The 115,343-nt window shown below is 55.4% G+C and carries 97 protein-coding genes, 1 tRNA gene and 1 pseudogene; 48 read left to right on the forward strand and 51 right to left on the reverse strand.

The genetic code is table 11. The annotated features are described in order from the left end of the window. Positions 1-876 precede the first annotated feature (876 nt). The 4 genes from SIB58_RS05160 (at position 877) to SIB58_RS05175 (ending at position 4,554) form a co-directional block, all read left to right on the forward strand. On the forward strand, positions 877-1,032 hold the full coding sequence (locus tag SIB58_RS05160; protein ID WP_156486703.1) for a hypothetical protein: 156 nt from the start codon (positions 877-879) through the stop codon (positions 1,030-1,032). A gap of 2 nt (positions 1,033-1,034) precedes the next feature. After that, positions 1,035-1,835: a hypothetical protein gene (locus tag SIB58_RS05165; RefSeq protein WP_066909693.1), complete on the forward strand. Its 801-nt coding sequence runs from the start codon at positions 1,035-1,037 to the stop codon at positions 1,833-1,835. 37 nt (positions 1,836-1,872) lie between these two features. Next, positions 1,873-2,754: an LOG family protein gene (locus SIB58_RS05170; protein WP_066909696.1), complete on the forward strand. Its 882-nt coding sequence runs from the start codon at positions 1,873-1,875 to the stop codon at positions 2,752-2,754. A 201-nt stretch (positions 2,755-2,955) separates the two neighbouring features. Then, positions 2,956-4,554, forward strand: coding sequence for a multicopper oxidase family protein (locus tag SIB58_RS05175; protein WP_067326643.1), 1,599 nt, complete (start codon positions 2,956-2,958; stop codon positions 4,552-4,554). A gap of 172 nt (positions 4,555-4,726) precedes the next feature. Here SIB58_RS05175 and SIB58_RS05180 read toward each other — a convergent pair whose 3' ends face one another. Further along, positions 4,727-6,172 carry a glycoside hydrolase family 13 protein gene (locus SIB58_RS05180; RefSeq protein ID WP_067326688.1) on the reverse strand — a complete coding sequence of 482 codons (1,446 nt, stop codon included), beginning with the start codon at positions 6,170-6,172 and terminating at the stop codon, positions 4,727-4,729. A gap of 644 nt (positions 6,173-6,816) precedes the next feature. Between SIB58_RS05180 and SIB58_RS05185 the strand changes: the two genes are divergently transcribed. The 3 genes from SIB58_RS05185 (at position 6,817) to SIB58_RS05195 (ending at position 9,605) form a co-directional block, all read left to right on the forward strand. After that, entirely contained in the window at positions 6,817-7,824 is a 1,008-nt protein-coding gene (locus SIB58_RS05185) for a hypothetical protein (protein ID WP_066909707.1), read from the forward strand. Between the two features lie 292 nt (positions 7,825-8,116). Then, positions 8,117-8,248 carry a multicopper oxidase domain-containing protein gene (locus tag SIB58_RS05190; RefSeq protein WP_156486704.1) on the forward strand — a complete coding sequence of 44 codons (132 nt, stop codon included), beginning with the start codon at positions 8,117-8,119 and terminating at the stop codon, positions 8,246-8,248. Positions 8,249-8,354: 106 nt separating this feature from the next. Beyond that, a complete protein-coding gene (locus tag SIB58_RS05195; RefSeq protein ID WP_067326647.1) occupies positions 8,355-9,605 on the forward strand; it encodes a chloride channel protein in 1,251 nt (416 codons plus the stop codon). Between the two features lie 455 nt (positions 9,606-10,060). Here the strand turns inward: SIB58_RS05195 and SIB58_RS05200 are convergent, their stop codons facing one another. Next, positions 10,061-10,327: a hypothetical protein gene (locus tag SIB58_RS05200; RefSeq protein ID WP_067326650.1), complete on the reverse strand. Its 267-nt coding sequence runs from the start codon at positions 10,325-10,327 to the stop codon at positions 10,061-10,063. 603 nt (positions 10,328-10,930) lie between these two features. Between SIB58_RS05200 and SIB58_RS05205 the strand changes: the two genes are divergently transcribed. Beyond that, positions 10,931-11,959: a hypothetical protein gene (locus SIB58_RS05205; RefSeq protein ID WP_156486706.1), complete on the forward strand. Its 1,029-nt coding sequence runs from the start codon at positions 10,931-10,933 to the stop codon at positions 11,957-11,959. Between the two features lie 50 nt (positions 11,960-12,009). Here the strand turns inward: SIB58_RS05205 and fghA are convergent, their stop codons facing one another. The 8 genes from fghA to SIB58_RS05245 all read right to left on the reverse strand — a co-directional run bounded on the left by fghA (position 12,010) and on the right by SIB58_RS05245 (position 38,907). After that, positions 12,010-12,876 carry an S-formylglutathione hydrolase gene (fghA, locus tag SIB58_RS05210; RefSeq protein ID WP_066909721.1) on the reverse strand — a complete coding sequence of 289 codons (867 nt, stop codon included), beginning with the start codon at positions 12,874-12,876 and terminating at the stop codon, positions 12,010-12,012. Between the two features lie 17 nt (positions 12,877-12,893). Next, positions 12,894-14,006, reverse strand: coding sequence for an S-(hydroxymethyl)glutathione dehydrogenase/class III alcohol dehydrogenase (locus tag SIB58_RS05215; protein WP_067326653.1), 1,113 nt, complete (start codon positions 14,004-14,006; stop codon positions 12,894-12,896). 702 nt (positions 14,007-14,708) lie between these two features. Beyond that, positions 14,709-18,209: a DUF1996 domain-containing protein gene (locus tag SIB58_RS05220; protein WP_197461158.1), complete on the reverse strand. Its 3,501-nt coding sequence runs from the start codon at positions 18,207-18,209 to the stop codon at positions 14,709-14,711. A 1,468-nt stretch (positions 18,210-19,677) separates the two neighbouring features. Next, complete coding sequence (locus SIB58_RS05225; RefSeq protein ID WP_066909808.1) at positions 19,678-20,670, reverse strand: DUF1214 domain-containing protein; 993 nt, start codon at positions 20,668-20,670, stop codon at positions 19,678-19,680. A 784-nt stretch (positions 20,671-21,454) separates the two neighbouring features. Then, a complete protein-coding gene (locus SIB58_RS05230) occupies positions 21,455-22,174 on the reverse strand; it encodes a phosphatase PAP2 family protein (protein ID WP_067326664.1) in 720 nt (239 codons plus the stop codon). Between the two features lie 592 nt (positions 22,175-22,766). Then, positions 22,767-24,716, reverse strand: coding sequence for an FAD-binding protein (locus tag SIB58_RS05235; RefSeq protein WP_414494709.1), 1,950 nt, complete (start codon positions 24,714-24,716; stop codon positions 22,767-22,769). Between the two features lie 311 nt (positions 24,717-25,027). Continuing rightward, entirely contained in the window at positions 25,028-31,138 is a 6,111-nt protein-coding gene (locus SIB58_RS05240; protein WP_414494710.1) for a hypothetical protein, read from the reverse strand. A gap of 623 nt (positions 31,139-31,761) precedes the next feature. Beyond that, positions 31,762-38,907 (reverse strand): FG-GAP-like repeat-containing protein, encoded by a 7,146-nt coding sequence (locus SIB58_RS05245; RefSeq protein ID WP_414494711.1) that lies wholly within the window; start codon positions 38,905-38,907, stop codon positions 31,762-31,764. 603 nt (positions 38,908-39,510) lie between these two features. Here SIB58_RS05245 and chrA point away from each other — a divergent pair. The 3 genes from chrA to SIB58_RS05260 all read left to right on the forward strand — a co-directional run bounded on the left by chrA (position 39,511) and on the right by SIB58_RS05260 (position 44,570). Next, on the forward strand, positions 39,511-40,695 hold the full coding sequence (chrA, locus tag SIB58_RS05250; protein WP_067325759.1) for a chromate efflux transporter: 1,185 nt from the start codon (positions 39,511-39,513) through the stop codon (positions 40,693-40,695). Positions 40,696-41,368: 673 nt separating this feature from the next. Further along, the gene (locus SIB58_RS05255; protein ID WP_082823310.1) at positions 41,369-42,928 is read left to right on the forward strand and encodes a DUF1214 domain-containing protein; all 1,560 of its coding nucleotides are present in this window, start codon (positions 41,369-41,371) and stop codon (positions 42,926-42,928) included. A gap of 142 nt (positions 42,929-43,070) precedes the next feature. Beyond that, a complete protein-coding gene (locus SIB58_RS05260) occupies positions 43,071-44,570 on the forward strand; it encodes a DUF1254 domain-containing protein (RefSeq protein ID WP_414494712.1) in 1,500 nt (499 codons plus the stop codon). 663 nt (positions 44,571-45,233) lie between these two features. Here SIB58_RS05260 and SIB58_RS05265 read toward each other — a convergent pair. From SIB58_RS05265 to SIB58_RS05295, 7 genes and pseudogenes are all read right to left on the reverse strand, one after another. Next, positions 45,234-47,513 (reverse strand): arylsulfatase, encoded by a 2,280-nt coding sequence (locus SIB58_RS05265; protein ID WP_197461100.1) that lies wholly within the window; start codon positions 47,511-47,513, stop codon positions 45,234-45,236. A 489-nt stretch (positions 47,514-48,002) separates the two neighbouring features. After that, positions 48,003-48,353 (reverse strand): annotated as a pseudogene (locus SIB58_RS05270) (alcohol dehydrogenase catalytic domain-containing protein); the annotation flags it as partial. Between the two features lie 272 nt (positions 48,354-48,625). Next, entirely contained in the window at positions 48,626-49,339 is a 714-nt protein-coding gene (locus SIB58_RS05275) for an anti-sigma factor (protein WP_067325748.1), read from the reverse strand. A gap of 3 nt (positions 49,340-49,342) precedes the next feature. Next, complete coding sequence (locus tag SIB58_RS05280) at positions 49,343-49,855, reverse strand: sigma-70 family RNA polymerase sigma factor (RefSeq protein ID WP_067325745.1); 513 nt, start codon at positions 49,853-49,855, stop codon at positions 49,343-49,345. Next, entirely contained in the window at positions 49,852-50,700 is an 849-nt protein-coding gene (locus SIB58_RS05285; protein ID WP_066906579.1) for a cytochrome c biogenesis CcdA family protein, read from the reverse strand. The genes SIB58_RS05280 and SIB58_RS05285 overlap by 4 nt, the downstream gene beginning before the upstream one ends. Before the next feature lie 6 nt (positions 50,701-50,706). Continuing rightward, positions 50,707-51,183: a thioredoxin domain-containing protein gene (locus SIB58_RS05290; RefSeq protein ID WP_197461098.1), complete on the reverse strand. Its 477-nt coding sequence runs from the start codon at positions 51,181-51,183 to the stop codon at positions 50,707-50,709. A 240-nt stretch (positions 51,184-51,423) separates the two neighbouring features. Further along, on the reverse strand, positions 51,424-52,122 hold the full coding sequence (locus tag SIB58_RS05295; protein ID WP_231884128.1) for a phosphoesterase: 699 nt from the start codon (positions 52,120-52,122) through the stop codon (positions 51,424-51,426). On the opposite strand from SIB58_RS05295, the gene SIB58_RS05300 reads away from it, so the two are divergent. Further along, positions 52,111-53,301, forward strand: coding sequence for a DUF4336 domain-containing protein (locus SIB58_RS05300; protein WP_066906573.1), 1,191 nt, complete (start codon positions 52,111-52,113; stop codon positions 53,299-53,301). The genes SIB58_RS05295 and SIB58_RS05300 overlap by 12 nt on opposite strands. A 49-nt stretch (positions 53,302-53,350) precedes the next feature. Here SIB58_RS05300 and SIB58_RS05305 read toward each other — a convergent pair whose 3' ends face one another. Both SIB58_RS05305 and lepB read right to left on the reverse strand, forming a co-directional pair. Then, positions 53,351-53,698, reverse strand: coding sequence for a DUF760 domain-containing protein (locus tag SIB58_RS05305; RefSeq protein WP_066906666.1), 348 nt, complete (start codon positions 53,696-53,698; stop codon positions 53,351-53,353). Between the two features lie 14 nt (positions 53,699-53,712). Then, positions 53,713-54,330, reverse strand: coding sequence for a signal peptidase I (gene lepB / locus SIB58_RS05310; protein ID WP_066906664.1), 618 nt, complete (start codon positions 54,328-54,330; stop codon positions 53,713-53,715). A 100-nt stretch (positions 54,331-54,430) separates the two neighbouring features. Here lepB and menD point away from each other — a divergent pair, with 100 nt between their 5' ends. From menD to SIB58_RS05340, 6 genes are all read left to right on the forward strand, one after another. After that, positions 54,431-56,161: a 2-succinyl-5-enolpyruvyl-6-hydroxy-3-cyclohexene-1-carboxylic-acid synthase gene (gene menD, locus SIB58_RS05315; RefSeq protein ID WP_067325740.1), complete on the forward strand. Its 1,731-nt coding sequence runs from the start codon at positions 54,431-54,433 to the stop codon at positions 56,159-56,161. Between the two features lie 14 nt (positions 56,162-56,175). Next, positions 56,176-57,051: a 1,4-dihydroxy-2-naphthoyl-CoA synthase gene (menB, locus tag SIB58_RS05320; protein ID WP_066906569.1), complete on the forward strand. Its 876-nt coding sequence runs from the start codon at positions 56,176-56,178 to the stop codon at positions 57,049-57,051. A 34-nt stretch (positions 57,052-57,085) separates the two neighbouring features. Continuing rightward, positions 57,086-57,754 carry a L,D-transpeptidase gene (locus tag SIB58_RS05325; protein ID WP_082823306.1) on the forward strand — a complete coding sequence of 223 codons (669 nt, stop codon included), beginning with the start codon at positions 57,086-57,088 and terminating at the stop codon, positions 57,752-57,754. A 72-nt stretch (positions 57,755-57,826) separates the two neighbouring features. Then, on the forward strand, positions 57,827-59,371 hold the full coding sequence (gene glgA, locus SIB58_RS05330) for a glycogen synthase GlgA (protein ID WP_066906567.1): 1,545 nt from the start codon (positions 57,827-57,829) through the stop codon (positions 59,369-59,371). 96 nt (positions 59,372-59,467) lie between these two features. Continuing rightward, a complete protein-coding gene (locus tag SIB58_RS05335; RefSeq protein WP_067325737.1) occupies positions 59,468-60,247 on the forward strand; it encodes a hypothetical protein in 780 nt (259 codons plus the stop codon). After that, on the forward strand, positions 60,244-61,632 hold the full coding sequence (locus tag SIB58_RS05340) for a UDP-N-acetylmuramoyl-tripeptide--D-alanyl-D-alanine ligase (RefSeq protein WP_067325734.1): 1,389 nt from the start codon (positions 60,244-60,246) through the stop codon (positions 61,630-61,632). The genes SIB58_RS05335 and SIB58_RS05340 overlap by 4 nt, the downstream gene beginning before the upstream one ends. Before the next feature lie 10 nt (positions 61,633-61,642). Here the strand turns inward: SIB58_RS05340 and SIB58_RS05345 are convergent, their stop codons facing one another. The 9 genes from SIB58_RS05345 to SIB58_RS05385 all read right to left on the reverse strand — a co-directional run bounded on the left by SIB58_RS05345 (position 61,643) and on the right by SIB58_RS05385 (position 69,980). Then, complete coding sequence (locus SIB58_RS05345; RefSeq protein ID WP_066906660.1) at positions 61,643-61,837, reverse strand: hypothetical protein; 195 nt, start codon at positions 61,835-61,837, stop codon at positions 61,643-61,645. A gap of 130 nt (positions 61,838-61,967) precedes the next feature. Beyond that, a complete protein-coding gene (locus SIB58_RS05350) occupies positions 61,968-63,545 on the reverse strand; it encodes a metallophosphoesterase family protein (RefSeq protein WP_156486577.1) in 1,578 nt (525 codons plus the stop codon). Beyond that, complete coding sequence (locus SIB58_RS05355; RefSeq protein WP_067325728.1) at positions 63,542-64,849, reverse strand: diacylglycerol kinase family protein; 1,308 nt, start codon at positions 64,847-64,849, stop codon at positions 63,542-63,544. The genes SIB58_RS05350 and SIB58_RS05355 overlap by 4 nt, the downstream gene beginning before the upstream one ends. A gap of 288 nt (positions 64,850-65,137) precedes the next feature. Next, positions 65,138-66,490 carry a bifunctional UDP-N-acetylglucosamine diphosphorylase/glucosamine-1-phosphate N-acetyltransferase GlmU gene (glmU, locus tag SIB58_RS05360; protein WP_067325783.1) on the reverse strand — a complete coding sequence of 451 codons (1,353 nt, stop codon included), beginning with the start codon at positions 66,488-66,490 and terminating at the stop codon, positions 65,138-65,140. 74 nt (positions 66,491-66,564) lie between these two features. Next, positions 66,565-66,750 carry a hypothetical protein gene (locus SIB58_RS05365; protein ID WP_066906656.1) on the reverse strand — a complete coding sequence of 62 codons (186 nt, stop codon included), beginning with the start codon at positions 66,748-66,750 and terminating at the stop codon, positions 66,565-66,567. Between the two features lie 73 nt (positions 66,751-66,823). Continuing rightward, positions 66,824-67,003, reverse strand: coding sequence for a hypothetical protein (locus SIB58_RS05370; RefSeq protein ID WP_066906557.1), 180 nt, complete (start codon positions 67,001-67,003; stop codon positions 66,824-66,826). Beyond that, on the reverse strand, positions 67,000-67,950 hold the full coding sequence (locus SIB58_RS05375; RefSeq protein WP_066906555.1) for a tRNA (5-methylaminomethyl-2-thiouridine)(34)-methyltransferase MnmD: 951 nt from the start codon (positions 67,948-67,950) through the stop codon (positions 67,000-67,002). Before SIB58_RS05375 ends, SIB58_RS05370 begins: the two co-directional genes overlap by 4 nt. Continuing rightward, complete coding sequence (gene aroA / locus SIB58_RS05380; RefSeq protein ID WP_067325725.1) at positions 67,947-69,266, reverse strand: 3-phosphoshikimate 1-carboxyvinyltransferase; 1,320 nt, start codon at positions 69,264-69,266, stop codon at positions 67,947-67,949. Before aroA ends, SIB58_RS05375 begins: the two co-directional genes overlap by 4 nt. A gap of 405 nt (positions 69,267-69,671) precedes the next feature. Further along, a complete protein-coding gene (locus SIB58_RS05385) occupies positions 69,672-69,980 on the reverse strand; it encodes a hypothetical protein (RefSeq protein WP_197461097.1) in 309 nt (102 codons plus the stop codon). 423 nt (positions 69,981-70,403) lie between these two features. Between SIB58_RS05385 and SIB58_RS05390 the strand changes: the two genes are divergently transcribed. Further along, entirely contained in the window at positions 70,404-72,155 is a 1,752-nt protein-coding gene (locus tag SIB58_RS05390) for an iron uptake porin (RefSeq protein WP_067325723.1), read from the forward strand. A gap of 123 nt (positions 72,156-72,278) precedes the next feature. On the opposite strand, the gene SIB58_RS05395 is transcribed toward SIB58_RS05390, so the two are convergent. Continuing rightward, on the reverse strand, positions 72,279-72,515 hold the full coding sequence (locus SIB58_RS05395; protein ID WP_066906654.1) for a hypothetical protein: 237 nt from the start codon (positions 72,513-72,515) through the stop codon (positions 72,279-72,281). Positions 72,516-72,573: 58 nt separating this feature from the next. Then, complete coding sequence (locus SIB58_RS05400) at positions 72,574-73,233, reverse strand: Fe2+-dependent dioxygenase (RefSeq protein ID WP_066906548.1); 660 nt, start codon at positions 73,231-73,233, stop codon at positions 72,574-72,576. Between the two features lie 100 nt (positions 73,234-73,333). Between SIB58_RS05400 and SIB58_RS05405 the strand changes: the two genes are divergently transcribed. Then, the gene (locus tag SIB58_RS05405) at positions 73,334-74,335 is read left to right on the forward strand and encodes an extracellular solute-binding protein (RefSeq protein WP_066906546.1); all 1,002 of its coding nucleotides are present in this window, start codon (positions 73,334-73,336) and stop codon (positions 74,333-74,335) included. Here the strand turns inward: SIB58_RS05405 and SIB58_RS05410 are convergent. Continuing rightward, the gene (locus tag SIB58_RS05410) at positions 74,310-75,869 is read right to left on the reverse strand and encodes a UbiD family decarboxylase (protein WP_066906545.1); all 1,560 of its coding nucleotides are present in this window, start codon (positions 75,867-75,869) and stop codon (positions 74,310-74,312) included. The genes SIB58_RS05405 and SIB58_RS05410 overlap by 26 nt on opposite strands. A 63-nt stretch (positions 75,870-75,932) precedes the next feature. Between SIB58_RS05410 and SIB58_RS05415 the strand changes: the two genes are divergently transcribed. Genes SIB58_RS05415 through sds form a run of 5 tightly spaced genes read left to right on the forward strand, consistent with a single transcriptional unit; the run spans position 75,933 to position 80,441 of the window. Next, positions 75,933-76,673, forward strand: a complete 741-nt coding sequence (locus tag SIB58_RS05415) for a 2-phosphosulfolactate phosphatase family protein (RefSeq protein WP_067325780.1) — start codon at positions 75,933-75,935, stop codon at positions 76,671-76,673. Positions 76,674-76,725: 52 nt separating this feature from the next. Beyond that, positions 76,726-77,547 (forward strand): carbon-nitrogen hydrolase family protein, encoded by an 822-nt coding sequence (locus SIB58_RS05420; protein WP_067325721.1) that lies wholly within the window; start codon positions 76,726-76,728, stop codon positions 77,545-77,547. Between the two features lie 5 nt (positions 77,548-77,552). Beyond that, the gene (locus SIB58_RS05425) at positions 77,553-78,644 is read left to right on the forward strand and encodes an N-acetylmuramoyl-L-alanine amidase (RefSeq protein WP_066906649.1); all 1,092 of its coding nucleotides are present in this window, start codon (positions 77,553-77,555) and stop codon (positions 78,642-78,644) included. Next, positions 78,641-79,447, forward strand: coding sequence for a glutamate racemase (gene murI, locus SIB58_RS05430; protein WP_066906542.1), 807 nt, complete (start codon positions 78,641-78,643; stop codon positions 79,445-79,447). The genes SIB58_RS05425 and murI overlap by 4 nt, the downstream gene beginning before the upstream one ends. Positions 79,448-79,469: 22 nt before the next feature. After that, complete coding sequence (sds, locus tag SIB58_RS05435) at positions 79,470-80,441, forward strand: solanesyl diphosphate synthase (RefSeq protein ID WP_066906540.1); 972 nt, start codon at positions 79,470-79,472, stop codon at positions 80,439-80,441. Here sds and SIB58_RS05440 read toward each other — a convergent pair. Both SIB58_RS05440 and SIB58_RS05445 read right to left on the reverse strand, forming a co-directional pair. After that, positions 80,425-81,195 carry an HAD family hydrolase gene (locus tag SIB58_RS05440; protein ID WP_231884127.1) on the reverse strand — a complete coding sequence of 257 codons (771 nt, stop codon included), beginning with the start codon at positions 81,193-81,195 and terminating at the stop codon, positions 80,425-80,427. The two genes, sds and SIB58_RS05440, sit on opposite strands and share 17 nt — an antisense overlap. A 483-nt stretch (positions 81,196-81,678) precedes the next feature. Continuing rightward, entirely contained in the window at positions 81,679-81,996 is a 318-nt protein-coding gene (locus SIB58_RS05445) for a hypothetical protein (RefSeq protein WP_156486575.1), read from the reverse strand. 331 nt (positions 81,997-82,327) lie between these two features. On the opposite strand from SIB58_RS05445, the gene acs reads away from it, so the two are divergent. Then, positions 82,328-84,301, forward strand: a complete 1,974-nt coding sequence (gene acs, locus SIB58_RS05450) for an acetate--CoA ligase (protein ID WP_067325779.1) — start codon at positions 82,328-82,330, stop codon at positions 84,299-84,301. A gap of 133 nt (positions 84,302-84,434) precedes the next feature. Next, a complete protein-coding gene (locus tag SIB58_RS05455; RefSeq protein WP_066906536.1) occupies positions 84,435-84,869 on the forward strand; it encodes a VOC family protein in 435 nt (144 codons plus the stop codon). Here SIB58_RS05455 and SIB58_RS05460 read toward each other — a convergent pair. Both SIB58_RS05460 and SIB58_RS05465 read right to left on the reverse strand, forming a co-directional pair. Then, the gene (locus SIB58_RS05460; RefSeq protein WP_067325718.1) at positions 84,818-85,564 is read right to left on the reverse strand and encodes a DUF1350 family protein; all 747 of its coding nucleotides are present in this window, start codon (positions 85,562-85,564) and stop codon (positions 84,818-84,820) included. The two genes, SIB58_RS05455 and SIB58_RS05460, sit on opposite strands and share 52 nt — an antisense overlap. Further along, positions 85,561-86,022, reverse strand: coding sequence for a peroxiredoxin (locus SIB58_RS05465; RefSeq protein ID WP_067325716.1), 462 nt, complete (start codon positions 86,020-86,022; stop codon positions 85,561-85,563). Before SIB58_RS05465 ends, SIB58_RS05460 begins: the two co-directional genes overlap by 4 nt. 84 nt (positions 86,023-86,106) lie before the next feature. On the opposite strand from SIB58_RS05465, the gene SIB58_RS05470 reads away from it, so the two are divergent. From SIB58_RS05470 to SIB58_RS05485, 4 genes are all read left to right on the forward strand, one after another. Beyond that, a complete protein-coding gene (locus SIB58_RS05470; RefSeq protein WP_066906530.1) occupies positions 86,107-86,982 on the forward strand; it encodes a 3'-5' exonuclease in 876 nt (291 codons plus the stop codon). Between the two features lie 70 nt (positions 86,983-87,052). After that, complete coding sequence (locus tag SIB58_RS05475; protein ID WP_066906528.1) at positions 87,053-87,313, forward strand: hypothetical protein; 261 nt, start codon at positions 87,053-87,055, stop codon at positions 87,311-87,313. 100 nt (positions 87,314-87,413) lie between these two features. After that, on the forward strand, positions 87,414-88,394 hold the full coding sequence (locus SIB58_RS05480; RefSeq protein WP_066906526.1) for a PstS family phosphate ABC transporter substrate-binding protein: 981 nt from the start codon (positions 87,414-87,416) through the stop codon (positions 88,392-88,394). Between the two features lie 221 nt (positions 88,395-88,615). Then, complete coding sequence (locus SIB58_RS05485; protein WP_066906642.1) at positions 88,616-89,194, forward strand: Crp/Fnr family transcriptional regulator; 579 nt, start codon at positions 88,616-88,618, stop codon at positions 89,192-89,194. Positions 89,195-89,325: 131 nt separating this feature from the next. Here SIB58_RS05485 and SIB58_RS05490 read toward each other — a convergent pair. From SIB58_RS05490 to SIB58_RS05515, 6 genes are all read right to left on the reverse strand, one after another. Continuing rightward, positions 89,326-89,399: transfer RNA gene (locus SIB58_RS05490), tRNA-Pro, on the reverse strand. A gap of 17 nt (positions 89,400-89,416) precedes the next feature. After that, positions 89,417-89,764, reverse strand: a complete 348-nt coding sequence (locus tag SIB58_RS05495) for a hypothetical protein (protein WP_066906524.1) — start codon at positions 89,762-89,764, stop codon at positions 89,417-89,419. 66 nt (positions 89,765-89,830) lie between these two features. Next, complete coding sequence (locus SIB58_RS05500; RefSeq protein WP_066906522.1) at positions 89,831-90,064, reverse strand: hypothetical protein; 234 nt, start codon at positions 90,062-90,064, stop codon at positions 89,831-89,833. After that, entirely contained in the window at positions 90,061-90,783 is a 723-nt protein-coding gene (msrA, locus tag SIB58_RS05505) for a peptide-methionine (S)-S-oxide reductase MsrA (RefSeq protein ID WP_066906520.1), read from the reverse strand. Before msrA ends, SIB58_RS05500 begins: the two co-directional genes overlap by 4 nt. Before the next feature lie 24 nt (positions 90,784-90,807). Then, entirely contained in the window at positions 90,808-91,059 is a 252-nt protein-coding gene (locus SIB58_RS05510) for a hypothetical protein (RefSeq protein ID WP_066906518.1), read from the reverse strand. 72 nt (positions 91,060-91,131) lie between these two features. Continuing rightward, on the reverse strand, positions 91,132-92,883 hold the full coding sequence (locus SIB58_RS05515) for an ABC transporter ATP-binding protein (RefSeq protein WP_066906515.1): 1,752 nt from the start codon (positions 92,881-92,883) through the stop codon (positions 91,132-91,134). Positions 92,884-93,091: 208 nt separating this feature from the next. Here SIB58_RS05515 and trpD point away from each other — a divergent pair, with 208 nt between their 5' ends. From trpD to SIB58_RS05555, 8 genes are all read left to right on the forward strand, one after another. Then, the gene (gene trpD / locus SIB58_RS05520) at positions 93,092-94,138 is read left to right on the forward strand and encodes an anthranilate phosphoribosyltransferase (RefSeq protein ID WP_066906640.1); all 1,047 of its coding nucleotides are present in this window, start codon (positions 93,092-93,094) and stop codon (positions 94,136-94,138) included. Positions 94,139-94,172: 34 nt separating this feature from the next. After that, positions 94,173-95,315, forward strand: coding sequence for a glutamine-hydrolyzing carbamoyl-phosphate synthase small subunit (gene carA / locus SIB58_RS05525; RefSeq protein WP_067325713.1), 1,143 nt, complete (start codon positions 94,173-94,175; stop codon positions 95,313-95,315). An 88-nt stretch (positions 95,316-95,403) separates the two neighbouring features. Continuing rightward, positions 95,404-95,751: an STAS domain-containing protein gene (locus tag SIB58_RS05530; protein WP_074160780.1), complete on the forward strand. Its 348-nt coding sequence runs from the start codon at positions 95,404-95,406 to the stop codon at positions 95,749-95,751. Next, positions 95,748-96,158, forward strand: a complete 411-nt coding sequence (locus SIB58_RS05535; protein ID WP_066906509.1) for a ribonuclease III domain-containing protein — start codon at positions 95,748-95,750, stop codon at positions 96,156-96,158. Before SIB58_RS05530 ends, SIB58_RS05535 begins: the two co-directional genes overlap by 4 nt. Before the next feature lie 11 nt (positions 96,159-96,169). Next, positions 96,170-97,921, forward strand: coding sequence for a 23S rRNA (guanosine(2251)-2'-O)-methyltransferase RlmB (gene rlmB, locus SIB58_RS05540; RefSeq protein ID WP_066906507.1), 1,752 nt, complete (start codon positions 96,170-96,172; stop codon positions 97,919-97,921). A gap of 100 nt (positions 97,922-98,021) precedes the next feature. Next, entirely contained in the window at positions 98,022-98,267 is a 246-nt protein-coding gene (locus SIB58_RS05545; protein ID WP_066906505.1) for a DUF1816 domain-containing protein, read from the forward strand. 59 nt (positions 98,268-98,326) lie between these two features. Next, positions 98,327-99,790, forward strand: coding sequence for an Asp-tRNA(Asn)/Glu-tRNA(Gln) amidotransferase subunit GatA (gatA, locus tag SIB58_RS05550; protein WP_066906502.1), 1,464 nt, complete (start codon positions 98,327-98,329; stop codon positions 99,788-99,790). An 89-nt stretch (positions 99,791-99,879) separates the two neighbouring features. Beyond that, a complete protein-coding gene (locus SIB58_RS05555; RefSeq protein ID WP_066906499.1) occupies positions 99,880-103,401 on the forward strand; it encodes a DNA polymerase III subunit alpha in 3,522 nt (1,173 codons plus the stop codon). Positions 103,402-103,420: 19 nt separating this feature from the next. On the opposite strand, the gene SIB58_RS05560 is transcribed toward SIB58_RS05555, so the two are convergent. The 4 genes from SIB58_RS05560 to SIB58_RS05575 form a co-directional block, all read right to left on the reverse strand. Continuing rightward, entirely contained in the window at positions 103,421-103,798 is a 378-nt protein-coding gene (locus SIB58_RS05560) for a PAM68 family protein (RefSeq protein ID WP_066906497.1), read from the reverse strand. A gap of 26 nt (positions 103,799-103,824) precedes the next feature. Continuing rightward, the gene (gene rpsO / locus SIB58_RS05565; protein WP_066906638.1) at positions 103,825-104,094 is read right to left on the reverse strand and encodes a 30S ribosomal protein S15; all 270 of its coding nucleotides are present in this window, start codon (positions 104,092-104,094) and stop codon (positions 103,825-103,827) included. A gap of 55 nt (positions 104,095-104,149) precedes the next feature. After that, a complete protein-coding gene (gene ruvA / locus SIB58_RS05570; RefSeq protein WP_066906495.1) occupies positions 104,150-104,797 on the reverse strand; it encodes a Holliday junction branch migration protein RuvA in 648 nt (215 codons plus the stop codon). A gap of 671 nt (positions 104,798-105,468) precedes the next feature. Continuing rightward, the gene (locus SIB58_RS05575) at positions 105,469-105,852 is read right to left on the reverse strand and encodes a hypothetical protein (protein ID WP_156486574.1); all 384 of its coding nucleotides are present in this window, start codon (positions 105,850-105,852) and stop codon (positions 105,469-105,471) included. A 608-nt stretch (positions 105,853-106,460) separates the two neighbouring features. On the opposite strand from SIB58_RS05575, the gene SIB58_RS05580 reads away from it, so the two are divergent. From SIB58_RS05580 to SIB58_RS05590, 3 genes are all read left to right on the forward strand, one after another. Beyond that, a complete protein-coding gene (locus SIB58_RS05580; RefSeq protein WP_231857024.1) occupies positions 106,461-106,604 on the forward strand; it encodes a hypothetical protein in 144 nt (47 codons plus the stop codon). Positions 106,605-106,740: 136 nt separating this feature from the next. After that, positions 106,741-107,103: a DUF2834 domain-containing protein gene (locus SIB58_RS05585; protein ID WP_066906489.1), complete on the forward strand. Its 363-nt coding sequence runs from the start codon at positions 106,741-106,743 to the stop codon at positions 107,101-107,103. Positions 107,104-107,222: 119 nt separating this feature from the next. Further along, positions 107,223-107,732, forward strand: coding sequence for a hypothetical protein (locus SIB58_RS05590; protein WP_156486573.1), 510 nt, complete (start codon positions 107,223-107,225; stop codon positions 107,730-107,732). On the opposite strand, the gene SIB58_RS05595 is transcribed toward SIB58_RS05590, so the two are convergent. The 6 genes from SIB58_RS05595 to SIB58_RS05620 form a co-directional block, all read right to left on the reverse strand. Beyond that, positions 107,705-108,625 carry a DMT family transporter gene (locus SIB58_RS05595; protein WP_067325711.1) on the reverse strand — a complete coding sequence of 307 codons (921 nt, stop codon included), beginning with the start codon at positions 108,623-108,625 and terminating at the stop codon, positions 107,705-107,707. The two genes, SIB58_RS05590 and SIB58_RS05595, sit on opposite strands and share 28 nt — an antisense overlap. Positions 108,626-108,705: 80 nt before the next feature. Beyond that, entirely contained in the window at positions 108,706-109,398 is a 693-nt protein-coding gene (locus SIB58_RS05600; RefSeq protein ID WP_066906485.1) for an ATP-binding cassette domain-containing protein, read from the reverse strand. 2 nt (positions 109,399-109,400) lie between these two features. Continuing rightward, positions 109,401-109,769: an FtsX-like permease family protein gene (locus SIB58_RS05605; RefSeq protein WP_082823304.1), complete on the reverse strand. Its 369-nt coding sequence runs from the start codon at positions 109,767-109,769 to the stop codon at positions 109,401-109,403. Positions 109,770-109,790: 21 nt separating this feature from the next. Then, complete coding sequence (locus SIB58_RS05610; protein ID WP_082823303.1) at positions 109,791-110,468, reverse strand: hypothetical protein; 678 nt, start codon at positions 110,466-110,468, stop codon at positions 109,791-109,793. A gap of 104 nt (positions 110,469-110,572) precedes the next feature. Continuing rightward, a complete protein-coding gene (locus SIB58_RS05615; protein ID WP_156486572.1) occupies positions 110,573-110,743 on the reverse strand; it encodes a hypothetical protein in 171 nt (56 codons plus the stop codon). A 28-nt stretch (positions 110,744-110,771) separates the two neighbouring features. Beyond that, complete coding sequence (locus SIB58_RS05620) at positions 110,772-111,563, reverse strand: efflux RND transporter periplasmic adaptor subunit (protein ID WP_066906483.1); 792 nt, start codon at positions 111,561-111,563, stop codon at positions 110,772-110,774. Between the two features lie 397 nt (positions 111,564-111,960). On the opposite strand from SIB58_RS05620, the gene SIB58_RS05625 reads away from it, so the two are divergent. The 6 genes from SIB58_RS05625 to SIB58_RS05650 all read left to right on the forward strand — a co-directional run bounded on the left by SIB58_RS05625 (position 111,961) and on the right by SIB58_RS05650 (position 115,084). Continuing rightward, the gene (locus SIB58_RS05625) at positions 111,961-112,278 is read left to right on the forward strand and encodes a hypothetical protein (RefSeq protein ID WP_197461095.1); all 318 of its coding nucleotides are present in this window, start codon (positions 111,961-111,963) and stop codon (positions 112,276-112,278) included. Between the two features lie 202 nt (positions 112,279-112,480). Continuing rightward, complete coding sequence (locus SIB58_RS05630) at positions 112,481-112,828, forward strand: hypothetical protein (protein WP_066906478.1); 348 nt, start codon at positions 112,481-112,483, stop codon at positions 112,826-112,828. Positions 112,829-113,219: 391 nt separating this feature from the next. Beyond that, entirely contained in the window at positions 113,220-113,492 is a 273-nt protein-coding gene (locus SIB58_RS05635; RefSeq protein ID WP_066906476.1) for a Nif11-like leader peptide family natural product precursor, read from the forward strand. A 176-nt stretch (positions 113,493-113,668) separates the two neighbouring features. Next, positions 113,669-113,932 carry a Nif11-like leader peptide family natural product precursor gene (locus SIB58_RS05640; protein ID WP_066906474.1) on the forward strand — a complete coding sequence of 88 codons (264 nt, stop codon included), beginning with the start codon at positions 113,669-113,671 and terminating at the stop codon, positions 113,930-113,932. A 324-nt stretch (positions 113,933-114,256) separates the two neighbouring features. Continuing rightward, positions 114,257-114,502, forward strand: a complete 246-nt coding sequence (locus SIB58_RS05645; protein WP_067325707.1) for a Nif11-like leader peptide family RiPP precursor — start codon at positions 114,257-114,259, stop codon at positions 114,500-114,502. Between the two features lie 339 nt (positions 114,503-114,841). Further along, complete coding sequence (locus SIB58_RS05650) at positions 114,842-115,084, forward strand: Nif11-like leader peptide family natural product precursor (RefSeq protein WP_066906470.1); 243 nt, start codon at positions 114,842-114,844, stop codon at positions 115,082-115,084. Positions 115,085-115,343 lie beyond the last annotated feature (259 nt).

Here is a 115,343-nt window from a genome sequence, read left to right on the forward strand (position 1 = left end):
ACTTAAAGCAACACCGTGGACGACTCCAAGAAGGAGAAGGAGTCACCAGAACTCAAGGAAGAGCTGACTGACGATGAGTTGAAGGGTGCCGGTAGTGGTAGGGACGTTATTGAGCGGTCAGTTCACGGCTGGATTGACGAAAGAATTCATTTTCTTGACCCATCGGTATAACCATATAAGACAGGAATATTCGATATGCGAAAGGCAGGCAATAATCGGGGTTTGGTTGCAGTAAGGGAATGAAGGCATAGAGAGCAAGAAGGGATATCTATTTGATGCCTCTCACTTATCTTTTTTACTCGCTTTATGCCATCTAGAAGCACCTACATCAACCCTTCGAGTCTCTCCTCAACCCAGTCATAGAAAAGGTTTCCTTTCAACGAGACTAACCATCAAAGAGGAAGGCCGCCCTTCCCGTTGGAAAGACGGCCTAAGTCGCTCGTTTGTGCATGGTTCAACCCATCACTTGTTACAAAAGCAAGGGGGCGAAGCTTCTGGCTAGAGGCACCCTGGGGCCATTGGCTCTAGGTGTCGGGTTGTGACCTCCTGGGGCACCTAGGGCGGTGCAAACCGAGCGTCGATTGGCGTGGCGTACAAGTTTTGCCGACCAAAGGACCAACCCAGGTCATTGTTGAGACTGTTGGAGCAGGGGCCAGAAAGTCAGTCTGCTTCTGGAATCTGCTGGGGTGGAGTATCGGCCGTCATGGGCTCCTCCGATGTCGTGAACCTACTTTCCACCCGCAGTCGGCCTTTTGACATCGGTTGAATCGCGCATTGCCTTTCAAGGCAAAACCTCCAATAGTGGAAATGGCGTGACTTGAGCGTTTTGCTGATCTCAGGTCGTTATCCCGTCGCCAGTTTCAAGGAAGCGCCTGGATGTCCACACTGATTCTTGAGTGGGAGAAACCGTTGGACTACAGATTGAATGTGGTACTGAGCTTCACCGTGAAAGGAACCCTTGAGCGACCAACAAGATTGCACAAGCAGAAGGCGAGTGTTTACGCCAGCAATGCGGCAACTCTCATCGGCTGATGATGGCATTCGCGAAAGAGATTGAGGTCGGGGATGGCTACTCATCCAAACGGACCGAGGAGATCTTCAATCAGAACTTCAAGGACGCCACCCCCGATGAGATCGAGGCTTCACAGAAGTGTTTCGATCACGACAGATGGACTGAGGAGAACCAGGAGCACAAGATCTGGAAACCAGATCTGTTGGCCCCTGTGCCTGAGGGACAACAAGGCCATGGTGTGTTTGTGTTCAAGCACCCGAACACCATCACCTTCATGTGTGGGCTTTGGGCGGTTGTGCTTGCGCTCACCGACGAAGCAGGCAAGAGGCATAAGTATCCGGTTTGGACATTGGGAGTGAAGACCGGCAAGCGGTTCCGATGCTCACCCTCAGGCATTCGGGGAGTGATCCTGGATCAGTTCGATGAGGAGACCTATGCCGCGTGGAAACAGCTGGTGATGAGCAATAAGGAAGGGGCTTATGAAGCTCTGGCTTCGGCATGCGACTGGCTTGGTCACAAAAAGAAAGTCGGGTTGAGCTACATCAGCGGGCGCTCATCAATGCAGCTCCTGACAGAGCTGGGGATTCGATGTGAAAGAGACCATGCCTTCCTCTATCCCCACTACAAAAAGATGTTTGAGGAGAAACTTTTAAATGAAACCAGGTCGGAATATGAACAGTGGCTGAAACAGGCCTCAAACGAACATCGAGAGATGTTCAAGCAGATGGTTGCGAACACCAAAAGACAGAATCCAAGGCTCACCGAAGCAGCTGCACGACAACAGGTCATGATTACCCTGCATGAAATGGGTGTGATGACATAAAACCTGCTGTCAGAATGTTGTTACGGGTTTCTCATCAATGTCTTCAGCATCAAGCGATTCCAGATTCCCAGATGAAAATCAGCGCTTGATTGCGCAAAATTTTGATCAGATCATCAACTCTGATAGCTACAAACTGGCGCATCACGATCTAGATCTGCTCAATAGCTCCTCGATGCGCGGCGTCAGGATGTTGATGGAAATCAGCAAGCCTGAACTACGCTTGGAAGAGGCTGGAATCACCTCCACCATCATTGTTTTAGGTGGGGCCAGGATTCAGGAGCGTTCAGCAGCAGAGTCAAGTCTCGCAGAGTCTCTGAATGCACTTGATGCCGACCCTGATTCGGTTTCGCTTCAGCGCAGAGTTCAACAAGCCAGAGGGCTTGTTGATCTTTCATGCTATTACGATGCCGCCCGTGAATTTGCATTTCTAGTATCCAGCCACGGACAGCAAAAAGATAAACCATTAAATTCTGACTCTTCCCCTGTGATTGTCACTGGTGGTGGTCCCGGGATTATGGAGGCTGGAAATCGCGGAGCTTTTGAGGCTGGGTGTCGATCGATAGGCCTAAATATTGATCTTCCTCATGAGCCTCCGAATCCTTATATTACACCTAATTTATGTTTCAAGTTTAGTTATTTGTCGCTGCGAAAAATTCACTTTGTGATGCGCTCGGTTGGAGCAATTCTGTTCCCAGGGGGATTCGGTACTTTGGATGAATTGTTTGAGATTTTGACATTGCGGCAGGTGGGGGTGAAAAGTGCAATGCCGATCATTCTCTTTGGTCGTGAGTACTGGTCAAAAGTTATTGACTTTGAGTTCATGGCCAATTCAGGGCTGATTGATGACGAAGATTGCCGCTTATTTCAGTATGCAGATACTGCTCTCGAAGCCTGGGAGTTGATTCGTAAGCAATCCTAAATGCCCTCTCGAAAGCTTCTTCGATGGTCATCCTTGTCTGAGCGGCTGTTTCGCCTGGGTCTCAGCGATGCAAGTCGGCCGTTGATGTTGATCGCTTTGGCTGGTCTCAGCCTGCTAAGTCATCAAAGCTGAGAAGAGAATGCTCTTAGAGCAACCAGTAAGCGACTGTGGTTAAACCGGTGAGGACTGGCTCAGAGATTCTTGCTTCGTCGTTCCTTTTTGCGATTGGGTGCCTTTGCTGTTGTTGTTGGCAGCGCAAGTCTTGATGTGCTCAGGTCCACCCGAGCCAAAGCTCGGTCTGCCTGGGAACGATTCATCAGTCAGCCGGCGTTTCAGCTGCCCCGCAATGCTGAGACAGTCGTCCTTGAAATCGCAACGGCACCGATCACTGTTCTGGGACGAACAGTTGTCCGCGGCTGCATTCGTCAGCTGAACGGTCAGCGTGGATACACCACGTCTCAACGCAAGGGCATCAATCTCGAATTGATCAATCAGTTGCCGGTGCCGACAACGGTGCATTGGCATGGGTTGATCTTGCCCAATGCCATGGATGGTGTGCCGTTTGTCACGCAACCTCCCATTCCCCCAGGACAACACCAAAGGATCCACTACTCGTTGGTGCAGAACGGCACCTTCTGGATGCATTCGCACTACGGGCTGCAGACCCAAAGCTATGTGGCTGAGCCTTTTGTGATCCTCGATGAGGAACAAGAACGTTGGGCTGATCGAACGATCACTGTGATGCTGCGGGACTTCAGCTTCACTCCCGCCAGTCAAATTCTCGACAACGTTGTGGCCGGTGAGCGCGGCGGCGGTACGGCCATGGCTCAGAGCCTGGCTGATTTTGATTGGCATCAGCCGCGAATGCTGCTGACTCAGCAGTGGGATCAAGGGAATCAGCGCTTCAGTTGGAAACAACAGAAAGGGGTCTTGATGATGGCCCCGGATGTTGTGTATGACGCGCTGCTGGCGAATGAACGCAGCCTTGACGCTCCAGAAATCATTGATGTGGAGCCTGGTGAAATTGTGGCGATCCGCTGGCTTGCGGGAAGCGCCTTCATGAGCTTTTTTCTCGACCTTGGCGATCTCGAGGCTGAGCTGCTGCGTACTGATGCCAACCCCGTTGAGCCGATCAGTGGATCGGTCTTTCAACTTGCTCTGGCCCAGCGTTTGACGCTGCGTATCAAGCTTCCTGAAGAACCTGGGGTCTTTCCTTTGCTGGCCTTAGGGGAGCGCAGCAACCTGCGCTGTGGTGTGGTGCTGCGCACTAACCCAAAGCTCCGCGTGCCTGATTTGGCCCCGAAAACCGATCAGTGGACCGGTCGCCTCGATTTCACCCAAGACAAGCAACTGCGGGCGCAAAGGCCTCTTGCGGTTCGTGCTGCTGACAACACAATCCCGATTGCTCTGACAGGCCCTGCTCCCAAATACACCTGGGGCCTTAACCATCGGTTTTACCCCTATCGAGATCCCTACTGGGTGGAGGAAGGGCAACGGGTGGAAATGGTGTTTTCCAATCCCACCCCGATGGGGCATCCCATGCATCTGCATGGCCATGAATTTCAAATTCTCGAACTGGATGGTGTGCCCCTGGCTGGAGCCATGCGCGACACCGTTTACGTACCGAAAGGCGGAACTTGTCGCATTGCCTTCGATGCCAATAATCCAGGAATTTGGGCGTTCCACTGCCATATCAGTTATCACCATGTGCGAGGCATGTTCAACGTGGTGGCTTATCGCTCCGCTGATTTGAGTTGGTGGAATCCAGCAGGTTTCAGTCGCGAATACCTGCCGTTTTGATGCTCTCCTGATGGCGTATGCCCAGCTCGGTGATTCCTTGGGCTTTCTATTGCAGCGATCTTCAGCCTCGCCAATGGCCTCCTTGCTGAGTCCACGCAGCGGAATGAGTCTGTTGAAATGTTGCAACTGCTTGTACTCCGGTATCTCCTCGCTGTGGTCCACTGAAAGACTGTTAACTCGGAGATGTCACCAGCATCAGAGCTGATTGCATCGAGATAGACCCCGGTGCACTGTGCTGATCATTGCTCCAGAGAACCTTGGCAGTGGCCTGGGGTTCAGGTAACGCAAGTGATTTGACTCGGCTGCGATTGATCCACACCTCCAGACCCTCTGCTTCGCCGACCAGTCCATCGCTGCCAAAGCATCTCCAGGCCAGACCTGTCTGGTGCAGGTTCGGATAGCTGCTGCGTAGTTTTGCCAGTTGCTGGATGGAGGACCTGAGGTCGGCTGACCAGTGTTGATCCCATGGGTAAGCCTCTCGACAGCCCGGTTCTGGCCCACTGGACCCTTCGGTGCTGGGCCCGCCAGCCAGGCCGGTTTCGGTGCCGTAAAAAATGCACGGTGCACCCGGCTGCAGGAACAACAACAACAGCGCCAGCCTCATGGCCTTGAGATCCCCATTGAGGCTGTGCAAGGCCCTGGGCACATCGTGACTGTCGAGCAGATTCATCTGGCCCCGGTTGACCTGCGGCCGATACCAACTCGTTGTGGTGTTCCAGATGTTGATGAGTTCTTCTGTGCTGAGGGGATTGAGTGGATAGCTCGGGTTTCGGTAGCCCTGGCGTAACGCGTCGCCCCCAGCCCAGCCAAGGGTGCTCCAGCCGATGCGGTAGTTCATCACTCCATCGAAATGCTCCCCTTGGAGCCACGAGCGTGCATCTCCCCAGATTTCTCCAACGATCCAGGCGTCAGATTTCACCTCTCGCACCACACGCCGGAATTCGGCCCAGAAGTTTTTCGGCACCTCGTCAGCAACATCGAGGCGCCATCCATCGATGCCCCTTTCCAGCCAATGGCGTGCGACGGCGAGTAGGTGTTCCTGAACCGCTGGGTTGGCGTGGTTGAACTTCGGCAGGTCCGGGATGGACCACCAACAGTCGTATCCGCAACTCTCGTCGATCCCTGGATAAGGATTGATGGGCCACTGCTTGATATGAAACCAATCCCTGTAGGGCGAGGCCTGTCCGTTCTCCACAACATGGTGAAAGGCCCAGAATCCTCGACCGCAGTGGTTGAACACCCCATCGAGCACCAGGCGCATATTCCGTTCGTGCAATGCGGCAACCAGAGCATCGAGTGCCGTGTTGCCGCCCAAAAGAGGATCGACTTGGAAGTAGTCGTCGGTGTGATAGCGATGGTTGACGGCTGAACGGAAAATGGGCGTGAGGTAGACGCACGTCACTCCCATCTCCTGGAGTTGATCGAGTGCATCGATCACGCCATAGAGATCACCACCCTGGAATCCCTGTTCGGTTGGATCACTACCCCATGGCTTCAAAGCCAGGTGGCGCTGCTTCTCAACTCGTCCACTGCAGCGGAACCGATCAGGAAAGATTTGATAGATCACAGCCTCTGCCACCCAAGTCGGCGGATCGCTAAAAGCCGTGACTGCCTGCAATCGCACTGAGTCTGCTGATCTTTCTATAGCAGGTAACACACCCAATACCCTGGCTGGATGACATTTGCACCTGATACATCCTCTGATCTGTCTGATCTCCGTTGCTATCCATGGCCCTGGCTCCACGGGATTGGGTGCTACTGCGCTTGCCCTTCCATGGACACGAGCGGGGCTAGGACCCAGATCAGTTTCTTGACTTTGATTTGGGAGGGCGAGTGCGCATGATTGTTGGCTTACGGGAGATGCTTTGATCAATCTTCGATGTCATCCTGAAGCTGAAGTGTCGTCGTTTTTGAAGGCTTGCGTCGATGCATGAGTGAAGTTTTGAACCCTTTAAGACTGACTGTTTGTTTTCTTTGCGTGCTGTCCTGTATGTCAACTTCGTCTCGCTGAAATATGAGGAATCTGGCGTTAAGCGTAAAGCGTTGAGTTTCTGTTTGGCTCTGGTTCAAGCAGGATCTGGGTAAAGACAGCTCTGAACAACACCACCCATGTTCGCCATGGTGTCAAAAATCAATTTAAGTATGGATGACGCAGGCTGTTGTTTTAGAAGCTGCTTTGCCGGAGATTCCTGTGGCTCATTTTGGGTAAGCGTGTCAGCCCTGCCCAAGACCGCTAGGATTGATGATTGATTGATTTAATCCATGTTTGATACAGGATATACCCGGGAGCAAGTTGCTGAACTTTTGTCGGCAATGCTCACCGTTGCACCAGACCGAGACGATGAACATCGTCCCGCCAGGCATTTTGCGATGGCGCTGCGCGATCATCTGTTCAAGATGCCGGATCTTGATCTTGATAAACTCCCATATTCGACGCCAGAAGGTTTCACTGAGGTTTTCTTGAATGAACGCCAACGCAGGCAATCACTGCAATTGTTGATCCTCATGCCCTACCTTTCGGGCAAGCTTCATGACGACGATGTTCAACGGGTTGATCTCTATGCTCGTACGGCAAATCTTTCCCCGGGCTCACTGCAGGATCTCAACAACCTCGTAAGCGGACGGATTAAAAAAGCTTTGATCTTGTACGGTCGCAGAGCGGCTAATGAATTCACGCCTGGAACACCTGTTCAAAAGCTTAAAGCCATTGTGAGAGAGGTTCATAGCCTCGCAGGTGATAAAAAAAGAGCTGAAGTCTATGAGCAACTCTCAAGCCTGGAAGAAGGAACACTTGGAAAAACGCTTTACAATTTTTATCGCGATCGAGATTTTAAATTTCCAGGCCAGAAAGGAAACCTCGGAGAATCAGCGGTTAGGCACGATTGCGTTCATATTTTATCTGGAACAAATACTGATTATGCTGGGGAAATCGCTGTTGCAGCGATTGAAGCAGCGATGGCTGGTTCTGAAGTGGGTTGGGAGATGGTGACAGAGGTATTGGTTGATTTTCATCTAGGCATTGCCTGGACTCTGCCAGGTGGCATCAAAGCGGAGACGATGAATTTTGATCCGGACCTTTTCAGCAGGGGGCTTGCGGTGGGCTCAAAAATCAATACGGATTTGATTCATGACTGGAATTTCTGGGATGATATCGGAACTCCAATAAGTGTTCTCAGGGAACGTTTTGGTATCACTGATGTCGATATCATTGATATGCCAACACCTGATAAAGATCCAGAGGCCAAGACAAGTTATTGGAACATCGATTAGATGACTGTGGCGGTTGTATACGAGCGCGTCTGTTCAAACATTGATTTGAGATGTTTTGCCCCTGTACACCTGTATGAATTTTGTTGGTTGTGTCTGAAGACTTATTCAGTGAATGGTTGAGGGCGATTTCGCTTTTTGCGCTTGCGCTGATTTGTCAATGCAGTGGACAATCAGTATTCATGAAATGGTGGAAGGTGATTGTTTGTCTTTTCGGATTTGAAGTGACAGGTTGTCGCCGCTCTGCACGAACTCTTTGACATCACCACCAGGGACAAGAGTCCAATCATCTCCCATGACCTTTGAGGCCAGCAACCTGGGAGCGAGGGCATTCCACTGCCAGATCAACTATCACCAGGTGAGCGGTATGTTCAGCGTGGTTGCTTCTCGCTCCTCTGATCAGAGTTGGTGGGATTCAGTCACCTAAGCCTGCCTGTCTGAAAGGCTCAGACCGCAGCATCAAGACAAACGCAACTGACCGATGACCAAAGCATCAACGACAACATGGTTCATCTGCAACGCCACTGCCTGACATGATTTTGTTGTTGCTGCTCGTGCTCGGAGCAGTGCTGGGGCTGTTCTCACTGCCTTATCAGGCTCTCTCCAGTCTTGGACTTGTTCTTCAGCATGATCTCTGGCTCAGCAGCTACAGCATCTCACCGGTTGCTGTAGCACTCGTGTTTGTCTCTTCTCTTGCCCTGGTGCTGCTGGGTTGGGGACCCTTGCAAGGTGCGCGTGGGGGTGGGCTGACGCCGGTGATTGCGCTGCAGGAGAACGTCTCCGGTCAACAGGCTTCGCTCTTACAACAACTCAGCTTGCAAACCCAACTCAAACGTCTGCCACTGATGGTGTTCACCCATCTCGGCGGATTAACGGTGGGTATCGAATCACCATCAGCCTCCCTGGGTGCCTCGATGCTGTTGGCCATCCGCAGGCGCTGGCCACAGTTCGCCCCCCTTGCCGCCCTGCCACTGCCGATGCTCTGCGCTATCGGCGGCGGCGCAGGCCTGGGTGCCGCTTTTCGATCGCCACTTCTGGGGGTGACCTACGCCATCGAAGAGCTGGGCCGCAGTTCTGGGCGCAGCTTGGTGTTGCCAGTGTTGCTGCTCAGCGGTAGCGGTGCTGGCATCAGCATCTTGTTGGGTCCGGAAAGCAGCAGTCAAGCTGCCGTGGTCGGCGCTCTGCCATTGGGCCTATGGCCCTATGCCCTGTTGGTCTGCGGGTTGTGCACTCTGCTTGGATCGCTGTTCGTGCGCTTGCTTGTGCCGCTGGCACGGATCACTCAAGCAGCCCTGCAGCGTCATCGGTCAGTGACGGCTGTTCTCATCGCCACTGGCCTGAGCGGTATTGCCATCGCCAGTGGGGGCTGGAGTTTGAACGATGGAAGCCTTTCGCTTCTGCCGATTCTGCATGGAGAGGTCGGTGGTGAATCAAGCACCTTGCCCTGGCGCTTTCTCAGCTCTTTGCTGAGCATCGCGAGCGGTGCCCCTGGGGGGTTGATGCACGACACCATGACTCTTGGGGCCCTTGTTGGTGCGCCACCAACGGGGTGGTTGACGTTAGACGGCGCGAGTCAGGCCCAGCTCGGCGCCATTGGCTCCGTCAGTCTCTTCGCTGCCGCCTGCGGCACCCCCCTGTTCTGCGCCATGTTTGTGTTCACCCTGCAGGGCGATCCTGCAATGCTGCCGGCTTTGTTGCTCTGCAGCGCCGTTGCGGCCTCCTTGGCGGTGCCATTGCGTGGTGCAAGCTGGAATGAGCGGCAGGCCTTGCACCATGCTGCGTGAGGTCGACTCTGCTGCTGGTGATCAACGTCTGATCTCAATGAATCGGGGGGATGGATCGGGGGGTCTGGATTCTGAGTTTTTCCGGCTTTCTGTACATCTGAGGTTGATCGTTTCGCTCTGCCCTTACACCGGATGATCGATTGCAGCAGCTGATTTTTTCCGCTTGATGGAGATCTGTCTCAACCAATCTCCTGAGCCTGTTCAAATGTCTGCCTGGAGAGTTCTGGCCTGATGGTCAATGGGGCGGTCGATCACGCTTACTACGAATCACGCTTGCCACGAAAAAATGGCTGTGGTCATAGCCCTCCTGTATCACCATCCTGAGACTCTGCCCGCTTCTGATACAGGCATAGAGAAGCTCCTCTGGAGCAGCTGCTCGTCGAGGAAGGGATCAGTTGAGCCGACGTCCAGCGGCAGGCAGTCATTGCTGAGATGACCACCATCTTCCCGGAGAGTTACAGCATCCCATCGACGCCATCTGTGCGGTCCTTCAGAAAGGGAATGTCTCCTTGCTGGTCGCTCTCGACATTGCCAGGTGGCTGGTGTTGATCTTTTACTCCTCCAAAAGCTGATCCTCGCCAGACAGCAACTCCAGGGGATGGCGAAACTCTTCTTCGACTGGCATCTGTTGGGTCAGGCCATGACTCAACAGCTCTCTCCAATGGGTAACAGATCGTTCCAGGTCGGTTCATCTCATCTGCCATTGCTGTTGCGATCGTCATTGATGACCCAGCAACTGGAGCATGTTGAACCAGGTCTTAAGGAAGTTCTCTGAGAACACAGACTTCATTCCCCTCGCTGTACGTCAGCGTGGGGCAAGAAACCCTGGTGTCTTTTTTGCAGGCACTGGCGCCGACTTTGCGTCAGTGATGCTCTTGGAATGAGCGGTTTCAGCAGGAGTTCTCGAGCGATCGGGATCAGATGGACCTTGGCTGGGCGCTGAGTCTGCTTGTCATTCCAGCGTTGAGCTCGCCAATAGAGCCAAGCATGCAGCCAGCTTCAGAAACATTCAGGCGATTCAATCAAATCCAATAGATCACCTTGTTCTTCATCCTTGGCTGGCATTGTTGCCAGATGAGCCCGCTTTCCCTTTTGCTGTCATTTTCAGGATGCTTTGGCTGCTGTCAGAGATTTCGTTGAATGTTGTGCCTTGCTGCGCCGAATGGCCCAATTCAGATGGGAGTTGATAACGATTTTTGCACATTTTTTGCATACTGTTTGAAGACAGGTGTTGATGCCTCGATGCCAAACTCGAAGTGTGAATTTCAGTTGACGCTTTATTGGCAAGCCTTAGTATTAATTAATCCATTTATGGTTTCATTTAAGTGAAGCGTAGGTTTGGTCTTGATGTGCCTCCGTTGCAGGGAAGCGAACGACGTTATCTGGTTGTTTTAGGCATTGCACTCGCCTTGGTGACAGGCGGGTATGCCTCCTATCAATTGTGGCTGTCATATAGCCCTGACTGGACTCGAGCTGTGCAATGGCTCGGCGGTGCTCAGGATCTTGGGACGTCCAAGTTGCAGCAGCCGGTGATCCGAGAAGCCAGTTTTCCCAGGATTGCTGCACAGCAACGTGGCATGGCCGCAGCAGTTGATGAGGCAGTGAAGGGTCTCGAGCTGGAAACCTTGCCGGTTGCCGGGGAAGACATGGAGATTCAGTTTGCTGGTGTGAATCTGTCCAGTAACAGTTCCATGACCAACTATCTGCTGTTGAATATTAAACAGCAATTGCTGAAGGCCAAGGCTGAGAGAGTTCGGATCGTTTATCCAAAAACCACTTTCAAGCTCGCTGAAACCGCTACGGCGGATGGTGTGGCTGATGAACTTGATACGGTGTTGATGACCGTTCGCGATCAGGAGCTTAATCAGCCTCCTGCAAATAGAATCAATGCAAAGCAGTTCCTGCTTCGTGTGAGGGAAGCAGGAGTGGATACCGAAGATCGCAGTATTTATTCAGAAGACTTTTACACTCGTGTGGCTGTCGGGAGTTGTATCGGTATTTTTATTGTGGGCTCGATTCTTTTTGTCGCCATCAACCGTCGTTGGCCCGGGCATGGACGACGAACAGCGATCATTGCGACTCTTCTGGCTCTCGGTGCGGGCTGGAATTTGGTGATGTGGTTTTTCGTGACTCTGCGCCCCAATCTTCAGCGCTTCAATGTGATTACACGCGTGGATCTCTCAGCCTTCACTCTTCTTGCCGATGGAGTTCACGAACGCAGTGCTCAGGGAAAGCATGAGGTCTTATTGGGTGCCAATGGTTCTGGTCAGCCAATGACGCTTGGTGAACCCAAGGTGATGGCACCGATTGAGGGTGGATACATGCCCTTGATCCCTCCCGGTCCTATGCCTTGAAGTTCATTCATATTGGCAGAAACCTGTCTCAGCCAGTCTGCTGAGTCTGTTCAAATGTCTGCCTTGAGAGCTCTGGCGTGATGGTCAATGTGGCGGTCGATCACGCTTGCCACGAAAAAATAGCTGTGGTCATAGCCCTCCTGCATCACCATCTCGAGACTCTGCCCGCTTCTGATACAGGCCTGGCGAAGCTCCTCTGGACGCAGCTGCTCCTCGAGGAAGGGATCAGCTAAGCCGACGTCCACCAGCAGGCAGTCATTCCTGAGATGACCATCCTCCAGGAGAGTCACAGCATCCCATTCACGCCATCTGAGCTGTTCTTCAGGTGTTGTGCCGAGCAGATGGCTGAACGCCTTCCGACCCCATGGGCACTGAGCCGGGTGTGCGATCGGAGCCACTGCGGACACCGAGCGGTATAGATGGGGATGACGCAGACCCAGCACCAGTGCACCGTGGCCTCCCATGGAGTGGCCTGAGATCCCCAGTCGCTGATCGTCCAGGGGGAGTTCAGTGCACAGCTGTGAGATCAGCTCCTCAACGACGAAGCTGTGCATTCTGTAGTGCAATGACCAGGGCTGCTTTTCGGCGTCCACATAGAAGCCGGCACCATGTCCGAAATCCCACTGACCTTGAGGATCGCCAGGAACGTCATCCCCACGTGGGCTGGTGTCCGGCATCACCAACGCAAGCCCGAGTGCTGCCGCACGTCGCTGTGCACCCGCTTTCTGTACGGCGTTCTCGTCACTGCAGGTAAGCCCTGAAAGCCAGATCAGGACAGGGACGCGTTCAGGCTTCGGTTCCAGTGCCTGCTTTGGAAGAAAGACGCCAACCGTTGTGGAGCTGTTCAGCTGGCGGGAATCCAGTTTGTAGCGGCGTTGTTCTCCTGCGAAGCAGCGATGACAGTTGATCAACTCCATGGTTCAGGTCGTTGCGTTTAGAAATGAATGACAGACCGGATGCTTTCACCGCGGTGCATCAGCTCGAAGGCTCGGTTGATGTCCTCCAGTTGCATGGTGTGCGTGATGAAGCTGTCCAGGGGAATGTCCCCTTTCTGAAAACTCTCGACGTAGCCAGGAAGCTGGCTTCGTCCTTTCACTCCTCCAAAAGCTGATCCACGCCAGACCCGACCCGTCACCAGCTGAAACGGTCTCGTGCTGATTTCCTGGCCTGCTCCCGCAACGCCGATGATTGTCGATTCTCCCCAGCCCTTGTGACAGGCCTCGAGGGCTGCACGCATGACGTCGACGTTGCCGATGCATTCAAAGGAATAGTCCACACCTCCATTGGTGATGTCGATGAGCACCTCCTGGATTGGTGTTGCATAGTCACGCGGGTTGATGCATTCGGTCGCTCCCAGCTGCTGAGCGATGGTGAACTTGTCTGGGTTGAGGTCAACGCCGATGATCCGTTCGGCACCAGCCTGAACGGCACCGATGATCACGGCCAGCCCGATGCCGCCAAGCCCGAACACGGCCACTGAGCTTCCCTGCTCCACTTTGGCCGTGTTGTGAACGGCGCCGATTCCTGTGGTGACACCGCAACCCAGCAGGCAGACCTTTTCAAGCGGTGCCTCCTGGCTGATCTTGGCAACAGCGATCTCCGGCAGCACTGTGTATTCAGAGAACGTAGACGTGCCCATGTAGTGATGGATCATCTCCCCTTTTCGTGAAAAGCGGCTGCTGCCGTCGGGCATCACACCCTTGCCCTGGGTGGTTCGGATCGCCTGGCAGAGGTTCGTTTTCCCTGAGCGGCAGTAACTGCATTCTCGGCATTCCGGGGTGTACAGCGGAATCACGTGATCTCCCGCTGCGACGGATGTCACACCTTCTCCAACCTCGATCACCACAGCGCCGCCCTCATGGCCGAGCACGGCAGGAAACAGTCCCTCCGGATCCGCACCCGACAGCGTGTAGGCGTCTGTGTGACACACCCCCGTGGCCACGATTTTCAGCAGCACTTCACCATGCTTTGGAGGCGCCACCTCGATTTCGGTGATGTCAAGCGGTTGGCCAGGTGCCCACGCCACAGCAGCTCGGGAGCGAATCATGGGCTTCAGCTCATTACCTCATCATCATGATCCTCAGCTCAGCCTTGTGCTGCCGTGAGGGGGAATGACGTTGATCAAGGTATTTTCGTCTGTGTTGAAATCGATCAACTGGGCCAGAGATCTTGAGTCTTTTTCCGGATGATCAAGCCTGATACTCCCAACTGTTGAGGAAATAGGCACACGTTGCATCAGCCCTGATCGGACTGATTTGGGTTGTCTTCAGTTCTGCTTTTGGTGTCGTCTTTTTGGTTCATCTCTCTTGGCTAGGTTTTTGAGGAATTCTTTCGTTTCAATCGTCTCTGAACTTTGAGCAGAAAAAATTGCACCGAGTTGTGGCTGCTACTTCCACAAATCGCGATCTCGAGATCATTATTTCAGTGATGAAGGGCGACATGATTCAACTGAGGGCCTCCAACCTGAGGTCTAAGGCTGAATCAGCTGGCCGGTGTTGACGAAAAATCTGCCAGTAATCAGCACCACATAGCCACATTTTGATTGTCATAACGGCTAGCTGATCATGGGCGATGTGCTGTGTGTTAAACAGGTATAGGGCGGTTACTTCATTGCTGAACTGACAACAGACTTCAAGAGTCATTGAGAGTTTCTGGCTCAAAAACACTGACATCAACAGGGTGAAGACGTCAGTGTTATTGAGAGATGGAATCAATCTGGAAAGAAAGCCCGAGGTGATTTTTTTGCTGTTCAGGTCAACAGAATTTGCTCAAATCCGATCTGCCCGGTTCGTATCTCAACAGCAAGATCGGTTCCAGTTGCAGAAAGCATCCATGAGCTTGGATTCAGCTGCTCCAGCTGAATGGAGCCAGTCTCCAGGCTGAGAGAACTCAGATCCAGGCGATCGTCAGCAGAAAATCCAATGATTTCATCCGGATTGTCCCAGGTTGAATCACTGATCCCCTCAAGAATGAAGTGATCAGCACCATCACCACCGATGAGTCGATCGGACCCCGGTCCGCCGATCAGAAAGTCATCCCCCTCGAGTGCTTCCAGTCGATCAGAGCTTTCACTGCCTATCAGTCGGTTCTCTCCAGGCGTTCCCAGAATGGGGAGGATGGCCCGATCACTTGAATAGGGTTGTGAGATTCCCGTGGGGATCGGTCGTACAGCATCACCATCAGTTCCTGCAAACAAGGGCAGTCGCAGCGCATCCTCTTCTCGCCGTGCAAACCCGTCCACCTGCTCACCATTGGGTGCGGTTTCCTCCCATGGCAGATGAATATGGTCGGCATGCAAGCTCCAACCCGGTGCGAATCCATCTTCTCCATTACGGAAGCTGAGATCAACGTCACTGGCTTGAAGAAGCCGCTGATCCAGTTCGCTACCGGCTTCAGGCAGATTCATGTAATCAGAGCTCACCAGGTGCAGGGTGTTGTCAATCCGGCCGTAGTGAATCTGCAATTGCAGTTGAGGGATCAGCAAGGGATGCGCATCCGAACCTGATCCATAGTTGAGGTGGCTTTTATGGTCGTTGCTGTCAAGCTGATGTCCGTTCCAATGGTCTGGAAAAATGATCACAGCCTGAAGAGGTAAATCACGCCACTCATCACCGAGGGGAATGTGGTCATAGGAGGCTGATTCGCCGATGTAATTCCAGAACACTTCACCCCGGGATTGGCGTTGATCGGGTTTCGCTGATCCAGTGATCATCTTCAATCCTGTTGGCATATTGACCAGAAGATTCGGATCATTGGGCTTAAGCACGCTGTAGTAGGCGATTGAGCTGGCTTTGGGTGTGACATAGCTCCAATCCCCCCCAAGCCCATCTGTGCCTTCGTTAATCAAGCTGGGTGTCCAGTAAGTGGAAAAATTGTTGGTTGGTTGTGCTGCCACGCTGCCAGCTGTCAGCAAAGAGCTAACGGTTGAGTTCTCATCGGTGCTGGTATTGGCAAAGAAGTCATGGGAATGCATGAATTGCGCATTCCCCGGCGCAACGATCGGATCGGCCGTGGCCCTGTGGCTAAAAGCGATATTCGAGACAAATTCTCCCTGGGAGAAGCCCGTTAGTTCAAACGCGTCTGCGTCCTCGCCAGCAGGTTGTTCATCACCACTAGGTTGTTCGTCGCCATTTCCTTCTTCAGCTGTGCCGATGATCTGATCCAGATTGAGATCCAGCTGAAAGAGGAGCTCATTGCTCTCGTTGGTGGTTTCAGCAGGCCCCTGCTCACCTGTGAATATGCCGCTGTCGTCCAGTATCCAGTTGAAATCACCCCAGGGTCCACGATCGAGCACACGAATCCGGCCCATGGCATCCACTGCTGCGCCAACAAGTTCAGCCTGATCCCGCACCAGAGGAATATCACCGACCCAATAGTTGTCGTTTCGACGAATGAGCAGAGGTTCATCACTCCCTTTCTGGACAAAGGCCTGTCCGGTGGCGTCGTCCACCCACAATCTGGCGGTACCTGAATCAGCGATCAAGCGACGATTGGTGGCGTCGTTCGAATCATCTGCGTCCTCGCCATTAGGTTGTTCATCGCCATTTCCTTCTTCAGCTGTGCCGATGATCTGATCCAGATTGAGATCCAGCTGAAAGAGGAGCTCATTGCTCTCGTTGGTGGTTTCAGCAGGCCCCTGCTCACCTGTGAACATGCCGCTGTCGTCCAGTATCCAGTTGAAATCACCCCAGGGTCCACGATCGAGCACGCGAATCCGGCCCATGGCATCCACTGCTGCGCCAACAAGTTCAGCTTGATCCCGCACCAGGGGAATATCACCGACCCAATAGTTGTCGTTTCGACGAATGAGCAGAGGTTCATCACTCCCTTTCTGGACAAAGGCCTGTCCGGTGGCGTCGTCCACCCACAATCTGGCGGTACCTGAATCAGCGATCAGGCGACGATTGGAGATTGCCTCGGTGTGGATCGTTGGTGTGATCTTTGAACCATCAACTCCATCAAACTTTGCAGCACCAAGACCAGCTTCATTCCCTTCAGTGAATAAACCCCAGTCATCATCAGTTCCTTTCCATGATTCATCGCTGAAGTTGAAATAAAACATGCTGTCAAATATCGCCTTATCACTTTCAATGTAATCACTGACTTCCTGAAAATATGTCTTGAGATTGGTTGCGTTTGTGACTTGATCTGCGTAGCCGCCGCTTTGCCACCCTGTTTCACCCAAGATCAATGGAGTGTCAAAAAGACCAAGGCTGTCGAGGGCAGACCGAAAGAGAGATTCATCTGCTTTCAAAACCTCCATTTGCTTCTGTGGGGTCCATTCAGGATTAGAGCGATTATCAAAAAATCCTGCATAGGAATGCACATTGACGTAATCAAGTTCCTGAAGAAGCTTATTGCCCTGTTGATTCCAGAAACTGCTGTCTGGTCGTAATGTTTCGCCTGCGAAGTTATAGGTGATCGGCAAATCACTGCGGTCACGAAAGACCTGAACCTGCTCGCGAACGTCGTTCACTCTAAGTTCACTGGGACTCCAGTCAGCAAGCTGTTCGTTGCCAAGGCTGAATCCCAGAATGTACTGCTCATAGGGTTGAATCACCTCCAGAGCATGGTTAATCAATTGCGCGGCATCACTTTCATTGGTGATATAGATCCCTGCCTGTACCTTCAAATCAAGATCCATCTGGTCGATCGCCTCGAGGATTCGACCGGTGTAGTTGTTAGTGCCCCAGGTGCGGATCGTGTCAAAGCCAAGAGCTGAGACCTCGTATAACGCCGATTCCAACCGCTCCTGACTGAGCCATTGCCCTTGTGAATCGACTGAAAACCCGATTCCGCGACGACCCTCCCAGAACGGCCTGGTTGCTGCTTCGGCGCTGGAAAAATTGTCTGTTGTCGCCTCTTCAGCCGCTGCATGGGTTGTTGCTCTATCAGGATTCCCTCCACCTGAATTGATCTGATCAGCATTCGTTGCAGCAGCAGAAGCGAAGACATTCATTAGATCTTCACCAATGACAGTGAACTCAGTGCTTGCCAAAGGCAGAGCCCCTTCCGAGGACGTCTCCAACACCTCAATTCGATAAGCACCACTCGTTGGTGGCGTCATCAGCAGTCGCCAGTGCCCATCATCAGCAACGACTACACCCTGGTGAGTCATCTCCTCGCCAAACGTGCCCTCCGGTTGCCAGTACCTTCCGGAGTCAAGGTGGAGAATGCTCACCTCAACCACAGCCCCAATCCCGCGGCCGGGTAGTTCGCCGTAGATCCCTGTTTCGATGCCGGTCTGCATGACAGTGTCATCATCTGGCCATATCAGAATGTTTTCAATCATGAAGGGATGTGGGTGAATGCCACGAATGATCCTTTTCAAGATGCGCCGAGCTAATCCATCAGTTGTGACTCAGTTTCCAAAACGTATAACTAAATCTGACTGGTCATTAGTAGGACAATTACGATATTCGCCATACAACCGTATGGTCGATGGATTTAGAATGTTGCCCGTGTCGCCTGCTGTCTTGTGGCTACGGCTAAATCTCCTTGATTTGTTGATATTTGACGCTAATGATTGACTTTCTATTCAGAGTCATGCAGGGTGGATCATTCAAATTCATTCAAGCCTCAGCATTCATCAGTCGACACGCATTTGATTGTGCTCATGATGGGACTTGATCGCCATGCGAATCAGCGGTTGACGTTGCTGCATAAAAAAACAGCTTCTGATCAAGCAAAGCCCATGGGTTGTTCTGATGCTGAGCGCCTGTGTAGTGGTCCCTGCGTTGTCTGTGATTTTTCTGCAACTGGGCTTGAGTTTGGGCAAGTGATGGGTTCTCTGTCATGAAGGGCCTGGGCCCCCTCCCTCTGTCTGCCCAGGCAGCTTCCGCTAGAAGCCGTCAAGAAGCAGGTCGTGTTTCCTGCTGGACAGACGGCGTGGCTCGCTTTTGTGCCTCGTTGATTGCTTACATGGTTTGCCCCTCGAAGTCATGGCTTTTTTGCGCGACTTTGTGACTGCAGTCACGCCAGTAGAGCCACTGACGTTCAATGTCTGTAAGGGCACCATGTCTGTTGGCGTCGTCAAAGCGATACGCGGGCGAGTCCAGGGCGGCTAGTGCCAGAGGGCAATTCAAGGCAGTTTTCATATTTCATCTAACGCAATTATCCATACTCCAGATCGATGAGCTGGCTTTGTCCATCCGTATAAATGCCAGATTCTGTTGGCAAGAGAGTTCCGTTGACGACGTGAAACGCGAGGTTGCCGACTTGCCTGCAGCATGACTAAAGGCAGGTATTTACTCATGAGGTAATATTCCTAGGTAGTTTATTCCTCGATACAAATAAATTGACTTCCTGGTGTGGCTCTCTTATAGATCACACACGTGGGAGACAGTCATGTATGAATTGAACAATGAATCCATTCAACGCTCAATGACAGAGCGCTGGGATGCGCTCGAAGATTATTTTGTCTGCATCACGGAATGTGATTTGAATGATGAAAACTGCATCACCAGTTGCCTTGTGACTCATTTGAAAAATTGATGATGGCTCCGAGACAGCTGTAGCCGCATAGAGCTTAAATCCTGTAAGACAAGTGGCGTATGCTTTAGTCAGCCAAAGAGCGGAGTTTGAGTCAACGTGGCGAAGGTTTCACTGGAGAATCGTCGCACTCTGGTTCTCATCGATTTAGCTTGTTTCAATTATTCAGTGGCCTTGAGCCAGATCAGATCATTCCGAGGCAGCATTCACCAAAAGGCAGCGATTTGCTACTGCTTCTCGACCTTCACTTTCATGATTGCACCGGGTGCTGGCACGTATGCACGAAGGACTCCATAAAAGTCTTTGCCAGTGGGAATTCCGTTTTTTCCACTTCCATCCGGACTGAGTGTGATGGTTGTTGTTCCGTCTTGGTTTGGCTCTGAGGAGAATGTGGTCCGGTCGTAGATCTTCAGATCGTTCGGGATCAGTAGTTTGTTATCAGTTCCGTAGAGGGTCACTGAGAAGTATCCCCCCGGGTTGTAGAGCCCTGCAGGCACAGTCACGACATACGTGGCATCACCGCGCAACGGTGCGCCGGTGTTATCGACCAAGATGGTGCCGTAACGGACCGTGTCTGAAGGCGTTCCTAGCTGGCCCAACTTCACCCCAGCTGCGAGGTCGAGGAAGCTGACGTCTCCGCTGACTCGACCGAAGGCGTCATCGGGGTTGATATAGGTGATCACCGTGTCGATGACGGCCTGAGCGTTCTTTTCCGTCTCTGGGCTGAATTGCTTGACTTCACGCTGCATGTCTCCCTTGCCGCCCTGCATCTGGAATTGGCTACGGGAGGCGACGACTGCGTCCAGGTTGTCGACAACGACCATCCTGGTCAGCACAAGACCTTGATCCGTTTCAAGCTCAACCACCTCAAAGTCGCCCTCGGGCATCGCTTGGCTGGGTCGTTTGAGCAGGATCGGCTTGGTTGGGTTGGTGATCACAGCCGGCACATTGTGCTTCATATCGAAGACTGACACCGACAGGAATTTGTCGTAAGTCGGCGTCGTCAGGATCGCCGGGCCCTCTGAGATCGAAAACCAGTTGTAGCCGTAGTCGACAGTGGCTTGTGGGGTGACCACTGTGGTGTCGCTGGGATCCACCAAACCGGTGAAATTGAAAGTGCCCTTCTCGTTCTTCTCAAGCCAGGTGTTCATCATCTTGACCTGTTCCTGATTCGGAAACTCCCTCAAGTAGGACTCGACAGTTTCCTGTGCTGCTGTCATTGGGCTCAAGGTCAGCAGAGGCAGGAGACAGAGGAAACGACGAAGGCGGTGAGACATCTCAGAAATTCTGAAGGGGGAACGCGGTGTTGATCCTGTAAGGGAGATTTTTGCAGCAATCCGACTGATGTCACTGACTTTGTTATCGACGCCTCAATTCTCTTTTGGCTTTGATCACCTTTGGCTTGAGGTGTTGTTGGTGGCCTCGTCATGCCATTGAGAGCATCTCTGCAGAAGACCAAACCTTGAGCGCAGTTTCGCTGCATGGTTCGCCTCTAGGCAGAATCGTGGGCACGCAACCTGAACTGAGTGGCTGCAAGCAACATTCAGTCTGAGGATCAGCACTCACCCTGGTGCCCGCTGTTGCCAATCTGGATCCTCTAGTGGAAGTGGGTTTAGTGGAGTGATCCCTGAATTGGCTCTGGTTTATTGATTACCTGGACGTCATTGTGGGCAATAACGCCAACCGTGAGAGCGCAAGGTCTTTTGTGTCCAGGCTGACGGCCGGCCTTCCTCAAAGCTGCTACTGACTCGTAATCTCCTTAGGCAGGATCGTGGGCGTGAGCCTGAATGGCCTGGTTGTAAGCAGCGTCCCATCTGAGGATCGGCAGTGACACGGCTGCCAATCTGCAGTTTCTACTTGCAGCTAGTTGGGTAGAGTCATTCCTGACGAGTCTCTGATATGTGCAATCGGTATAGAGATTTTGCTGCCAAAGTTGATTTCACATTGTGATGCTTTTGGCTGTAGATGAGTTCTTTGACTCAGTAAGAATTGTTGAACGCTTACTTAATTGCTTAATAAAGGCAATCCGGCAGGTGGAGATTGTAAAAGTTTGACAACCTCAGGCTTGACTTGTTTGCGGAAAGATTGCCATTGAGTAGATGCAATAATGTCAGCTGTGATCGCTTTGGCGAACCGCTCACCGGCAAGAACGTCACTTGGATAATGCAATCCGCAATAGACACGGGCATAGCCACCCTGACGGCCAACATGCATCAGGCGCTCATGCCGTTCAGGCATTAGATCAGCAAGTAGTAGTGCTGTAGATGCATACCAAGCGGAATGTCCACTCGGGAAAGAAAAGCTCGACTGCAATGGCAAGCAGGGCTTGATATCACCATGAGATATAAATGGCCTTGGTCGCTGGTGCCCCTTCTTCAGCTCTTTTTTGACAGTATCAATAATCTTCAGGAATGACATCAAACCTTTGCTCAGTTTTGGAGCGGATTTTGCCATGTTTCCACCTACGGCTGCGTCAAACGTGCCAACATAACGGTTCAGAAACTTCCAGGAGTGAATAACAGCTTCTGGATAACGGGTGCGTTGGTTCCATCGTAAAATCACCAAGTCATCACGTTCAACTTTTCCGCCTGGTTGAGGGACAGGCCCAAGAATGGATCGATATCGATCGGCCGATAGCTCCAATCCAGCAGATGGATTTGCCGCAACAGGAGCTGACCAGAGAACCAAACCCACAGGAATCGCAAGAGCTGAGGCGAAACGCATGACAATCACTGAATTGCAATCATTCTGGAAAAAGAACTTATAAAAGACCACCAGTCATAAAGAAGCGCTAAGAAGACTGGACCTCTATAGAGTCATTATGTTTTCTGGTCGAAACGACACTCTGGTGAGAAACGCAACATCCGCAGCCGCTGGTTCCTCAAGTCGCGAAGTGATCAAGCCGTCCTGGCTGCTTCTACCACTTAAGAGTGGTTGATTGCAGTGGTTTTGAAGGCGTAGCCCCTGAATTGTCTCTGTTTTATTTGCAATGGGGCTTGATTGTGGGGAAGCGAGCTTCGCTTGTGCCCATCTTTGAAGTGATCTGATCAGTTGAGCTGTTGGACGGCTGGTTGCAAGACGAGTGATCAGCTATGCCGAAGGCAGCTCAATATATTGACCTTAACCGTGTATGAACTCAACAGCACTACTTAACGTAAATTGCGAGCGCTTCTTTTGTTGTCATTGGCATTACGGATTGCATTGACTCCCCTAATGACGAATGGCTTGCCCGCACGTCTACAACAGATGAATCTGTGGCCCCTCCGGTTTCGCTCTGCTTCCAAAGCAGGGCGATTGTTCAAAGATTGTGTGCCATTCATCCATTGAGGTTGCCGATGCCGTTGTGCACCCGGAACAGGTTGTAGGGATCCACCCGCTGTTTGATCGTCTTCAACCGCGACAGGTGAGGGCCCCACTGATCCTGGCCCGCATCCTTGAGGAAGTAGTCGGTTTCGTTGCTGTATGTCCCTGCCTTGGGGAAAGTCTGGCGAAGAATGGCCATGACCTTCTGCACCTTGCGGGCTTCTCTTTGCCCCTGCTGCCGATCTGGTTCATGGCCAGCCAGCCCCGGGTAGCGGTATTGCTGACTGGAAGCGCAGATCACCAGCGCTGCGGCGCCGTAGCAATCGGGGTGCAGGGCTGTCTGTAGATCTCGGGCTCTGGCTTCCGGCGCTTCTCCGGAAAGCCCCTTGTTGATCTGGAAGCTGAAGCTGCGGTGGCGTGATGCTTGAAAGAAGGTCTCCGCGACTCGTTCCGGTTGATCGCGCAGTGCCTGGGCGGGAATCCAGAGCGAGTCATAACTGTTCCAGAAGGCTCCCACCTCCTCCTGGTTGCCCTCCCACCAGAACCGCCCTTCTGGTGCTTCCGGGTCTGTGTCGCGGGTGATCATCCCGGGCTTCAGCCGCTCCCAGGTATCGGCATTCCATAGCTGATTGAACGGCAGGAATGTGTAATCCGGCTGCACCGAATAGCGATCGGGATGGGCCCGGAATGGCTCAAGCAGAGCATCCATGCTGCTGCGCACCTGCTGATCTGGCAAATCCAAAGCGGTGAGTAGAAAGCCCAGGCTGTTGTCGGGATTGAACCGGATCTGCTCGCCCCAGTGGGGATTGTCGAGGTGGGTTGGGTAGAAGCGCAGAACCGCTTCGATCAGCTTGCGGTAAGCGGCGTCATCGGAAGCCGTCACCCCACCGGTGACCAATGCCAGTCGATCGGGTATGGGATGGCTCAACAGCGTGATCGCGCTGAGCACGCCGAAGCTGCAGGCTCCCCCACCCCGTATCGCAAAGAACAGTTCCGGTTCCTGGTAGCTGTTCACCCGTCGGATCTGGCCGTCGGCGGTGATCACCTCAGCCTCCAGCAGTCCGGCACTGCCACTGCCGAAGCGCTTGGAGAAACTGCCGAAGCCACTGCCGAGAATGAAGCCACCGCAGGCGCCAACGCTGGTGCAGCCGCCCCCCTGCACATAGCGGCCTGCTGCAGTGGCAGCTTCATACACCTCCAGCCAGCGAACCCCTGCCTGCACCGTGATCGCCTGCGTTTTCGGCGTCCCTACGGGAGCTCCCTTGGGCACAAATGCATCGTGCAACTCGATGCCACGCATCGGTCGGGTCCACAGCATCAGCGAATCTGGGGCGCAGTTGCGCCCCAGGTAGTCGTGTCCAGCCCCTTTCACCACCAGGCGGAGCTGATGCTCCCTGGCAAAACGCACCCCGGCGGCCAAATCATTCGCTGATTCCGCTGCAATCACACGTGTACTGGCTGCCGCCTGCCAGGCCCCCAGCCAGCCGGTGGATTGCAGACCCATCGGTTGTTCCTGGATCCAGAGTGGATTTCGCAGCTTCTTCAGCACCGATGCAGTGGGGTTGACCCAGGGCAGCTCGGGCGTCAGCAAACTCCCTTGGAGCCGCTTTTCCAGTGCAGCCCAGGACTGATGACCAGGGGAGATGCTGGCGCGTGACCCCTTGGCTATGAGATGTCCTAGGCCGGCACTGACGATGGTGCTTCCGAGAATCTGCAGCAGTGTCCGTCGCGACCAACGCCCTGGAATCGTCATCGCGCCATCGCATCCGTTCCTTTCGTCAGTGTTGGCAGGCAGGGCGAGGTTGTCAGCCAAGAATCGTTGAGGTTGCTTCTGGTCTGTTTCAAAGCGGCCGCTGCATGGGATGACCCCTGGGCAGAATCGTGGGTAGGAAATCGAGCTGAGTGGCTGCAGACAGCATCCAACCTGCTGAACAGCGCTGGCCTTGGTGGCCGCTGCTGCCAATTGGCTCCTAAATCTCGAATAGCTCCCAAATCTCGAAATCAATTTCAAGGGCTTGTCCCTGAGTTGTCTCTGATTTGTTGTGCAACTGGTCAGAGTTATGTGCAACTGAGAGTGATCGCATGACAGACCGACTCTCGACAGAGATAACCGTCGATGGCATCAAGGCAAACGTTCGAGAAGAAATGCAAAAAGCACTTCGAGAACGAGCGAAATGATCAAGCGACTCTGCAAATGTTTAAATTCCAAGAGCCATAATCTGCAACACTGATGCAATCAATTTTGATTCTCAATAATTAATCGTAGTTTGAACTTTATATCAGTGTCACCTGTTCCGTATTCTTGATTCCAACAAGTAGCATGATTTGATCTCCAGAGGAATCTGTGTACATCAAGCCATTTTCACTATTTGTCCAGTTTCCACCTTGAACCATTGAAAGATCAATTTTGTCTTCTCCAACGGTGTAGTCCTGAATCAACGCATATCCATCGCCTGAAACGCCTTGGAAGGTATCAAAGCCTTGATCTCCCCAAGCATCACCCTGGCTGACCGCCAGGACATCATCATCCTTGCCTCCCCTGTAGATGACACCAGCAGCCACCCCAGTGATTAGGTCATTGCCGCGGTTGCCGTTGATAAAAGTACCCTCAATAGCACCAAGGACTTCGATCGTGTCATTGTCATCGCCACCAGAAATATGACTTTTGCCTGCACTTACTTTAAAAGTGTCTTCACCAATTGAACCAAGGAAAAAATTGTCTGTGCCCCCTTTGACTTCAAAGAAGTCGCTGCCTTTGCCTCCGAGGAATTGACTGTCTTGCGAATCAAAGACGATAAAATGATCATCGCCATTATTGCCATTGGCAAAGTTGTTTTTGCCTCCTGTGACCTCGAGGTAGTCGTCGTCGTTTAAAAGCCCATAGTTAATGTCAGATTGATTAATCAGTGAATCAACGTTGTGAGTCCAATATCTGCGTCCGTTGATGAGTGAATTTTCAATGGTTTGTGCTGTGTTGCTATCCCTTTTATCGCTACTGCTGCTGCTGCTGCTGCTGCTGGAGCTATCGTTGCTGCTCTTATCACTAGCTGGAGTCGGAGTGAATAACGCTTTAACAGCCGAAGTGTCGTCAGAGTCGACACTTTCAACTGTTCCTGCTCCGTCGGTGTAGGAGGTGGTGACGCTGATGGCAGAACCGACGTCAGCTTGAACAAGGGTGTAGTTAGCAGAAGTTGCACCACTAATTGCAGTTCCTGCTCGTTTCCATTGGTTGGAAATCGTGCCGAGGCCATCAGCATCAGCGAGGGTGTTTGCTGCCGTTAATGTTTGCCCTTGTGTTGGCGTGCCGCTGATGGTGACCGAACCTGTTGGCAGATCATTGACATTGGCAACAGCCGAAGTGTCGTCAGATTTGACACTTTCAGCTGTTCCTTCTCCGTCGGTGTAGGAGGCGGTGACGCTGATGGCAGAACCGACGTCAGCTTGAACAAGGGTGTAGTTAGCAGAAGTTGCACCGGAAATCGCTTCTCCTGCTCGTTTCCATTGGTTGGAAATCGTGCCGAGTCCATCGGCATCAGCGAGGGTGTTTGCTGCCGTTAAGGTCTGCCCTTGTGTTGGCGTGCCGCTGATGGTGACGGAACCTGTTGGCAGATCATTGACATTGGCAACAGCTGAAGTGTCGTCAGATTTGACACTTTCAGCTGTTCCTGCTCCGTCGGTGTAGGAGGCGGTGACGCTGATGGCAGAACCGACGTCAGCTTGAACAAGGGTGTAGTTAGCGGAAGTTGCACCGGAAATCGCTTCTCCTGCTCGTTTCCATTGGTTGGAAATCGTGCCGAGTCCATCAGCATCAGCGAGGGTGTTTGCTGCCGTTAATGTTTGCCCTTGTGTTGGCGTGCCGCTGATGGTGACCGAACCTGTTGGCAGATCATTGACATTGGCAACAGCTGATGTGGCGTTTGACGTCTTACTTTCAGCTGTTCCTGCTCTGTCGGTGTAGGAGGCAGTGACGGTGATTGTTGAACCGACGTCAGCTTGAACAAGGGTGTATGTCGTTGATGATGGATCAGGGATATTGATTGCTGTTCCAGATCGCCTCCAGCCATAGGCAATCGTGCCGAGACCATCGGCATCAGCGAGGGTGTTTGCTGCAGTTAATGTTTGCCCCTGTGTTGGCGTGCCGCTGATGGTGACTGAACCTGTTGGCAGATCATTGACATTGGCAACAGCTGATGTGGCGTTTGACGTCTTACTTTCAGCTGTTCCTGCTCTGTCGGTGTAGGAGGCAGTGACGGTGATTGTTGAACCGACGTCAGCTTGAACAAGGGTGTATGTCGTTGATGATGGATCAGGGATATTGATTGCTGTTCCAGATCGCCTCCAGCCATAGGCAATCGTGCCGAGACCATCGGCATCAGCGAGGGTGTTTGCTGCAGTTAATGTTTGCCCCTGTGTTGGCGTGCCGCTGATGGTGACGGAACCTGTTGGCAGATCATTGACATTGGCAACAGCCGAAGTGTCGTCAGATTTGACACTTTCAGCTGTTCCTTCTCCGTCGGTGTAGGAGGCAGTGACGCTGATTGTTGAACCGACGTCAGCTTGAACAAGGGTGTATGTCGTTGATGATGGATCAGGGATATTGATTGCTGTTCCAGATCGCCTCCAGCCATAGGCAATCGTGCCGAGGCCATCAGCATCAGCGAGGGTGTTTGCTGCAGTTAAGGTCTGCCCTTGTGTTGGCGTGCCGCTGATGGTGACCGAACCTGTTGGCAGATCATTGACATTGGCAACAGCCGAAGTGTCGTCAGATTTGACACTTTCAGCTGTTCCTGCTCCGTCGGTGTAGGAGGCAGTGACGGTGATTGTTGAACCGACGTCAGCTTGAACAAGGGTGTATGTCGTTGATGATGGATCAGGGATATTGATTGCTGTTCCAGATCGCCTCCAGCCATAGGCAATCGTGCCGAGGCCATCAGCATCAGCGAGGGTGTTTGCTGCCGTTAATGTTTGCCCCTGTGTTGGCGTGCCGCTGATGGTGACTGAACCTGTTGGCAGGTCATTGACATTGGCAACAGCCGAAGTGTCGTCAGATTTGACACTTTCAGCTGTTCCTTCTCCGTCGGTGTAACTGGCGGTGACGCTGATTGTTGAACCGACGTCAGCTTGAACAAGGGTGTATGTCGTTGATGATGGATCAGGGATATTGATTGCTGTTCCAGATCGCCTCCAGCCATAGGCAATCGTGCCGAGGCCATCAGCATCAGCGAGGGTGTTTGATGCCGTTAATGTTTGCCCTTGTGTTGGCGTGCCGCTGATTGTGACCGATCCCGTCGGTGCATCATTGACATTGGCAACAGCTGATGTGGCAGTGGAGCTCACACTTTCAGCTGTTCCTCCACCATCTGTGTAACTGGCCGTGACACTGATCGCTGAACCCACATCAGCCTGCACAAGTGGATAGGACGATGATGTGGCACCAGTGATCGCCTCTTCTCCTCGTTTCCATTGATAAGAAAGTGTGCCGAGACCATCAGCATCAGCCAACGTATTGGCTGCCGTTAAGGTCTGGCCCTGTGTTGCTGTGCCACTTATTGCCACTGAACCTGTTGGCGCGTCATTGACATTCGAAACTTCGATATTTGCTGTATCACTTTCGCTAGAGAAAGATTGTGTTCCGCCTACATCAAAAATCGTCAAACCACTTAAATCGTCCGCCACGAAGGCGGTGTTGCCGTCAGCAGACAAAGTGACGGCATAAGCAATATTGTTGGAAAAACTATTTGTAATGTTTTTTGGATTAGAGTAATCAGTGATGTCAATGACTTGCAATCCTTTATTGCTGTCGGCCACAAAGACGGTGTTGCCATCGGGCGAGAGGGTGACGCCTCTGGCACTGCCTGAGGTGTTGTAAGTGCCAGTAATTGTTGGGCTGGCAGGGTTACTGACGTTGATGATGTCCAGACCGTCAATGCCATCCGCCACGAAGGCTGTGTTGCCATCGGCTGAGAGGGTTACGCCATAGGCAAAGCCTGAGGTGTCGAAGCTGCCGATGAGTGTTGGATTGGCGAGAGTACTGATGTCAATGATCTGCAGCCCACTTGTGTAATCAGCTACGAAGGCTGTGTTGCCATCGGCTGAAAGGCTGACGTCCCTGGCACTGGTAGGGGTGATGTAGGAGGCAGTCAGCGTTGGGTTGGTGGGGTTGCTGACATCAATGATGTCCAGACCGTCAGTGCCATCGGTCACGAAGGCTGTGTTGCCATCGGGCGAGAGGCTGACGCCCGAGGCATCGCCGGTGGTGTCAAAGTTCCCCTTAAACGTTGGGTTGGTGGGATCACTGATATCAATGATGTCCAGACCGTCAGAGCCATCGGCCACAAAGGCGGTGTTGCCATCGGCTGAGAGGGTGACGTCTTTGGCAAAGCCAGAAGTGTCAAAGTTCCCCTTAAACGTTGGGTTGGTGGGATCACTGATATCAATGATGTCCAGGCCGTCTGAGAAGTCCGCCACGAAGGCGGTGTTGCCATCGGCGGAGAGGGTAAAGCCAAAGGTCCTTCCTGAGGTGTCAAAGTTGCCCTTAATCGAAGGGCTTGTAGCTATCGCCGTAGCGCCGTTGGCCGCTGGATCGACAACATCAATGATCTGCAAACCGCTGGTGAAATCAGCAACGAAGGCGGTGTTGCCATCGGCGGAGAGGGTGACGCCATAGGCCAAGCCAGTGGTGTCGCGGGTGCCTGTGAGGGTCGGGCTGGCGGGGTTGCTGACATTAATGATCTGCAAACCGCTGCTTCCATCGGCGACGAAGGCGGTGTTGCCATCGGCTGAGAGGGTGACGCCAAGGGCGCCGGTGGTGTCGTAGGTGGCGGTACGGGTTGGGCTGGCGGGGTTGCTGACGTTGATGATCTGCAAACCGCTGGGGTCATCAGCCACGAAGGCGGTGTTGCCATCGGCTGATAGGGTGACGCCCCTGGCATCACCGGTGGTGTCGAGGGTGGTGATGGGTGAAGGGCTGGCGGGGTTGCTGACATCAATGATCTGCAAACCAGAACCTCCATCGGCGATGAAGGCGGTGTTGCCATCGGCTGAGAGGGTGACGCCATAGGCAAAGCCAGTGGTGTCGCGAGTGCCTGTGATGGTCGGGCTGGCGGGGTTGCTGACATCAATGATCTGCAAACCAGAACCTCCATCGGCGATGAAGGCGGTGTTGCCATCGGCTGAGAGGGTGACGCCAAAGGCAAAGCCGGTGGTGTCGCGGGTGCCTGTGATGGTCGGGCTGGCGGGGTTACTGACATCAATGATCTGCAAACCGCTGCTTCCATCAGCGACGAAGGCGGTGTTGCCATCGGCCGAGAGGGTGATGCCCAAGCCATCGCCGGTGGTGTCGCGGGTGCCTGTGATGGTCGGGCTGGCGGGGTTACTGACATCAATGATCTGCAAACCGCTGCTTCCATCAGCGACGAAGGCGGTGTTGCCATCGGCCGAGAGGGTGATGCCAAAGGCATCGCCGGTGGTGTCGCGGGTGCCTGTGAGGGTCGGGTTGGTTGAGATCGTCTCTGCACCGGTGCGATCCCAAGCCTTAAAGGTGATCAGATCGTTGATCGTTCCGGTGAAATTCGTTGTAGGAACAAAGGCCAAGCGTGTGTTGCTGTCGGCATAGAGCACTCGCGCTGAACTCTCAGACACGGAGCCGATATCACTCCATGACGTGCCGTTGTTGGTGGAGTAGTAGAGCGTTCCATCATTCAAATTGGTATTGATAATTGCAATCGCCGGTAAATCACCATCGCTATCGCTGAAGTTATTGAGACTCCCGCCTGAATCAATCAGGGCTGATACCAGGGTTCCAACTTGACCTGATGGTGTTCCAGTGTCTTCTGTGATTGTTGTCAGTTCTGGGCTTGCAGCTGTCGAAAGAGTCGGAGCAGCTGCTTCCACGGCAATGCGCTGGCCGTTGATGATCAGGATGTGATGGTCGTTCTGACTTCTCTCAGCATCAGCAATCTCAACGCCTCGGATCAGAGCCGAAAAGATCGCCCCTTCATCACCGGAGCTGTCATTGCTGCCATTGAGCCTGCGATCGATGGCATGGCCGAGTTCCTCCAGCAGCACCGCTTCCACTTCGGTAGCGCTTGCTGATTTCAGCCAATCGGCATTGAGATAGATCCGCTCATCATCATCAGGTGAGATGGCTGCATAAGCGCCCTGCAGCCCCGCCATTGTGTCTTTGTCGAGCAGCTCGACGCTGATGCCACCGAGCTCAACAGCCACAGAGCGATCAAAGACCTCCAGCAGCAGTTTTTGCCACGACTCTGGTCTTGATCGCCAACGCCGCAGACGTTCATCCACAGCATGCATCGCCTTAGTCAATACCTGGCTGGGCTCCACATTCACATCATTTCCGACGTTGGATCGATGTAGTGCTGTCAAAGGTTTACTGGTGTCTTCCCTGTTTCTAGAGGGCAATCACCATTGCTGCTGGGTGGTTGGCACATTAGTTTTCTATCAATAGAAGAAGCAACTGTGCTGATTGAGTCCCTTGTGTGAAATATTCCCAACAAGTTTGGTGATTGATTTCAGCTTCAGATCTTTTGCTGATTCCAGTTGCTTCTGGTCTGTTTCAAAGCGGCCGCTGCATGGGATGACCCCTGGGCAGAATCGTGGGTAGGAAATCGAGCTGAGTGGCTGCAGACAGCATCCAACCTGCTGAACAGCGCTGGCCTTGGTGGCCGCTGCTGCCAATTGGCTCCTAAATCTCGAATAGCTCCCAAATCTCGAAATCAATTTCAAGGGCTTGTCCCTGAGTTGTCTCTGATTTGTTGTGCAACTGGTCAGAGTTATGTGCAACTGAGAGTGATCGCATGACAGACCGACTCTCGACAGAGATAACCGTCGATGGCATCAAGGCAAACGTTCGAGAAGAAATGCAAAAAGCACTTCGAGAACGAGCGAAATGATCAAGCGACTCTGCAAATGTTTAAATTCCAAGAGCCATAATCTGCAACACTGATGCAATCAATTTTGATTCTCAATAATTAATCGTAGTTTGAACTTTATATCAGTGTCACCTGTTCCGTATTCTTGATTCCAACAAGTAGCATGATTTGATCTCCAGAGGAATCTGTGTACATCAAGCCATTTTCACTATTTGTCCAGTTTCCACCTTGAACCATTGAAAGATCAATTTTGTCTTCTCCAACGGTGTAGTCCTGAATCAACGCATATCCATCGCCTGAAACGCCTTGGAAGGTATCAAAGCCTTGATCTCCCCAAGCATCACCCTGGCTGACCGCCAGGACATCATCATCCTTGCCTCCCCTGTAGATGACACCAGCAGCCACCCCAGTGATTAGGTCATTGCCGCGGTTGCCGTTGATAAAAGTACCCTCAATAGCACCAAGGACTTCGATCGTGTCATTGTCATCGCCACCAGAAATATGACTTTTGCCTGCACTTACTTTAAAAGTGTCTTCACCAATTGAACCAAGGAAAAAATTGTCTGTGCCCCCTTTGACTTCAAAGAAGTCGCTGCCTTTGCCTCCGAGGAATTGACTGTCTTGCGAATCAAAGACGATAAAATGATCATCGCCATTATTGCCATTGGCAAAGTTGTTTTTGCCTCCTGTGACCTCGAGGTAGTCGTCGTCGTTTAAAAGCCCATAGTTAATGTCAGATTGATTAATCAGTGAATCAACGTTGTGAGTCCAATATCTGCGTCCGTTGATGAGTGAATTTTCAATGGTTTGTGCTGTGTTGCTATCCCTTTTATCGCTACTGCTGCTGCTGCTGCTGCTGCTGGAGCTATCGTTGCTGCTCTTATCACTAGCTGGAGTCGGAGTGAATAACGCTTTAACAGCCGAAGTGTCGTCAGAGTCGACACTTTCAACTGTTCCTGCTCCGTCGGTGTAGGAGGTGGTGACGCTGATGGCAGAACCGACGTCAGCTTGAACAAGGGTGTAGTTAGCAGAAGTTGCACCACTAATTGCAGTTCCTGCTCGTTTCCATTGGTTGGAAATCGTGCCGAGGCCATCAGCATCAGCGAGGGTGTTTGCTGCCGTTAATGTTTGCCCTTGTGTTGGCGTGCCGCTGATGGTGACCGAACCTGTTGGCAGATCATTGACATTGGCAACAGCCGAAGTGTCGTCAGATTTGACACTTTCAGCTGTTCCTTCTCCGTCGGTGTAGGAGGCGGTGACGCTGATGGCAGAACCGACGTCAGCTTGAACAAGGGTGTAGTTAGCAGAAGTTGCACCGGAAATCGCTTCTCCTGCTCGTTTCCATTGGTTGGAAATCGTGCCGAGTCCATCGGCATCAGCGAGGGTGTTTGCTGCCGTTAAGGTCTGCCCTTGTGTTGGCGTGCCGCTGATGGTGACGGAACCTGTTGGCAGATCATTGACATTGGCAACAGCTGAAGTGTCGTCAGATTTGACACTTTCAGCTGTTCCTGCTCCGTCGGTGTAGGAGGCGGTGACGCTGATGGCAGAACCGACGTCAGCTTGAACAAGGGTGTAGTTAGCGGAAGTTGCACCGGAAATCGCTTCTCCTGCTCGTTTCCATTGGTTGGAAATCGTGCCGAGTCCATCAGCATCAGCGAGGGTGTTTGCTGCCGTTAATGTTTGCCCTTGTGTTGGCGTGCCGCTGATGGTGACCGAACCTGTTGGCAGATCATTGACATTGGCAACAGCCGAAGTGTCGTCAGATTTGACACTTTCAGCTGTTCCTTCTCCGTCGGTGTAGGAGGCGGTGACGCTGATGGCAGAACCGACGTCAGCTTGAACAAGGGTGTAGTTAGCAGAAGTTGCACCGGAAATCGCTTCTCCTGCTCGTTTCCATTGGTTGGAAATCGTGCCGAGGCCATCGGCATCAGCGAGGGTGTTTGATGCCGTTAATGTTTGCCCTTGTGTTGGCGTGCCGCTGATGGTGACTGAACCTGTTGGCAGATCATTGACATTGGCAACAGCTGATGTGTCGTCAGAGTCGACACTTTCAGCTGTTCCTTCTCCGTCGGTGTAGGAGGCGGTGACGCTGATGGCAGAACCGACGTCAGCTTGAACAAGGGTGTATGTCGTTGATGATGGATCAGGGATATTGATTGCTGTTCCAGATCGCCTCCAGCCATAGGCAATCGTGCCGAGGCCATCAGCATCAGCGAGGGTGTTTGATGCCGTTAATGTTTGCCCTTGTGTTGGCGTGCCGCTGATGGTGACCGAACCTGTTGGCAGATCATTGACATTGGCAACAGCTGATGTGTCGTCAGAGTCGACACTTTCAGCTGTTCCTTCTCCGTCGGTGTAGGAGGCGGTGACGCTGATGGCAGAACCGACGTCAGCTTGAACAAGAGTGTAGTTAGCGGAAGTTGCACCCGAAATCGCTTCTCCTTCTCGTTTCCATTGATAAGAAATGGTGCCGAGACCATCGGCATCAGCGAGGGTGTTTGCTGCAGTTAAGGTCTGGCCTTGTGTTGGCGTGCCGCTGATGGTGACCGAACCTGTTGGCAGATCATTGACATTGGCAACAGCTGATGTGTCGTCAGATTTGACACTTTCAGCTGTTCCTTCTCCGTCGGTGTAACTGGCGGTGACGCTGATGGCAGAACCGACGTCAGCTTGAACAAGGGTGTATGTAGTTGATGATGGATCAGGGATATTGATTGCTGTTCCAGATCGCCTCCAGCCATAGGCAATCGTGCCGAGGCCATCAGCATCAGCGAGGGTGTTTGATGCCGTTAATGTTTGCCCTTGTGTTGCCGTGCCGCTGATTGTGACCGATCCCGTCGGTGCATCATTGATATTCGAAACTTCGATTTTTGCTGTATCACTATCGCTAGAGAAAGATTGTGTGTTGCTGACGTCAATGATTTGCAGTCCGCTTTCGTCATCAGCAACAAAGGCGGTGTTGCTATCGGCCGAGAGGGTGACGCCAAATGCTCTACCAGAGGTGTCGAGGGTGCTGATGAGTGTTGAGCTGGCTGGGTTGCTGACATCAATGATCTGCAGCCCGCTGTCCCTAGCAGCAACAAAGGCGGTGTTGCCATTGGCCGAGAGGCTGATGTCATAGGTCCAGCCTGTGTTGTTACTGCCTCTAAGTGTTGGGCTGGTGGGGTCGCTTACATCAATGATTTTGAGCCCGGATGTGCCATCAGCCACAAAGGCGGTGTTGCCATCGGCTGAAAGACTGACGCCTTCGGCTTGGCCTGAGGTGTCGAAGCTGCCGATGAGTGTTGGATTGGCGAGAGTACTGATGTCAATGATCTGCAGCCCACTTGTGTAATCAGCTACGAAGGCTGTGTTGCCATCGGCTGAAAGGCTGACGTCCCTGGCACTGGTAGGGGTGATGTAGGAGGCAGTCAGCGTTGGACTGGCGGGGTCACTGACGTTGAGGATCTGCAGCCCCCCTCCCCCTCCGCTGGCGACAAAGGCGGTATTGCCATCGGCGGAGAGAGTAACTCCAAAGGCCTGGCTCGGTGTTTCGTGGGTGGCTTTGAGAGATGGGCTGGCTGGGTTGCTGACGTCAATGATCTGCAGTCCGCTGGTGTCGTCGGCGATGAAGGCGGTCTTGCCATCGGCGGAAAGAGTGACGTCATTGGCAGAGCCCGAGGTGTTGAAGTTGCCCCTAAGTGTTGGGTTGGTGGGATCACTGATGTTGATGATGTCCAAGCCGTCACTGGCATCGGCGATGAAGGCGGTGCTGCCATCGGCAGAGATCACGACTCCTTGAGCGTTATCTGAGGTATCGAAGTTGCCTTTAAGCGATGGAGCAGTAGCGATTGCCGAGGAGCCATTGGCCGCTGGATCGACTACATCAATGATCTGCAACCTTGAACTATCAGCGACGTACGCGGTGTTGCCATCGGCGGAAATACTGACACCATACGCACTTCCCGATGTGTTGAAATTGCCCCTGAGGGTAGGGTTAGTGAGGTCGCTGATGTTGATAAAACTTAGGCCTTCATCGTCATCAGCAACGAATGCGGTGTTGCCATCTGCGGAAAGAGTGACGTGATAGGCATAATCAGAGGTGTTGAAAGTGCTCGTCAGTGATGGACTGGCGGGGTTGCTGATATTGATAATCTGTAATCCGCCGTTTCCATCGGCAATGATGGCGGTATTACCGTTTGCTGAAAGGCTGACAGCCCTGGCATAACCTGAGGTATTGAGTGTGGAGATAAGTGAGGGATTTGCAAGATTCGTGATATCAATGACCTGTAGCCCATCTTGTGCATCGGCAATGAAAGCTGTCTTGCCATCGGCGGAGAGGGTGACGTCATAGGCAAAGCCCGAGGTGTTGTAAGTGCCGGTCAGTGATGGGCTGGCGGGGTTGCTGACATTAATGATGTCCAGACCGTCTTCTCCATCTGCAACGAAAGCTTTCTTGCCATCGGCGGAGAGGGTGACGCCCAAGGCAAGGCCCGAGGTGTCGAAGTTGCCCGTCAGAGATGGGCTGGCGGGGTTGCTGACATCAATGATCTGCAAACCGCTGCTGTGATCAGCAACAAAGGCGGTGTTGTCATCGGCTGAGAGGGTGACGTCAACGGCAGAGCCCGAAGTGTTGTATGTGCCGACAAGGGCTGGACTAGCAGGGTTGCTGACATTGATGATCTTCAGGCTTCCAGCTTGATCGGCCACAAAGGCGGTGTTGCCATCAGCTGACAAGGTGACGCCAAAAAAACTTCCTGAGGTTGTGAGAGTGCCGGTGAGTGTTGGGGTGCTGCTGATTGATGTCGGACCAGTGCGATCCCAGGCTTTGAAGGTGATCAGATCACTGATCGTGCCTGTGAAATCTGTTGCTGGAACAAAGGCCAGCCGGGTGTTGCTGTCGGCGTACAGCACCCGTGCTGAAGTCTCCGAGACAGTACCGACATCACTCCATGACGTTCCGTTGTTGGTGGAGTAGTAGAGCGTTCCATCATTCAAATTGGTACTGATAATTGCAATCGCAGGTGAATCACCATCTCTATCGCTGAAGTTATTGAGACTCCCTTCTGAATCAATCAGGGCTGATACCAGTGTTCCAACTTGACCGGATGGTGTTCCTGGGTCTTCATTGATTGTTGTCAGTTCCGGGCTTGCAGCTGTCGAAAGAGTTGGAGCGTCATTAACGGCAGCAACGGTGATGGTGGAAGTCGCGGCCGAAGAATCGGTGTCGCCGTCGTTCACAACCCAAGAGATGGTGCGGTTTGCGGTATTGGGGTTTTCAGAGTTGTTGTTGTAGGTAACAGATTCGAGTGCCGCCTTGTAGTTCGCGAGGCTGTCGGAGCCGTTAAGTGTCAGGACACCTGTGGATTCATTCCAGGAACCTGTGATTGCGGAGGTATCGGAGAAAGCGAGGACATCTTCTGCGGATTGGAAACCGGAGGAGATAGTGACGGTGGCCGATTCGATGTTGGAGTCATCGATATCGGTGATGGTGAGGGAGGAGTCGATGACTTTGGCGCCATCCCCTTCCGTGAAGGCAAGAGTGGCTGAGGCACCAGAGATGTTCGGTGCACTATTGATCCCCAGAACTGCATTGTCGCCAAGGGATCCGGCTTCGCCTGGAGCCGCGAGGGTAAGGATGGCATTGTTGCCTGCAGCATCCTTGATGGTGCCGCCATTGAGTTCGAGTGCAGAGGAGGAGAGCTGATCGAGATCAGCGGAGGTGTCACCCTCTTGAACGGTGTATTGGAAGGTGAGGGTGGAGCTGCCGGAGCCGGAGGTATAGGTGGCGTAACGATCGGTGCTACCGGTTTCGAGTTGAAGTCTTGGTGTGCCGCCAGAGGTGTTGACGACAACGGGTTCTGAAAAGCCGACGGTGAGGGTAATGACATCGTTGATGCCATAGGTGCCATTGGCCGTTGTTGCGTTAACCGGGGCGACGGGTGTGGTGGCGGTGTTGCGGAAGAAAAAGGTGTTGCCCTCGGCCTCGCCGATGAAGAGATCAAGATCGCCATCGTCATCGATATCGGCAAAGGCTGGTAGGGCTGAATCGCCAACATCCGATATCCCGAAGGGTGTATCCCCTTCTTGTTTGGTGAAGGCGGGAACACTTGCTGTGCCGGTATTGCGGAAGAAGAGAGTGTTGCCGTCGTCATTGCCGATGAAGAGATCGAGATCGCCGTCGCCGTCGATATCGACCAAGTCTGGGCTAGCAAAGGAGCTAACTTTCGTAATGCCGAAGGGTGTATCCCCTTCTTGTTTGGTGAAGGCGGGAACACTTGCTGTGCCGGTATTGCGGAAGAAAAGAGTGTTGCCGTCGTCGTTTCCAAGGAAGAGATCGAGGTCACCGTCGGCGTCAATATCGGCTAAAGCTGGACAGACATTACTTCCAACATCAGTAATGTTGAAAGGGTTGTTTCCCCCTTCTTGGGTGTATGCAGGAGATATTGCTGTTCCGGTGTTGCGGAAGAAGCGGGTATACCCGTCGGCGAAGCCAATGAAGAGATCAAGATCTCCGTCGCCATCGACATCAGCCAACGCTGGGCTGGAGCTAACTACTGAAGTTGTTATTCCAAATGGCTCTTGCCCTCCTGCTTGAGTAAAGGCGGGAACACTTGCTGTACCTGTGTTATGGAAGAAAGTGATATCTCCGCTAGATCTGCCGATGAAGAGATCGAGATCTCCGTCTTTATCGATATCGGCAAGTGTTGGGTCGGGGTAACCACCCGACGACCCCTCTCCCTCTTCCGGATCAATATCCGGTATTCCAAATGGTTCGTCTCCACCTTCTTGGGCATAAGCGGGAGCCGTTGCAAAAGTGCCCAGGCTTCCGGTGGGCCTGGTGGTGTCGGTGGAGGCCTCAACAGCAACGTCAACTCCATCGATGTTGAGAATGCGTTGGTCGTTTTCTCCATCAACCGCGGGTTCAAGATTTTCACTGCGCAACAGGGCTGAAAAGATCGCCCCTTCATCACCGGCGCTGTCATTGCCGTCATTGAGCCTGCGATCGATGGCATGGCCAAGCTCTTCCAGCAGCACCGCTTCCACTTCGGCAACACTTGCTGAATTCAGCCAATCGGCATTGAGATAGATCCGCTCATCACCATCAGGAGCGCTGGGTGCATAAGCGCCATACAGCCCCGCCATCGTTTCTTTGTCGAGCAGCTCGACGCTGATGCCACGGAGCTCAACATCCTCAGAGCGACCAAAGACCTCCAGCAGCAGTTTTTGCCACGACTCTGGTCTTGATCGCCAACGCCGCAGACGTTGATCCACTGCGTGCATCGCTTTAATCAATGCCTGGCTGGGCTCCACATTCACATCATTTCCGACGTTAGATAGATGTAGTACTACCAAAGGTTCACTGGTGTCTTACCTGTTTCTAGAGGGCGATCACCATTGCTGCTGGGTGGTTGGCACATTAGTTTTCTATCAATAGAAGAAGCAACTGTGCTGATTGAGACCCTTGTGTGCAATGTGCCCATCAAGTTTTGTGATTGATTTCAGCTTAAGATCTTTTGCTGATTCCGGTTGCTTCTGGCCTGCCTCTAAGCAACCACTGAAAAGCCGATCACTAGGCAGAATCGTGGGTAGGAAATCGAGCTGAGTGGCTGCAGACAGCATCCAACCTGCTGAACAGCACTGGCCCTGGTGGCTGCTGCTGCCAATTGGCTCCCAAATCTTGAAATTAATTTCAAGGGCTTGGCCCTGAGTTGTCTCTGATTTGTTGTGCAACTGAGCGTGAATCTGGGCTAGTTCTGATTCTCAGCCTGAATGGCTATCAGTGTGGTCCTCGTCACCACTGTTGAGGTCTTGGGCAGATGCCATTGACTTCGTAATCTCACTGGCCGTTGTTTGTTGGCAGTCGTTACTGGTTCTGGTGTCGAGATGCCCCTGCCGCTGAAGGTGTTTGTTCAGTTCTTCGTGTTGGGGCTGACCTCCTTCGGTGGCCCGGTGGCGCACCTTGGTTACTTTTACGAGCGCTTTGTGCAGCGGGAGCGTTGGATCACCACTGAGGCCTACGCCGATCTCGTTGGGCTCTGTCAGCTTTTGCCCGGACCTTCGAGTTCCCAGGTGGGCATGGGTTTAGGTCTGATTCGGGCTGGATGGCTTGGCGGTCTGGCGGCTTGGGCCGGATTTACCTTGCCTTCCGCTGTGTTGATGGTGCTAGCGGCGTCGCTGCTCTCAGCCCATCCCAGTTGGATGAACGGGGGTTGGGTGCATGGCTTAATGGTGGCGGCTGTGGCCGTGGTGGCCCAGGCCGTTCTGGGCCTGCAGCGCAAACTGGCTCCCGATCGGCAGCGGACCAGCTTGATGGTGGCCGCTGCCGTGCTGGTGCTGTTGGTGCCTCGCGTCTGGGCTCAGCTGTTGGCCTTACTGCTCGGAGGGTTGGTGGGGTTGTATGCCTTGACGCCGCCTGCTCTGGAGCCATTGGCAACAAAACGTCTCGTGGTTCCGCTTCGGCGCTCGGTGGCGGTTGGATTGCTTGGTGTTGCTGTGCTGCTGTTGGTGGCCCTGCCCTGGCTGTCCGTTGATGCCAGGCCGCTGCTGGTGCAGCAACTCAGTGCATTCCTGCGCACGGGCGCTTTGGTGTTTGGTGGTGGCCATGTGGTGCTTCCCCTGTTGGAGCAAGCGCTGGTGCCGAGCGGGTGGATTGACCTGCAGCAGTTTCTAGCGGGGTACGGCGCCGCCCAGGCGGTGCCGGGGCCGATGTTCAGTTTCGCGGCCTTTCTTGGTTTTAATCTGCAGCCTGGGCTTCAGGGCACTACCGGTTCTGTAATGGCGCTCGTTGCCCTCTTTTTTCCCTCGTTCTTGTTGATTGGCGGGCTCTTGCCCTTCTGGAGTGACCTGGGCCGATTGGCTCCGATGCGTCGAGCCCTGCTGGGCATCAACGCTTCGGTGGTGGGCATCCTGCTTGCAGCGTTGTTTCAACCCGTCTGGCAAACAGGCATCCGCGGTGGCGCTGAGTTCAGCCTGGCCTTGGTGGCGTTTGTGCTGTTGGTGAGCTGGCGGCAACCGGCGTGGCGGGTGGTGCTGTTCTGCGCCGGAGTGGGTGGTTTGACCCTGGCCTGATCGATTCCTCTGCAGAATCACTGCATTGATGGGAAGCGTGGTGGTTGGAGCTGGTGTGAATCCTGCTGATCAGCGCTGGCCTTGGTGGCCACTGATGCCACTTAGGAGTGTTTGATTGCAATGGTTCTAGAGGGTTGATCCCTCAGTTGTCCTCAGTTTTTTGTGCAACTGGGCGTGATTGTGGGCAACTGCTCGACTCCCAAATCGGCATGACGAGGCTGGGTACTTTGAACCGGCGGGACTGGGATCCGTCGTTGTGACCCTTGTTTCAGTTTTGTGGAATCAAGAGTCAACGGCTTGAAGAATGGCCCCTGAGGGTCTTGAACCCTGGTTTCAGCTAAGCAGTCGAGAGCGGCGGAAGAAAAAGCTCATGGTTTGGCTGGTGAACAGGCATGAAGGGATGCTCATTCAGCTCAAGGCCGATGCAGCAACGCAACATGCTCAGTACATTCTCGTGAGCGACTATCCCTTTTCAGCACGGCTTGGGAAACCCATCAGGCAGAAGCGAATTCTTAGCACTTAGGCATCGAAATGTGAATCAATCTACAGAAAATCGGTTGGCAACGCTGCACGCGTCCATAAGACAAAGAATGCACTATCAGTACCAAGTTTTTCTGCAGCTCGATTAATATTCAAGCTACAAATTCCTTTCGTACCAGAGTTTTCAATCTTCATGCGTTCTCTCCCGATTGCTTTGTCCTTGGGTCTAGTTTTTGGCGGATTGGCTGAGCGGGGTCCGATCGCCAAGGCTCAATCCGCTGATGTCACAGACATCAAAGATGCACTCAGCCCCGGAGAATTCAGGGCCTATGGAAAGAGTTCTCCCAAGACACTGAGATCTCGCATTGGTGATCTCACCTTCACCAAGGGTGGTTTTGCCGGAGGGTATCCCAGTCTTGAGACCATCGATGCACTGAAGAACGAGCTCGATTTTCACAAGGCAACGCAGGCTTATATCTGGGCCGCTCCGATTGTCAGTTACGCCCGATGGCTTGAGTCCCATGAGGAGCTTTTCGCTGCCAAGGATGGCCAGATTGTGCGGCTTACCTCTCCCAAGGCGAAGCAAGGAATTCTGACTGCCAATGCCACGACTCCCTATGCAGTTGCCTTTGCCGATCTTTCGAGAACAGGTCCATTGGTTTTTGACATTCCCAAAGGAATGTCAGCAGGGGTGGTCAACGACATCTGGCAGCGTGGCATTCATGATTTCGGGATGTCGGGTCCTGATCAGGGCAATGGCGCGAAGCTGCTCATCCTTGCGCCTCAGATGGCTATTCCCGATGGTCTGGATACCCATGAGTACACCGTCATTCGCAATGGCTCGAATATTGCGTTTCTAGGGATCAGGGCCCTGATGCCCGATCCTGTTGAGGCCGATCAGTTGTTATCAAGCTTTCGCATCTTTCCTTACGCAAAACGAGCCAATCCCACCCTGCATCCGATCATTGACGTGGATGAAACCACCGAGTGGGGGCAATGGCAGCCCCATGGGATGGCCTACTGGCAAGCCTTGAAAAAAATCATGGATCGCGAAGTCTTTGAAGATCGCGATCGCTTCTTCCTGAGCATGCTCGCCTCGCTTGGTCTGGAGAAGGGCCAACCCTTTCAGCCAACGTCTGCTCAGGGTGAGGTCTTGAAGGAAGCTGCCGTGATCGGTGAGGCCATGCTCAAATCGATCACCTTTGATAAGCCTTTCTCGAACAATGATCCCTACAAGGGCACCCACTGGGATCAGCTGATGGTGGTCACGGTGGATGACCGAGATGGTGATATGGATCAGCTTTATCGCAGGGCTGCATTCACCTGGGAAGCTGTTTCAAGGGGCAAGGCCTATTACATCGAGCAGGCAGGCATAGGACAGCAATATCGGACGGCATACAAGGATGGCAATGGCAACTTTTTGGAAGGCGACAAGCACTACAAGCTGACGATGCCGCCCAACGCGCCTGCTGAGGTGTTCTGGTCGATTGTGGTTTATGACGTCAACACCCGCACGCTGATTCACAACGATGAAGGCAGGGCTGCACTGAGCTCCAGAACGGGTCTGATTGAGAACGACGATGGTTCAGTGACGTTGCATTTCAGCCCTGAATTGCCGGTCGGCGTTGAGAAAGCCAATTGGATTCAGACCAATCCCGATGAGAGCTGGTTCTCCTATCTGCGCTTCTACGGACCGACTCAGGCCTATTTCGATCAGACCTATCCCTTGCAGGACATCATGCCTGTGAACTAACGATTGCATGAGAAAGCTCCACAAAGGGGCTGCTAGCAAAAGTTTTAGTCGGGAGGTGAAATCAGTCCTTCATGCCACATCAATGTCGTCAGGCAATCCAATTCAACAATCAGGAGATTAGAGAATGACAACCAAGCACCTCATGCTCACCGCCGCGGTTCTTGCAGGGTCAATTGCCTTTTCACCCCTTCAAGCGCAGGAGAGTCCAACCTATAAGGCGAAGGTTACCGAGAAATTGCTAACTCCCGACAAGATGGAGAGCAGTTACCTCGGCGACCTGACATTTCAAGACGGATTTCCAACGAAGGAAACTGTCTCCAAAGTGAGCAACTTCGTAGACATTTCCCGTGCGGTTGAACTGTTTATCAATGGAACGCCAGCCGCTTCGATGTATGGAATGCTTAACGGGCACGTCGAGATCGGTCTCGAACCCAACCGCTCGGTGGGGATCACTGAGGAGTTGATGAATGCCCGTTCCCTGTGGCTGACGCCACAGACGACCACGCCTTACGTGCATGCGGAAATCGATGTGAAAGACGGACCCGTCGTGCTCGACATCGGCACACCGGTGCTCGGCTTTGTGAATGATGCCTTCTTCCGTTATGTCACAGACCTTGGATTGGTCGGTGCCGACAAGGGCCAAGGAGGCAAATACCTCTTGGTAGGCCCTGACTATGAAGGGGAGATCCCCGAAGGATATTTCGTCTCAAAGACAAAGACTTACCGCCATTGGGCCTTGATGCGTATCGCCGCCAAGCCGGGTGAAACCAAGGAAGCTATTGAAGCCTTCAAGAAGACCTTCAAGATTTACCCGCTTGCAGACGCCAACAATCCGAAGACGACCGAATTTATCAATCTGTCGAATAAGCAATACAACACCATTCACGCCAATGATTCGAGCTTCTATGACGAGATCAATGAAGTGATTCAGTATGAGCCCGCGACCGCCTGGGATCCTGAGCTTGTAGGGCTAGCTGGGGCGATTGGCATCAAAAAAGGACAGCAGTTCAACCCGGACGATCGGATGAATAAGATTCTCACCGAAGCTTCCACCATCGCTAATGCCTATGCCCGGGTTGCCGTCTTCAGACCTCGTGACGAAGAGGTTTACTTCTACCCCGGGAAGCGCCAGTGGTATTCACCCCTTGCTGGAGGGAGCCATGAGTTTCTCAATAATGGCGAGCGAGTGTTAGATGATCGCCTGATCTTTTACTACTACGCCACGGGCAGCACCCCAATGATGGTCAAGCCGATGGTTGGCAAGGGGTCGGTCTATGCGATGGCAACCACTGATATCAATGGCGTGCCTCTGAATGGAGCGATGACCTACAAGGTGACTTTGCCTGCGCCGATCCCGGCCAAGGACTTCTGGTCGTTCATGGTCTACGACAATCAGACTCGTTCGATCCTCGAGACCGACCAGGTCACCGGTGGTTTGGATAGCAACTCAAAAGGCGTGAAACTCAATGATGATGGGTCTGCGACCGTTTACTTCGGTCCCAGTGCACCTGAAGGACAAGAAGGGAATTGGGTGCAGACCATGCCCGGCAAGGGATACAACGCGATCCTTCGTCTCTACGGTCCGCTTGAACCTTGGTTCGAAAAAAGCTGGATGCCAGGCGACTTCGAGATAGTTAATTAGCTTGACAAATTTCATGCCGTAAATGCAAACAGACACACGCACCATTTGCGTAGAGAGTGGTGCTGTTCTGTGCCGCGGTTGGTGCTTTCCCCTGGCCTGATCCATTCCTCTGCAGAATTACTGCATTGATTGGGGGGCGTGGTGGCTAAAGCTGTTGAGAATCCTGCTGATCAGCGCTGGCCCTGGTGGCCGCTGCTGCCAATCTGGAGCCCCTAATTGCGAAGGCTCTAGGGGGTTGATCCCTAAGTTGTCCCTTGATTTTTATGCAACTGGGCGTGATTGTGGGCAAGTGCTAATTCATAGCCTGTATTGCTATCAGTATTGTCCTCGTCATTACTTTTTAAGGTCGGGGGAGATGTCATCGACCCGGCAATCTAAATGGCCGTTGTTTGTTGGCAACAGTAATGGCTCAGCTGTTGTGATTACTCTGACCCTGATGTGGGTGGTGTGTTCCACAACGCCTATGGCCATGGCTACGTTTGGCGTTTGTCATGACAGCGCCATGAATACAAGGCCAAACAAAGTACCTTTTCACAGAATGAGGACTTGTTAGCGCTCTTAAGTCTTGCCCGGATTTGGATTATTCATTGATCAATCAAGACAATTGGTTGCTTTTGATTGTGATCAGCCAATGGGTGGAGTGATCCAATCCAGAGTTTAAGTTCACTCTTCGCCTTCAAGTGTGACAACCACCTTTCCGATCTTGCCGGTGAAGCGGAAGGGGACGTCGTAATCCTTTGTGAGGGGCAATCCGGCATCCCTGCCAACATCCAGACCTTCGGTCATGGAGAAACGGGTCGGTACCGTTGCCGGAATATTTCCTTTTGCCACTTCCTCGCCGTTGAGGAGAAGGGTGACTGTTGCTCCTTTTCCAACTCCTCCTCCCTCGTAGTCGAAATCGGCCACGAGCGTGTGGTCACCTGCGGGGAGCACATTTTTGCCCTTGATCGTGTGCTTGTGCTCCGGGTAGTGAGAAAGCGAGTACTTGAAGGTTGGCTTGCCTTCGAGCAGCATTAATCCCCAACCGGCAAACCAACCGCCCTGGGTGATGATCATTCCTTCGGCACCACCTTCCGGGATGAAGAGTTTGGCAGTGATCTTGAATGAGGTGTTTTTCACGCTCACTGCTGCTCCTTCAGGGATGCGGAAGGTGCCGTCGTAGTATACGAACTCCTTCCGGCCACGGTTTGGTTCCGGACGGTTGGCAGGGTCGGCCCGCTCGATGTAGCGGTCGTCGAGTGGAAAGACTTGGTTCTTCTTGGCTTCCGATATAAAAATGGCACGAAGTTCCTCAAGCTTTTCGGGGTTCTCCTTGGCCAGATTCTTAGACTGACTGAAATCCTCTCTGAGGTTGTAGAGCTCCCACTCGTAGTCGTTGAACGGATCAGGATTGCTGGGGCCCCTGCCCTCCCAGGGCAGTCGCTTCGGAGTGCTGTTGGCTATCCATCCATCATGGTATACGCCCTGGTTTGCAATGACCTCAAAATATTGGGTCTTATGTTGCTCTGGTGCATCAGGATTATTGAGTGTATAGAGCAGGCTCTTGCCGTTCATTGGCACCTGCTTGAAGCCATTGATTGTTTCTGGCTCGGGAAGGCTCGCAGCCTCAAGGATTGTGGGTACGATGTCATTAACATGACTGAATTGGCTGCGGACAGCACCAGGATCCTTAATTCGGTCGCCCCACATCAAGGCCATTCCAGTGCGAGATCCTCCCAGGTGGGAGGCAATTTTTTTGTCCCATTGGAAAGGCGTGTTCATCGCGTGCGCCCAGCTGTGGGAGTAGTGATTTTCGAACCACATGCCTCCGAATTCATCCAGATTTTCAAGCATGTACTCGGGCCGATCGGCCACCTTGTTGCCCATGGTGGCAATCTCACTCGTCATTCCGATGCCTGTGGGATCCTCCGCGCTTGAACCATTGTCTCCCATGATGTAGATGACAAGGGTGTTCTCCAACTCGCCCATCTCTTCGATGGCATTAATTACACGACCCACCTGATAATCGGCATGCGCGAGCGCAGCCGCATAGGCCTCCATACCTCTCGCAGCAATCCGTTTCTCATCAGTATTGAGTTCGTCCCATTTCTGATAATCATTCGTGAAGGGATTGAGTACGGCATCGGCAGGAATGATTCCCATCTCCTTTTGCTTGGCGAACGTCATTTCTCGCTGACGATGCCAACCGTGGTCAAACTTCCCCTTGAACTTGTTTAACCATTCTTTCGGAGCGTGATGGGGGGCATGCGCAGTACCCGGTGTGTAATAAGCGAAGAAAGGCTTATTAGGCCAGACGGATTTCTGTGTCCTCATCCAGGCGATTGCACGGTCCGCCATCGCCTCATCAAGGTGGAAATCCTTCTTCCCTAGATAAGGCTCGATGGGCACCGTGTTCTCATAAATCGGCGAGCGGAACTGGTGGGCATCGGCTCCAAGAAAACCGTAGAAATATTCGAAGCCCAAGCCTGTTGGCCAGAGGTGGAAGGGGCCTGCGGGCGAAGTCTGCCAATCCGGAACATTATGGTTCTTGCCAAACCAGGAAGTGCCGTAGCCGTTGGCGGTGAGAATCTCACCGATGGTGCCGACACTGCGGGAAACTAAACTGTGATATCCCGGATAGGGCGTCGAAAACTCCATGATGATGCCGGTAGAAGCGACATGGTGGTTGCGTCCCGTGATTAGTGCTGCCCGCGTGGGGGAGCACACCGCCGTGGTATGGAATGCGTTGTAACGCAATCCTTTTTTCGTAACCCTGTCGAGGGTGGGAGTTGGAATCGGGCCGCCAAAGCTTGAACTTGCACCGAATCCCACGTCATCCATCATCACCAGCAGCACGTTCGGAGCACCCTTTGGTGCTTCGATCTCCTTGGGCCAATCAATAGGATCGCTTCCACCCACAGACGGAGCAATCTTTCCGAGTTCTTGGTACGGCTCGATCGGCAAGTGGCGTCGGTCAGGCCATTCGGTAGACAGAGCTGGGGCACATGTTGCACACCCCGCGATGGAAAAGAAGGCAGCAAGGGCGTACAGCAGCCTCAACCGTTCAGATATGGCTCGATCTCTCATTTTGTTGTGTCCCTATCGCGACTGAATTGATTTGTTATAGATGTGGCGAATAATGTTTATGCGGTTTATTTCAACACTTTCATATCACCGAAAATTACATCCGAAACCGAAGATTTCCTTATGGCAGGACTTCCTAAGAGCGTTTTGCCATAGCGGCATTCTCCAGATATCTGAGTGCTTCTGAGGGCATATCGGCTCAGGATCAAAGCTGGCCTTGGTGGCTAATGGTGCCACTCAAAATTGGCTGATTACAGTGGTTTTTGTGTAGTGGTCCCTGAGTTGTCTCTGATTTATCGTGCAACTGGGCAGGACTATGGGCATTGACTTACTGGATATCAGCTCAGCGCAATTCCGAGGTTTATTTGAACCCTGGCCCTGGTTGGTTCGGATCACTTGATAGAGGTTTGTCTTACCTGAGCGGCAATAGCTGCATTCACCACACTCCGGGGTGTAAAGGGTAATTACATGATCTCTGCATTTCACCGAGGTAATGCCTTCTCCCACCTCAACCACCACGGCACCACCTTCATGTCCGAGGACGGCAGGAAACAGCCCTTCGGGATCTGAACCAGACAGGGTGTATGCGTCTGTATGACAGACCCCCGTTGCCACAATTTTCAGCAGAACTTTCCCGTGCTGAGGTGAGGTCACATCAATCTCAGTGATATCGAGAGGTTGGCCCGCAACCCATGCCACAGCTGCTCGGGAGCGAATCATGGATTTCAGTTCAACACTTCATTCATCACGTGCTCGAAAGTTCCCCGCGCATCCTTGAGATCGGGTCCTTGAATAACTTGATGGCCTGAAGGGAGGCGAGTGCAAACCCCCGCACATAAATGCAGAGCTTCAGTAAGCCAATGACGGTTCTGACTTTTCCTACCATTGAAGGGCCTTCCAGCATCTGTTCAAAGGTTCAGAGTCTTAAAAGGAGGCTCGTCTGGGTTGATCTATGGCTTTATCCGGAAGGTCAGCACAAATTTTCAACATGATCAGATCGCGCCGGACAGCACAGGTTGTTCTGGCTGAGCGTCAGTCGCGTTACGGGATGAAATCGGATCGAGGCTGATCAGCAGTTTTGTTGCTGACCCGGTGGGTTGTGGAGGGATGGTCATGGTCACATTTCCCCCTTGATCCGGAAGGAAGTGAACACAGCCTTTAACTCCTTCAGGTGTTATAGCCCAGAGTCTGTAAAGCCTTCCTTCAGGTGCCTGCGGTAATCGATTCAATGTGAGGATATTGCTTGCTTGTCCAGGACGAATGAGAATCTCACCATGAACGCCTTGCATGTTTCCTGCTGCCGTGGCATGAAGCTCAACTGCGCGATCACCAGGATGTCGAGCGATTGGGGCAATTGCGCCTCTCTGGTTTGCGATCTGAAGCTTGGATCGATAAAGCTCTCCACCTGTGAAAGCAAGACTTAAAAGTAAGACTCCGATGAACCAGCTCTGGGGATTGAAAGTCCTTTTTTGACGTGAGGAATCCAGTAATCTTTCTCTGACTGCAGCCGAAGGTGGCGGTGCAGAATGTGACTCCATTCGGCTGTGAGCAGCTTTCAATTCTATTATCAGGTTTTCTTCTTCTGCTGAAATTGATTCATGCGCCAACAATTCTGTTTCCTCAGAACTGAGGTTTCCCAGAACTCTGCCAGCCAAGAGTTCATCTCGCTTAGTGAAGTCATCGTTGGGTTGAGATGGTGAAGACATTGTTCAGCAATCCTCCTGTGAAGAAAGTGCGCTACGGAGTTTGAGTAATGCCCGACGACTGATCGTTTTGACAGTGCCCAGTGGTAGTTGAAGTGAGGCTGCTATGTTGCTTTGACTGATGTCTTGGCGATAATTCATGGTGAGAATCTGCTGTTCACGTGGTGAGAGTTCGGCCAGAGCCTTTTCAAGCCGGAATCTGGCATCAATAGCTTGAAGATCAACAGGATCCTGTTGACCATGACCTGGCCTGAATCTTTCAAGGATTTGGCGACGATTGCGCCTCTTGTTAATCCTGTTGATACCCATCGATCGTGTCAGCAGCAAAAGGTATTGACGAATTTCTCCGCGATTCGAATCGAAGCCACCACGCTGCAGCCTTAAGAACACATCATGAGTGAGATCTTCAGCCTCCTGTTTCTGGGAAAGGAGACTGAAGGCGAGTCGGTACACCGATGGTGCATGTTCGTCGTAGAGGAGGGCCAGCTGATCTGGGCTGACAACAACTGTTGAGCTCACATCTGACCCTGTAGCTGCAGATCCTGAATCCCCGTCAACAGATAGAACGCACCAAAAGCTAGAAGAACCATGGCACTGATCCCCGTGATCTGATCACCTCTTTCGAGGAGGTGGCGGCGGATACCACCGAGTTCAACACCTAAGCCTGCCAAAAGGATCACCATGCTGTATCCAATGGCGTACATGATCATTGCTATGACCGCTAAGGGGGGTGAGCCAGCAGCCGCTGCGCTGCTGAGTACAGCGGCAAGCACAGGACTTGCACAGGGGGATGTGACCAGTGCGAAGGTGAATCCAATCAACCAAGGTCCTTTCGGTAATTTGTTGACCCATCCTGGTGCTTTGATAACTCCCATATTGAGGCGATGCCAGGGAACGCGTGGTCCCCAACCTTTCAATTGCAGTGCCATGGCAATCACAATCACGCCAGCAGTGATGAACAATCCACCGCGATGATCAATGATCAATGTTCCTGCCAGAGATGTGAACAACCCAAGAATGCTGTAGGCCGTAATCACTCCAAGGCTGAACTCAATGACCTTGCCAGTGTTCGGACGTTGTTGATTCTGAGCCCCGAGATAAGAGAGCTGCACTGGAAGTAGGGCGAGGACGCACGGTGACACACTGGCTATCAATCCGCCTCCTAAAGCCAGTACTGGCAACCCTAAAACAGACCAGCCATGATTTCCTGTCAATTGCGTAAGCCAGTTGGCATAGTTCTGACTGATTGATAGAACAGCTGATTCAATTGCTCCTGCTGACGCGGCGATGACGGCTGCGGTCAAGGCGAGGAGTAACAATTGAGTGCGTCGAGAGCGCCAGAGGTTTTTCGTAGAAGATAACATTTTCTCTCAGCGATTAAGCATTGCACGTGTTGTTTTGATGGCCCTGAGGTAAGGATCGATTTTGGTCTGTGCACGAAACGTGTTGACTGCAGCACCGGTTTCTGGATTGAAGATGCTCACCAGACTGGTTTGACTCCGGTTGCTTTTGAAGAATTGGGATAAGCCGAGTTTCTCCGCCCGTGTTGCAGATTGCTTGGCGGCGGTTGGGTTTGAGACATCAAAACGAACCCAGTGCACTGAGTTACCTTCCTTCTGGCGAAGAGAGTTCATCACTGGTTTGATGTTCTGGCAAGCGCTACACCAGGTCGCATAAACCTCAACCAGCACTGGTTTTCCTTGGAGAGATTTAGAGAGAGGGCTTGCTGCAATGGCTGGTTTTGTGAGAGAAAACGACAGTGGCGTCTCTAGTAGTGGTGCCAAAGACGCGACTACGGGTATCAAAGCAGCTCCAAGCAGATAGGAGGGCAGTGCAAGCTGTTTCAAAGCGAGTTTTGAATCACTGAAGCTCCATACCGGCCAAGTCCTCAATCGGATTCAAAACCGGATCGATGTCATGCTGACGACAGCTCTACGAGCCCTATCGAGCCCAAGAACTTCTAGGTGCCGGCCTTGGATCAGTCTTTTGCAATGCAGGCTGATTCGGCCTGTATTGGATCGCTGATAGAAATGACCACAGCCGATCTGAATGGACCTGAATTGACTCAGCAGTTCAATTGGAAACCATCATCGAGCTCTGAGTTGATCGTGAACACTTCGAAACTGAATGTGATCACTGGCAGGGTCGAACAGGGTGTAATCAGCCCCAGATCCAACACCTATCACGCTGCGTCTTGGCACCGGCTGTTCGTGCAACTGTTCACGAGTGTGATCTTTCACTCTTGATCGAATCTGCCCTCCGGTGAGCTGCAGTCGGAATTGACGTCCACTGCGCGCAGTGAACAGTCGATTGACATCCAGGCGAGTGAGTCTGTCGAGAAGGATCAATGGTGAGGTCGTTTCATCGAGTTCATCGCCCACATCCGCTGAACTGCCGTGGATCAGCCCGCAGTCCAGTTCAATCAAGCCGAATTGCAGCGAAGCCAGCCAGTTGAGGTGGTATGTATTCACTGTGCCCACATCCGCTGAACTGCCGTGGATCAGCCCGCAGTCCAGTTCAATCAAGCCGAATTGCAGCGAAGCCAGCCAGTTGAGGTGGTCTGTATTCACTGTTTGCAGCAACCGCTGAACCTCAGAGTCATCTGACTGTCGATGTAATTCTTCGGCTTTGGCTTCTCCGCGGTAGCCATGCAGCGATAACAGTTGCTCTTCCTGCCAGCTGTATGGGTTCCTTTCTTCCCCGATAGGGTCATCTAGGGCGGGTCTCGCCAGGAGCACTAGTCCTGAACTCCAAAGGAACAGCTGATTTGAGTGATGCCAGGCCATCTGAGTGCAACTGAAGGCATCTCGTCGGAGGACCAAAGCTGGCCCTGGTGGCCGCTGCTGCCGTTGTATCCGTATGGCCGCCGTGCCACTCACTTTGAAGAGCTGATTCCAGGACAGGTCTGGAGCCTTGAGCAGCTTCAGGGCGTGTATTACGTGGCGGTGCCGATCCGGCTCACGGTGGTGAAGGTTCCCGGCGGTTTGATGCTGGTGAATCCGCTGCCTCCCACCGGCGAGCTCCGCGCTTTGATTCGCACCCTTGAATCTGAGCACGGTCCGGTGTGCAGCATCGTGTTGCCCACAGCCTCGGGCCTGGAGCACAAATTGCCGATGGGTCCTCTGGCCCGGGCCTTTCCGGATGCTGACCTCTGGGTCTGCCCCAACCAGTGGAGCTTTCCGCTTCAGCTCCCACTCTCCTGGCTTGGGATCCCCGCAGCCAGAACACGGGTGCTGCTCGATGATGGTGTTCCCCATCCCGAGGTGTGCGAGTGGATTTCACTTGGCCCCCTTGACCTGGGTGTCGGCTGCTTTCAGGAGGTGAGCTGTCTGCATCGCCCATCCGGTGCCTTACTGGTGACAGACGCTCTGCTGGGAATTTCCTCGCAACCACCGGAGGTCTTTGAGTGCGATCCAACTCCATTGCTGTTTCATGCCCGTGATCGCGGTGATCAACCCTTTGAGGACACTCCTGACAACCGCCGCCGCGGCTGGTCGCGGCTTGTGCTGTTTGCCTCCTACCTGCGCCCCGAACCCCTCGATGTGCCCGGCCTTTTGCAGGTGATCCGGCATGCTTTCCGCCCCGGGCTGCGCAGTGCACGGGCCCATTTCGGGGTCTATCCCTTTGCCTGGCAACCAGGATGGCTTGACTCGGCTAACGCCCTGATGGGAGACGACCAACCGAGATTGCAGGTGGCCCCGGTGCTGGAGCGATTGGTGCTCCCGCGGGAACGACAGGCGTTGATCAGTTGGCTCGCGTGTGTGGAGCAGCTGAAGGACGTGCGCTGGCTGGTGCCGGCCCACTATTCAGCTCCCCTCGCGTTTTCAACCCTGCAGATTGTGCAGCTGCGCGAACAACTGATGATGAGGCCGTGGGCTCCCAGTGAAGGCAACTGGGAATTCCTAGGAAGCATTGATCAAACGCTGCTCGATCTCGGCGTTGTTCCCAACGCTTCTCAGTCGTGAAAGCGTATGAACGACTGAAGCGTTGATCCAAGTCAGCAACTCGTCGGATTCAGATATCTGAATCAGAGTCAATCGCCATCTCATCGTCGCCGAAAAGAGTCTCTTCCAGCTCCTTGCGTTGCTCCATCTGGCGCAGGAAGTAACCCGTCATCATCGCCGAAGCGAGCATGTTGGCCAGATTGTCGCGATTGGAGGTCACCTTCACTTCGAACTGTTCACCGGGAAGCATTCCGAGCAGACCTTGAACGTTGTGGCGAATGATGTCCTGAATGTCCGGACTGGCCGATTTGGCCACGCGTTGAAGCACGTCAGGTGATTGATCCTGCAGGTACTGAATCAAGCCATTGACGGGCTGACCCTCCTGGCTGTCAGTGGTCAGAAACTCAGGGTTGAACATCCCATCGCTCTCCGTCATGCACTAGACCCTATCGCAGCTGTGCTCTCCGTCACTAAGGCGTCCGGTCGGGAGAACCGAATCGGACCGAACCTGCTGAGCGGCCAATAGCGCAGGATTGCCGTTCCGATCACATCCGCCTGCGGCAAGGGCCCCCAGAGGTGAGAATCAAGGCTGGCATTGCGGTTGTCACCCATGACCCAGAGCTCATCTTCTGGCACGGTGACCGGGGCCATCTCGTAGTTGATGGCTTCGTTCAGCCAGGGCTCATTCACGGCTTCTCCATTGCGCCTGAGCTGGCCATCACGCACCTCCAGCAGGTCACCGGGCCTGCCCACCACCCGCTTGATCAAGGCCGAATCCGGGTCATAGCCGGCCTGCACCAGCGGCTCAGGAACCCTGAACACCACGATGCTGTTCAGGGGCAATGGTTGATGGCGCGCCCGGTCAAAGCGTGGACGCAGTTTCTCCACCAGAATCCTGTCCTGCAGTTGCAGGGTGGGCAGCATCGATCCAGATGGAATCCAGCGCGGCTCCACCACGATCCAGCGCAGCAGCAGTGCCAGCAGCACCCAGATCAGCAAGGAGCGCCAGCTCCCCTGACGCTTGTTGGAGTCGGCGGACGGTTCGCTCATCAGCAGCGTCAGCAATGAGGGTTGGCGTTGACCGAGGATCGCATCAGCCTCGGCATCAGGTCTGAGTCACGCCGCCGACAATCTTGCTGCAGCGATCGGTCTGTTGCTGTGCCTGCAGCGGCAAGGGCTGGAAAGGGTGGTGCTCTGCCCTGGCAGTCGTTCCGCACCACTGGCGCTGGCGGCGGGTGGCCTGGCTGATCAGGGAGTCCTGTGGCTGACCACGGCCATTGATGAGCGCTCTGCCGCCTTCTACGCCCTCGGTATGGCAGCTGCATCCGGACATGCTGCGGCTGTGATCACCACGTCAGGCACTGCTGTGGCCAATCTGTTGCCCGCTGCGGTGGAGGCCGATCGCTCAGGTCTGCCGCTGCTGTTGCTCACCGCCGATCGTCCGCAGCGCCTCAAGAACTGCGGTGCCAACCAGACGGTGAATCAGGAGGACTTTCTGGCACCCGTTTGTCGGTTGTTCTCGACTGGCCCCCTGGAGGGTCTGCACCGGCTCTCGCCAACCCAGCTGGACTCGCTGGCGAGCGAGGCCTGGCTGCAGACGCTCGTCCAACCCGGACCGGTGCACCTCAATCTCCCCTTCGAGGAGCCCCTGCATCCCAGCCGCGAAGACCAGCAACGGGCCTGGTCAGGCTGGGATTGCGTTGTGCCTCAGCAGCGGCAGCTTCGCCGGCCATCGGCCTCGGCTGCCGACCCACCAACCGATCGCCTCGAATGGTCCCGTCCCGGCGTGGTGGTGGCCGGACCCTGGCGAGGCCTTGAAGCAGACAGGCCCGCTTATCAGCAGGCACTCAGGGCTGTCGCCGAATCCACCGGCTGGCCTGTGCTGGCCGACCAGCTGGCCGCGATTCCCGCAGACCTGCCCAATCTGATTCGCCACTGGGAGCTGCTGTTGCCGCAGTTTCTGCCGGCTGCTGAGGCAGGCCTTCAGGTTCTGCGCTTGGGTCCACTTCCTGCAAGCCGGCGTCTGGAGAGCTGGTTACGCAGTTTTGGTTCGGGCCAGCTTCTGATCACTGAAGGCGACCCCCGCTGCCTTGATCCACTGGGGTTGTCGCGGCAATGCAGCAGTGGCCTGGCGGCCTGGTGGAACGCCGTCAGCGCTGATGCCCGCTTCGCTCCTTTCAACTGCAGGGAGCTGCTCACGGCCTGGAGTGAGGCCGATGCAAAGGTGCAAGGCGTTCTGGATCAGCACCTGCCGGCTGCAGGCGGTGTCACTGAGCCCGCACTGATGAAGGCCCTGCCTGAACTGTTGCCGCAGGGGCTGCCGCTGATGCTCGCCGCCAGCAGTCCTGTGCGCGACTGGCAGACCTTCGCTGCGGCCGATCTCGGGTCACGTCGCTGTTTCAGCTTCCGCGGGGCTTCCGGCATCGACGGCACCCTGTCGCTGGCAATCGGCCTGGCCCGTGTTCAGGGCCCCACTGTGCTGATCTGCGGTGATCTTGCGCTGCAGCACGACAGCAACGGCTGGCTGCTGGCCAGCGAATCCTCCCCCCCTCTGCTGGTGCTGCTGATCGACAACGCCGGTGGCGGGATTTTTGCCCAGCTACCGATTGCCTCGATTGCATCCAGCTCGTTTGATCAGCTGTTCGCCATGCCCCAGCGCCTGGACCCCCTTGCTCTGGCAGCGGCCCATGCGGTGCCCGCTCGTCAGCTGAGCCGGCTTGAGGATCTGCCGTCAGCTCTGGAGTGGGGACTGGCGCAGCAGCGCACGGCATTGCTGCGCATGTGCACTGATCGAACCGCCGATGCTGGATTGCGCCGGCAGCTGCGTGAGCTCGCGGTCGCTGCACTGCAGCAGTCCCGGGGCGGTACAACGGAAGCCTGATCGTCGTCGCTGCCATGGCTGACTCGTTGTCCCGCACGGTCTTGCCCGGTGATCCGGGGGTGATCTGGCATCCCTGGGGACACTACGAGGATGTGTTGCTTGATCGCAACGACTCAGGCATCGCAAGGGTTGCCATCAATCGACCTCGCAAGCGCAATGCCTTCCGTCCTCGCACCGTGGCGGAGCTCTGTGATGCGTTCGCCCGCATCCGTGACGACAGCAGCATCGGCGTGGTGTTGTTCACCGGGGTCGGACCTGCAGAAGACGGTGGCTATGCCTTCTGCGCCGGCGGTGATCAGAGCGTCCGCGGTGATGGCGGTTATCTCGATGAACAGGGTCTTGCGCGCCTCAATGTTCTCGATCTGCAGCGGATGATCCGCAGCCTGCCCAAGGTGGTGATCGCCCTTGTGGCGGGCTATGCGATCGGCGGCGGCCAGGTGCTGCACCTGCTCTGCGACCTCAGCCTGGCGGCCGATAACGCCGTGTTCGGCCAGACCGGACCGAGGGTCGGCAGCTTCGATGGGGGATTCGGTGCCGGCTACCTGGCCCGGGTGGTGGGCCAGCGCAAGGCGCGGGAGATCTGGTTTCTCTGTCGTCGTTATGGCGCTGAGCAGGCACTCGCCATGGGGCTGGTCAATGCTGTGGTTCCCCTGCAGGAGCTGGAGGCCGAGGGTGTTCGCTGGGCCCAGGAGGTGTTGCAGCACAGCCCCACGGCGATCCGCTGCCTCAAGGCTGCCTTCAATGCCGAGACCGACGGTCTTGCCGGGCTTCAGGAGCTGGCGGGTCAGGCCACCCATCTCTTCTACCGAACGGAGGAGGGTCAGGAGGGTCGTAACGCTTTTCTGCAGAAGCGTGATCCCGATTTCTCTTCTTCTCCCTGGTTGCCCTAGCTAAACAGGGACAAATCTCCTGCTTGTCGCAGCGATGCCGGTTCGCATCTCCTTGGTTTCAGGCCTGCCGGCTCTTGCGGCATTGCTGTTGTGGCTGCCTGGGGCGGCGCTGTCCGTTGAAAGTGAGTCTCTCAGCGTTGACTCTGCCGAGCAGACAACTCAGCCCTCCTCCAAGCGCGAACCCGACCCGATCCCCCCTCTGGCTGCGCCGGTCTCGGATGCTGAATCCATGCAACGGGTTCCCGATGATCTGCTGCAGCGGCTGGGTTTGCAGCTGGTTCTTGATCGTCAACATCGTCAGCTGCTTGTGCTGCACGACGGTGTGCTCACCCGACGCTTTCCAGCCGCAGTCGGCACTGTGGGCTGGGAAACCCCTGCAGGCCGTTTTCGCGTGATGCAGAAGGTGAAGAAACCGGTGTGGACCCACCCGGTGAATGGCAAGAAGCTAGGCCCGGAGGATGAGACCAATCCTCTGGGCAGCCGCTGGATTGGCTTCTACCGCGACTGCAAAGGCCGCGAAGGCTGGGATGGAGAGCAGTACCTCGATATCGATGGCTGCACGGTGGCCGGCTTCCACGGCACCCCCTATCGCTGGACGGTGGGTCGCGCTGTCTCCCACGGGTGTGTGCGTCTTTACGAGGAGAACGTGCAGGAGGTCTTCGAGCTGGTGCGTGTCGGCACTCCGGTCACCGTGCTGCCCTGATCGAACTGATCACCAGGCCTGATCAAACGGCATTGCGCTTACAGTCGCGCCGCTTAGCCGGATCGATCGTCCATGCGTGTGCTGTTTGCCGCCGCTGAATGTGCACCCATGGTGAAGGTGGGCGGCATGGGCGATGTGGTTGGCTCCCTGCCTCCAGCACTGACCCAGCTCGGCCACGACGTGCGCCTGATCATGCCCGGTTACAGCAAGCTCTGGAGCCAGCTGGATATTCCGGCTGAACCCATCTGGCGAGCGCAGACCATGGGCACTGAGTTCGCAGTGTTCGAGACCCGTCATCCCACCAATGGCCTTCCTCTGTACCTGGTGGGCCATCCCGTGTTCGACCCGGAGCGGATCTACGGCGGCGAAGACGAAGACTGGCGTTTCACTTTCTTCGCCAGTGCTGCGGCGGAATTTTCCTGGAATGTGTGGAAGCCGCAGGTGCTGCATTGCCATGACTGGCACACGGGGATGATCCCGGTCTGGATGCATCAGGACCCTGAAATCAGCACGGTCTTCACCATCCACAATCTCAAATACCAGGGGCCTTGGCGCTGGAAGCTGGATCGCATGACCTGGTGCCCCTGGTACATGCAGGGTGACCACACGATGGCTGCAGCACTCCTCTATGCAGAGGGTGTCAATGCTGTGTCGCCGACCTATGCGCAGGAAATCCGCACCTCCGAGTACGGCGAAAAACTGGAGGGGTTGCTGAACTACATCTCCGGCAAGCTGCGCGGCATCCTTAATGGCATCGATCTTGAGGCCTGGAATCCGGCCACAGACAAGACCCTGCCAGCGAATTACAGCGCTGATGACCTCAGTGGAAAGCTGGTTTGCAAGCGCGTACTGCAGGAGCGGATGGGGCTTGAGGTGCGCGATGACGCCTTTGTATTGGGCATGGTGACACGCCTGGTTGATCAGAAAGGTGTGGATCTGCTCCTTCAGGTTGCCGATCGACTTCTGGCTTACACCGATACCCAGATTGTTGTGCTCGGGACCGGTGAACGAGGTCTGGAGTCCGGTCTGTGGCAGCTCGCCTCCCGACATCCCGGCAGGGTTTCGGTGTTCCTCACCTACGACGACGCACTGTCCCGACTCATCTATGCCGGCAGTGATGCCTTCCTGATGCCGAGTCGTTTTGAACCCTGCGGTATCAGTCAGCTCAATGCCATGCGTTACGGCAGTGTGCCTGTTGTTCGCAAGGTGGGGGGGCTGGTTGACACTGTCCCGCCGCATGATCCCCGCAACGCTGTCGGGACAGGATTCTGTTTCGATCGCTTTGAAGCTGTCGACTTCTATACCGCGCTGGTTCGTGCCTGGGAGGCCTACCGACATCAGGACAGCTGGAAACAGCTCCAGCTGCGAGGCATGCGTGAGGACTACAGCTGGGCGCGCTCGGCCCTGGAGTACGACCAGATGTATAGGGATGTCTGCGGTCTGAAGGAACCCGGTCCCGATGCGGCTGCTGTCGAGCGTTTCTCTCAGGGCCAGGACGCTGATCCATCACGCAACGGAGCCGTTGAACCGCAGTCCGATCAAGCACCGCAAGCCGATGGCCGCGGTCGCGGCAGTCGCAACCCCCTGGCCCGTTTGCTGCGTCAGTCACGCTCCTAAAACCAGCGCATCGCCGTGAGAAAAGGCCATGATGGGTGGTGATTTGCTGTGCACTGACTGGGCAGCACCGGGTATCCATGGCCCAATGTTTGAGTGATGCAGGATCAGGACGCAAGGGATGACCGCTCGCTTCCGGCTCCTTATCAGAGCCCTTGGCAAGCCCTGCGTCAGGACCTTCCAGCTGCGGCTGCCGATCTGCGCCTGCGCTTTCAGGAACTCTGGCGCCGTAATCGTGAAGGTGATCTATCGACTCCTGGATTCTGGCCGCAGGATCTGGCCCCTCTGTTCTGGCCTGTCCTGCTGGCCGTTGGTTTGCTGGTGCTTGCCCTCGGTGGCGTCCAGCTGCGAGCAGCGTTGAACGTCACTGATGCAGATCCCGTTCCTGCTGTCGAACGCATTCGCACGACACCACTGCCTGAGGCCCGCCCGCTGATTACAGAGTCGGAAATCTTGCCGGCTGATGAAGATCCACCCCAGATTTCTCCGACAGCGTCTCCTCAACAGTTGCCGATGCCGCTTGTATCACCGGCACCTGAGCCTCTCGAATTCTTCAAGCCTGAGCCGCCTGTCCTGAAGGTGGATCCTTTGTTGAAACTGCTGGCGCAAGTGGATGCTGATAGCGCTGCTCCAGCGGGCTTGTTGCTGTCCGCGCGTCCTGTTCCCGCTGAGAATGCTGCGGTACTGGTTGTGGATTCAGATCTGTGGTCGGACCTGCCTCAGGCTCTCCGACGCGAGCGTGCGGAAAGCTGGTGGAAGACACTGCAGGATCAGGGGTATGAGGCCATCACCCTCGAAGATGTCGATCAGCATCTACTGGCCAGACCGGCTCGGGTGGGTGGCGGCATGATCATGTTCGATCCGTTGCCTTCGCCATGACGCTGCAGCTTGCTCAGCTTGTGCAGCTCTGGGGGCGTCCCGAGGGAGGGCCGGCAACCACTGCGGATTTAGAGCGCGAGCTCGGGCCTGTCTGCACTGACAGTCGTCAGCTGCAATCGGGTGCGTTCTTCATCCCCCTGCGCGGTGAGCGTTTTGATGGGCATACCTTTCTGAACCAAGCCTCGCAACTGGGAGCGCAAGCAGCCGTTGTGGCCAGTGACTGGAACGGTCCCCTGCCGGAGGGTCTGTTGCACTGGCAGGTTGAAGACACGCTTTGGGCCTATCAGCAGCTGGCAACGCTGCACAGGCGTCAGTTGAAGGCCGGCGTTGTGGCCGTGACCGGTTCAGCCGGGAAGACGACCACCCGTGAGCTGATCCGTGCAGCGCTGGCGCCTCTTGGAGACGTTCAGGCCACGGTCAGCAACAACAACAACGACATCGGTGTACCGCTCACCCTGATGGGTGCACACCAAGGCCATGCTGCTGTGGTGTTGGAAATGGGCATGCGCGGCCTGGGTGAGATTGAACGCCTCTCTCGTTGCGCTGAGCCGCAGATTGCAGTGATCACCAACATTGGTACGGCCCACATCGGTCGGCTTGGCAGCCGTGAAGCCATCGCAACGGCCAAATGTGAGATCACAGCCGCTCTGTCTCCCCAGGGAGTGATCGTGATTCCAGCAGGTGATCCCCTGCTGGAAGAGGCCCTGTCGCGCTGCTGGAGTGGACGCACGCTGCGTGTTGCCCTTGAGGGTGATGGAGACGCTGGCCTCCATGAGAGTGATTGTCCCGCTTCGGATCTGATAGGGGTTTATGAGCCGCAGCATGGCCTGCTCAACCTGGAGGGATTGCGCTTCTCCTGTCCGCTGGAGGGGCGTCACAATGCCCGCAACCTGATGCTGGCTCTCGCTGTTGCTTCGGAACTCGGTGTTTCCTTGGCCGATCTTCAGGGCCTCGAGGTGAGCGTTCCCGGTGGCCGTAACAGGCGCCTGAGCATCGGCACACTCAATCTTTTGGATGAGACTTACAACGCCTCGCCGGAAGCCGTGTTCGCAGCCTTGGATCTTCTGGCGCAGCAGCCTGGTCGTCGATTCGCCGTACTTGGCACCATGCTCGAACTCGGCGCCAGCAGCATCGAGCTGCATCAAGCCGTTGTCTCCAGAGCCGTCCAGCTCGCACTGGATGGTCTGGTGGCGGTGGCGTCGGGAGAGGAAGCCGCTGCCATGCAGCGAGCGGCGGAGCCTTTAAACCGCTTTGCTCTTGTGGAGTCGCCCGAACTGGCTGCAGAGGCACTCAACCAATGGCTGCAGCCGGGCGACACGCTATTGCTCAAGGCCAGCCGCGGAGTGGCTCTTGAGCGATTGATTCCTTTGCTCAAGCAACCTTGAGGATTGGGGCTTAGGCCGCAATCTCGCCTGACTTGGCGTCTTCGCAGCGAATCAGATCGATGGCATGGGGATGGTTGCGGATGTAGGGAACCGCCTCCATCGCCAGCACTCTGGCTTCGAATGCATCACTGGCGTAATAACAGGACTCGATCCGCTGGCTGCTGGCATCGCGATAACTCACTGTGTAGCGCTTCTGATCGTTCATGGATCCAATGATGGATGCACCCAAAGTCACGCATGATCAGCCTCAGGCCATCAGCAACACCTGAAGAGAATCGGGGGATTCGTATTAGTTTTCCTGGTTGATCTGGCCTGTAACAAGTGTTGCTTATCCTTCAATCGGCAGTTGAGAACATTGTTTTGAGTTGATCAGCCTGTGGCAGCTCAATCGGATCCATCGTGACCTCATTCCAGCCATCCTCCTTTCGATTGGAGATCAGGGGAGTCAGTCGGATCTGCAGAGGAACGCCCTCGCTGATGTCGACTCGCAGGGCGCTGTAAGCCTTGCCGCCATCGCAGTCAGCCCAGCTTCTGCCTACATAAAGGTCACTGCTGGCGACTCGTTGCTGCTTTCCGTTGCTCTGTGATTCGCTCAGGTGCGGTCCCTGTCCGCGTTGGTCACGAAGGCTGTAGCCGCTGCCGCCGCAGACAGCCCAGTTGGTGAATGAATCGCCGTGACCGGTGTCATGAGTTCTCAGAATCTCCAGGCAGTGCGCATGTCCGCTGAGCACGAGATCGACGGTACGGATGTTTCGGCTTTGTTTGCCGAGGGCTGTGTTGACATCATCCAGAACAATGCGCAAACGTTGCCGGATGCCGAGTGTGTCGGCCTGAGACCATTTGGTTCTCTCTGTCACGTAGGCAGGGTGATGCAGGGTCAGAATCCGGCCGCGTGCACTGGGATCCCGATGGGATGCGATCAGTCCGTCGCGCAACCAAGTCAGCTGTTCGCCATCCTCGGCGGCGTGATGGTGAAGCCTCCGTTGCAGATCGAGCCGTTCCTCCTGCAGGGTTTCGAGATCGTCCATCAATCGATCGCGTTTTTGTTCGTCACGGGTTTGCAGAGACAGGGCCTTGAGGCAGCGATTCTGCTTTTCGTCCAGAGATTTCAGCTGTTGTCGCAGCAGCCCCTGGTCATCGTGACTGCTCAATGGAGCAATCAGGGTGTTGGAGTCGAGCGCGAAGACGTCTACACCGGCATGGCGAAACCGGTAGTAGCGGTTCGGCAATCTGGTGTGATGGCCGGGTTGGTACTGCAGGCAGCGTTGACCATCCCATTCAGCTTTGTAGTGCCGGTCGAGATAGTCGTCCAACTGGCTGCTGGGCACATCTGACAGCACATCCATGAAGGCATGGGCAAAGCAGCCTCCCTGATCGGATCCGCGCCATCCCGTGTCTACGTCGTGAAACCACTGCAGATAGCGACGCAGTGGCAGGGTCAATCCGGCCACTGCTGAGATGATCGGTGCCAGATCGTAGTAGTCGTGGTTGCCGAGCACCGGCAGAAACGGCTTGTTGAATACCAGGTTCTGCGGGTTGATGCTTTCCCAGTCGTCACCGCCGCAAAGCCATTCCCGGTAGGGGCGGATGAAATTGTTGCGGTATTGGGCCGCGGCGCCCACCAGGTACACCACATCACCTGTGTGCAGCAGGAAAGCGGCCTTGTCTTTGTGCGGTAGCAGACGTTCAGCGATGTGTCGTGGGGGGCTGTGGCGTCGATGGCGGCCGGTTCCACTGTCGCCGACCACTAGAAAGTGAAAGGCGGAGTGCTCCTTGCTGTGCATGCCTGGCTGCTCGATCATCAGCCGTGTCTGGTCAATCCCACGAGCGCTGATCGCTGGATGCTGCCAGCGAACACGATGCGCCATGCGCATGATCTTGCGCTCGATCGGCGGGTCGCTGGCGAGGTTCAAGGGCTGAGACGGATCGGTGCGATGACCTTCAGCGCATCAGGAATCACCGACACGGTCATGCGATCGGTTTCCTCGATCTCACCGTCAATCACCATGGTCTGCGGCTTTGGAAGCGTCACGCTCAGTTGATGGGTGCGTACGCAGAAGATATCGGCATTGTTGGCGCTGTTCTTGAGAACTGCCGATTTCGCCAGGCTCGACAACACCGAGAATCCGCCCATCCGGCCCCGTGGTGAAGCGATGATCACTTCAAGCTGGCCGTCATCGGGGATCACTTGTCCAAATCCCTGAGCCATCACGGATGTGGCCGGCGCGGCATTGGCCACGGTGATGGCGCTGGCATGCACTTCCGTTGTTTCGCCGTCGATCATCAATTTGGCATCGAAGGGTTGCTGTTCGACCAGCTGCCGGGCTCCCGAAAAGATGTAAGCCATCGGTCCCAGCATGTTCTTCAGCTCGCGGCTGGCTTTGTTCACCATGCCGGCTTCGAAGCCAAGCCCTGCCAGCAGGATCATCGGTTTGTCATTGCAGAGCGCCACATCCACCAGCCGCGTGTTGCCAAGGATCAGATTGGTGCAGGCAGCCTTGACGGACGTTGGAATTCCTAGCGCGACGGAGAAGGCGTTGGCCGTACCCCGGGGAATGATGCCTAGCGGAATGTCCGTGCCCCGCAGTGCACTGGCCACGGCACCCACCGTGCCATCGCCACCTGAGGCAATGATCAGCGATTTACCCTGCCCCTCCTGATCGAAGGCGTTGATCTCCTTGATCAGTTCGTGGGCCTGCACGCCCGGATCCAGACCGGGTTTGGTCATCCACACCTCAAGCATGATCTGCGGCTCGAGATAGTTGCGGATCTCGGCGAGTTCGGCGTTGGGATCACCTTGCCCGGCGATGGGGTTGAAGATCAGAAAGCCCCGGCGACTTCCCTTGATGCCACGAAGGATTGCCGACGCGGTGGCGGGATTGAGAGCAATCGGTAGGTTGTTGAGCAGCGCGGCGCGTAGCAGGGGCTCTGAAAGCACATCTCCGGCCCGTTCAGCACCTGGGGCAGGGAAATGGACAAGGCCGCTGACATCGCCGTGGAGAATCGTCGCGGCCAGTTCGATATCGCCCCCATCAGCGATAGCTCGCGAAGACCTAACAGCGAGATTGTCGAGGCTTCCGCCGCTGGTCATGCGCTCAAGTACATCCTCGGCAACCAGAAGATCGAAACCTTTGAGCACTTCACTATTGTTCCCGACCCAGGATCTGAGTGCTGAACAGACGTTCAGATCGGCATTGAGAACAATCTTCGACGGCATCGATGCTCAGGCGTGAGGTCTGACGTCAGGAACTGGATTGGTCGTGTCGTTGATTGCACGAGATCCTTCTCTGACAGTCTGTCGGCCGCGATTGATGGCAAATGCACCATCCACGACACCCTTGTTGGTAGTGGATCGAACGTTCAGCGTCAGCTGATGATTGAGGCTGACAGATCCCAAAAGTGCTGAGGTTGCGTGCCGAGAGGTGCAGGTTTCATCTCCAACTGCGGTTGGGAGCAGCCAGGATGCTCAACAGATCTGGTAGAGGATCGGCTCGGAATTTTGGCTCTAGGGCTTGGCTGCAGACCAGTTCTCTTTGATCATCTGTTTGGCGCGTCCAATGGCGAGAGCGCTATCAGCGACGTTCTTGGTGAGTGTTGAACCTGCGGCCACCGTGACACTCTTGCCCAGGGTGATCGGTGCGACCAGCACTGAATTGGCACCTGTTTTGCTGTTGTCACCGATCACGGTGCGGTGTTTGTTGACGCCGTCGTAATTGGCCGTGATCGTGCCAGCTCCAACATTCACATTGGTTCCCAGCTCGGCATCGCCGATGTAGCTGAGGTGATTCACCTTGCTGCCGCTGGCAATGGTGCTCTTTTTAACCTCCACGAAATTGCCGATCTTGCAGTCATCGCCGATTGCTGCCGCCGGACGCAGGTGGGCAAACGGCCCCACGGTTGTGTTGCGTCCCACCTCAGCCGTGTTGATCACCGAATGGAGCACGGTGACACCATCACCAAGAACCGCATTCTCCAGAAGGCTGCCGGGTCCTAGTCGACAGTTGTCGCCGATCTGGCAGGTTCCACGCAGGTGTGTCTGAGCTTCGATCACCACATCGCGTCCGAACTGGCAGGTTTCACTCAGGCTGCAGCTGTCAGGATCGATGAAGGTGACGCCCTCGTCCATCCAGTGCTCCTTGAGGCGCTGCTGCAACAGGGCCTCGCATTGAGCCAGCTGGCGGCGGTTGTTGATGCCGTTTACTTCGTCGGAATCCTGCACTTCCAGGTGCATGGCTCGATCGAGCATGCCAACGGTGTCGGTGAGGTACAACTCTCCTTGATCGTTGTCAGTGCTCAGCGTTGGGAGCACTGCTGCGAGCTTGCGCCAGTTGAAGCAGTAGATGCCCGCATTGGTGAGGTTGTTGCAGCGTTGTTCTTCACTGCAGTCGCGATGCTCAACGATTGCGCTGACAATGCCATCAGCAGTCGCAAAAACACGGCCATAGCCAGTGGGATCATCCAGTCGTGCCGTCAGCAGCGTCACATCGGCACCACTGCTGCGGTGGGTTGCCACCAACTGATCGATGGTTTCCGCGCGCAGCAGCGGAACGTCGCCGTTCAAAACCAGCAGCTCACCTTCAAAGTCCTGCAATGGCGTAATGAGCTGTTGCACGGCATGGCCCGTGCCGTTCTGAGGATCCTGCAGCACAAACTCGAGCCCGCTGATAGGACTCAACTGCTGTTCAACACGACCGGCCTGATGGCCAACAATCAGGATCCGGCGCTCAGGCTGCAGATTGCCGGCACTGGTAAGAACCCTTTCCACCAGAGTGGCTCCTGCAAGAGGCTGCAACACCTTCGGCAATGCACTTTTCATGCGGGTGCCTTTGCCTGCGGCCAGAACAGCGACGGCGAGCATGAATAGCAATGCGGATCGGGCGGAATCTACCGGGATCCGGCCGGTTCAGCCCAGCAGAGAGCTCAGTTGTTTTTTCAACGGCCGACCAGGGTGCAACTGGGCTGACGGATCAAGGCATGGGCGCGTTGGCGGGTGCAATCCATTGGTTGGAGCACTGTGCTGAGGCGCTCGTCGTCATGCAGGGCTTCAAGAACCAGAAGACTGCCGTAAAAGACGATCTGAAATGTCCAGGCATCGAAGCCGGACAGGGTGAAAGTCATGGCATAGATGCACATCACTGCATTCAGCCTGCACCTTCGCGGGCCCGAAGTCGACGATGTCTTGAACTCACCATCATGAATCAACAGAAAAGACCAACAACATCCCCGCATAGGCCTTGTTTTTCATACGGGCGAAGGTTGATGTGGGCAGCGAAAACAGTTTGATCAGATCATTTTGATCCAGCCTGCACAACCCGTTTTTGATGTCGCTGCCGTCTGGATATTCCAGTCCTGTGATGCGCTTCAGGATCACGCCCAGGTGATATCTGAACCATGCCTGGGAGATTGATCGATCAACCAGCGGCGTTGCCACGAACTGGTGCTCTCAAGATCACAGGACTGCTGTTCGTGCTTTCGCCTTTGCTGGATGATTCTGGCCTCATCTACACCCTTGGGATCTCGATAGGGCACTGAAGCTCTCGTGTTGAGATGCTCCTCTTCCATGGCACTCAGTGAGGTCCAGCCGGGCCCCTCAGCTGCGAATGGAGTTGTGATGAGCGGTTTTACGGCCAGTGTGCCGGAGCTCCATTCGCGCCGCTGGCCGTCTGTCGGCAGCAGTGAGCGAAGTGTCAGGCCCGCTCGCCGAAGGCTGCTTCTCACCGCAGCAGCTCTGCAGTAGGTGAGCAGGCGTCCTCCCGGTGCCAGGCGGCTGGCCAGGGCCCCGAGGAATTCCTCGCTCCAGAGTTGTGGGCAACACCCTGGAGAAAAGGCATCCAGGAGGATCAGGTCAAGCTGGCTGTTGCTTGGTAGGGCCTTCAGGTTTTGACGAGCATCACCCCAGAGCATCGTTCCCTGGCCTCCACAGTCATGCCAGCGACCGCTCTGTTGCAGCCCTGCAAGTCGCTGCAGTACAGCACCGGGCCAAAGGTCACAAAACGGTGGGTGATTCAAGGCCCATTCGAGAGGCCGCTGATCCAGCTCCAGCCCCCACCACCGAAGCCTGGGTGCACTGGTTTGGGGTAGCGAACGCATCACGGCGGCGCTGTTGTATCCCAGTCCGAAGCAGACATCGAGCAGTTTCAGTTCGCTTGACTGCGAAAACCTCCCCAGCTCGGCTGGTCGAACAAATTTCGCTTCCGCTTCATCCAGGGCTCCTGCGGAGCTGTGAAAGGCCTCATCAAAGTGATCGCTGTGAAGACTCAGGCTTCCGTCAGCCGTTTCGATCGCCCTGAGTTGCCCGAGCGGATGGTTCAGGTTCAACGCTGCAGTCGTTCGAGATCAGCCCAGAAGGTGGGGTAACTCACGGCTGCGGCTTCACTTCGCACCAGTGTTGAATCGCCCTTGGCCATCAAGGCCGCCACCGCCAGGCTCATGGCCACACGATGGTCGGTCTCGCTGTCGAGTTGCGCACCTTTGAGTGGTCTGCCTCCTCTGATGGTCAGACCGTCGGGATGCTCCTCGATGTCTGCGCCCATGGCTGTGAGCTGGCGTGCCATCACCGCCAAACGATCAGTCTCTTTCACCCTCAGTTCAGCCGCTCCTGTAATCCGGCTTTCGCCCTCGCAGAAGCATGCAGCCACGCTCAGGATCGGGACTTCATCCACCAGCCGCGGCATGATCTCCTCTCCAAAGCGGAAGGGTTTGAGTGATCCGTGCGTGACACGCAGATCCCCCACCGGTTCTCCGGCCACATCTCGCTGGTTGAGTACTTCGATCCGGGCTTCCATCTGCTCCAGAACCTCCAGCACTCCGGTGCGGGTTGGATTCAGTCCCACATTTTCAACAGTGAGATCGGCTCCGGGAACCAGCGCACCAGCGATCAGCCAGAACGCCGCTGAGCTGATGTCGCCGGGAACTACCACATGCTGACCTTGCAGGCGAGCACCGGGGCGAATGGTGATGTGGCGTCCCATTTCGCCGCCTACATCCAGATCGGCACCAAAGGCCTTCAGCATTCGTTCGCTGTGATCACGGGAGTGGGCAGGTTCAATCACCGTGCTGGTTCCATCCGCAGTCAGCGCAGCAAGCAGCAAGGCAGATTTGACCTGTGCACTGGCGACAGGTGTGCCGACAACGGCCCCGCGCAGCTTGCGTCCCTGCACAGCCAGGGGGGCGAAGTTGCCCTGACCGCGGCCGCGAACCTCGGCACCCATCATCGAGAGCGGAAGTCCAACTCTTTGCATCGGTCTTCGCTTGAGGGAATCATCCCCGCTCAGCACAAAATGCCGACCATCCCGTCCGGCCAGTAATCCGAGCATCAGACGCATGGTTGTGCCGGAATTTCCGCAGTCGAGCACTTCACTGGGCTCTTGCAAACCATCCAGACCCACTCCTTCAACGGTGATGATGTCGCCGTCGGCAACAGGACTGATCTCAGCTCCCATCGCGCGCAGGCAGGCTGCCGTGCTGATCGGATCCTCTGCAGGAAGCAGCCCTTCAATCGTGGTTCTGCCTTCGGCAATCGCTCCGAAGAGCAAGGCCCTGTGAGAGATCGATTTATCTCCGGGAACCCTCACGTGACCATTGAGACTTCCGCCGGATCTCAGTTGACGGGGATCTCCTGGGGTTCCCGGCACGTTCTCTCATCGCTTGGTGGTCGGATTCTATGAGTCGAATGCTCCTGCACCTATTCGTATCTCGCTGTTGAATCAAACCATAGATTCTCAGTGATGGGCTTCATGTCTTCTCCAAGATGTGTAGGCGATTAATGCTTTGAAAGAAGACCTTTGAAAATCATTTTTGTCTATCAGGCGAAAGAACGGTCTGACCGTTGACCAGCGGAAGTGCGGTATTTCAGACCATAGATTGAATTTAAATGTCTGACAACTATTCGGATGAGGGCAATTTCAAATTTTTATTATTCAATCCCTAGTTGGCAAAAAGTTTCTCACCGAAAGAATTCACGAACTGTAGTCCTGGTTGTGATTCGTCAATGCGCTTGCACTTAATTTTAATTCAAGACAATGCAACTCTTCTGGCAATCAGAATATTAAGTTCGTCGCGATAATTCTTGGCCGCTTGCCAGTCTTTTCTTTTAACAGCGTTGTTATAGGCCTTGATGAGTTGTTGCCGATGGAGCTCGTGCGCAACGTCCATAATTTCGCATTTGCTTTGAATAATTTATGGATGGTTTTGGAGGCCCGGGCGAAGTTCTGATGCGTTCCAGGGTGATCAATGAATCCTGGTCGTTGGTTGGAGTTGACGCGGATTGTTTTGGGTCTGCGCAATGCGCCGGCGATGTCTCTTGGTATTTCAGTTCTGTCACGCTGCTTTGCAAGCGAAGGTTGCATCCGTCACAAGGGTGGTCGGTTTGTGGTTTGGCGGTCCTGTTGTGTCTTCTGGGTTCAGCCAGCGGCTTGGTAGGTCTGGGATTGTTTCATCCATCGCAGGACGGTCCCGGCTTTCGATGGTGTCGAGTTCGATTTTTCTTTGGTTAAATCCAGTGATGACAAGGGGTCTGGGCTTTAGGCCTTTTCTGCTCTGGACTGGCAGCGTGCCTTGGCGGCCTCGATTGGTCCTGGAGAAGCTCAGCTTTTCGGAGTCTCTGGAGCTGGCATGGTGTTGTTTGAACTATCTCCTTGGCGGACATTTGTGCCATTCGGAGCTCTGTTCGGTGTGTCTTCGACTGCTTTTCAGGTAGCGAAGTTGCTGTCTGTGCGTTTTAATACGGTGCGAGGCAAATGCCTCTTCCTCTTTTATTGGTGTGAGGATCAATGAAACTGTTTAAGCAACTGCTGGTTGCTCCTGCTGCCCTGGGCCTGCTGGCTCCAGTTGCTGCCGGTGCAACTGAAGTCAATGTTGCTGGTGTTTCCGACTACGCCCCCGTGTCTCAGGATGCGGTTGCTGTGGATCAGGTCACCAGCATCACCCAGTTCTCTGACGTCTACCCGACCGACTGGGCCTATCAGGCTCTCAGCAACCTGATTGAGCGCTACGGCTGTGTCGCCGGATATCCCAACGGCACCTACCGCGGCAACCGCGCCATGACCCGCTTTGAGGCGGCCGCACTTCTGAATGCCTGTCTCGACCGCGTCACCGAAGTGACCGACGAGCTCAAGCGCCTGATGAAGGAGTTCGAAAAGGAACTCGCCATCGTCAAGGGCCGTGTTGACGGTCTGGAAGCTCGTGTTGGCGAACTGGAAGCAACCCAGTTCTCCACCACCACAAAGCTGAAAGGTAAAGTTGATTTCGTCATGGGCGGCGTCAGCTACGGCGGTGAAGGTCACGATCTCACCGTTCCTACTTACCAAATCGGCACCACCGCCGACGGTGATGCCAAGTACTTTAAGAACAAGGGTAAGTACCTCGGTCAGGACGCTTTCACCTTCAATTACCGCGCCACCCTGAATCTGAACACCAGTTTCACCGGTAAGGATCTGCTGTATACCCGCCTGCGTGCCGGTAACTTCAACGACAACGCCTTCTCTGGTAAGGGTTACACCGGCAACATCACTCAGCTCACCGTTGCCAAGTCAACCAAGGATGCCCTGAAGGTCGACAAGCTCTGGTACCAGTTCCCTCTGGGTGCCGACTTCCAGGTTTATCTGGGTGCCAAGATTGAGAACTACTACATGCTTGGCGCTCCCGCCACCGTGTATCGCGAGATTCTCAAGGACTTCAAGCTGGGTGGCTACTACGGCGTTTATGGCGCCAGCACTTCCCCTGGTGCAGGTATCGTCTGGAAGCCCAACAGCCAGAACGATCCTTACGATCCCAAGTTCACTGTTGCTTTGAACTACACCGCCAAGAGCGGAGCTAATGGCAACCCTGTTGCCGATAACCCGGTCACTTGCAAAAATGGCGGTGGTATCGGCGCTGATTGCTCCAGAGGCAAGTTCCTTGCACAGGTTGGTTACGGCGGACCTCAGTGGAACATCAACGCTGGTTATGCCTACATCCAGCGCGGCATGACCGTCGGCTACGGCACACCTCTGGGTTCAACCACCAAAGTTCAAGGTGGTGACGACGAGTCCGCATCCCGCGGTTTCAGTGACGCCAATGCGTTTGCTCTGCGCGCCTGGTGGCAGCCTTCCGAGGCAAGCTGGGTTCCTTCCATCACCCTTGGTTGGGACTACACGTCCTTCAACCACGAAAATGATGATGGTGCGATCAAGGTTAAAGGCACCACTTTCGACGGCCGCAACAAGAGAAAGCAAGCTGCCCAGGGTTGGACCGTTGGTCTGAACTGGAAGGATGCATTCCTCAAGGGCAACCTGCTTGGTTTCGCCATCGGCCAGCCTCAGTTCGAGACCGAACGTGAGAACGGCACTCCCGATGACGGCAACTACGCCATGGAGCTGTACTACCAGTTCCAAGTCACCGACAACATCGCTGTGACTCCCGCCATCTTCTACGTCTCTCGTCCCTTCGGCGAACTCACCGGCAGCGGCCCTCGGACCGGTGGCGTGGATGCAGAGCAGTTCAACACCTTCGGTTACCTCGTAAAGACCACCTTCCGTTTCTGATTCAGATCGGTTGATGTTTCTCCAGGCTCCCTCTTTGAGGGAGCTTTTTTTTTGTGATTTAGTCCAATAAAAAAAGGAGGCTTTCAGGCCTCCTTCCGCATTGATCCTGACTGGCTGAATTGGTTACCAGCAGTTTTCGCCCTCACCAATCGGCACGCAAATATCCTCTTCTGCAGCTTTCTCTGCTGCTTTTTTGGCATCGGCATCCTTCTTGGCTTCGGCGTCGATGTCCTGATCAGTGCTCCACTCCTGCAATCCACCACCCATGGGGTTGGTGTCAGCAAGTGCAGCTGGAACTGCAACCTGGCTGCTCAGTGCAGCTGCACCGGCGAGAAAGATGGAAAGAGTTGACCTCTTCATTCCAGTAATCACCATTGATATAGGCTCTTTAAATACTAAGTCGTTTCAACTGCGTTGATCAGGTGCCCAGTGATCGCAGTAAATTTGTATACGCCAAAAACACCAGGTCGAGTTCTTCGCTGCGACCGTGTTTGGCAAGTAATCCCCTGGCTCCCGTATCCAGTTGGAATAAGGTCACGCGATCTGTTTCGTTCTTCAGATAGCTTTCGATCCAACCCACGCAAACAACGCGTTCTCCGCTGGTGACTGTGTTGACGCGATGCATGGTGGAGCTGGGATAGATCACGATCTCTCCCTGCTGAAGTGCAAGTTCCAGGGAGTCCGTCAGCGTGTCAACTTCCAGTGAACCGCCAGTGAACGAATGCTGGTCAGACAAGCAGAGCGTGAAGGAAAGGTCGCTTCTGCCGCTGCTCATGTAGGCGTTGTCAACATGGCTGTCATATCCACCTCCGGTTCTTGTTCGGCTGATCAAAAACCGGTGCAGTTTTCGCGGCACGCAGAAGCTTTTGATTGCTGGATGTGCCCACATTGCCTGTTGTACAAAATTTTGAATCTCGGCTCTAAGCGCGGATGTGTGAACGATCTGTTCATTGATTTTCCCGTCTCTGGCTTGTGTTCCAGCCGTTGTCCTGCCGTCAATCCATTCACCGTTCTTGATGTTGTCCAGCATTGCCTGGCACTGCTGGGGATTGAAAAGCTGGAGCTTGATGTGGTTCATTGAGCACAGTATATTTGTGTAAAATGTTTAAATAAGCTGTATCGACTGAATGCGACGTTTTGGTTTTTCGCAGACAACCTCAGGTGGGTTCTTGTGTTTTATGAAGCTGCTTGCCTTTCCCTTGCTTGCATCCCTGTCTTTTCTGACGGCTGCTGCGCAGGCTGAAGAAGTTCGTGTTTACTCCGGTCGTCATTACAATACCGACCGACAGAGTTACAAGGCTTTTTCCGATAAAACCGGTATCAAGGTTCGACTGATCGAAGCTTCCGGGATCTCCCTGGTTGAGCGCCTCAAGCGCGAAGGAAGCAATACCAAGGCTGATGTGATCATTCTTGTTGACGCAGCCAGAATTAATAATGCAGCAAAAGCAGGATTGTTTCAGCCGATCAACTCGGCCAAGCTGAATTCCGAAGTCCCAGCACGTTATCGGGATCCAGGCAATCGTTGGTTCGGAATTTCACGACGTGTTCGTGCCATCGTGATTAATCCTAATCAGGTTAAGCCTTCGCAGGTTAAAACTTATGCGCAGTTGGCTTCTCCTGAACTCAAAGGCAAAGTCTGTCTGCGTAATCGTAAAAATGTCTACAACCAGTCTTTGGTTGCTGATCAGCTCGCGATCCGTGGCGAGGCAAAAACCAAGGCTTGGCTAAAGGGATTGGTTTCCAATGTTTCACAGCCTTACTTCCCTGGTGATATCGCCTTGATTCGTGCGGTTGCCCAGGGTAAGTGTGGTGTGGGCGTGGTCAATCATTACTATTTAGCCCGCATGCGTGCAGGGATTAATGGGGCGAAGGATCAGAAGCTCGGTAATCAGGTGAAAATTGTGATGCCGAATCCTGCGCACGTGAATATCAGTGCTGCAGCGGTTTCTAAATACGCCAAAAACAAATCAGCTGCTGTCAAGCTCATTGAGTTCTTGGCTTCTCCTAACGGAAGCAGAGGTATTGCGGGTCCCACCTTCGAGTTCCCACTTACTGGTGTTGGTGGCTCAACCTATCTCAAAGGGATGACAAAGTTCACACCAGATAATGTGTCAATCGCTCAGCTGAGTGCATTGAATCCCAAGGCCATTCAGCTCATGGCCCAGGCCGGTTGGCAATGAGTTGATCCAGCAGGTAGCCGAACAATTCGGGGTTCGGCTCCCTGTTGCTGATGTCGCTTAAACCCAGTTCGTCCAGACGGTCGGTGACGTGCTGTTCGAGATCGTCTGGTCTGCTGAGCGGTTTGCCCCAGGGATGGTTTTTCTCAGGGCCAACTTTTGTTGTGGCGTCGATTGCCAGTCTGCCGCCAAGGCCAAGTTGCTCACTGGCGAAGTCCAGGCTGTCGAATGGCGTGTTCTCCAGGGTGAACAGATCCCTTTGCGGATCCACCTGAGCAGCGATGGCCCAGACCACCTGGCGAGGATCGCGCACGTTGATGTGACTGTCGACCACCACCACGAACTTGGTGTAGGTGAACTGTGGCAAGGCGCTCCAGAAGGCCATCGCGGCCCGCTTCGCTTGACCTGGGTAGGCCTTGTCGATCGAGATCACCGCGAGTTTGTAGCTCAGCGCTTCCATCGGCAGGAAGAAATCTTTGATTTCGGGGATCTGCTGGCGCAGGATCGGTGTGTAGATCCTGTTCAGTGCGATGGCAAGCATCGCTTCTTCCTTGGGAGGCCGTCCGCTGAAGGTGGTCAGAAAAACCGGATCCTTGCGTTGCGTCATGCAGTGGAACCGCACCAGCGGTGAGTCCTCAACACCGCCGTAAAACCCCATGTGGTCACCAAAGGGGCCATCCGGCATCACTTCACCTGGTGTGATCGTGCCCTCCAGCACCACTTCACTGTGACTCGGAACCTGAAGGTCAACTGTTTTGCAGGGAGCGAGCCTGACGCCTTCCCCGGCATAAATCCCTGCGAATAACCATTCGCTTAATTGCACTGGAATTGGCGTGGCTGCGGCCATCACCAGCAGTGGATGGACACCGATGGCGATGGCGATCTCCAGCTTCTGTCCGAGAGCAGACGCCTTGCGCAGATGACGAGCACCGCCGCGGACGCTGAGCCAGTGCACGGTCATGGTGTTGACCGACTGTTTCTGAAGCCGATAAACCCCCACGTTGGGGACCCCAGTTTCGGGGTCTTTCGTGATCACCAGTCCGAGCGTGATCACGCCGCCTGCGTCGCCTGGCCAGGGACGGATCAGAGGGATGTTATGGAGGTTGACCTCATCGCCTTCAAAAACCTGCTGACGGCAGGGCGGCAACAGATCCCGGTCCGGTCTTGCTTTCACCAGGTCCCAGAACACCCGGGCAAATTTCTTGGTTTCGCCTAATCCCTTGGGTGGGCGTGGCTGCTGGAGCAACGCCAGGCGCTCGCCCAGCTCCTCCAGTTGCTCTGGATGATCAAGGCCCATGCTCCAGACAACGCGCTCCACGGTGCCGAGCAGGTTGACGGCGACCGGCATGGAGGATCCGATCACGTTCTCGAACAACAACCCCGGTCCTCCGCTGGCCAGGACGCGATCAGCGATGGCCGCCAACTCGAGATCCGGATCGACCGGTGCCGTGATCCGCTTCAGTTGACCCCGCTCCTCCAGCAATTGAATGAAGGCGCGCAGATCCCTGGTGCCGGGACCGGAGCGGAACAGAGCCATCTGGAAGCCACCTCAGCGAGGGTGATCTCGGTACTGTGACGCACGCTGACGGTGAGTGTGGCCATGCAGGTTTCCTATTTTCATGCGGCCGCGGATGTTCCCGACACGGTCGGTTCCGCTGATGGTCCTGACGCAGCGGTCGTGATCGATGTTTTGCGTGCCACGACCACGATTGCCTGGGCGCTGCACAACGGTGCCGAGGCGGTTCAGGCGTTCGCTGATCTCGATGCCTTGCGCGCTGAGGCGAAGCAATGGCCTGAATCTGCTCGACTGCTGTTGGGGGAGCGTGGTGGTTGCATGCTCGAGGGCTTTGACCTTGGCAATTCCCCTGTGGCGGTGACCCCTGAGCTGGTGCATGGCAAGCGATTGCTGATGAGCACCACCAACGGCACCCGTGCACTGCAGCGGGTTCGCGATGTCGCTTGTGTTGTCACGGCGGCTCTGCCCAACCGACGCGCTGTCGCAGAAAGGCTGCTGGCAGGGAAACACCAGCGGATCCTCATTCTTGGCAGTGGTTGGGAAGGCAGCTATTCCCTGGAGGATTCGCTGGCTGCTGGTGCGATCGGAGAGCTGCTTGTGTCGGCAGGAGCTTCGGTAGCGAATGATGAACTTCAGGCGGCACTGTCCCTCTGGAATCAGTGGAAGCATGACCCTGAGTCCTGCCTACGCACCGCTTCGCATGGTCAGAGGCTGATCGGGATCGGCAACCACGATGCCGATTTCAGCTGTTGCGCTGCACTGGATCAGATTGAGGTCGTTCCGACCCAGGTCGAACCCGGTGTTTTACGAGCCGTTCCTGTCTGAAGCGCGGAGCTCTCGTCAGCCATACCATTTCATCGACTGAACCCTGACCTCTGTGCGTGATTTCCTGGCGGCGGCCGTGCAACTCACCAGCAGTTCCGACCCGCAGAGCAATTTCACTGCTGCCGAGGAACAGATCGACCTTGCTGCACGCAGGGGAGCCGAGTTGATCGGCCTTCCTGAGAACTTTGCCTTTCTCGGGGAGGATTCAAGACGTCTGGAACTGGCGTCCGACCTCGCAGAACAGGCCTCCAGTTTCCTGGTCACCATGGCGCGTCGCTATCAGGTGGTGATCATGGGCGGCGGTTTCCCTGCCCCCGTCGGTGACGGTGAACACAGCTATCAACGCGCTCAGCTGGTGGGTCGAGATGGTCAGATCCTTGCCAGTTATGACAAACTCCATCTGTTCGATGTCGACCTGGCAGACGGCAGTTCCTATCGAGAGTCAGCCTCTTTCAGCCCTGGGATGACGCCTCCGCCCGTTGTGGATGTGCCTGGACTCTGTCGGGTAGGGCTGTCCATCTGCTACGACGTGCGCTTCCCTGAGCTCTACCGAGATCTGATCGGAGCAGGAGCTGAATTGTTGATGATTCCCGCCGCTTTCACCGCCTTCACGGGGAAAGACCACTGGCAGGTGCTGCTTCAGGCGCGTGCGATCGAAAACACCTCCTACGTGCTTGCCCCTGCACAGACTGGTGTCTACGCAGGACGACGTCAGAACCATGGGCATTCCATGGTGATTGACCCATGGGGAACCGTGCTGGCCGATGCCGGGGTGAGCCCTGGTGCCGCCGTCGCTCCGATTGACCTGGATCATCTCGAGCGCATCCGCACGCAGATGCCTTGCCTCAAGCACCGCAGAACCGCACTGTTCTGAAGCTGATGCCTCGGCCACCTCGTCGTTTCAGTGCCCTGCTGGTTGCCCTCGCCCTGCAGAGCGCGGGCTTGCTGATGGCGTTGCCCGCTCGGGCCGCCAGTGCCCTTGCTGCCTGGTCTCTGGGTAGTGATGGGGTTCTTCAATTGCGCACGGCCACAGGTGCGCGCCTCGATGCCTTCTTTGAAGCCGGGGAAGCCGGTCGTGGGCCAAGGGTCTGGATCGACTTCCCCGGTGAGCTGAGCCGCGCCCGCAAGCTTCGAGGCTCCGGTCCCGTCCGCGAGGTTCGACTGGGAAAGCCCAACCCGGGTGCCACGCGTCTGGTCATCGAGTTCAATCCAGGCGTTGAACTCGACCCTGGTCAGTTGCGACTGATCGGTACCTCGCCGGATCGCTGGAAGTTGATGTTCGAGGGGCTGGCCACCAGAGGTCTCCGCACCATCGGGGAAGGCGATCTCAATCGGGCAAGTTCCGGTCGCTGGGGTGGCGTTCGCATCAAGCCCACGCGGACGCCTGTCAATGCAGCAGGGCTCCCGACTGTTCCTCGCGGCCGTTACAGAGTTGTTATCGATCCAGGTCATGGTGGGCCTGACCCCGGCGCGGTGGGGATCAGAGGGATTCGCGAATCGGAAATCGTTCTCGATATTTCTCTTCAGGTGGCTCGCTTGCTTGAGGCCAAGGGTGTTCAGGTCACCCTGACCCGTACGGCAGAAGTGGATGTTGATCTGCCGCCGAGGGTCTCACTTGCCAACCGACTGGGTGCAACAGCGTTTGTGAGCATCCATGCCAATGCAATCAGCATGTCCCGTCCGGAAGTGAACGGCATTGAAACCTTTTATTTCTCCGATCCCCGCTCCGCACGGCTGGCCGCTCACATTCAGCAGCAGGTGCTGAATGTGTCTCCCGGAAGTCCCAATCGCGGCGTCCGTCGCGGACGCTTCTTCGTGATTCGCCGCACCACCATGCCTTCGGTGTTGGTGGAAACAGGGTTTGTCACGGGCAGTCTCGATTCTCCAAGGCTGGCCACCGCATCACATCGCCGTCGGCTCTCTCTGGCCATTGCCACCGGCATCCTTGAGTATCTGCAGGGGTTGCGATGACCATCCGCCTCGGCATGTTTGACAGCGGCCTGGGGGGACTCACGGTTCTGCGTCGGGTTCTGGAACGCCACGGATCCCTTCAGGTGATTTATCTCGGCGATACGGCCAGGGTTCCCTATGGCAGTCGTTCAGCGGCTGAAATCCGGACGATTGCCTCAGAAGTGGTGAGTTGGCTGAGCCAGCATCAGATCTCAACTGTGGTCATGGCCTGCAACACCACCAATGCCCTGGCCAGGGACGTCGCCGAAGGTCAAGCAGGTGTGCCTGTGGTCGGCCTCATCGGTGCAGCTGCGGCGATGGTTCGGGAAACCCGGGTCGGGGTGCTGGCAACACCCGCAACCGTCGCATCGGGGGCCTATCGCGAAAGCATCGAGGCTTTGCATCCTGGGACGCTGGTGGTGCAGCAGGCCTGTCCTGAGTTCGTTCCCTTGATTGAAACGGGAGATCTGCGTTCCGACTCCCTGCGCGATGCCGCAACCCGCTATCTGCAACCCCTGATGGAGGCTTCAGTGGAGTCGGTGGTGCTCGGCTGTACGCACTATCCCTTGCTGGTGCCGCTGCTCAACAACCTGTTGCCGCAATCCATTCGGCTGATTGATCCGGCCATGGCTGTGGCCAGTCAGCTCGATGCCTTGCTGGGAAAGCCAGTGCCTGGAGGACTGGATCAGCCCCTAGCCATGGGGGCAACCCGTATCTGTGTGACGGCTGACGCCGAGGGATTTGCTGACCGTGCCACGCCCTGGCTGGGGCAACGGCCACGGGTTGAGCTGGTGCAACTGCAGAGACAGGTCGGAGCCTTCTAGGATCTGCGCACTGAGAGGATTCATGACCACCGTCACCGATTTGCTGGAGCCAGTTGAGGCGGATCTGGAGATTCTGCTCAGCGATCTCCGCAATCTGATCGGAGCGGGTCATCCAATTCTTCAGGCCGCTGCAGAGCATCTGTTCAGTGCAGGTGGCAAGCGCCTGCGGCCTGGCATTGTGTTGTTGATCTCAAGAGCACTTGACAGTGATGGCGGTCTCACCTCCCGTCACCGCCGGCTGGCTGAGATCACCGAGATGATCCATACCGCTTCACTGGTTCACGACGATGTCGTGGATGAAGCGGCAACCCGGCGGGGAGTTGAAACCGTTCACAGTCGATTCAATCACCGTGTGGCTGTTCTGGCAGGTGATTTCCTGTTTGCTCAGGCCAGTTGGCACCTTGCCAACCTCGACAACCTCGATGTGGTGAAACTGCTCAGCCGCGTGATCATGGATCTCGCTGACGGTGAGGTGAAGCAGGGTCTGTACCGATACGACACAGGGCAAACCTTCGAGACCTACCTGGAAAAGAGTTACTGCAAGACGGCTTCTCTGGTTGCCAACAGTGCCCGTGCAGCAGGGGTTCTCAGCGGCTGCACCGAGCCTCAGCTGGAATCTCTCTACCGCTACGGACGTCAGCTGGGTCTGGCCTTCCAGGTGGTGGACGACATTCTTGATTTCACGGCCAGTGATCAGCAGCTTGGTAAGCCTGCCGCCAGCGATCTGTCCAGTGGTTATCTCACCGCACCTGCTTTGTATGCCCTGGAAAGGAATCCAGCCATGGGTGTTCTGATCGAACGCGAATTCAGCAACGAGGGAGATCTCGATGAGGCGCTGGGCATGGTGCGTCAGTCGGATGCGATTGCCCGTACCCGTCAACTGGCTGAGACCTTTGCCCAGGAGTCACGGGAAGCTCTCACCTGGCTTCCCGATTCTCCCTATCGCACAGCCTTGTTGGAACTCCCCGATTTCGTGCTCAGTCGTCTTTACTGACCAACGCTTCAAGCCAACTCTGAGCTTCGCTGAGCTGGTTGATCGCAAACAGGCGCTCATCATCCATCAAAGCTTGCGCTCCGGAAGCCGTCTGATGAACATCTTCTGTCTTTCTGATCAGGCGCCAAACCAGGCAACCAGCAGCCAATGCTGATTCGCATCCCGCCTTGGAATCTTCAAAGGCCCAGCAGTCTTGAGGTCTGACCTTCAGTCGTTCCGCTCCCATCAGGAAAGGATGCGGAGCTGGTTTGCCGGCTATCAGCCCTGGTTCATCGCCGCAGATCATCAGCTGCAGGCGATTCACCCAGGGGTGATTGCCGATCTTGCGTTGTACTGATTCCCGGTCACTGCTGGTCACAAGAGCCATCGGAATGCCAAGGCGGCTGGCTGTTCGCACCAGCGATTCCGCACCCTCCATCGCTTTGGCTTCAGGCAGAAGCTGTTCTGCGATCGGCTGCCTGACGGCGAGCAGTTGTTCCGGTGTGATCGATGGATCGATCCAGGTGCAAACGAGCCTGGCATTCTCGAGCCGCCGGCGCCCTTGCAGTTTGATCAGCTGATCCGTTGCAAGATCTGTTCCGAACTGTTGTGCTGCCTGTTGCCAGGCGCGCGCATGAAGGGGCTCGGTGTCCAGCAAAAGGCCGTCCAGATCGAACAGGCAGGCCTTGGGTTGGGTGGTGAGCTGATGACTCAGCGGAAACGGGTCTGATGTGGGCATCCAGTCCAGACAGGCTGCTGCTTGAACCTCAACCATTCTGATCGGGGCTTGGGTTGATGCCCACTGACCAAGGACCTCCATCAAGGGGATGAGGGCGTTCGGGGGTTAGCAGCAGTGTGATCCAAGCTTCTTCCGACCTGCCTATGCATGGCATTGATCCTTTGATTTCCTCATTCAAGGGCCCCCTCCCTGATCCGAAGCGTCCCCATCGGCCTTCTGACAACGTCTGTCTGTTGCAATGATCCGTCTGTTCAACACACCCAGAGCCTGCACACCTACAAGAAAAACTGTTGATCAGCAAGACATCAAGAATCGAGAGCGTGTCGCGGAATCAAGCAGTCCATCAATCAACCGTCATTTCCTGATCAGCACGGCCTGGGCAAGGTGTTCCTGTCAAAGTCGTTTCAGTGCGTCTTTTGCTTCCACTGGGCTGAGATCGGTTTGTTGCTTGCCTTGCTGAATGCCCGCCAGGTCCACGGCCATCAGCAACAGTTCAGGCCTGCAGAATTTTCAGCATCATCACTCAGGTGGGCATCGCTTCCAGGTGCCGGTTGGTGAATGTCCTATGTCTTTCGCCGCCAGGCAGAGGTTTAACCAGTGCACATCAAGAATCAACTTTCGCTTTCTGCGTGCTGCCAGCATGGAAAGTTCTCTACGTCGATAAAAATCGATATCACCAAGTTCTTCCATCAGAATTTGTGTCTCTCTGTCATAGAAGTCGATGGCTTCAGTCGCAGGCACGTTGTCAATGAAGTCAGAAAAGGTTGTCATTGTCGGTGCCCGGATGAGACTTTTTCGGTCTATGCCCAGGCGTTGCCGCTTTGAAGACAGGGTCACCGCCCTGAAAGGTTCGGTTTCATGCCCCTGACCGTGCAAATGGCCTCAGTACACCGCTCAGGTTCGCCCTGCCGACTGCTTGTATTTGAGTCGGAGCAGCCGCAGCCAGGCCTACCTATCCACCATTCCACCGCTGAAAGATCTGCTGAGTGTGGGGCAGGGCTAAAGCTGATCCCCACTGCCTGTGGCGGATCTTGACCGGATTGTTACGGACTTTCCAGCTGTCATCACAGGAGATCGCAATCTGCCTTCGAAACGGTTTGATCCAAGGTTCTGTCTGAATGCGCCGTGGCAACTATCTTTTGCCCTAGGCGCAACAGGGAAACCCCCGATGACGAGCGAGAAATCCACCATTGAAAGCGTGCTTGATGAGCAGCGCATTTTCGAGCCGTCTCTCGACTTCTCCCGATCTGCTCGCATCGGAGGCATGGAGGCCTACAGGGCGATGGCTGATGCAGCGCGTCAGGATCCCGAAGCGTTCTGGGGAGATGCAGCACGCAAACAACTCTCCTGGTTCACGCCTTTCGAAACCGTTCTCGACTGGTCGGAGCCCCCGTTCGCGCGTTGGTTCGAGGGTGGCACCACCAACATCTCCCACAACTGCCTGGATCGGCATCTCCAGAGCGAGAAGGCCAACAAAACGGCACTGATCTGGGAGGGAGAGCCCGGTGACGTGCGACGGTTCACCTACCGAGAACTGCATGCCGAGGTCTGCAAAGCCGCCAATGCCCTCAAAGCGATGGGCATCGGTAAGGGTGACCTCGTTGCTCTGTACATGCCGATGGTGCCTGAGGCGGCGATCGCCATGCTTGCCTGCGCTCGCATCGGTGCGCCTCATTCCGTGGTGTTCGGTGGTTTTTCAGCCGAAGCTCTGCGTGATCGTCTGATCGACGGCGAAGCCAAGGCGGTGATCACCGCTGATGGTGGTTTCCGCAAGGACAAGCCTGTGTCGCTGAAGCCTGCTGTTGATGCGGCTCTTGCCGATGGCAGCTGTCCAACCGTGCAGTCCGTGCTGGTGGTGCAACGCACCAAGCAGTCTGTGGAGATGGTCGATGGTCGTGATCAGTGGTGGCATGAGCTGGTCGACGGGCAGAGCGCAGACTGCACCGCGGAACCGATGGCCAGTGAAGACCGTCTTTTCGTCTTGTATACCTCCGGTTCCACCGGCAAACCCAAAGGGGTCGTGCACAGCACGGCGGGATACAACCTCTGGGCACACCTCACATTCCAATGGATCTTCGACATTCGCGACGATGATGTCTACTGGTGCACAGCGGATGTGGGCTGGATCACCGGTCACAGTTACATCGTTTACGGCCCGCTTTCCAACGGTGCCACCACGGTGATGTATGAGGGAGCGCCGCGTCCCTCCAAGCCCGGGGCGTTCTGGGAGTTGATTCAAAAACACGGCATCACGATCTTTTACACCGCTCCCACGGCAATCCGCGCGTTCATGAAAAACGGGCGTGAGGTGCCTGATCAGTACGACATGAGCAGCCTGCGTCTGCTTGGAACCGTGGGAGAACCGATCAATCCCGAGGCTTGGATGTGGTACAGGGATGTGATCGGCTCCGGTCGTTGCCCGATCATCGATACCTGGTGGCAGACTGAAACCGGTGGCGTGATGATCAGTCCTCTCCCGGGTGCGACCCCCACGAAGCCCGGTTCAGCCACACTGCCGTTGCCGGGTATTGAAGCCGACGTGGTCGATGCGGACGGCAACTCGGTTGGAGCCGATGAAGGTGGTTACCTCGTGGTGCGACGTCCCTGGCCCGGGATGATGCGCACGGTGCACGGCAATCCTCAGCGTTTCCGTGAGAGCTACTGGGAGCACATCCGTCCGGCTGACGGCAGTCACATCTATTTCGCCGGCGATGGCGCCCGTCGTGATGCGGATGGCTACTTCTGGGTGATGGGGCGGGTGGATGACGTAATCAACGTCTCCGGTCACCGCCTCGGCACCATGGAGATCGAATCTGCTCTGGTCAGTCATCCCTCCGTGGCTGAGGCAGCTGTTGTCGGTCGTCCAGATGATCTCAAGGGTGAGGGCATTGTTGCCTTCGTCACCCTTGAGGCGGGACGTGAACCGGAGGATGCCCTGATCACAGAACTGCGGGCCCATGTCGGCAAGGAGATCGGCCCGATTGCGAGGCCCGATGAGATTCGCTGCAGCGATGCACTGCCCAAGACCCGCAGCGGCAAGATCATGCGCCGGATCCTTCGTGCCCTCGCTGCTGGTCAGGAAGTCACAGGAGACACCAGCACGCTTGAGGATCGCTCAGTGCTGGACAAGCTGCGCGCCTGATTCCGCCGTTTAGGTGCGGGGCGTGGCGATCGATCGATGGTGGGCGTCGCTGATAGGCCTGAAAACTCTCCTGACTTTCACCAGTCCCTCACCAGGTCGAAGCACATGATGAATTCAGACGGGTTCAACAGTGATGAAACGCAAGCCCAACGTCAGCTACCGCTACCACCACATGGGCGTTCCCACGTCTGAGCAACGCCCTGGTGAGCACTACAGCTCCACATTTCGGATGTACACATCCGGTGGCGAAGATCCCGGAGGATTCCGGATTCAGTTTCATCGTTTTGAATCCGGGAGCTGTCTGCACCCACTGATTCAGTCCACCCCACATGTGGCATTTCAGGTGGATGATCTGGAGGCCGCAGTGGCTGATGAGCGGTTGCTTCTCGGGCCCTATGAACCGTTCAGCGGCTTCAGGGTGGCCATCATCGAAGAGGAAGGTGTTCCGATTGAGCTGATCGAAACGGAGCTCACTGAAGATGAAATATGGGGAGAACCCAAGGCCAGTTCAGTGATCTACCCGGAGGAGACCGTGCCACTCAGCGCCCAGGAGGTGATCAGGTCCTGAAGCCGGTTCACCTGCTGCTGCCGGTCGCTGCCTTCCGCCCAGTCGCCCAGGAACTGTCTGCGCAGGCCGGCACTGGCGGGTGTGAGGTGATCTCCAGGCAACTTGAGCAGCTCGCTGCGGTCTCCCTGGCGACACTGCAGAGCGGTGATCAGGTCGAGGCTCTGGTCGATCTGATCCCTGTTAAATCGCACCACCTGATTACGGGGTTGCAGGTACTGACGCTTGATCAGCCTCAGGGTTTCCTTGGGGCTCGGACTGAATTCGGTGTTCACCCCCAGGCTTGGAGCAACCACGCCGAGCAGGGGAATCGACTGATCTGCGGTGAAGTTGTTGAAGCTGAGCGCCACAAGGCCGCTGCAGTTACGCCCTCCATCGGGAGCCAGCAGATGCAGTTTGCAACCCAGGCTGTGACCGAGACGCAGAGGTGGTGAAAGCTGTCCCAGGCGGTCTTGCATTCGGGTCCGACAGGCGCGCATGGCACTCCAGGCCTCACGTGCCTGGAGTTGGTGGTCGAAACCAGGCACATAGCTCCAGGCATGCACAGCAACTCCGCGGGCAGCAAGTCCTTCGAGCAGGCGTCGGTAGCTGATCTGAGGGGTGGCCGCCAGATAACTGCCACCGACAAATTCCACCAGGCCCCTTGGCTGGCGCGGATACAGGGTCCAGCAGTCACGGAAGCGAACCCAGCTGCTCATTGGCTGGGTTGCAGCGAACGAAGCACCTGCATCGCCTCGCGGACATGGGCGGGGCCATCGAGCAAGTTGTTGAACACGTGCCGGATCACACCCTGGCCGTCAATCACGTACGTGACGCGCGACGGCAGCAAACCGAAAGTCTTGGGGACGCCGAAGGCTCTGCGCAGACGTTGATCACTGTCACTCAGAAGCGGAAACGGAAGCTGATGACGTTCGGCGAAGCGGCGATGGCTGACCAGATCGTCACCGCTGACACCCCAGACCTGAGCACCGAGCTGTTGAAGTTCCTGATGGGAATCACGGAAACCGCAGGCTTCCGCGGTGCAACCTGGGGTTTCGTCCTTGGGGTAGAAGAACAGCACCAGGGGTGTGCCGTTGCGCTCACCGATCGCGCAGTTGTTGCCTTCGTGGTCCTCCAGGTTGATGGACGGAACGCTGTCACCCACGGTGAGGGCCATGACGAGGGAACGAATTAGTAGCGAAACCTTAGGAAGCGCGGATGGAGGACGGAGAATGGTTCGATCCAGGAGGGAGGCAAGCGCATGGAGAACCCATCGGTACCGGGTCAGCTCGATCTGCTGTCGTTGAGCGGTGGCCAACCGGCACCGGCTTCGCCACCGCAATCATCACCTCAATCTTTGTCGCAATCACCGCCGCAATTGCTGGAGCGGCCTTTGACCAGTCCGTCGCCGCAGTCAGGAGCTGAACGTCACGCTGCAGCACGCACCCTGTTGATTGTTGACACCGAGACCACTGGGCTGGATCCGCAGCTGGATCACTGCCTGGAAGTCGGTGTGATTCTCTTTGACGTGCCAAGCCGTCAGCTGCTGGCTCAACAATCATTTCTGTTACCGGTGGAGTCCAATGCCGCGGAAGCGATCAATCGCATTCCCGCCTCCGCCACCAACCTGCCTCAGCCCTGGCGTCCTGCCCTCGGCTATCTCCAGACGTTGCTGGATGCCGCCGATCTGCTCGTGGCGCACAACGCAGCCTTTGATCGTCAGTGGTTCGGCCGAGGTCACCTGCCGGCGACGGACAAGCGCTGGCTCTGCAGCATGGAGGACATGCGCTGGCCACCGGAACGCCAGCTCAGGTCCAGGCCTTCGGTGCGTGATCTGGCCCTGGCCTATGAAATCCCTGTCTGGGCTGCCCATCGTGCTCTGACCGATTGCATCTACCTGGCTGAGGTCTTCCGGCGATGTGAAGACCTTGAACAGTTGATCGAGCATGGCCTGGAGCCCCGTCAGCTGATGCGAGCCCAGGTGTCTTACGACAACCGTCATCTCGCCCGGGATGCCGGTTTCCGCTGGAACGAGCCGGTGAAAGGAGCCTGGGCCAGGCGCCTGTCGGCGAGGGAGGCCTCCAATCTCGACTTTCCCGTTGTGCCTGTTGACCCTCCCTTGCCCCTGGCGTCCTGATTTGCTTCATCAGTCCGAAACCTCGCGGAGGGTTTGACCGTGCTGGAGATCTGGCAGCCAGGCTGATGTCATGGATCTTCCCAGGCATCCGCCTTCCATTCGTTCTCGCCTGCAGCGCTGGCAGCAGGTACGGACTTGGGCGCGCCTGATTCGCGAGGCGGAATGCCTCTGGCATGTGGATGTGCGCGAACTCAAGCGACTCGGTGCACTGGAGCTCTCGTATTTGCTGGAGGAGGTCCCGTCCTGTCAGCGGTCGCGGGTGAATCGATGGCTGACGCGTTACTCGGCTTCGACGCGATTGCCTTCAGGGGCGTCCACCCGTAAGCCTTGATTCACTGTTTAAACGCACTCAAGCGCTCACGAACATCGCTGATGAACGCTGCCTGGACCTGCTCTCCGCTAGAGGTAGGTCGGTTCCTTCCAGGCCACCCATGAGCTTTGCCAGGCAGGTTTTCATCCTGTTCTCCCTGCTTGCTGTGGCATCGGGTGTCTCCGCCTCCTCGGATTCGTCTCTGACCGCAGTTGGCGTCGCACTCCCCGCCAGGCTCTATCGAAACTGGTTTGCCCAGATGACCAGTTCAGGCGGTCCTGAGGTCAGCTTTCGACCCGTCAGCTCAGCCGAGGCTCAATGGGCCCTGATCAGGCAGACCGTTGATTTCGCAGTCTCCGATGCCCCGATGCAGCCCAGGGACCTGGCCAAGGTGAAGCGTGGTGTGGTTCAGATACCCATCGCTGGAGAAGCCATCACGTTCGGATACAACCAGCCAGGTTGCGACCTGAAGCTGACCCAACAGCAGGCCGTACAGGTGGCCAGTGGCAGGATCACCGACTGGAAGCAGCTCGGCTGCAAGCCGGGTGCTCTGACCTGGGTGCATCGATCGGATGCCTCTGGCACCACCGAGGCCTTCACTCTCACAATGCAGGCGTTTTCCTCTCAATGGTCGCTGGGGACAGGTCAATCGATTCGCTGGCCAGCAGCCAATGCGATCGCCGCAGAAGGAAACTCCGGTGTTGCCGCTGCCATTGAAAACAGGCGAGGAGCCATCGGCTATCTCGGTCTGTCCCATCTCAGCGGCAGTCTGAGGTCCGCTGCATTGCAGAACAAAGCTGGAGAATTCCTGCGACCCAGTGTGGTCTCCAGCGCTCAGACCCTCAAGGGCATCGAACTGGATTTCAATCTTGCCGGCAGCAACCCCAACCCTTCGGCCCAGGGTGCCTATCCGATCGTCACGCTGATCTGGGGTCTGGCCTACAGGTCTGCAAACGGCGACAACACGCAGGCGGTCAGAGCGGCTCTTGACTTCATGCTGAGTAGCCAGGCCCAGGCCCGGGTTGCCGAGCTCGGTTTGATTCCCCTTGAGACTGAAATACTCAGCAAGTCGCGGCCAGTGATTGAACGGATTAGTCAGTAATCGCAGCCTTCCTGATCGATCATTGCCAGCTTTGACACCCGTCGATTGGTCATTTTTGCCCTGATCTTTCGATACTTTTGAACACTCCTTATTGATTCGATTGCGGGCTCTTCGTCAGGGTGTGTGATGTTGCGCTCCATACACTCGTCGGTAGGGAATCGTCAGTCGGTGCTGTCGAATCTCCTTCAGAATCAAGAACACCAAAAGCAAGGCACTGCCTTCTGGACTTCAGTTTTCAAAATCGAAATCGCTTGCACCTCGCCGCGGGAAACGTGGTGCCACTTCACAAAAACAGGTTGTGGCTTGTTGTTAGTGGCATGGTGAAGCTCGGGGCGGTTTCTGTGCATGGAGATGAGCTACTGCTGGGCCTGGCAGGTCCCAACGAGACCTTCGGCGAACCATTGAGCACGGTCCAGGCCTATGAGGCCGTCACCCTCGCCGACTCGGATCTTCTTTGCATGACGATGGTCGAGGTGCGTGAGTCACAGGATCTTGCCAACGATCTGCTGGGAGCGGTCGTGCTTCGTCATCGCCAGTCGGAGTACCTGCTCTCTCTACTTGGGCTACGTCGAGTTGAGGAGCGCGTTAGAGGTTTTCTGGAGCTGCTTGCTCAGGATTATGGCCAGCCCTGTGAGCAGGGATTGCGCCTCAATCTGCGCCTGACTCATCAGGAGATGGCAAGTGCCCTGAGTACCACCCGTGTAACCGTGACCAGGGTCATCGGTCTGCTCAGAGATGAGGGTTGGCTCAAAATCGACGGTCAGCGTCATCTCGTGATCACCCATTCGCCCTGCAAATAAACTGGTTCAGAGCGAGTGATTTTTAGACTCTTCATTCGGGGTTGTTGTTGTTTGCTTTGAGCGGATTACAGAGCATTCAATAAAAAAGGCTCCTCGTTTGAGGAGCCTTTGTTTTGGATTGGACTCTGACATCGGAGCGGCGGGATTTGAACCCACGACCCCTACTACCCCAAAGTAGTGCGCTACCAAGCTGCGCCACGCCCCGACGGCAGATGCAAGCTATCACAAGGCATTCCCGCTCTTCGTGTGTCGCTTGATGCGTGTCAGCAGCCTTGTGGTGAGTTTGTCACGGCTGTCGCTTGAATACCCCCAGATTCGCAGTTGTCTGCCCAGCTGACGCAGCGATGACAGATTCATCGAGGCCAGCTGCAGCTCCGGCAGCGTTCTCCAGGCTCTGGAGGCGATCGGCAGGGTGGAACGTCGTTTGTTGTCTCCAAGACTCAAGGTTCCATCAGCGATCCACTCCGGAATCAGCACCACCAGCACTGCGATCAAGCCATAGAGCTCCACCAGGCCGCTCGGCAGTGGATGCAGACGTCGAGGTGGCTTTTGCTCAGGAATGGTGGGCACGCCGTGCAAGGTGTTCCAGTCGCTCCCAACCTTGCCAGGTCGGTTTAACCAGATGGGGGGGAGTGGTCAGATCGCCATGGTTCCCTTCGCCAAAGAACCCTTCGCCAAAGATCCCCTCGCCAGTGTTCCCCTCGACAGGGGCGAGATGACCTGGGCAGGAGGGGCAGGGGATGGATCGCGCCAGAGAAAAGGACTCTCTTGATCCGACCGGGGTTTCAGGGAGAAGGCCACGGCTAAGACCAGGACAACCGTCAGTGCAATGACGGCGATCACAACCCTGTCGGGAAGGGATTCGTTCATGTCTGCAGCTGGATCGGACTGTTGTCACCACGCAGGACGCAGTGACTGATGCTCCAGTCGTAATGGCTCCAGACCTGACTGGGCAAGCGGTAGTCGGCTGCTTCAAAGGCGCCGAGGCTGATCCCTGTGGGCATGGCGGAGCAGTAGGGCCTGCTGCCGGGACGTGCCAGATATTGCTGGTGGTAATTCTCGGCGAAATGGAAGGTGCGGTCAGCTGCGATTTCGGTCGTGATGCTGTCCCGTTCGGCCTGGGTGAGGGCGTGTTGATACCAGTCACGACTGGTCAGGGCCAGTTGCATCTGCCTGGGGGTGGTGGTGTAGATCGCTGATCGATACTGGCTGCCCTGGTCATTGCCCTGACGGTCCCCCTGTGTGGGGTCATGACATTCCCAGAACAGCTTGAGCAGATCGCTGACATCGATGGCTGGGGTGCTGTAGACCACGCGGACCACTTCGGTGTGTCCAGTCCGTCCACTGCAGACCTGCTCATAGCTGGGAGCTGGAGTCTGGCCGCCGGCATAGCCAACTGCCGTGGACACAACACCCGGTAGACGCCAGAACCCTTTTTCAGCGCCCCAGAAGCATCCGCAGCCGAAAACAATTTCCTCCTGATCCTCCATCAGCGGTGCCTTGAGTGGCGTTCCGAGAACAACGTGACGCTCATCGCTGTTGCCGTCTGATTGTCCCTGCTGAGAACCCGTGAGCCAGTTGGGCAGCATCACATTCTTGTCTGTTTGGCAACCTTAGGCAGATGTCATCGGATCCAGGCGGATGTGATTGAGCAGTGTGGTGACGAAGGCGAACAGCAGAAACGGAACGCTGAGCACAAGAATCAAACCGACTCCCACCAGGGCAAACACAGGTCTTGAAGACCCCATGAGGGCCAGTCCTGCGGCAAGGCTCACAAAGATCACGGCCATCCAAGCCAAAATCTGTCCGTAGATATCCCCGAACGTCAGGGTGCAGCGGACCGAGAAAGGGGTACCTGACGTCATGGTTCGGCAGCAGAGACTCCAGCTAAGCCGAGGCTGGAGGGTTTGTCGCCCGTAAGTTGCACAACCTTTGCGTCAGGCCACCGATTCCAGCCGTTCAGCCGCCTGTTCCCGTTCCCACAGACTCCGGTAGAGGCCCTTTTCCCTGATCAGATCGGAGTGGTGCCCCTGTTGCACCAATCGCCCCTGGTCCAGCACCAGGATCCTGTCGCATGCCGCGGCTGCCGACAGTTGATGGCTGATCATCACAATCGTGCGCTGCGTCTGGCGTCGCACCGAGGCGAGAATTTCGGCTGCGGTGTTGTTGTCAACGCTTGCCAGCGCGTCGTCCAGGACCAGAACAGGAGCCTTGAGCAACAAAGCCCTGCCCAGGGCGGTGCGCTGCCTCTGGCCTCCACTGAGGGTGATCCCGCGTTCGCCGACAAGGGTGTTCATGCCATCGGGAAATCCGCGCACATCTCCCAGTAAGCGGGCCTGTTCAGCCGCTGCCTCAACCCGTTGCATGTCGGCTTCGGGTTCGCCGTAGCGAAGGTTGTCCGCCAGGCTGCTTGTGAACAGGTAACCCTCCTGGGGAACAAGGGCGATCTGTTCACGCAGGTCGTCCAGGCGCAAGTTGGTGATGTCATGTCCATCAAGGAACAGCTGATGGGCTGGCACCTCTACCATGCGACCCAGAGCGCGTGCCAGCGTGGTCTTGCCACAGCCAACTGGACCGACGACGGCCACCAGTTCTCCAGAGCGAATCTGGAAACTGAGGCCGTTGAGGGTGTCGCAATCGGATCCGTCGTAGCGGATGTGCAGGTTGCGAGCTTGCAGTTCTCCGCGCACGGGAAGTTTCAGATGCTCCGGTTCGTGCGGATCACTGATCAGCGGTCGGCGCGACAACAGCTCCTCGACTCGCTCCAGGCTCACCTGACCGGTTTGGAAGGTGTTCAGCGTGAAACCAAGCAGAGCGGTGGGAAACACCAATTGCCCCACGTAAAAGATCAGGGCGACCATGCCGCCGATCGACAGGGTGCCTTGCTGGAGCTGGCCGCTTCCGAGTGCAAGCAGCAGCAACAGGGAGATAGATGAGATTCCCTCCAGCAGGGGGAAGAGGGTACTGCGCGTGCGTGCCAGCTGAATGGCCGTATCGCGATATCTGCGGTTGCGGGAACTGAATGCATTCAGCTCCTGCTGTTCCTGGCTGTAGATCTTGATGGCTGCGATGCCTGAAAGGTCTTCCTGGATCAGTTCACTGAGACCTGCCAGTTCTTCCTGCTGGCGCCGCTGTTCTCGCATCATGCGGCCTCCGAACAGGCGAACGGCGCCGAGCATCACTGGATAAGGGGAGATTGCAGCAACGGTGAGAACGGGATCAATCGCCAGCATGGCCGGCAGCGTGAAGGTGTAGGCCAGAACGGTGTTCGTCAGACTCAGCACGGCAAAACCCAGCAGGCGCCTGACGTTCTCGACATCGCTTGTGGCACGGCTGATCACTTCACCGCTGCCCGTCTGCTGGACCCAACCGGGCTCCTGCTGGAGCATTTGATCAAACAGCTTCTGACGAAGCTCAACTTCCACCTGGCGCCCGACTCCGAAGACCAGTTGGCGCGAAATGAGCCTCGCCACCCCCATGCTCGTGGCGAGCAGCACAATCCAGCCTGCCTGTGCCAGTACATCGGAAAAGGCGAAACCCTCCTGAAGGTCATCAATCACCCGTCGAATCTCGAGGGGGATGGTGACGCTGAGAATGTTCACGACGACCAGAGCGATCGCACCCATCAGCACCGTGCTTCGATGGGGTTTCAGGTAGCGGCCGATCAGATCGAGGCGGAAAGGGGCCATCGCGAACCCTGCACAATGAACAACCTAGGCATTGAGCTGATCCTCAGGAGAGCACCCAGACGTTGGAACGGTTGAAATTGGCGTCGAACTGGCCATCGCATCCTTTTTAAGGGATAGTGTTGATGTCCCCATCACCCGGCCCGGAGTGCATCTGCACCCGGGCTTTTTTCTGTCCGCCGATCCCCAAGGCTCCAGGCCTCTTATTCCCATGGTCTCCCAATCCCCTTCCTGGCCTCAGACACTGGAGCTTCTGCTGAACGGAGGCGTGCTCGTTCCTGACCAGGCAGCGGCCTTGATGAGAGCCTGGCTCTGCGAGGAATTCACTCCTGTGCAGACAGGGGCTTTTCTGGCTGCCATTCGGGCGCGTGGTGTCAACGGCGGTGAACTCGGAGCCATGGCGGCCGTGTTGCGTGAAGCCTGTCCTCTGCCAGGGGCACGCCCGGAACTGCTGATGGTGGATACCTGCGGCACGGGGGGTGACGGGGCGGACACCTTCAACATCTCCACCGCCGTGGCGTTTACGGCCGCAGCCTGCGGTGCCCATGTGGCCAAGCACGGCAATCGAAGTGCCAGCGGCAAGGTGGGCTCAGCGGATGTGCTCGAGGGTCTCGGCCTGCATCTGCAGGCACCAGCTGCACAGGTGGTGGAGGCTCTCTCTCAGGCTGGAGTGACCTTTTTGTTCGCGCCGGCATGGCATCCGGCTCTGGTGAACCTGGCGCCACTTCGCCGCAGTCTTGGCATTCGCACCGTGTTCAATCTGTTAGGCCCTCTTGTGAATCCCCTGAGACCCAACGGTCAGGTGCTGGGCGTGGCCACTGAGGACCTCCTGGATCCAATGGCGGAGGCACTGCAGAGTCTTCGCCAGGAACGGGCCGTTGTGGTTCACGGTGCCGGCGGTTTGGATGAAGCGTCACTTGCGGGACCCAATTCCCTGCGCATTCTCGAAAAGGGAGTGCTGCGCTCAGAGTCCATTTCACCTGGAGATCTCGGTCTTCAGGTGGCACCGCTCGAAGCGCTGCGCGGCGGAGATCTTGCCTGCAATCAGGCGATCCTGAGTGATCTGCTCCAGGGGCGAGGCACCCAGGCCCAGGCCGAAGTGGTTGCCTTCAACTGCGCTCTGGTGCTTTGGGTGGCCGGTGTGGAAGAGGATCTGAAGTCCGGTGCCCAGCGAGCACTTTCGGCTCTGCGTGATGGCCTTGCCTGGGAGCGTCTTAAGCAGTTGCGCCTCGGGCTGACCCCCGCCGAGGGAGGATGAGTGCTCCAGCGTTGTTGAGGAGATTCGTCTGCTGATGACTGCTTCATCCAGTGAGTCGGCATGGCTGGTGCTGGCCGATGGCACTGTCTTCTCCGGACTGCCCTGTGGCGCCGGTGGCAGCGTGGTCGGTGAGGTTGTTTTCAACACCGGCATGACCGGGTACCAGGAGGTGATGACCGATCCCAGCTATTCCGGACAGCTGGTCACCTTCACCTACCCGGAGCTGGGAAACACCGGGGTCAATCCCGATGACCAGGAGGCCGACAAGCCGCACGCCCAAGGTCTGATCGCCCGCCAGTTGTCGCCGGTGGCCAGCAACTGGCGCTCGCGTCAGAGTCTGCAGGACTGGTTGGAGGCCCATGGCGTTGTCGGCATCCATGGCATCGACACCCGTGCCCTGGTTCGCCACCTGCGTGAAACAGGTGCAATGAATGGGGTGATCAGTTCCGATGGACGCGCGCCTGCTGAGCTGCTTGAGGTGGTGCGTTCAGCGCCCTCCATGGAAGGTCTGAATCTCGCCGACAAGGTTTCGACAACCACTTCATATGAGTGGAACGCTCCCTGTGCTGTGGATTTCGACAGACGTTTGCAAAGCGGCCGACCGGACAGTCCGTACCGCGTCGTCGCGATCGATTTCGGCATCAAGCGCGCCATCCTCGATCGATTGGTCAGTCATGGTTGTGATGTGACAGTCATGCCGGCAGCCTCTGATCTGCAGAGCGTGCTGGCTTGCAAGCCTGAGGGTGTGTTTCTGTCCAACGGACCGGGTGATCCGGCTGCCGTCAGTGACGGGATCGCTCTGGCCCGCGGCCTGATTCATCAGCGAGATCTTCCCTTGTTCGGCATCTGCCTCGGCCATCAGATTCTCGGACTGGCCATGGGGGGCACCACCTTCAAACTCGGCTATGGGCATCGCGGTCTCAACCATCCCTGCGGAACCACCGGGCAGGTGGAGATCACAAGTCAAAACCATGGGTTTGCCCTGGATGCGGCGAGTCTCCATGCCGATAGCATCGAGGTGACCCACCTCAATCTCAACGACCGCACCGTGGCAGCGATGGCCCATCGGCAGCAGCCGCTGTTTGGCGTGCAATATCACCCTGAGGCGAGTCCTGGCCCCCACGATGCCGACCATCATTTCGCCCGTTTCGTTTCGCTGATGTCAGATCGACGCTGATGCGTGGTCTGTCTCGAAGAGCATCACTACACTTCGCACGACGACGACGCAACATGGGGGGTCTGGTCCCATCACTGAACTGCAGCGACTGACGGTTTCGCTCCGTGGAGGCTTTGAGCAGAAGGATGGCTGCCTGGTGTTTCATTTCACCGGCCAGTTGGATGCCTACTCCGAAAAGCAGTTCATCACTTATGTGATGGATGTTTTGAAGGCCAATGCTTTTCCGGCTGTCTTTGACCTGAGCAAAATCGACTTTCTCGATTCCTCGGGTCTCGGAGCCCTTGTGCAGCTGGCCAAACAATGCAAAGACGCCAAGCGCAGTTTCGTGGTGGTTGGCAATGCCCGTGTCACCCAGACCGTGAAACTGGTCCGACTGGAATCGTTCCTCCATCTGGTGAATGATCTGGAGACGGCTTACACCCAGCTTGCTGCTTGAGCGACTGGATCCGGCTGCAGCACTCTCTTCCGGCAGGCGCCACCGATCTCGGCGCCCTTCAGCTCGCCTGGCTCGGAGATGCCGTCTGGGAGCTTCATCAGCGTTTGCGGCATTGCCGACAGGCGGGACGATCCAAGGATCTGCACAGATCCGTGGTGGCCGAGGTTCGTGCCGATGCCCAGGCGCTTGCCCTCAAGCGGCTTGAGCCCTGGCTCACTGAGGAGGAGAAAGATCTTGTGCGTCGTGGCCGCAATCGTGCCGGCCGCGGCCCGCGCGGGGCCGACCCTGCGGCCTATGGAAAGGCCACGGGGTTTGAGACAATGGTTGGCTGGCTCTTTTTGCAGAATCCGACGCGGCTTGCCCAGCTTCTGGATCGACTCGAGGAGACCGAATCCGCCCTGTCATAACCATCGATCCCATGAGCTCCCGTTTTGATCGCCGCCCCGGCCGCCCCTCCCGTGGTGGTGATTCAGCAGGTGGTCGACCCTCTCGTGGCGGGACTCGTGGTCGTCGTCCAAGAGTGGATGGCAGTCCTACAGGATCTCGGCGGCGGGAGGCAGACGACAGTCGCACTGATACGCCCTGGCGTGGATCTCGTGATGGAGAGTTCCGAGGACGCGGCCCGTCCAGGAATGGTGCATTCCGAGGCGGCCCACGAGAGGCATCAAGACCTGCTGGCCGGGGCGACCGGCGTGAAGGGGACCGGCGTTTTGAACAACGCCGACCGGATGACCGCCGCTTTGAAGACCGTCGTCAGGGTGACCGCCGCTTTGAAAATCGCCGCTCCGACGATCGACGTTTCAGTGAAAGGCGCTTTGATGATCGCCGTGACGGTGACCGTCGTGAAGGTGACCGTCATGATCGAGACCGCCGTGATGGAAACCGGCGTTTGCGAGACAGGCGTTTTGAGGACCGCCGCGAAACTGATCAGCGCTTTAAGGGGAGTCGTTCCCAAGACAGACGTTTGACGGACCGTCGTCCTGGAGGCCGTCCCTTCAGTGATGGCGATTCCCGCAGTCTCCGTCCTGGACGTGCCGAACACCATGATCGTCAGCAGGTTGCGGAACAAATCCGCGGCGAAGCGGCCCCCCATGGGGCTGATCCCGTGGCAGATGATCTGCTCTGGGGTCGGCATGCCACGCAGGCAGCGCTGGAGGCGGGTCGACCCATCCATCGCATCTGGTGCACCAGTGAGATGCGCAGTGCTCCGAAATTCATGCAGCTTCTTCGGGATGCCAAGGCCTCCGGAGTTCTGGTGGAGGAGGTCACCTGGGCGCGTCTGGCTCAAATGACTGGTGGTGCAGTGCATCAGGGAATCGCTCTGCAGACCGCAGCTGCCGACACCCTGAACCTCCCTGATCTGATTGATGGCTGCAGTGAGCTCAATGAACCTCCACTGCTACTGGCCCTGGACGGCCTCACTGATCCCCACAATCTTGGTGCGATCGTCCGTTCCGCTGAAGCCTTGGGGGCCCATGGAGTGGTTCTGCCACAGCGTCGCAGTGCAGGTCTCACGGGATCCGTGGCCAAAGTTGCGGCTGGAGCCCTGGAGCATCTGCCTGTGGCGCGGGTTGTCAATCTCAACCGCTCCCTGGAAACCCTCAAGGATGCTGGTTATCGCGTGGTTGGTCTTGCCGAGGAAGGTGATCAGACCCTTGAAGAAGTCGATCTGGAAGGACCGCTGGTGGTGGTCACGGGTTCCGAGGGGCAGGGGCTGTCCATGCTCACCCGTCGGCATTGCGATCAGTTGATTCGTATCCCGTTGCGTGGTGTGACGCCAAGCCTGAACGCTTCCGTTGCGACGGCGCTCTGCCTGTATGAGGTGGCACGTCGAGGCTGGATGAAGGGGCTTCAGGGCCAGAACCCCTCTCCCCGCATCGTGAGGCCCCAGATCTCCCCTCCGCCATCGCCGCCGTTGGAGCCACTGGAGGTTTCACAGAACGGAGCGCCCGCTGGATCTTCCGCAGAGGCATCACCGGCAGAGCCATCAACAGCAGTGGCATCACCGGCAGAAACATCATCTGTGGAAGCATCGGATACCACTGGGATTCAGCCCTCAGGCGAATCTGATGCCTCTCATTCACTGCCCGAGCAACCGGGGATTGACCTGCAGATCGAACGTCTTGCGCAGACCGCGGAACCACGCTTTGAAGGCAGCGTTGATCTCTGAATGCAGGGCGGTGAACTTCAGGGACTCTGAACAGCGATGGTTGGAATCCTTACGCCAACGGTGAATCAGTGCACAATGACCTTGTCTTTATCGCTCCACCATGGGCCCTCTGAACCGACCGATGCGCTCGCTTGCCAACGGTCTAGGAATGGCCTGGTGGGCCAGGGTTCAGACCCATGGCCCAGACGTCACCTATTGGTTCGGTCCTTTTGTGCGACGCTCCACTCTAGAGCGGGAGCTTCCGGCATTTCTCAGTGATGTGGCTTCGGAATCACCTGCTTCACTCGATCATTCCTGCGTGCGTTGTCGTCGTTCAGAACCGTTCACGATCGAATCTCAGGGCTGATTGAGTTCGATGCGAACGCATCTGACTGATAGCGTCTCAGCTGCACGCAAATCCTGACCATGGCGATCGCCGAATGGCGTCAGCAACTGGCGAACGGGGAGGTGTCCGCGAGGGAACTCACCGACCATCACCTGGCCAGGATTGATGCGGTCGACCCCAGCGTGCATGCCTTTCTTGAAGTCACGGCAGAGCGCGCTCGCGCCGACGCCGATCGCATTGATGAGGCGCGATCTGCCGGCGAGGATCTGCCCCCACTGGCTGGGATTCCCCTTGGTATCAAAGACAATCTCTGCACCAGGGGAGTGCGCACAACCTGCTCCAGTCGCATGCTTGAGCAGTTCGTACCTCCATATGAATCCACGGTGACCGATCGGCTCTGGGCTTCCGGAGCGGTTCTTCTGGGCAAGACCAACCTGGACGAATTCGCCATGGGTGGCTCAACCGAAACCTCCGCCTTCGGTGCCACTGCCAATCCCTGGAATCCTGAACATGTGCCTGGGGGCAGTTCCGGTGGCAGTGCCGCTGCTGTTGCCGCTGGCGAGTGCCTGGCCTCCATCGGCTCCGACACCGGTGGTTCGATTCGTCAGCCCGCCTCCTTCTGTGGGGTGGTTGGCCTCAAGCCCACCTACGGGCGAGTGAGTCGCTACGGCTTGGTGGCTTTTGCCAGCTCCCTTGATCAGGTGGGACCCTTCAGTTCATCGGTGGCGGATGCCGCTGAACTGCTTCAGGTCATGGCAGGTTCTGATCCTCGTGATTCGACCTGTCTGAACGTCCCAGTTCCTGACTACACCTCTGCTCTTGCCGCTCCGGTGAAGGGTTTGCGAGTGGGTCTGGTCACCGAGTGCTTTGACCAGGACGGATTGGACCCACAGGTGAAGGCGTCGGTGCTGGCGGCTGCAGATCAGCTCCAGGCCCTTGGGGCCGAACTGGTGGATGTGAGCTGCCCCCGCTTTAACGATGGCATCGCCACCTATTACGTGATCGCGCCCTCGGAGGCCTCCGCCAATCTCGCTCGCTACGACGGTGTGAAATATGGCTATCGAGCCGAGGATGCAACATCTCTGGCGGCCATGACGGCCCAAAGTCGTGCGGAGGGTTTCGGCAGTGAGGTGCAACGCCGGATCTTGATCGGCACTTATGCCCTTTCAGCCGGTTATGTCGATGCTTACTACAAAAAAGCTCAGCAGGTGAGAACGCTGATCCGGCGCGATTTTGACTCGGCTTTCGAGTCGGTGGATGTGCTGCTGACACCCACGGCCCCAAGCACGGCATTCCGCAACGGTGCCCATGCGGATGATCCCTTGGCCATGTATCTCGCGGATCTGCTAACCATCCCGGCCAATCTCGCTGGCCTACCGGCTATCAGTGTTCCCTGTGGGTTCGATGCTGGTGGTCTGCCAATCGGCGTGCAGCTGATCGGCAATGTGCTGGAGGAGCCCCTTCTGCTGCAGGTAGCGCATCAGTACGAGCAGGCTGCGGAGGTGATGAAGTCAAGGCCTGAAGCTGCGCTTGTGCCGGCTTGACAGCAACGGTGCAGCCTGGGCAGCACCGCATCTGGTGTTGCCTGGGTTGCCTGTGCGCTGCATCTTGCGCATGCGCCTAGGCTGGGTGCATGGCATTCGTCCCTCTTCACAACCACAGCGACTACAGCCTGCTGGATGGTGCTTCCCAGCTGCCTCAGATGGTGGAACGCGCCAAGGAGCTGGGAATGCCGGCTCTGGCTCTCACCGATCATGGGGTGATGTACGGCGCTGTTGAGCTGCTCAAGCTCTGCAAGGGCAGTGGTGTGAAGCCGATCATCGGCAACGAGATGTATGTCATCAACGGTTCGATTGATGACCCCCAACCGAAGAAGGAGCGTCGATATCACCTGGTGGTGCTCGCCAAAAATGCCGTTGGATATCGCAATCTCGTCAAGCTCACCAGCATCAGTCACCTGCGTGGCATGCGTGGCCGCGGAATTTTTTCACGCGCCTGCATTGATAAGCACCTACTCGCTCAGTATTCCGAGGGCCTGATCGTTGCCACAGCCTGCCTGGGTGGGGAGATTCCCCAGGCCATCATGCGTGAACGACCTGATGTGGCCCGTGATGTTGCCCGCTGGTATCAGAGCGTGTTCGGTGATGACTTTTATCTGGAAATTCAGGATCACGGGTCGCCGGAAGATCGCATCGTCAATGTGGAGATCGTCAAGATCGCCGGTGAACTGGGCATCAAGGTCGTGGCCACCAACGATGCGCACTACCTCACGCGCAACGATGTGGAGGCCCATGACGCTCTGCTGTGTGTGCTCACGGGCAAGCTGATCAGCGACGAAAAGCGCCTTCGCTACACCGGCACCGAATACCTCAAATCCGAGGAGGAGATGGGCCATCTCTTCGCCGATCACCTCGAGCCTGAGGTGGTGCAGGAAGCGATTGCCAACACTGTTGCCGTCGCAGAAAAAGTCGAGGACTACGACATCCTGGGCCGCTATCAGATGCCCCGTTTTCCGATCCCTGATGGCCATACCCCTGTCACCTATCTGCGAGAAGTCACCGAGCAAGGCCTGCGCGACCGTCTCGACCTAACAGCGACAGACACCATCGAGGCGGTGTATGCGGATCGGATGGTGTACGAACTCAAGATCATGGAACAGATGGGGTTTCCCACCTATTTCCTGGTTGTCTGGGATTACATCCGTTTTGCTCGCGAACAGAGTATCCCTGTGGGTCCGGGTCGTGGTTCGGCAGCAGGCTCACTGGTTGCCTATGCGCTCGGGATCACCAACATCGATCCGGTGAGCAACGGCCTGTTGTTTGAGAGGTTTCTCAATCCGGAACGCAAGTCGATGCCTGATATCGACACCGACTTCTGCATTGAGCGCCGCGGCGAGGTGATCGATTACGTCACCCGACGCTACGGCGATGAAAAAGTGGCTCAGATCATCACCTTCAACCGTATGACTTCAAAGGCCGTGTTGAAGGATGTGGCCCGGGTCCTGGATATTCCCTACGGTGATGCGGACCGGCTAGCCAAGCTGATCCCCGTGGCGAGGGGCAAGCCCGCCAAACTCAAGGCCATGATCGGCGACGAGTCGCCGAATCCCGACTTCAAGGAGCGCTACGAGAAGGATCCCACTGTGAAGCGCTGGGTCGACATGGCCATGCGCATCGAAGGAACCAACAAAACCTTTGGCGTCCATGCCGCTGGCGTGGTCATAGCCGCTGACCCCCTCGATGAACTGGTTCCTCTTCAGCGCAACAACGACGGTCAGGTGATCACCCAGTACTTCATGGAAGACGTGGAGTCGATGGGTCTGCTGAAGATGGATTTCCTTGGCCTCAAAAACCTCACGATGATTGACAAGACTCTGGAGCTTGTCGAGCAGACCAGTGGTACGAGGATCGATCCCGATCAGTTGCCCCCTGAAGATGAGGGGACCTTCGCTCTGCTGGCCCGTGGTGACCTTGAGGGCATCTTCCAGCTTGAGTCCACCGGCATGCGTCAGATCGTGCGTGATCTGAAGCCTTCATCTCTGGAAGACATCTCCTCGATCCTGGCTCTCTACCGGCCTGGCCCCCTCGATGCTGGCCTGATTCCCAAGTTCATCAACCGCAAGCACGGCCGCGAAGCAATCGACTTCGCCCACAGCACCCTGGAACCGATTCTGAGCGAGACCTACGGAATCATGGTGTACCAGGAGCAGATCATGCGCATCGCGCAGGACCTGGCCGGCTACTCCCTTGGAGAAGCGGATCTGCTGCGTCGGGCCATGGGCAAGAAAAAGGTTTCGGAGATGCAGAAGCATCGCGGCATCTTCGTGAAGGGAGCAACTGAGCGAGGCGTTGACACCAAGGTCGCCGACGAGTTGTTCGACCAGATGGTGTTGTTTGCCGAGTACTGCTTCAACAAGAGCCATTCCACGGCCTATGGAGCGGTGACTTACCAAACCGCCTATCTCAAAGCGCACTATCCAGTGGCTTACATGGCAGCGCTGCTCACGGTGAATGCCGGAGCCAGCGACAAGGTTCAGCGGTACATCTCCAACTGCAACGCCATGGGCATCGAAGTGATGCCGCCGGATGTGAACGCCTCGGGAACCGACTTCACCCCTAAGGAAAGCCGCATCCTCTTTGGACTGTCAGCCGTGCGCAATCTTGGTGATGGTGCGATCCGTGCCCTGATTCGTTCCAGGCAAACCGATGGAATCTTCCAGTCACTCGCTGATCTCTGTGATCGGGTTCCCTCCAGCGTGCTCAACCGGCGCAGCCTGGAATCGCTGATTCATTGCGGTGCACTCGACGCACTGGAGCCAGAAGCCAACCGCGCTCAATTGATTGCCGATCTTGATCTCCTGCTCGACTGGGCCGGATCCCGGGCAAGGGACCGTGCCAGCGGTCAGGGCAATCTCTTTGATCTGATGGCGGCCCCCGCAGAGGATGAAACCGACACCAGCACGGATCTCAGCCTTGCCCCGAAGGCAGCTCCCGTGAAGGACTATCACCCCAGCGAAAAACTGAAGCTCGAAAAGGACCTGGTGGGCTTCTATCTTTCCGACCATCCGCTGAAGCAGCTCACAGCACCCGCCCGTCTGCTGGCACCGATCGGACTGGCCAGTCTGGAAGAGCAGGCTGACAAGTCGAAGGTCAGTGCCATCGCCATGGTGAGTGAAATGCGTCAGGTCACCACCCGAAAAGGTGACCGCATGGCGATTCTTCAGCTTGAGGACCTCACCGGTTCATGTGAAGCCGTGGTGTTCCCGAAAAGTTATGCAAGGCTCTCCGATCACCTCATGGCTGAGGCCAGATTGCTGGTCTGGGCTGCTGTGGATCGACGCGATGAACGCGTGCAACTGATCGTGGATGACTGCCGCGCAATTGATGATCTGCGATTGCTTTTGGTGGAGCTGGATCCTGATCAGGCCTCTGATGTGGCGGTTCAGCACAAACTCAGGGAGTGCCTCCAGGCCCATCGTCCGGATCAGGATGAGCTTGGTGTGCGCGTTCCCGTGGTGGCTGCCGTGCGCAAAGGCCCCGAGGTGCGTTATGTGCGCCTTGGCCCCCAGTTCTGTGTCAAGGATGTGGCCGCGGCTCAGCAACATCTGCAGAACAGTGCGTTCACCGTCAGCTGCAGCGACCCGTTGATGAGTTGACGCTGAACCGGTGTCCGGATCAGCCCTGCTTCTGGGCTTTCACTGAGCTGCGCAGACGTTGCAGATTGGGCTTCAGGTGCTCAAGTCCCAGCAGTGATCCAGGCTGGGATTCCCAGCTGGCGGACAGAACCCCGTAGCTCAGGCCGACCAGGCCCAACAGAAAGAAGAAGCCCGAGCCCAGCAGGGTGATACTTGGCGGCACATCGAGAATGCCTCGACTCACCACGAGGTAGCTGATCACAAACACGGCCATTCCCATCAGGGAAGGAACCCCTGTGGAAATGGCAACGCGTCGGGCCATTCTGTTGGCCACTTCTCTGGGAATCGCTTGATTACGGGTGGTTTCTGGAGCTGAACGACGCGGTTCAAACGGGAGAGGATCGCGCTTTTCAGCCATGGCTCATGCAGATTCCGGGATGCGGCTCAGCCGCGGATCCCTAGTTTGGCGATGAGGCTGGTGTAGCGCTGCTCGCTTTTGCCTCTCACGTAGCTGAGCAGCCGCTTGCGGCGACCGATCATCTTCAACAACCCCTGACGAGAGGAGTAGTCGTGGTTGTTCTGCTGGAGGTGGCTGCTGAGCTTCGAAATGCGCTCGCTCAGCATGGCCACTTGAACCTCAGCCGACCCGGTGTCGGTGGCATGGGTCTGGTGGGTGTTGATCAGCTGCTGCTTTTCGGTGGTATCGAGCGACATGCGCGGCTTCTGGCCCTGACAGAGCAAAGAACCAACTTACCTTCCCGTGGTCCCCTCAGGCCGATTCGCTGAGACAACGCAAACTGGCGCGCAGCCATCCTTCACTGTCGTTGTCTTCAGGCACCTCGGAACTGCCGGCAACAGCCCGCATGGCCCGTCGAATCTCGAGGTCCTCATAACCGAGAGTCTCGAGGGTGAGTTGCAGCTCTTGGAGTGAATCAGGCTGAATCGGGAGGGCTTTCACGTCGCTGCGGTCCACGATGGACAGTGATGCCTCGTTGGCCTCGGGTGCCCAGGATCCAAGGCGATCGCGCAGTTCCACAGCGATCCGCTCGGCGGTGCGCTTGCCGACTCCCTGTGCCTGGGTCAGCCGTTTCAGATCCCCTTCAATGATCGCCATCACCAGTTCCGGCGCTGAGCAGCAATCGAGCAGGGAGAGGGCCATCTGGGGGCCTACGCCATTCACTGCAATCAGGGTTCGAAACAGATCTCGATCTTTTTGCTGGGGAAATCCATAGAGGGTTGAACCGTCGTCTCGCTGAACCTGATGGATCCAGACCGTGCAGTTGTCACCTGTTTGAGCCTCCTGGTCGCGTCTGGTCAGCTGCACCTCATAACCAACCCCTGAACAAGCGATGACAACACCCCTGCGGCCTCCCTGCTCCCAGGTCTGGATCCTTTCACCCTGAAGCCAGCCGATCATGAAACGCTCCTGTCCTTTAAATACTGGCCGATTCCAATCATGCCGCTAAAAGCTCAATTCAGGGCAGAACAGTTTGATTTAGAGCGTTGATCAATGCCTGGCAGCCTGGCAGAGAAGGGGTGTCGATTTCGCTTGCTTGGCAGGTTGAAAACTGTTGCCAAACACAGCTTCCGTAAACATGGCTTCAGGCGGGCTGATTCTGTTTGGATTGCTCCTGGTCCTTAAGGCTGCGCAGGTAGCGCCGGCATTGAGGGGATTCATACCCAGTCCAGGAATCGCGATGGGCTTGCCCCGATTTGTTTGGAATCCTTTTCGTCCCTGTACTTTTGAAGTGTCTGTTCATGGCTTTGTTATTGATGCAGTTCAATCGTGAATCTCTAGAAGTTTAATAATGCTCAATATGTTTTCATGAGTTGTCCGCTTAAACGGTATCAAGCATTGCTGAAAAATCGCATTGATCATGTTTCAGGCTGTTGTTGACATCTTTATGTGTGACCATGCGTTGTGATCAGGCGTTCCACCAATCTTGCTGTTGGTGGTGTCATCAGGTTGTCAGTTTCGCCCTATTCGATCATCTTTTCTTGGGTCTGCATCGATGATCTTCAATGCCGCAGGCTGATTTTCAGCGACTTTATGCGTTGGAGCGAATCAGCCGCTTCGTGCTCCGATTGTCATTGTCCGCCGCCAGCGCGATCATGAAACACTGTCGTGCTAAGCCTTTGATCAGCTTCACCGCTTAGGCACAGCTGCTGAATCAGTGACGTGATCTCTGCCTCCACGGAGAACATTTCATCGACCAGATCCCCGATGACGTTCCAGATCTGTAGCGGTGGTTCAAAGTTGTTGCGTTCAACGGTCTGATCTTTGGAGATCCGATCAACTGCATGGCATGCAGCCTGGTTCTGCATCGGTTGGCTTTGCTGATGCAGCTTCAGGGTCACGCCTGCATCTGGGTCGCGTTCGCCAAACCAGATGATGGTCGTGAAGGATCCAGCAGCCCATGGCCTTTCCATCCTGGGTTGAGCCTGTATCAGGCTCCTCAGTTGCTGTGACATCGGCTCGTCCATTCACCGTCTGCTCGCCTAACCCTCTGGAAACAACGTGATTCCTTGAGCCACCGCCGGCTTAGTCAGCTTCTGCGCCGACGGCATGATTGTTTGGTGATGGATTATTTCTTGGCGCTCAGAAATGTCTCAAAGTTGAACATCGATCCAGAATTGTCTGCAAGTGAGAATCATCGTCAAGTGGTGTTTGTTTGCTTTTGAGAATCATCTTCAGCAGCAAATGGCCTGCCGTGCTGGTCGTCGAATAACGATTGCTGTTCACCCGGCGTTCTGACTGATCTGCTCTCATGACAATGGTCTATGGCTGGGGAGCGAGCGTTGCAGATTGTTTTTCAAGTCGCTGACCGTACCTTCGAGGGCGGCTCTCATCACTTCACGTTGGCCTGAAGCTGGAGTAAAAAGAATCAGTTGGTTGTGAACTCTTTGAATAACACAACTCCTTTATATCGTTTGGCATCAAGCTCCCTGCTCCACTTTATTCAGCCAATCCTGGCTGGAGAACCTGGAGCTTTAGCTCTGGTTGACGATGTTGATCGCTTCAACGTTTTTCTTTGTGGCTGAATATGAAATTCTTTGCTTCCCTTGCTGCCCTAGTTCTGATGGCTTTCCCTTTGAAATCGGATGCTCGCCCGTTGGTCGGTGATCTGATGGCTGAAAAGCTGTATTACGCAGACGGGCGTCAGCATCCGGGTCATCCTCTGCATGGCTCTCACGAAGGTCTTTGGGCAGGTTCAGAGCGTTGATCTTCTGAATGACGTGGTCTTTGAATGACTTGTTTGATCAATCCACAGAAGAATCTATTACCTGATTAGTCTATGTAGCTTTCGTCACCTGATTGGTGCTTATCCTGTGAGATCGTGGGTGATTGATTTCTGACACATGGCAAAGTTACGACTTGGCCTTTATGGGGCTACTGCGCTTGCTGGTATTGCGTGGCCCTGGTATTGCATTTATCAGTTCATTCAAGAAACAGAAGCCCTTGGCCTGACAGACCCAATTGAAATCGTTAATTTGTTTTCGCAGGGAGTCTGGGCCAATGCCTCTGCAGGTTTTATTGCTGCAGATCTCACACTTGTGCTGATTGCGTCGTTTGTGTTTTACGCAGCCGAAGGTATTCGCTTAAAAATGAAGTTCTGGTATCTCTATATTGCAGTTACCTTTGCTATTTCCTTTGCTTTTTCGTTCGGTCTGTTTATGTTCAACAGGGAGCGGAACATGGCTGCTGCCTCAGCGAACGACTAGTTGTTGAGCATCACGAAAGCGGGGCCATGTCCTCTTCAGGCAGAAGAGTTTGGCTCCAGCATTCCTGCTGCCATTAGCCTGGAGTGGTTCTTCCAGGGTGATCACTCCAGACATCAGCAATGATTGGCATCCAGTTCAGCGAAATTGCAGATTTCAGCGCGTCTGATCGTTCACGTCGTTTTGCAGTGATTCAATCTCTATGCCGCACGCAGAGATGGCTTCTGAGCATGGTGCTGGCATGTCTGATCTGCCTCGGGCTGAGCTCCTGTTCACTGGGCGATCGCCCCCCGCGTGGTGTGATTCTCAGCGCCCTGGGTCAGCAGATTCAGCTCACCCAGAGTGCGATCGCCCAGTCGCTGGACCTCGAGGCATCTGGGGCTCCAGAGGTGACCAGGGTTCGTCTTGAGGAGCAGGAGAGTTTGAGCATTGGTGATCAGAAAGGCGTGCATCTGATTGGACGCTTCGATTGGCGATTGTCCGGAGATACGGTCAAGGTCGATAGTCCCTTCGAGCTGTTCCTCGAGCGGGGTGAACGCGGCCAGAGCTGGCGACTGGCTTTGCCGAGTGGATCCGATGACGGCAGTTCGCAGACCTGGATCACTTACCCGCTGGCCATTGATCCAGCCTGACGTTGTTTGGCACTGAGGCTGATCAGCGTGGCGCCAAGCACGCAAAGGGCACCGACGATGACGCTGCCTGTCACCGGTTCAGCAAAGATCAATACACCCCAGAGGGTTGCGAACAACACCTGCACGTAATTGATCGAAGTTGCGCGCGCCGCTGGCAAAGCCGCCAGCCCCTCGGTGAGCCAAACCTGCCCAATCTGCGTGAGCAGACCGACTCCCACCAACCACAGCCAGTCGCTTCCTGATGGCAGCACCACCTTGTTCACCAGTAACGGCAATGTCGCCGGTACGGACACGAGCGGGAAGTAGAACACGATCACCAGAGGGTGCTCCCGCACAGACAGTTGGCGCACGCTCACGTAAGCCAGAGCGGTTAGCAGGGCTCCACCAAGTCCGATCAGTGCCGAGAGAGGCGGAAGCCCTGCCATCGTCTGTCCTGCCCATTCAGGCTGCACGACAAGCAGAACGCCGAACAGTCCCAGCACGACCGCCAGGCTGATGCGCTTGCGTACCGGTTCCCGCAGCAAGGCCCAGGCGCAAACCGTGGTGAGGGTCGGGTAGGTGTACTGAAGCAGGGTGGCTGCGGCCAGGGGCAGGCTGGAAATGGCCTGGAAAAACATCAACAGCGCGCCAGTACCGAGCACACCTCTCACCAGCAGTAATCCCCTCTGGTGGCCCCAGGGTGACACTCCCAGTCGCGACAGCATGGTGAGCGTGATCACGAGGCTGATCAGCGATCGAATCAGCACGACCTCAGCGACTGGCAAGCGACCTCCAAGGTGCTTGACGCACACGGTCATCAGGCTGAAGGCCAATGCCGCTCCTACCAGACTCAGGCAGGCCTTCCATTCCTCAGGGGACTGCGATCCGCGGATGGTTGTCAGCAGGCCTCGCATTCAACGGTCTGCACGCTAATTCTCAACGATGCCACTGACGCGGTTCCTCGATGAGCCCGGTTGGTGACACCAGGAAGGGTTCATTCCACCAGCGAGCCCTGTTCGAGTTTCACGATCCGATCAGCGATGTCGAGAATTTTGTTGTCGTGGGTCACCATCACGATTGCGGTCTTGTTGTCACGGGCCAGGGCCCTGAACAAATCCACCACATCGCGACAGGAGTCCTTGTCGAGAGCGGCGGTGGGTTCATCGGCGAGCAGCAGCTGGGGTGAAGCGGCAAGTGCTCTGGCAATCGCAACGCGTTGCTTCTGCCCACCCGAGAGTTTTGAAGGGAAGTACTCGAGGCGTTCCCCAAGGCCCACCCGCTCAAGCATCTCGTTGCAGCGATCGTTCATGGCCGCCTGGCCTCGCTCCAGCCATTCAGGAACTACCTCCAATCCAAGCCGGACGTTCTGTTGAGAGTTGAGATACGGCATCAGAATGTGAGCCTGAAAAATAAAACCCACTTTGCGGCGCAGTCTTGTGAGATTGGTCTTCGATGCTTCCCGTAATTCTTCGTTGAAGATTCGCAGACTGCCATCCTGCGCCGAGCGCAGTCCGCCAACCATTGTTAGCAACGTTGTTTTGCCGGATCCGGAAGGCCCCAGCAGAATTGGGATCTCTCCTGGTTGAACCGTGAGATTGATTGACCGCAACACCTGTTTGCGTTGATCTCCATCTCCGAACCAGTGATTCAAATTCCTGATTTCAACCAATGGCTTTTGCTCACTCATGATCAGAACACATCGGCTGGATCAAGGCGCCTTAACTTTGATGTGGCCAGCCAACCTGAGCCTGAACAAAGAAGCAGCGTCATGGTGAATACAAGTGCGGCACGACTGAATGACATCACCACCAGCAAACCGGTGGCTTGCATCAGAACTCTGTAAAGCAGAGTTGAAACAAGCAGGCTTGGCAAAAAAGCGAGGCTTGCAAGTATCACCGATTCTTGAATAATGATCGCTACAACGAACCGATCGTCGTATCCCATTGCTTTCATGGTGGCATATTCACTGATGTGTTCACCCACTTCTGAATAAAGAATCTGATAAACAACGATTCCGCCAACGCTGAAACCCACAAGAACTCCAAGACCGAAAATCAATCCGAAAGATGTGTTGCGTTTTCAGTGCTCCACTTCCCGCAGCTGCAGCTCCTCCACGCTGAGAACCTGCAGCGAAGGTCCCAGAACCTTTTTCAGTTGGCTTTGAACATCGCTGGCATCAGCACCAGAGTGAAGTTGCACTACTCCGATCTGAATTTCATCGGGATCACGCTCCGGGAAAAGACTCTGAAAATTGCTGGTTGAAGTGATCAGATTGATATCAGCAGCGAAGGTGAGGCCCAGTTGAAACAACCCATTCACACTGGTGCGTTGACCATTGAGTTCAGTGGTGAACGACTGACCTTGCTCAAGGCTTGAAGTCACAGGCCCGGCTGATGTTTTGGAGGCCTTGTCGAACAGAACGCCAGCTTGCAGTTGCAGTGACGCTCGCTGCATCGTCAGTTCCGGAAGCTTCAGCACAGGATTGCCGGGGTCAACGCCCATCACCAAAGCCTGTGTTGATTCCTGAGTCTTCGGATTCAACCACTGCAGTTTGCCCAGTCGCAAAGGACTGACTCCACGCACACCCTGGAAGCCAAGGACCTGCGTCAACCGTGATCTGGGGAAACCAGCGGGTTCTCCGAAATTGGTGTACCGACGAGGGATCACAGCCAGAGATCCGTTGAACTGTTGAATCGGCCGTTTCTGGCTGTCGTAAGAGCCCTCCGGAGAGACCGATTTGGAAAAACACCAGGACATTGGCAAATCCCACACCTGCCAGAGCCGCGGTCAGGCGGAGAGGGCGGTGAAACAACTGAAGCCAGGCGATCGGAGTGCGCTTGATCAGTTTCACAACACCACCTTCAGGGTTGCTGGGGTCTGATGCGACGTTGCTCGTCCGTCAGCGGGTTGAACAGTACGTTCACCTGGAGGTTGTTGATTCTGCTGGCGATGGCCAGGCTTTCTTTTGGGAGAGCAAGCTTCACTTTCACCACCCGTTTGTCGACCTTGTCGCCAGCCTCGCCGGTGGCCACGCTTTGACTGCTGATCTGTTGGGCAATCTCAGTGACCGTGGCTTGCTGACTTCTGCCGGGGACCGTTGGCGCTGATGGTTGCCGTTTGCCCAGGACGAATTTCAGGTAGATCACTCTGGTAAACCTCAGCAACCACGCCAATCCTGGTGGTGTCGCCCAGCAGCAGCAGTCCGTCTTCTCCGACTCGGTTTCCTGGAAGAGCCAGAATTTGAAGGATGGTGCCTTTTGACGGGGCTTTCACAGTCGCCTGGTCCAGGTCAGCCCTGGCCTGCTTCACCTGAGCCTGTTTGACGTTCACATCCGCCTTGAGCGTCATCTCGTTGGCCAGTGCCTCGTTGAGCTGCGCCAGGGCTGCGTCCGAGTCGGCCTGAAGCGCTTCATAGCGCTGAAGACTGGTCGCACCATTCTGGTAAAGCTCCCTGCCGCGGCTTGCTTCGGCCTGAGCCCGTCGCTGCTCAGCTCTGTAGCGGTCAATCACTGAGATCTGAGCATCCAGTGCCCGTTGTGATGCTGTGACCTCGGCTTCCGCCTTGATCAGATCCGCTTTGAGGACGGGCTGAGTCTCGAGCAGAGCAAGGGCCTGACCCCGTTCAACAACCTCTCCTTCCTCCACCAGAACCTGGCGGATGCTGTCGTTGCTGAGTGAATTCGGAAGACTCACTTTGAGGATTCCGTCGAGAGGCTCGATTCGTCCAAGGGCAGAAACCCGACGGGGTTGGAGACTTGCTGTGGATACTTCTTGCTTCTCAGAAGCACCGCATCCACTCAGGATTGCCGCCGATAATCCAAGTGTGATAAGCAGTGAGGACCCTTGATTCATGGTTCCCCGACCTTTGCAGAGATCCTATTGAGCTCTCTGGGGATTGTCATCAGATATCTCGCAATCCTTATCAGTCGCTGAACCTCCATTTGTACCAGTTGATTTGCGTAGCTGATGTTGAGTTCGTCGACACCCAGCCTGTCGTTTGTAAAAGCAGCTATTGCCTGTATGACCTGGAACGTCTTCAAGGTGAGATGGCATCAGACCAGGCACACGTGGTCAACAAGATGGCAAGAGTCTTTGAAGAATGTTGTGAGACCAAGCAGACGATGAAAGCGACATCTGGATCTGTTTCTCTCCTCAATCAGTCAGCAACAGAGCAGGCGCTTGAACTGCTGAGCGCATAGAACTAAAGTATCTATATCTCGAGTGAAACAGTTTGACTTTTGCTTTAGTGGTGATCTCTTTCGTGCTGGCTGTGTTGCTCTTAAATGAGAGAGATGCCACGGGAAAGGCGGCTGAAGAAAGAAACAAAGCAGTGAGGAACTATCAGGCTGCGGAGAAGTGGTTTGTTGCTGCAGTATCTATGGCGAACAATGAACAAGAAATAGTAAATACACTCACTCAAATCCAGAGAGAGGAGAGAATAAAATGGGATGCGGACTGGTACGCGGACAAGGTGCCTGGAATGAGTACCAAAGACAAAAGGTTCGTTGATAATTTAATACTTGAGCGCCTACTCAAGATGCATGGTGAGCAGAATTCGCAGGGATAAGACCCTGGACAATATTTCAAAAGCTTATCGACAGTGTCAATAAATGTTTATATTATTGAAAGCGAAGCTGATTGAATGATATCCAAATTGCTATCAGCTGTGCCTATGCGCAGTACCTATGTAAAGATCAATAATCGTCATTAATTACATCCACTGAAGCTAAAGCTCTTGCTGACTTTGATTATTTGTCAGCTTTTGCAGAATGACAGTGGTCACTGTTGCTGCCAAGGTTGGCATGGTTTGTCGAGGCATCAGTGATGACCTCAAGGAGCCACGGCTTGCAACCTGTGCACGGTTTGACGACGGTCACTACTGGAGAGCCTGGTCCTATATGGAGCAGAACTGGGAACGCTTCAGTGAGACTTCTGCCATAGGGATTGGAACGCTAATCCACTACGCCAACGAAAGCGATGAGCAGTGGCGTTATCTCTGTCCCTTCATGGGAAAGACACAGAAACCGTTCATCAGTCCTTGCTTCCAGCACCTGCGTTCACATAAGCCAGGTACTCCAGGCTTCTTCAATTTTTCACTTACTGGCTACGAACCATGAGTACGACACCTAAACGAAATAATCAGATCACTGTCAGGTTTACTGACTTTGAGGAAGGCTTTCTCACTTGGTATGCAATGCACATCGATTGCGATAGAGCTAATAGTATCAGGCATGTATTGAGTTCCATCTGGAAGATCATGATCAACTGGTAGCTTGTTATCTTGAAGAGCAGAAGTGATCATGGAAGATGACATCTGGCAACGTAAGCATGAATAGCAATCAATAGAGGTAGAGCTCACAAGGGCTCTGATCGCAAGACAGGACCTTGAGAAGATGCTTCTGCCTTCTGTACTACGGGAGGTTGTCGATAAAGCAGATTGATAGATGGTTATCAGACAGAGACACTAGAAGATATCAATGCCATAACCGTTAAAGAATCCCGATAGACATGTCAGAAGAGCAACTTAAAGAATTTCTCGGAAAACTCAAAGAAGATACCAGGCTTCAGGAGAAACTCAATGCTGCCACCACTCCAGAAGAGGCGATCACCATTGCTAAAGATGTTGGATTTTCTATTTCTGCAGAGGATATTCAGTCATATGGATACATGACGGACGCTGAACTGGAAGGCGCGGCTGGAGGGGATTACTGTACGGTGGAGACTGCTACTGTCTGTTATATACGGGAGCCTGGCTGTGATACATCTGACTATGGATGCTGATATAGTTGTACCTTCAATCCACCCAAGCCCGTGCATTACCACGGGTAATTATTGCTTCAATAGCCTGATTGATCCCGCAAATTAACCTCAATAATTTGCACCATTGAGCGCAGTAATTATTAAATAGAGAAACTGCGAGATATGATTGCTATAACCATTAAAGACTATCAATCCCAATGTCAGAAGATCAACTCAAAGCCTTTCTAGAAAAAGTCAAAGGCGACACCAGCCTCCAGGAGAAGCTAAAAGCAGCTGCTGATGTTGACGCTGCTCTTGCAATTGCGAAAGAGGCTGGGTTTAGTATTTCTGCTGATGACGTTCGGAACGAGATTTCAGATAGTGAGCTGGAAAGAGCTGCTGGCGGTGAGTATGAGTGTCTTTGTCACTGTACATGGGATGATGTTACCTCATGTACTGTCAATACTTGGGGATTGGGATGATATTACCTCCTGAAGGATACGGAGAGAAAACTGAGATTTAGTAAACTCATCAAAGCTTCTGTCGTCGTAGGGGCTTTTTTCAATCACCCCTACAAGCTCATAAATTAGCTTTCAATACCTGGCAGGGTTATGAGCAGTTGAGCAGGAATCAGAGAGGCGGATGCCTTATTTACAAAGTAATGGAAAGTTTCTGAGCTATTCACCAGAAGCTCACCAGAACTTCTTGGGTGCTGCACCAGAGCTGTGTAGTGGAGTTCACCAGAAGCTCTGTGATCTTAAAGGAGTCGAGGGGGCTACACCTCCAATCATTCACTCCTTAGAACCATGACACAAGAACAACTCACAACTTTCATTGCTAATGCCAAAGGCAACATCAGCCTTCAGGAAAGGCTCAAAGCAGCGGCTGATACCAATGCTGTTGCTGCCATTGCTAAAGAAGTAGAATTTACTATTTCTGTTGATGACTTGAAGAGAGCTCAATCAGACATTCCTGATGAAGTGCTGGAAGGAGTGGCTGGTGGAGCGTCGTGGAGCGGTCCCATGTGGAATACTACCTGCATTGGTGGTTGAAAATGAATGTAGTCTTGGTTATCTCTTCTCAAACTCTCAAGATAGATCTAATTCCAAGACTCATTATTTGTCGTTTCATGTTAGGATTTGAAGTGGCAAAAGAGTTGAGGTCAATTGCTTTTGCCCAAGTATAGAGAGAGGCTCGATGCATGCACTCGTCGGGCCTTTGCTTTGTCTACGGTTAAGCAGCGACAAGTTCTCGTTGTGCTAATAGTTCGTCAGGGTCAATACCTACCATGATCAGCTTGGGCCAATACCTGCCACGATTGATCACAGTAATTATTATCTTAGGTCGCTCAAGTTTTCCGTTGCTAGAACTGTTGAACAGATCTATTAGCCATGTCAGAAGATCAACTGAAGGCATTCATCGCCAAAGTTCAAGCCGATTCTTCACTGCAAGAACAGTTAAAGGCTGAAGGTGCAGACCCTGTTGCTATTGCTAAATCTGCAGGCTTTTCGATCACCACAGAAGAATTAAAAGAGCATCGCCAATTCCCATCTGATGCTGAGATTGAAAGTGTAGCTGGCGGGAAAGTTTCCGACTTTTGTACTTCCGACATTGTATCCTATTGCTGTTGGTAATATGTTCTTCTTATCCCTGACTGTAGCCACCCTTTCTAGGAACAGACTACATACTAAACGCCTTTGTATTAGTAGTGGGAATTTATTGCTTCAATCATCCCTAAAAGCTTACAAATCAGTCTCCAATGTCTGGCACGATTGAGTGCAGTAATTGCTAGCCAATGACGCTGCTACAGACTGTTGCTATAAAGCCTATACAAATCCGATACCCATGTCGCTGGACCAACTCAAGGTATTTCTCACTAAAGCCAAGCTTGAT

This window comes from Synechococcus sp. MIT S9504 (genome assembly GCF_047497135.1).
Taxonomy (GTDB): domain Bacteria; phylum Cyanobacteriota; class Cyanobacteriia; order PCC-6307; family Cyanobiaceae; genus Synechococcus_C.

What these genes read in the sequence shown, in the direction of transcription:
- SIB58_RS05590 (WP_156486573.1), top strand. Translation starts at nt 107,223, where the DNA reads ATGATTGGCATCCAGTTCAGCGAAATTGCAGATTTCAGCGCGTCTGAT.
- SIB58_RS05475 (WP_066906528.1), top strand. Translation starts at nt 87,053, where the DNA reads ATGGATCTTCCCAGGCATCCGCCTTCCATTCGTTCTCGCCTGCAGCGC.
- SIB58_RS05580 (WP_231857024.1), top strand. Translation starts at nt 106,461, where the DNA reads ATGGCTTTCCCTTTGAAATCGGATGCTCGCCCGTTGGTCGGTGATCTG.
- SIB58_RS05470 (WP_066906530.1), top strand. Translation starts at nt 86,107, where the DNA reads ATGGAGAACCCATCGGTACCGGGTCAGCTCGATCTGCTGTCGTTGAGC.
- SIB58_RS05225 (WP_066909808.1), bottom strand. Translation starts at nt 20,670, where the DNA reads ATGACAGCAGCACAGGAAACTGTCGAGTCCTACTTGAGGGAGTTTCCG.
- rpsO (WP_066906638.1), bottom strand. Translation starts at nt 104,094, where the DNA reads ATGTCGCTCGATACCACCGAAAAGCAGCAGCTGATCAACACCCACCAG.
- SIB58_RS05245 (WP_414494711.1), bottom strand. Translation starts at nt 38,907, where the DNA reads ATGCACGCAGTGGATCAACGTCTGCGGCGTTGGCGATCAAGACCAGAG.
- SIB58_RS05340 (WP_067325734.1), top strand. Translation starts at nt 60,244, where the DNA reads ATGACGCTGCAGCTTGCTCAGCTTGTGCAGCTCTGGGGGCGTCCCGAG.
- SIB58_RS05220 (WP_197461158.1), bottom strand. Translation starts at nt 18,209, where the DNA reads ATGCAGACCGGCATCGAAACAGGGATCTACGGCGAACTACCCGGCCGC.
- SIB58_RS05190 (WP_156486704.1), top strand. Translation starts at nt 8,117, where the DNA reads ATGACCTTTGAGGCCAGCAACCTGGGAGCGAGGGCATTCCACTGCCAG.
- ruvA (WP_066906495.1), bottom strand. Translation starts at nt 104,797, where the DNA reads ATGATCGGCTGGCTTCAGGGTGAAAGGATCCAGACCTGGGAGCAGGGA.
- SIB58_RS05195 (WP_067326647.1), top strand. Translation starts at nt 8,355, where the DNA reads ATGATTTTGTTGTTGCTGCTCGTGCTCGGAGCAGTGCTGGGGCTGTTC.
- SIB58_RS05260 (WP_414494712.1), top strand. Translation starts at nt 43,071, where the DNA reads ATGCTCACCGCCGCGGTTCTTGCAGGGTCAATTGCCTTTTCACCCCTT.
- SIB58_RS05255 (WP_082823310.1), top strand. Translation starts at nt 41,369, where the DNA reads ATGCGTTCTCTCCCGATTGCTTTGTCCTTGGGTCTAGTTTTTGGCGGA.
- SIB58_RS05585 (WP_066906489.1), top strand. Translation starts at nt 106,741, where the DNA reads ATGGCAAAGTTACGACTTGGCCTTTATGGGGCTACTGCGCTTGCTGGT.
- SIB58_RS05405 (WP_066906546.1), top strand. Translation starts at nt 73,334, where the DNA reads ATGAAGCTGCTTGCCTTTCCCTTGCTTGCATCCCTGTCTTTTCTGACG.
- SIB58_RS05160 (WP_156486703.1), top strand. Translation starts at nt 877, where the DNA reads ATGTCCACACTGATTCTTGAGTGGGAGAAACCGTTGGACTACAGATTG.
- SIB58_RS05630 (WP_066906478.1), top strand. Translation starts at nt 112,481, where the DNA reads ATGACAGTGGTCACTGTTGCTGCCAAGGTTGGCATGGTTTGTCGAGGC.
- SIB58_RS05455 (WP_066906536.1), top strand. Translation starts at nt 84,435, where the DNA reads ATGAAACGCAAGCCCAACGTCAGCTACCGCTACCACCACATGGGCGTT.
- SIB58_RS05170 (WP_066909696.1), top strand. Translation starts at nt 1,873, where the DNA reads ATGTCTTCAGCATCAAGCGATTCCAGATTCCCAGATGAAAATCAGCGC.
- glmU (WP_067325783.1), bottom strand. Translation starts at nt 66,490, where the DNA reads ATGCTCGCCGTCGCTGTTCTGGCCGCAGGCAAAGGCACCCGCATGAAA.
- trpD (WP_066906640.1), top strand. Translation starts at nt 93,092, where the DNA reads ATGGTCTCCCAATCCCCTTCCTGGCCTCAGACACTGGAGCTTCTGCTG.
- SIB58_RS05425 (WP_066906649.1), top strand. Translation starts at nt 77,553, where the DNA reads ATGCCTCGGCCACCTCGTCGTTTCAGTGCCCTGCTGGTTGCCCTCGCC.
- SIB58_RS05650 (WP_066906470.1), top strand. Translation starts at nt 114,842, where the DNA reads ATGTCAGAAGATCAACTGAAGGCATTCATCGCCAAAGTTCAAGCCGAT.
- SIB58_RS05365 (WP_066906656.1), bottom strand. Translation starts at nt 66,750, where the DNA reads ATGACTTTCACCCTGTCCGGCTTCGATGCCTGGACATTTCAGATCGTC.
- lepB (WP_066906664.1), bottom strand. Translation starts at nt 54,330, where the DNA reads ATGAGCGAACCGTCCGCCGACTCCAACAAGCGTCAGGGGAGCTGGCGC.
- SIB58_RS05465 (WP_067325716.1), bottom strand. Translation starts at nt 86,022, where the DNA reads ATGGCCCTCACCGTGGGTGACAGCGTTCCGTCCATCAACCTGGAGGAC.
- SIB58_RS05355 (WP_067325728.1), bottom strand. Translation starts at nt 64,849, where the DNA reads ATGCCGTCGAAGATTGTTCTCAATGCCGATCTGAACGTCTGTTCAGCA.
- rlmB (WP_066906507.1), top strand. Translation starts at nt 96,170, where the DNA reads ATGAGCTCCCGTTTTGATCGCCGCCCCGGCCGCCCCTCCCGTGGTGGT.
- SIB58_RS05295 (WP_231884128.1), bottom strand. Translation starts at nt 52,122, where the DNA reads ATGGCCTGGCATCACTCAAATCAGCTGTTCCTTTGGAGTTCAGGACTA.
- SIB58_RS05410 (WP_066906545.1), bottom strand. Translation starts at nt 75,869, where the DNA reads ATGGCTCTGTTCCGCTCCGGTCCCGGCACCAGGGATCTGCGCGCCTTC.
- SIB58_RS05185 (WP_066909707.1), top strand. Translation starts at nt 6,817, where the DNA reads ATGTTTGATACAGGATATACCCGGGAGCAAGTTGCTGAACTTTTGTCG.
- SIB58_RS05610 (WP_082823303.1), bottom strand. Translation starts at nt 110,468, where the DNA reads ATGTCCTGGTGTTTTTCCAAATCGGTCTCTCCGGAGGGCTCTTACGAC.
- SIB58_RS05635 (WP_066906476.1), top strand. Translation starts at nt 113,220, where the DNA reads ATGTCAGAAGAGCAACTTAAAGAATTTCTCGGAAAACTCAAAGAAGAT.
- SIB58_RS05560 (WP_066906497.1), bottom strand. Translation starts at nt 103,798, where the DNA reads ATGGCTGAAAAGCGCGATCCTCTCCCGTTTGAACCGCGTCGTTCAGCT.
- SIB58_RS05480 (WP_066906526.1), top strand. Translation starts at nt 87,414, where the DNA reads ATGAGCTTTGCCAGGCAGGTTTTCATCCTGTTCTCCCTGCTTGCTGTG.
- sds (WP_066906540.1), top strand. Translation starts at nt 79,470, where the DNA reads ATGACCACCGTCACCGATTTGCTGGAGCCAGTTGAGGCGGATCTGGAG.
- SIB58_RS05200 (WP_067326650.1), bottom strand. Translation starts at nt 10,327, where the DNA reads ATGACGATCGCAACAGCAATGGCAGATGAGATGAACCGACCTGGAACG.
- SIB58_RS05300 (WP_066906573.1), top strand. Translation starts at nt 52,111, where the DNA reads ATGCCAGGCCATCTGAGTGCAACTGAAGGCATCTCGTCGGAGGACCAA.
- SIB58_RS05600 (WP_066906485.1), bottom strand. Translation starts at nt 109,398, where the DNA reads ATGAGTGAGCAAAAGCCATTGGTTGAAATCAGGAATTTGAATCACTGG.
- SIB58_RS05335 (WP_067325737.1), top strand. Translation starts at nt 59,468, where the DNA reads ATGCAGGATCAGGACGCAAGGGATGACCGCTCGCTTCCGGCTCCTTAT.
- SIB58_RS05645 (WP_067325707.1), top strand. Translation starts at nt 114,257, where the DNA reads ATGACACAAGAACAACTCACAACTTTCATTGCTAATGCCAAAGGCAAC.
- SIB58_RS05345 (WP_066906660.1), bottom strand. Translation starts at nt 61,837, where the DNA reads ATGAACGATCAGAAGCGCTACACAGTGAGTTATCGCGATGCCAGCAGC.
- SIB58_RS05165 (WP_066909693.1), top strand. Translation starts at nt 1,035, where the DNA reads ATGGCATTCGCGAAAGAGATTGAGGTCGGGGATGGCTACTCATCCAAA.
- menB (WP_066906569.1), top strand. Translation starts at nt 56,176, where the DNA reads ATGGCTGACTCGTTGTCCCGCACGGTCTTGCCCGGTGATCCGGGGGTG.
- acs (WP_067325779.1), top strand. Translation starts at nt 82,328, where the DNA reads ATGACGAGCGAGAAATCCACCATTGAAAGCGTGCTTGATGAGCAGCGC.
- SIB58_RS05620 (WP_066906483.1), bottom strand. Translation starts at nt 111,563, where the DNA reads ATGAATCAAGGGTCCTCACTGCTTATCACACTTGGATTATCGGCGGCA.
- glgA (WP_066906567.1), top strand. Translation starts at nt 57,827, where the DNA reads ATGCGTGTGCTGTTTGCCGCCGCTGAATGTGCACCCATGGTGAAGGTG.
- gatA (WP_066906502.1), top strand. Translation starts at nt 98,327, where the DNA reads ATGGCGATCGCCGAATGGCGTCAGCAACTGGCGAACGGGGAGGTGTCC.
- SIB58_RS05325 (WP_082823306.1), top strand. Translation starts at nt 57,086, where the DNA reads ATGCCGGTTCGCATCTCCTTGGTTTCAGGCCTGCCGGCTCTTGCGGCA.
- SIB58_RS05545 (WP_066906505.1), top strand. Translation starts at nt 98,022, where the DNA reads ATGGGCCCTCTGAACCGACCGATGCGCTCGCTTGCCAACGGTCTAGGA.
- SIB58_RS05515 (WP_066906515.1), bottom strand. Translation starts at nt 92,883, where the DNA reads ATGGCCCCTTTCCGCCTCGATCTGATCGGCCGCTACCTGAAACCCCAT.
- SIB58_RS05390 (WP_067325723.1), top strand. Translation starts at nt 70,404, where the DNA reads ATGAAACTGTTTAAGCAACTGCTGGTTGCTCCTGCTGCCCTGGGCCTG.
- murI (WP_066906542.1), top strand. Translation starts at nt 78,641, where the DNA reads ATGACCATCCGCCTCGGCATGTTTGACAGCGGCCTGGGGGGACTCACG.
- fghA (WP_066909721.1), bottom strand. Translation starts at nt 12,876, where the DNA reads ATGGAGTTGATCAACTGTCATCGCTGCTTCGCAGGAGAACAACGCCGC.
- SIB58_RS05215 (WP_067326653.1), bottom strand. Translation starts at nt 14,006, where the DNA reads ATGATTCGCTCCCGAGCTGCTGTGGCGTGGGCACCTGGCCAACCGCTT.
- SIB58_RS05510 (WP_066906518.1), bottom strand. Translation starts at nt 91,059, where the DNA reads ATGACGTCAGGTACCCCTTTCTCGGTCCGCTGCACCCTGACGTTCGGG.
- SIB58_RS05640 (WP_066906474.1), top strand. Translation starts at nt 113,669, where the DNA reads ATGTCAGAAGATCAACTCAAAGCCTTTCTAGAAAAAGTCAAAGGCGAC.
- carA (WP_067325713.1), top strand. Translation starts at nt 94,173, where the DNA reads ATGACTGCTTCATCCAGTGAGTCGGCATGGCTGGTGCTGGCCGATGGC.
- SIB58_RS05500 (WP_066906522.1), bottom strand. Translation starts at nt 90,064, where the DNA reads ATGAACGAATCCCTTCCCGACAGGGTTGTGATCGCCGTCATTGCACTG.
- SIB58_RS05230 (WP_067326664.1), bottom strand. Translation starts at nt 22,174, where the DNA reads ATGCGTTTCGCCTCAGCTCTTGCGATTCCTGTGGGTTTGGTTCTCTGG.
- SIB58_RS05395 (WP_066906654.1), bottom strand. Translation starts at nt 72,515, where the DNA reads ATGAAGAGGTCAACTCTTTCCATCTTTCTCGCCGGTGCAGCTGCACTG.
- SIB58_RS05460 (WP_067325718.1), bottom strand. Translation starts at nt 85,564, where the DNA reads ATGAGCAGCTGGGTTCGCTTCCGTGACTGCTGGACCCTGTATCCGCGC.
- SIB58_RS05385 (WP_197461097.1), bottom strand. Translation starts at nt 69,980, where the DNA reads ATGCAACCTTCGCTTGCAAAGCAGCGTGACAGAACTGAAATACCAAGA.
- SIB58_RS05440 (WP_231884127.1), bottom strand. Translation starts at nt 81,195, where the DNA reads ATGGTTGAGGTTCAAGCAGCAGCCTGTCTGGACTGGATGCCCACATCA.
- SIB58_RS05595 (WP_067325711.1), bottom strand. Translation starts at nt 108,625, where the DNA reads ATGCGAGGCCTGCTGACAACCATCCGCGGATCGCAGTCCCCTGAGGAA.
- msrA (WP_066906520.1), bottom strand. Translation starts at nt 90,783, where the DNA reads ATGCTGCCCAACTGGCTCACGGGTTCTCAGCAGGGACAATCAGACGGC.
- chrA (WP_067325759.1), top strand. Translation starts at nt 39,511, where the DNA reads ATGCCCCTGCCGCTGAAGGTGTTTGTTCAGTTCTTCGTGTTGGGGCTG.
- SIB58_RS05285 (WP_066906579.1), bottom strand. Translation starts at nt 50,700, where the DNA reads ATGTTATCTTCTACGAAAAACCTCTGGCGCTCTCGACGCACTCAATTG.
- SIB58_RS05400 (WP_066906548.1), bottom strand. Translation starts at nt 73,233, where the DNA reads ATGAACCACATCAAGCTCCAGCTTTTCAATCCCCAGCAGTGCCAGGCA.
- SIB58_RS05555 (WP_066906499.1), top strand. Translation starts at nt 99,880, where the DNA reads ATGGCATTCGTCCCTCTTCACAACCACAGCGACTACAGCCTGCTGGAT.
- SIB58_RS05575 (WP_156486574.1), bottom strand. Translation starts at nt 105,852, where the DNA reads ATGTCACAGCAACTGAGGAGCCTGATACAGGCTCAACCCAGGATGGAA.
- SIB58_RS05275 (WP_067325748.1), bottom strand. Translation starts at nt 49,339, where the DNA reads ATGTCTTCACCATCTCAACCCAACGATGACTTCACTAAGCGAGATGAA.
- SIB58_RS05415 (WP_067325780.1), top strand. Translation starts at nt 75,933, where the DNA reads ATGCAGGTTTCCTATTTTCATGCGGCCGCGGATGTTCCCGACACGGTC.
- SIB58_RS05305 (WP_066906666.1), bottom strand. Translation starts at nt 53,698, where the DNA reads ATGTTCAACCCTGAGTTTCTGACCACTGACAGCCAGGAGGGTCAGCCC.